This window comes from Lysobacter sp. 05T417 (assembly GCF_056396405.1).
Window position 1 is genome coordinate 1 of record NZ_JBFTLK010000008.1, and the last position, 110269, is coordinate 110269.

The 110269-nt window shown below is 67.9% G+C and carries 108 protein-coding genes and 1 pseudogene (1 of these 109 cut by a window edge); 56 read left to right on the forward strand and 53 right to left on the reverse strand.

Annotation, left to right across the window (positions count from 1 at the left end; genetic code table 11):
* Positions 1-193: hypothetical protein (locus AC1DER_RS14865; protein ID WP_477358102.1), on the reverse strand; the 193-nt coding region annotated here is incomplete at its 3' end.
* 151 nt (positions 194-344) lie between these two features.
* Between AC1DER_RS14865 and AC1DER_RS14870 the strand changes: the two genes are divergently transcribed.
* The 3 genes from AC1DER_RS14870 to AC1DER_RS14880 all read left to right on the forward strand — a co-directional run bounded on the left by AC1DER_RS14870 (position 345) and on the right by AC1DER_RS14880 (position 2242).
* On the forward strand, positions 345-860 hold the full coding sequence (locus tag AC1DER_RS14870; RefSeq protein ID WP_441817549.1) for a hypothetical protein: 516 nt from the start codon (positions 345-347) through the stop codon (positions 858-860).
* A gap of 4 nt (positions 861-864) precedes the next feature.
* Positions 865-1668 (forward strand): pseudouridine synthase, encoded by an 804-nt coding sequence (locus tag AC1DER_RS14875; protein WP_477245968.1) that lies wholly within the window; start codon positions 865-867, stop codon positions 1666-1668.
* A 133-nt stretch (positions 1669-1801) separates the two neighbouring features.
* The gene (locus AC1DER_RS14880) at positions 1802-2242 is read left to right on the forward strand and encodes a hypothetical protein (protein WP_477245970.1); all 441 of its coding nucleotides are present in this window, start codon (positions 1802-1804) and stop codon (positions 2240-2242) included.
* Positions 2243-2326: 84 nt separating this feature from the next.
* Here the strand turns inward: AC1DER_RS14880 and kbl are convergent, their stop codons facing one another.
* Both kbl and tdh read right to left on the reverse strand, forming a co-directional pair.
* Positions 2327-3532: a glycine C-acetyltransferase gene (kbl, locus tag AC1DER_RS14885; protein WP_477245972.1), complete on the reverse strand. Its 1206-nt coding sequence runs from the start codon at positions 3530-3532 to the stop codon at positions 2327-2329.
* Positions 3533-3537: 5 nt separating this feature from the next.
* Complete coding sequence (gene tdh, locus AC1DER_RS14890) at positions 3538-4572, reverse strand: L-threonine 3-dehydrogenase (protein ID WP_441817546.1); 1035 nt, start codon at positions 4570-4572, stop codon at positions 3538-3540.
* A 145-nt stretch (positions 4573-4717) separates the two neighbouring features.
* Between tdh and AC1DER_RS14895 the strand changes: the two genes are divergently transcribed.
* Together AC1DER_RS14895 and AC1DER_RS14900 are read left to right on the forward strand one after the other, a co-directional pair.
* Entirely contained in the window at positions 4718-6880 is a 2163-nt protein-coding gene (locus AC1DER_RS14895) for a S46 family peptidase (RefSeq protein ID WP_477245986.1), read from the forward strand.
* 111 nt (positions 6881-6991) lie between these two features.
* Positions 6992-9157 (forward strand): S46 family peptidase, encoded by a 2166-nt coding sequence (locus AC1DER_RS14900; protein WP_477245975.1) that lies wholly within the window; start codon positions 6992-6994, stop codon positions 9155-9157.
* 10 nt (positions 9158-9167) lie between these two features.
* Here the strand turns inward: AC1DER_RS14900 and AC1DER_RS14905 are convergent, their stop codons facing one another.
* The gene (locus AC1DER_RS14905) at positions 9168-9572 is read right to left on the reverse strand and encodes a DUF3224 domain-containing protein (RefSeq protein ID WP_441817544.1); all 405 of its coding nucleotides are present in this window, start codon (positions 9570-9572) and stop codon (positions 9168-9170) included.
* 121 nt (positions 9573-9693) lie between these two features.
* Here AC1DER_RS14905 and AC1DER_RS14910 point away from each other — a divergent pair, with 121 nt between their 5' ends.
* The 7 genes from AC1DER_RS14910 (at position 9694) to AC1DER_RS14940 (ending at position 16139) form a co-directional block, all read left to right on the forward strand.
* Positions 9694-10335 carry a histidine phosphatase family protein gene (locus AC1DER_RS14910; protein ID WP_441817543.1) on the forward strand — a complete coding sequence of 214 codons (642 nt, stop codon included), beginning with the start codon at positions 9694-9696 and terminating at the stop codon, positions 10333-10335.
* 27 nt (positions 10336-10362) lie between these two features.
* Positions 10363-11667, forward strand: coding sequence for a bifunctional tetrahydrofolate synthase/dihydrofolate synthase (gene folC / locus AC1DER_RS14915; RefSeq protein ID WP_477358105.1), 1305 nt, complete (start codon positions 10363-10365; stop codon positions 11665-11667).
* Between the two features lie 92 nt (positions 11668-11759).
* Positions 11760-12818 (forward strand): SPOR domain-containing protein, encoded by a 1059-nt coding sequence (locus AC1DER_RS14920; protein WP_441817541.1) that lies wholly within the window; start codon positions 11760-11762, stop codon positions 12816-12818.
* Positions 12819-12853: 35 nt separating this feature from the next.
* Positions 12854-13423, forward strand: coding sequence for a CvpA family protein (locus AC1DER_RS14925; protein WP_441817540.1), 570 nt, complete (start codon positions 12854-12856; stop codon positions 13421-13423).
* A 46-nt stretch (positions 13424-13469) separates the two neighbouring features.
* The gene (gene purF / locus AC1DER_RS14930; RefSeq protein ID WP_441817539.1) at positions 13470-14936 is read left to right on the forward strand and encodes an amidophosphoribosyltransferase; all 1467 of its coding nucleotides are present in this window, start codon (positions 13470-13472) and stop codon (positions 14934-14936) included.
* A 3-nt stretch (positions 14937-14939) separates the two neighbouring features.
* On the forward strand, positions 14940-15296 hold the full coding sequence (locus AC1DER_RS14935) for a ribonuclease E inhibitor RraB (protein WP_441817538.1): 357 nt from the start codon (positions 14940-14942) through the stop codon (positions 15294-15296).
* 36 nt (positions 15297-15332) lie between these two features.
* On the forward strand, positions 15333-16139 hold the full coding sequence (locus AC1DER_RS14940; protein ID WP_477247794.1) for a ferritin-like domain-containing protein: 807 nt from the start codon (positions 15333-15335) through the stop codon (positions 16137-16139).
* A gap of 172 nt (positions 16140-16311) precedes the next feature.
* Here the strand turns inward: AC1DER_RS14940 and lpxH are convergent, their stop codons facing one another.
* The gene (gene lpxH, locus AC1DER_RS14945) at positions 16312-17046 is read right to left on the reverse strand and encodes a UDP-2,3-diacylglucosamine diphosphatase (RefSeq protein ID WP_477247796.1); all 735 of its coding nucleotides are present in this window, start codon (positions 17044-17046) and stop codon (positions 16312-16314) included.
* A gap of 154 nt (positions 17047-17200) precedes the next feature.
* Here lpxH and gltX point away from each other — a divergent pair, with 154 nt between their 5' ends.
* Together gltX and AC1DER_RS14955 are read left to right on the forward strand one after the other, a co-directional pair.
* Positions 17201-18607: a glutamate--tRNA ligase gene (gene gltX, locus AC1DER_RS14950; RefSeq protein WP_477247798.1), complete on the forward strand. Its 1407-nt coding sequence runs from the start codon at positions 17201-17203 to the stop codon at positions 18605-18607.
* 27 nt (positions 18608-18634) lie between these two features.
* Positions 18635-19129, forward strand: a complete 495-nt coding sequence (locus AC1DER_RS14955) for a transcriptional repressor (RefSeq protein WP_441817534.1) — start codon at positions 18635-18637, stop codon at positions 19127-19129.
* A gap of 105 nt (positions 19130-19234) precedes the next feature.
* Here the strand turns inward: AC1DER_RS14955 and AC1DER_RS14960 are convergent, their stop codons facing one another.
* Positions 19235-21325, reverse strand: a complete 2091-nt coding sequence (locus AC1DER_RS14960; RefSeq protein ID WP_477247800.1) for a TonB-dependent receptor — start codon at positions 21323-21325, stop codon at positions 19235-19237.
* Positions 21326-21462: 137 nt separating this feature from the next.
* Here AC1DER_RS14960 and AC1DER_RS14965 point away from each other — a divergent pair, with 137 nt between their 5' ends.
* On the forward strand, positions 21463-21873 hold the full coding sequence (locus tag AC1DER_RS14965; protein ID WP_441817532.1) for a MerC domain-containing protein: 411 nt from the start codon (positions 21463-21465) through the stop codon (positions 21871-21873).
* A 288-nt stretch (positions 21874-22161) separates the two neighbouring features.
* Positions 22162-22356: a 30S ribosomal protein THX gene (locus tag AC1DER_RS14970; RefSeq protein ID WP_441817531.1), complete on the forward strand. Its 195-nt coding sequence runs from the start codon at positions 22162-22164 to the stop codon at positions 22354-22356.
* A gap of 141 nt (positions 22357-22497) precedes the next feature.
* On the opposite strand, the gene AC1DER_RS14975 is transcribed toward AC1DER_RS14970, so the two are convergent.
* Both AC1DER_RS14975 and hutI read right to left on the reverse strand, forming a co-directional pair.
* Positions 22498-23700, reverse strand: coding sequence for a dipeptidase (locus AC1DER_RS14975; RefSeq protein ID WP_477247802.1), 1203 nt, complete (start codon positions 23698-23700; stop codon positions 22498-22500).
* A gap of 74 nt (positions 23701-23774) precedes the next feature.
* The gene (hutI, locus tag AC1DER_RS14980; protein WP_477247804.1) at positions 23775-25001 is read right to left on the reverse strand and encodes an imidazolonepropionase; all 1227 of its coding nucleotides are present in this window, start codon (positions 24999-25001) and stop codon (positions 23775-23777) included.
* Between the two features lie 86 nt (positions 25002-25087).
* Here hutI and AC1DER_RS14985 point away from each other — a divergent pair, with 86 nt between their 5' ends.
* Positions 25088-26434, forward strand: coding sequence for a formimidoylglutamate deiminase (locus tag AC1DER_RS14985; RefSeq protein ID WP_477247806.1), 1347 nt, complete (start codon positions 25088-25090; stop codon positions 26432-26434).
* Positions 26435-26449: 15 nt separating this feature from the next.
* Here AC1DER_RS14985 and AC1DER_RS14990 read toward each other — a convergent pair whose 3' ends face one another.
* The 3 genes from AC1DER_RS14990 to AC1DER_RS15000 form a co-directional block, all read right to left on the reverse strand.
* Positions 26450-26974, reverse strand: coding sequence for a methylated-DNA--[protein]-cysteine S-methyltransferase (locus tag AC1DER_RS14990; RefSeq protein ID WP_477247808.1), 525 nt, complete (start codon positions 26972-26974; stop codon positions 26450-26452).
* Positions 26971-28554 (reverse strand): DNA-3-methyladenine glycosylase 2 family protein, encoded by a 1584-nt coding sequence (locus tag AC1DER_RS14995; RefSeq protein ID WP_477247810.1) that lies wholly within the window; start codon positions 28552-28554, stop codon positions 26971-26973. The genes AC1DER_RS14990 and AC1DER_RS14995 overlap by 4 nt, the downstream gene beginning before the upstream one ends.
* Positions 28555-28665: 111 nt before the next feature.
* Positions 28666-29952 carry an alkaline phosphatase family protein gene (locus AC1DER_RS15000; RefSeq protein ID WP_477247812.1) on the reverse strand — a complete coding sequence of 429 codons (1287 nt, stop codon included), beginning with the start codon at positions 29950-29952 and terminating at the stop codon, positions 28666-28668.
* Positions 29953-30093: 141 nt separating this feature from the next.
* Between AC1DER_RS15000 and AC1DER_RS15005 the strand changes: the two genes are divergently transcribed.
* The 3 genes from AC1DER_RS15005 to AC1DER_RS15015 all read left to right on the forward strand — a co-directional run bounded on the left by AC1DER_RS15005 (position 30094) and on the right by AC1DER_RS15015 (position 31597).
* Complete coding sequence (locus AC1DER_RS15005) at positions 30094-30651, forward strand: YybH family protein (RefSeq protein ID WP_477247814.1); 558 nt, start codon at positions 30094-30096, stop codon at positions 30649-30651.
* A 121-nt stretch (positions 30652-30772) separates the two neighbouring features.
* Entirely contained in the window at positions 30773-31129 is a 357-nt protein-coding gene (locus AC1DER_RS15010) for a hypothetical protein (protein ID WP_477358110.1), read from the forward strand.
* 3 nt (positions 31130-31132) lie between these two features.
* Positions 31133-31597, forward strand: coding sequence for a hypothetical protein (locus tag AC1DER_RS15015; protein ID WP_477247818.1), 465 nt, complete (start codon positions 31133-31135; stop codon positions 31595-31597).
* 13 nt (positions 31598-31610) lie between these two features.
* Here the strand turns inward: AC1DER_RS15015 and AC1DER_RS15020 are convergent, their stop codons facing one another.
* Positions 31611-32195 carry a TetR/AcrR family transcriptional regulator gene (locus AC1DER_RS15020; RefSeq protein WP_477247820.1) on the reverse strand — a complete coding sequence of 195 codons (585 nt, stop codon included), beginning with the start codon at positions 32193-32195 and terminating at the stop codon, positions 31611-31613.
* Between the two features lie 190 nt (positions 32196-32385).
* Between AC1DER_RS15020 and hutU the strand changes: the two genes are divergently transcribed.
* The 3 genes from hutU (at position 32386) to AC1DER_RS15035 (ending at position 39448) form a co-directional block, all read left to right on the forward strand.
* Positions 32386-34050: a urocanate hydratase gene (gene hutU / locus AC1DER_RS15025; RefSeq protein WP_441817520.1), complete on the forward strand. Its 1665-nt coding sequence runs from the start codon at positions 32386-32388 to the stop codon at positions 34048-34050.
* Between the two features lie 134 nt (positions 34051-34184).
* Complete coding sequence (locus tag AC1DER_RS15030) at positions 34185-37118, forward strand: TonB-dependent receptor domain-containing protein (RefSeq protein ID WP_477358113.1); 2934 nt, start codon at positions 34185-34187, stop codon at positions 37116-37118.
* Positions 37119-37198: 80 nt separating this feature from the next.
* Positions 37199-39448: a winged helix-turn-helix domain-containing protein gene (locus AC1DER_RS15035; RefSeq protein ID WP_477247826.1), complete on the forward strand. Its 2250-nt coding sequence runs from the start codon at positions 37199-37201 to the stop codon at positions 39446-39448.
* 35 nt (positions 39449-39483) lie between these two features.
* On the opposite strand, the gene AC1DER_RS15040 is transcribed toward AC1DER_RS15035, so the two are convergent.
* On the reverse strand, positions 39484-39690 hold the full coding sequence (locus AC1DER_RS15040) for a hypothetical protein (protein WP_477247828.1): 207 nt from the start codon (positions 39688-39690) through the stop codon (positions 39484-39486).
* Between AC1DER_RS15040 and AC1DER_RS15045 the strand changes: the two genes are divergently transcribed.
* Both AC1DER_RS15045 and AC1DER_RS15050 read left to right on the forward strand, forming a co-directional pair.
* Positions 39668-40621, forward strand: coding sequence for a helix-turn-helix domain-containing protein (locus tag AC1DER_RS15045; RefSeq protein ID WP_477247830.1), 954 nt, complete (start codon positions 39668-39670; stop codon positions 40619-40621). The two genes, AC1DER_RS15040 and AC1DER_RS15045, sit on opposite strands and share 23 nt — an antisense overlap.
* 90 nt (positions 40622-40711) lie before the next feature.
* Positions 40712-41428: a GNAT family N-acetyltransferase gene (locus AC1DER_RS15050; RefSeq protein WP_477247832.1), complete on the forward strand. Its 717-nt coding sequence runs from the start codon at positions 40712-40714 to the stop codon at positions 41426-41428.
* A gap of 26 nt (positions 41429-41454) precedes the next feature.
* Here the strand turns inward: AC1DER_RS15050 and AC1DER_RS15055 are convergent, their stop codons facing one another.
* Positions 41455-42288: a helix-turn-helix domain-containing protein gene (locus AC1DER_RS15055; RefSeq protein ID WP_477247834.1), complete on the reverse strand. Its 834-nt coding sequence runs from the start codon at positions 42286-42288 to the stop codon at positions 41455-41457.
* Between the two features lie 144 nt (positions 42289-42432).
* On the opposite strand from AC1DER_RS15055, the gene AC1DER_RS15060 reads away from it, so the two are divergent.
* Positions 42433-43419 (forward strand): alpha/beta fold hydrolase, encoded by a 987-nt coding sequence (locus AC1DER_RS15060; RefSeq protein WP_477358116.1) that lies wholly within the window; start codon positions 42433-42435, stop codon positions 43417-43419.
* Between the two features lie 7 nt (positions 43420-43426).
* Here the strand turns inward: AC1DER_RS15060 and AC1DER_RS15065 are convergent, their stop codons facing one another.
* On the reverse strand, positions 43427-44746 hold the full coding sequence (locus tag AC1DER_RS15065; protein WP_477248382.1) for an aminotransferase class V-fold PLP-dependent enzyme: 1320 nt from the start codon (positions 44744-44746) through the stop codon (positions 43427-43429).
* 227 nt (positions 44747-44973) lie between these two features.
* Between AC1DER_RS15065 and AC1DER_RS15070 the strand changes: the two genes are divergently transcribed.
* From AC1DER_RS15070 to AC1DER_RS15080, 3 genes are all read left to right on the forward strand, one after another.
* Complete coding sequence (locus AC1DER_RS15070) at positions 44974-46680, forward strand: PQQ-dependent sugar dehydrogenase (protein WP_477248384.1); 1707 nt, start codon at positions 44974-44976, stop codon at positions 46678-46680.
* Positions 46681-46815: 135 nt separating this feature from the next.
* A complete protein-coding gene (locus AC1DER_RS15075) occupies positions 46816-47991 on the forward strand; it encodes a COG3904 family protein (RefSeq protein ID WP_477248386.1) in 1176 nt (391 codons plus the stop codon).
* A gap of 290 nt (positions 47992-48281) precedes the next feature.
* Positions 48282-48416 (forward strand): hypothetical protein, encoded by a 135-nt coding sequence (locus tag AC1DER_RS15080; RefSeq protein ID WP_441817509.1) that lies wholly within the window; start codon positions 48282-48284, stop codon positions 48414-48416.
* A gap of 24 nt (positions 48417-48440) precedes the next feature.
* Here the strand turns inward: AC1DER_RS15080 and AC1DER_RS15085 are convergent, their stop codons facing one another.
* Both AC1DER_RS15085 and AC1DER_RS15090 read right to left on the reverse strand, forming a co-directional pair.
* The gene (locus AC1DER_RS15085; RefSeq protein WP_441817508.1) at positions 48441-48662 is read right to left on the reverse strand and encodes an RNA-binding S4 domain-containing protein; all 222 of its coding nucleotides are present in this window, start codon (positions 48660-48662) and stop codon (positions 48441-48443) included.
* A gap of 65 nt (positions 48663-48727) precedes the next feature.
* Entirely contained in the window at positions 48728-48979 is a 252-nt protein-coding gene (locus AC1DER_RS15090) for a GIY-YIG nuclease family protein (protein WP_477248388.1), read from the reverse strand.
* A 270-nt stretch (positions 48980-49249) separates the two neighbouring features.
* Between AC1DER_RS15090 and AC1DER_RS15095 the strand changes: the two genes are divergently transcribed.
* Positions 49250-50182 (forward strand): fatty acid desaturase, encoded by a 933-nt coding sequence (locus AC1DER_RS15095; protein WP_441817506.1) that lies wholly within the window; start codon positions 49250-49252, stop codon positions 50180-50182.
* A 22-nt stretch (positions 50183-50204) separates the two neighbouring features.
* Here AC1DER_RS15095 and AC1DER_RS15100 read toward each other — a convergent pair whose 3' ends face one another.
* The 3 genes from AC1DER_RS15100 to AC1DER_RS15110 form a co-directional block, all read right to left on the reverse strand.
* Complete coding sequence (locus tag AC1DER_RS15100; RefSeq protein ID WP_477248391.1) at positions 50205-50855, reverse strand: hypothetical protein; 651 nt, start codon at positions 50853-50855, stop codon at positions 50205-50207.
* Positions 50856-50894: 39 nt separating this feature from the next.
* Positions 50895-51392, reverse strand: a complete 498-nt coding sequence (locus tag AC1DER_RS15105) for an RNA polymerase sigma factor (protein ID WP_477248393.1) — start codon at positions 51390-51392, stop codon at positions 50895-50897.
* Positions 51393-51486: 94 nt separating this feature from the next.
* Positions 51487-52119 carry a hypothetical protein gene (locus tag AC1DER_RS15110; RefSeq protein WP_477248395.1) on the reverse strand — a complete coding sequence of 211 codons (633 nt, stop codon included), beginning with the start codon at positions 52117-52119 and terminating at the stop codon, positions 51487-51489.
* A gap of 300 nt (positions 52120-52419) precedes the next feature.
* On the opposite strand from AC1DER_RS15110, the gene dbpA reads away from it, so the two are divergent.
* The gene (gene dbpA, locus AC1DER_RS15115; RefSeq protein ID WP_477248397.1) at positions 52420-53808 is read left to right on the forward strand and encodes an ATP-dependent RNA helicase DbpA; all 1389 of its coding nucleotides are present in this window, start codon (positions 52420-52422) and stop codon (positions 53806-53808) included.
* Positions 53809-53892: 84 nt separating this feature from the next.
* Here the strand turns inward: dbpA and AC1DER_RS15120 are convergent, their stop codons facing one another.
* From AC1DER_RS15120 to AC1DER_RS15135, 4 genes are all read right to left on the reverse strand, one after another.
* Positions 53893-54288, reverse strand: a complete 396-nt coding sequence (locus tag AC1DER_RS15120; RefSeq protein ID WP_441817501.1) for a DoxX family protein — start codon at positions 54286-54288, stop codon at positions 53893-53895.
* 124 nt (positions 54289-54412) lie between these two features.
* A complete protein-coding gene (locus AC1DER_RS15125) occupies positions 54413-55234 on the reverse strand; it encodes a general secretion pathway protein GspB (RefSeq protein WP_477358119.1) in 822 nt (273 codons plus the stop codon).
* Between the two features lie 4 nt (positions 55235-55238).
* Positions 55239-56885, reverse strand: coding sequence for an ExeA family protein (locus AC1DER_RS15130; RefSeq protein WP_477246437.1), 1647 nt, complete (start codon positions 56883-56885; stop codon positions 55239-55241).
* 86 nt (positions 56886-56971) lie between these two features.
* Positions 56972-57913: a DMT family transporter gene (locus AC1DER_RS15135; protein WP_441817498.1), complete on the reverse strand. Its 942-nt coding sequence runs from the start codon at positions 57911-57913 to the stop codon at positions 56972-56974.
* A 78-nt stretch (positions 57914-57991) separates the two neighbouring features.
* Between AC1DER_RS15135 and AC1DER_RS15140 the strand changes: the two genes are divergently transcribed.
* The 3 genes from AC1DER_RS15140 to AC1DER_RS15150 all read left to right on the forward strand — a co-directional run bounded on the left by AC1DER_RS15140 (position 57992) and on the right by AC1DER_RS15150 (position 59504).
* The gene (locus tag AC1DER_RS15140; protein WP_441817497.1) at positions 57992-58333 is read left to right on the forward strand and encodes a TfoX/Sxy family protein; all 342 of its coding nucleotides are present in this window, start codon (positions 57992-57994) and stop codon (positions 58331-58333) included.
* A gap of 131 nt (positions 58334-58464) precedes the next feature.
* Positions 58465-59052: a YceI family protein gene (locus AC1DER_RS15145; protein WP_477246435.1), complete on the forward strand. Its 588-nt coding sequence runs from the start codon at positions 58465-58467 to the stop codon at positions 59050-59052.
* A gap of 89 nt (positions 59053-59141) precedes the next feature.
* Positions 59142-59504, forward strand: a complete 363-nt coding sequence (locus tag AC1DER_RS15150) for a DUF1428 domain-containing protein (protein WP_477246433.1) — start codon at positions 59142-59144, stop codon at positions 59502-59504.
* A 3-nt stretch (positions 59505-59507) separates the two neighbouring features.
* Here AC1DER_RS15150 and AC1DER_RS15155 read toward each other — a convergent pair whose 3' ends face one another.
* The 8 genes from AC1DER_RS15155 to AC1DER_RS15190 all read right to left on the reverse strand — a co-directional run bounded on the left by AC1DER_RS15155 (position 59508) and on the right by AC1DER_RS15190 (position 64533).
* Positions 59508-60788, reverse strand: a complete 1281-nt coding sequence (locus AC1DER_RS15155) for an RNA polymerase sigma factor (protein WP_477246431.1) — start codon at positions 60786-60788, stop codon at positions 59508-59510.
* A 52-nt stretch (positions 60789-60840) separates the two neighbouring features.
* Entirely contained in the window at positions 60841-61374 is a 534-nt protein-coding gene (locus AC1DER_RS15160; RefSeq protein WP_477246429.1) for an SRPBCC family protein, read from the reverse strand.
* A gap of 19 nt (positions 61375-61393) precedes the next feature.
* Positions 61394-61840, reverse strand: a complete 447-nt coding sequence (locus AC1DER_RS15165; protein WP_477246427.1) for a YciI family protein — start codon at positions 61838-61840, stop codon at positions 61394-61396.
* A 28-nt stretch (positions 61841-61868) separates the two neighbouring features.
* Positions 61869-62279: a VOC family protein gene (locus AC1DER_RS15170; protein WP_477358122.1), complete on the reverse strand. Its 411-nt coding sequence runs from the start codon at positions 62277-62279 to the stop codon at positions 61869-61871.
* A 5-nt stretch (positions 62280-62284) separates the two neighbouring features.
* A complete protein-coding gene (locus AC1DER_RS15175) occupies positions 62285-62698 on the reverse strand; it encodes a VOC family protein (protein WP_441817490.1) in 414 nt (137 codons plus the stop codon).
* A gap of 44 nt (positions 62699-62742) precedes the next feature.
* Entirely contained in the window at positions 62743-63081 is a 339-nt protein-coding gene (locus AC1DER_RS15180) for a YciI family protein (protein ID WP_477246422.1), read from the reverse strand.
* Positions 63082-63124: 43 nt separating this feature from the next.
* A complete protein-coding gene (locus tag AC1DER_RS15185; protein ID WP_441817488.1) occupies positions 63125-63556 on the reverse strand; it encodes a YciI family protein in 432 nt (143 codons plus the stop codon).
* Positions 63557-63648: 92 nt separating this feature from the next.
* A complete protein-coding gene (locus AC1DER_RS15190) occupies positions 63649-64533 on the reverse strand; it encodes a LysR substrate-binding domain-containing protein (RefSeq protein ID WP_477246420.1) in 885 nt (294 codons plus the stop codon).
* Positions 64534-64675: 142 nt separating this feature from the next.
* Between AC1DER_RS15190 and AC1DER_RS15195 the strand changes: the two genes are divergently transcribed.
* The 3 genes from AC1DER_RS15195 (at position 64676) to AC1DER_RS15205 (ending at position 67023) form a co-directional block, all read left to right on the forward strand.
* Positions 64676-65077, forward strand: a complete 402-nt coding sequence (locus AC1DER_RS15195; RefSeq protein WP_441817486.1) for a cupin domain-containing protein — start codon at positions 64676-64678, stop codon at positions 65075-65077.
* A 72-nt stretch (positions 65078-65149) separates the two neighbouring features.
* Entirely contained in the window at positions 65150-66046 is an 897-nt protein-coding gene (locus tag AC1DER_RS15200; RefSeq protein WP_477246417.1) for a DMT family transporter, read from the forward strand.
* A 77-nt stretch (positions 66047-66123) separates the two neighbouring features.
* A complete protein-coding gene (locus AC1DER_RS15205; RefSeq protein WP_477246415.1) occupies positions 66124-67023 on the forward strand; it encodes a cyclase family protein in 900 nt (299 codons plus the stop codon).
* Here AC1DER_RS15205 and AC1DER_RS15210 read toward each other — a convergent pair.
* From AC1DER_RS15210 to AC1DER_RS15230, 5 genes are all read right to left on the reverse strand, one after another.
* Complete coding sequence (locus AC1DER_RS15210) at positions 67018-68307, reverse strand: NTP/NDP exchange transporter (RefSeq protein ID WP_477246413.1); 1290 nt, start codon at positions 68305-68307, stop codon at positions 67018-67020. The two genes, AC1DER_RS15205 and AC1DER_RS15210, sit on opposite strands and share 6 nt — an antisense overlap.
* 3 nt (positions 68308-68310) lie before the next feature.
* Complete coding sequence (locus tag AC1DER_RS15215) at positions 68311-69270, reverse strand: aldo/keto reductase (RefSeq protein WP_477246411.1); 960 nt, start codon at positions 69268-69270, stop codon at positions 68311-68313.
* Positions 69271-69387: 117 nt separating this feature from the next.
* Complete coding sequence (locus tag AC1DER_RS15220; RefSeq protein ID WP_477246409.1) at positions 69388-70209, reverse strand: DUF72 domain-containing protein; 822 nt, start codon at positions 70207-70209, stop codon at positions 69388-69390.
* Positions 70210-70212: 3 nt separating this feature from the next.
* Positions 70213-70641, reverse strand: coding sequence for a VOC family protein (locus tag AC1DER_RS15225; RefSeq protein WP_477246407.1), 429 nt, complete (start codon positions 70639-70641; stop codon positions 70213-70215).
* Between the two features lie 148 nt (positions 70642-70789).
* A complete protein-coding gene (locus tag AC1DER_RS15230; RefSeq protein WP_477246443.1) occupies positions 70790-72607 on the reverse strand; it encodes a DUF885 domain-containing protein in 1818 nt (605 codons plus the stop codon).
* A 215-nt stretch (positions 72608-72822) separates the two neighbouring features.
* Here AC1DER_RS15230 and AC1DER_RS15235 point away from each other — a divergent pair, with 215 nt between their 5' ends.
* Complete coding sequence (locus AC1DER_RS15235) at positions 72823-74793, forward strand: alpha/beta hydrolase family protein (protein WP_477246405.1); 1971 nt, start codon at positions 72823-72825, stop codon at positions 74791-74793.
* Here AC1DER_RS15235 and fdhD read toward each other — a convergent pair.
* Genes fdhD through AC1DER_RS15250 form a run of 3 tightly spaced genes read right to left on the reverse strand, consistent with a single transcriptional unit; the run spans position 74746 to position 78049 of the window.
* The gene (fdhD, locus tag AC1DER_RS15240; RefSeq protein ID WP_441817478.1) at positions 74746-75561 is read right to left on the reverse strand and encodes a formate dehydrogenase accessory sulfurtransferase FdhD; all 816 of its coding nucleotides are present in this window, start codon (positions 75559-75561) and stop codon (positions 74746-74748) included. The two genes, AC1DER_RS15235 and fdhD, sit on opposite strands and share 48 nt — an antisense overlap.
* Positions 75546-75782 (reverse strand): helix-turn-helix domain-containing protein, encoded by a 237-nt coding sequence (locus AC1DER_RS15245; protein WP_477246403.1) that lies wholly within the window; start codon positions 75780-75782, stop codon positions 75546-75548. The genes fdhD and AC1DER_RS15245 overlap by 16 nt, the downstream gene beginning before the upstream one ends.
* Positions 75779-78049 (reverse strand): FdhF/YdeP family oxidoreductase, encoded by a 2271-nt coding sequence (locus AC1DER_RS15250; protein WP_477246401.1) that lies wholly within the window; start codon positions 78047-78049, stop codon positions 75779-75781. Before AC1DER_RS15250 ends, AC1DER_RS15245 begins: the two co-directional genes overlap by 4 nt.
* A 127-nt stretch (positions 78050-78176) precedes the next feature.
* On the opposite strand from AC1DER_RS15250, the gene AC1DER_RS15255 reads away from it, so the two are divergent.
* Both AC1DER_RS15255 and AC1DER_RS15260 read left to right on the forward strand, forming a co-directional pair.
* A complete protein-coding gene (locus tag AC1DER_RS15255; RefSeq protein ID WP_441817475.1) occupies positions 78177-78977 on the forward strand; it encodes a DUF4349 domain-containing protein in 801 nt (266 codons plus the stop codon).
* A gap of 1 nt (position 78978) precedes the next feature.
* Positions 78979-79878 (forward strand): DUF2785 domain-containing protein, encoded by a 900-nt coding sequence (locus AC1DER_RS15260; RefSeq protein WP_477246399.1) that lies wholly within the window; start codon positions 78979-78981, stop codon positions 79876-79878.
* Between the two features lie 22 nt (positions 79879-79900).
* Here the strand turns inward: AC1DER_RS15260 and AC1DER_RS15265 are convergent, their stop codons facing one another.
* From AC1DER_RS15265 to AC1DER_RS15275, 3 genes and pseudogenes are all read right to left on the reverse strand, one after another.
* Positions 79901-80194 carry a hypothetical protein gene (locus tag AC1DER_RS15265; RefSeq protein WP_241918785.1) on the reverse strand — a complete coding sequence of 98 codons (294 nt, stop codon included), beginning with the start codon at positions 80192-80194 and terminating at the stop codon, positions 79901-79903.
* 299 nt (positions 80195-80493) lie between these two features.
* The gene (locus tag AC1DER_RS15270) at positions 80494-81498 is read right to left on the reverse strand and encodes a peptidylprolyl isomerase (RefSeq protein ID WP_477246396.1); all 1005 of its coding nucleotides are present in this window, start codon (positions 81496-81498) and stop codon (positions 80494-80496) included.
* Between the two features lie 134 nt (positions 81499-81632).
* Positions 81633-81980 (reverse strand): annotated as a pseudogene (locus tag AC1DER_RS15275) (HupB); the annotation flags it as partial.
* A gap of 185 nt (positions 81981-82165) precedes the next feature.
* Here AC1DER_RS15275 and AC1DER_RS15280 point away from each other — a divergent pair.
* Positions 82166-82528, forward strand: a complete 363-nt coding sequence (locus AC1DER_RS15280; protein WP_477246394.1) for a PadR family transcriptional regulator — start codon at positions 82166-82168, stop codon at positions 82526-82528.
* Entirely contained in the window at positions 82525-83451 is a 927-nt protein-coding gene (locus tag AC1DER_RS15285; protein ID WP_477246392.1) for a sensor domain-containing protein, read from the forward strand. Before AC1DER_RS15280 ends, AC1DER_RS15285 begins: the two co-directional genes overlap by 4 nt.
* 125 nt (positions 83452-83576) lie before the next feature.
* Here the strand turns inward: AC1DER_RS15285 and AC1DER_RS15290 are convergent, their stop codons facing one another.
* Positions 83577-84848, reverse strand: a complete 1272-nt coding sequence (locus tag AC1DER_RS15290; RefSeq protein ID WP_477246390.1) for a polyhydroxyalkanoate depolymerase — start codon at positions 84846-84848, stop codon at positions 83577-83579.
* A gap of 126 nt (positions 84849-84974) precedes the next feature.
* On the reverse strand, positions 84975-85583 hold the full coding sequence (locus AC1DER_RS15295) for a class I SAM-dependent DNA methyltransferase (RefSeq protein WP_477246388.1): 609 nt from the start codon (positions 85581-85583) through the stop codon (positions 84975-84977).
* A gap of 123 nt (positions 85584-85706) precedes the next feature.
* Between AC1DER_RS15295 and AC1DER_RS15300 the strand changes: the two genes are divergently transcribed.
* The gene (locus AC1DER_RS15300; protein ID WP_441817466.1) at positions 85707-86126 is read left to right on the forward strand and encodes a CopD family protein; all 420 of its coding nucleotides are present in this window, start codon (positions 85707-85709) and stop codon (positions 86124-86126) included.
* 24 nt (positions 86127-86150) lie between these two features.
* On the opposite strand, the gene AC1DER_RS15305 is transcribed toward AC1DER_RS15300, so the two are convergent.
* Positions 86151-87845 carry an alkaline phosphatase gene (locus AC1DER_RS15305; RefSeq protein WP_477246386.1) on the reverse strand — a complete coding sequence of 565 codons (1695 nt, stop codon included), beginning with the start codon at positions 87843-87845 and terminating at the stop codon, positions 86151-86153.
* A gap of 145 nt (positions 87846-87990) precedes the next feature.
* On the opposite strand from AC1DER_RS15305, the gene AC1DER_RS15310 reads away from it, so the two are divergent.
* Positions 87991-89277 (forward strand): dicarboxylate/amino acid:cation symporter, encoded by a 1287-nt coding sequence (locus tag AC1DER_RS15310; protein ID WP_477246384.1) that lies wholly within the window; start codon positions 87991-87993, stop codon positions 89275-89277.
* Positions 89278-89309: 32 nt separating this feature from the next.
* Here AC1DER_RS15310 and AC1DER_RS15315 read toward each other — a convergent pair whose 3' ends face one another.
* The 3 genes from AC1DER_RS15315 to AC1DER_RS15325 all read right to left on the reverse strand — a co-directional run bounded on the left by AC1DER_RS15315 (position 89310) and on the right by AC1DER_RS15325 (position 91205).
* Positions 89310-89798 carry an NUDIX hydrolase gene (locus AC1DER_RS15315; protein WP_441817463.1) on the reverse strand — a complete coding sequence of 163 codons (489 nt, stop codon included), beginning with the start codon at positions 89796-89798 and terminating at the stop codon, positions 89310-89312.
* Positions 89798-90691 carry a subclass B3 metallo-beta-lactamase gene (gene bla, locus AC1DER_RS15320; protein WP_477246381.1) on the reverse strand — a complete coding sequence of 298 codons (894 nt, stop codon included), beginning with the start codon at positions 90689-90691 and terminating at the stop codon, positions 89798-89800. Before bla ends, AC1DER_RS15315 begins: the two co-directional genes overlap by 1 nt.
* A 91-nt stretch (positions 90692-90782) precedes the next feature.
* Positions 90783-91205 (reverse strand): hypothetical protein, encoded by a 423-nt coding sequence (locus AC1DER_RS15325; RefSeq protein WP_477246379.1) that lies wholly within the window; start codon positions 91203-91205, stop codon positions 90783-90785.
* 133 nt (positions 91206-91338) lie between these two features.
* Between AC1DER_RS15325 and AC1DER_RS15330 the strand changes: the two genes are divergently transcribed.
* On the forward strand, positions 91339-91947 hold the full coding sequence (locus AC1DER_RS15330) for an NADPH-dependent FMN reductase (protein ID WP_477246377.1): 609 nt from the start codon (positions 91339-91341) through the stop codon (positions 91945-91947).
* The gene (locus tag AC1DER_RS15335; RefSeq protein ID WP_441817459.1) at positions 91944-92444 is read left to right on the forward strand and encodes an acyl-CoA thioesterase; all 501 of its coding nucleotides are present in this window, start codon (positions 91944-91946) and stop codon (positions 92442-92444) included. The genes AC1DER_RS15330 and AC1DER_RS15335 overlap by 4 nt, the downstream gene beginning before the upstream one ends.
* Before the next feature lie 333 nt (positions 92445-92777).
* Here the strand turns inward: AC1DER_RS15335 and AC1DER_RS15340 are convergent, their stop codons facing one another.
* Both AC1DER_RS15340 and AC1DER_RS15345 read right to left on the reverse strand, forming a co-directional pair.
* Positions 92778-93461 (reverse strand): C40 family peptidase, encoded by a 684-nt coding sequence (locus tag AC1DER_RS15340; protein WP_477246375.1) that lies wholly within the window; start codon positions 93459-93461, stop codon positions 92778-92780.
* Positions 93462-93595: 134 nt separating this feature from the next.
* Positions 93596-94189, reverse strand: coding sequence for a C40 family peptidase (locus AC1DER_RS15345; RefSeq protein ID WP_477246373.1), 594 nt, complete (start codon positions 94187-94189; stop codon positions 93596-93598).
* Positions 94190-94285: 96 nt separating this feature from the next.
* Between AC1DER_RS15345 and AC1DER_RS15350 the strand changes: the two genes are divergently transcribed.
* The 7 genes from AC1DER_RS15350 to AC1DER_RS15380 all read left to right on the forward strand — a co-directional run bounded on the left by AC1DER_RS15350 (position 94286) and on the right by AC1DER_RS15380 (position 103415).
* Positions 94286-94765, forward strand: a complete 480-nt coding sequence (locus AC1DER_RS15350; RefSeq protein ID WP_477246371.1) for an FKBP-type peptidyl-prolyl cis-trans isomerase — start codon at positions 94286-94288, stop codon at positions 94763-94765.
* 140 nt (positions 94766-94905) lie between these two features.
* A complete protein-coding gene (locus tag AC1DER_RS15355) occupies positions 94906-96897 on the forward strand; it encodes a serine hydrolase domain-containing protein (RefSeq protein ID WP_477246369.1) in 1992 nt (663 codons plus the stop codon).
* An 11-nt stretch (positions 96898-96908) separates the two neighbouring features.
* Positions 96909-98660: an N-acyl-D-amino-acid deacylase family protein gene (locus tag AC1DER_RS15360; RefSeq protein WP_477246367.1), complete on the forward strand. Its 1752-nt coding sequence runs from the start codon at positions 96909-96911 to the stop codon at positions 98658-98660.
* 28 nt (positions 98661-98688) lie between these two features.
* Complete coding sequence (locus AC1DER_RS15365) at positions 98689-99945, forward strand: NAD(P)/FAD-dependent oxidoreductase (protein ID WP_477246365.1); 1257 nt, start codon at positions 98689-98691, stop codon at positions 99943-99945.
* Positions 99942-101318, forward strand: coding sequence for a glutathione-disulfide reductase (gene gorA, locus AC1DER_RS15370; RefSeq protein WP_477246363.1), 1377 nt, complete (start codon positions 99942-99944; stop codon positions 101316-101318). Before AC1DER_RS15365 ends, gorA begins: the two co-directional genes overlap by 4 nt.
* Positions 101319-101362: 44 nt before the next feature.
* Positions 101363-102151: an N-formylglutamate deformylase gene (gene hutG / locus AC1DER_RS15375; RefSeq protein ID WP_477246361.1), complete on the forward strand. Its 789-nt coding sequence runs from the start codon at positions 101363-101365 to the stop codon at positions 102149-102151.
* Positions 102152-102161: 10 nt separating this feature from the next.
* On the forward strand, positions 102162-103415 hold the full coding sequence (locus tag AC1DER_RS15380; RefSeq protein ID WP_477246359.1) for a winged helix-turn-helix domain-containing protein: 1254 nt from the start codon (positions 102162-102164) through the stop codon (positions 103413-103415).
* A 53-nt stretch (positions 103416-103468) separates the two neighbouring features.
* Here the strand turns inward: AC1DER_RS15380 and AC1DER_RS15385 are convergent, their stop codons facing one another.
* Positions 103469-105067 (reverse strand): outer membrane protein assembly factor BamB family protein, encoded by a 1599-nt coding sequence (locus AC1DER_RS15385; protein WP_477246357.1) that lies wholly within the window; start codon positions 105065-105067, stop codon positions 103469-103471.
* 158 nt (positions 105068-105225) lie between these two features.
* Positions 105226-107133, reverse strand: a complete 1908-nt coding sequence (gene parE, locus AC1DER_RS15390) for a DNA topoisomerase IV subunit B (protein WP_477246355.1) — start codon at positions 107131-107133, stop codon at positions 105226-105228.
* Positions 107134-107421: 288 nt separating this feature from the next.
* On the opposite strand from parE, the gene AC1DER_RS15395 reads away from it, so the two are divergent.
* The 3 genes from AC1DER_RS15395 to kdsA form a co-directional block, all read left to right on the forward strand.
* Positions 107422-107670: a hypothetical protein gene (locus tag AC1DER_RS15395; protein WP_477246354.1), complete on the forward strand. Its 249-nt coding sequence runs from the start codon at positions 107422-107424 to the stop codon at positions 107668-107670.
* A 390-nt stretch (positions 107671-108060) separates the two neighbouring features.
* Positions 108061-109725 carry a CTP synthase gene (locus AC1DER_RS15400; protein ID WP_477246352.1) on the forward strand — a complete coding sequence of 555 codons (1665 nt, stop codon included), beginning with the start codon at positions 108061-108063 and terminating at the stop codon, positions 109723-109725.
* Positions 109726-109786: 61 nt separating this feature from the next.
* Positions 109787-110269 carry the 5' portion of a 3-deoxy-8-phosphooctulonate synthase gene (gene kdsA / locus AC1DER_RS15405; RefSeq protein ID WP_477246350.1) on the forward strand. The gene runs 351 nt beyond the window's last position, so only the first 483 of its 834 coding nucleotides appear in the window; the start codon lies at positions 109787-109789; the stop codon falls past the right edge of the window.

Sequence of the window (110269 nt, forward strand, 5' to 3'; positions counted from 1 at the left end):
GAGCCGCCCGCTCGAGGACATGGGCCAGGCGTTCCCGGCCTGCAAGAGCGAGAAGAACCGTCGCACCGAGCTGAACGTCCAGAACTGAGTTCGGGACGCCGGGTTTCCGTAACGAAGCCCGGTAACGAACCTCGGTAACGATTCTTCCAGGCAATCTTCGAAGCCCGGCCTTGTGCCGGGCTTCGTCGTTCATGCGCCAGCATCGGCGCAGGCGCATGCGTTATGCCCGCGTGAGGCTGCTTTTACGCCTGTTTTCAAGGTTGTCGCACCTTGGACTGACGCCTACACTGCGCAGGCAGCCCGGGAACGTTCCGGTTCCAGGGGCGAATGGAAGGAGCGGCGCCATGCGCGCGATGTTCGGTCTGTCGTTGATGTTGATCGCCTCGATGGCACAGGCGCAGTCCGCGCAATGCGGTTCGGTCGCAGCACCGACGTCGCTGCCGATCCGTCCTACCGTGGTCGCTCCGATCGCACCGGAGCTCGTCGTTCCCAGCCATCAGCTCGGTGCACCTACCGGCGTGTTGTCGCAGGCGTTCGACGAAGCGTTGGCCGTTGACCAGGTACTGTTCCGCCTGCGCCTGGAAGGGTGCCAGGTGGCCAAGGCATTGCCGGCGGCGGCGCCGGCTGCCGCCATGCCGAGCGCGAACGACGCGGCGGCCTACAAGCCCAAGACGCAGTTCGACAATACGCCGTGGCGTTTCGACATGAACCAGAACGGCAAGAAGATGACCGCCGAAGAGTTCGATGCCTGGATGAAGGCCAAGGGCGTGCGCGTGGCCAAGGGCAAGGGCGCTGTCGCAGCGCCGGCCGCACCGGTGGCGCCGGTCGCTCCGGTGCCGGTCAAGGAAGAAAAGAAGTGATTGCGTGGGGCGCCTTTGCGCCCCGTCGCCTGTGCCGCTGCGCCGGCATTTCGTGAAGCCGGTTTCCACCCGCGCGGCCACGCCTCGCCACGGCCTTGCGCGCGTGATGTCGAAGCAGGGCCTGTGCTCGCGCAGCGAGGCTGCACGCTGGATCCAGGCCGGTCGCGTTGAAGTCGACGGACGCGTGGTCCGCGACCCGGAGTTTCCGATCGTGCAGGGCCGGCAGCGGATCGTCGTGGACGGGCGCGATCTCGACCAGGCGCCGCGGATCCACCTGATGCTCAACAAGCCGCGGGGCCTGGTCACCAGTACCCAGGACGAACGCGGCCGCGATACGGTCTACCGATGCCTCGACGGTTCCGGGCTGCCGTGGCTGGCGCCGGTGGGCCGGCTCGACAAGGCCAGCGAAGGCCTTCTGCTGTTCAGCAACGACCCGGCCTGGGCGGCGCTGATCACCGACCCGCAGACCGGTCCGGACAAGACCTACCACGTCCAGGTCGACACGCTTCCCGAGCAGGCCCTGCTGGCGGCGCTGGTGACGGGGGTTGAGGCCGAAGGCGAGTGGTTGCGCGCCAGCTCGGCGCGCCTGCTGCGCAGCGGCGAACGCAATGCCTGGCTTGAGATCGTCCTCGAAGAGGGCCGCAACCGTCAGATCCGCCGCCTGCTCGACGGGTTCGACATCGGCGTGTTGCGACTGGTCCGGGTTGGCATCGGGTCGCTGCAGCTGGGCGAGCTGGGCAAGGGGCAATGGCGTCACCTCAATGATGCGGAAGTGGGCGCACTGACCGTGCCCCCTGTTCATCTGTGAGCTGAGTGCCGGTCCTCGCTGGAGCGGGTGACGCACAGTGTCGGATTGTGGGGCACATCACTCTTTTAACGTTTCCTTTGCGCGGTTTTGACGCCTACACTGCGGCCAACTTCGTCGTGGGGAGAGAGCTCAGATGCGCAAGATGTCGATGGTGGTTTCGTTGCTGCTGGTGTCGGGCGTTGCCGCCGCGCACACCGGCTCGGTCGATCGTGGCCAGGGTGTGGCAGCGCAGTCGGACGTCGCCCGTTCGGCCGTGCGCATGGAGCAGGGAGTGATGGTCGCCGCGGGCAAGAAGACCAAGACCGCCGAAGCCGCGCCCAAGGCCGAAGAGCCCAAGGCCGAAGTCGCCGCGGAATCCACCTTGCCGGGCGAGTACAAGCCCAAGACCCAGTTCGACAACACGCCGTACCGTTTCAACATGAACCAGAACGGCAAGAAGATGACTGCCGAGGAATTCGACGCCTGGATGAAGTCGCGCGGTATCCGCGTGGCCAAGGGCGCACCGGGCGGCGGCGCGCAGCCTGCCGCAGCGCAGGGCGGTGCCCAGGTCGCCAGCGACGCCAAGGGCAAGTAAACAAACACATCCTCGTCGGATGGAATGCAAAAGGCCGGTCAATGACCGGCCTTTTGTTTTTGCCGCGCCGTGACTGCGCGAACGTCAGCCCTTGATCACGCCCAGTTCGCGGCCGATCTTGATGAACGCCGCAATCGCCTGGTCCAGGTGCTCGCGCGTATGCGCGGCCGACATCTGCGTGCGGATGCGCGCCTGGCCCTGCGGCACGACCGGGAAGAAGAAGCCGATCGCGTAGATGCCTTCCTCCAGCAGCCGCGAGGCGAACTTCTGCGCCAGCGGTGCGTCGTACAGCATCACCGGGCAGATCGGGTGCACGCCGGGCTTGATGTCGAAGCCGGCCTGGTTCATCTGTTCGCGGAAGTAGGCGGTATTGGCAGCCAGTTGTTCGCGCAGCTCGCCGGCCGAGGACAGCATCTCGAACGCCTTGATGCCGGCGGCCACGACGTGCGGCGGCAACGAATTGGAGAACAGGTACGGCCGCGAACGCTGGCGCAGCATTTCGATCACTTCGCGGCGCGCGGTGGTGAAGCCGCCGAGTGCGCCGCCCATGGCCTTGCCAAGGGTGCCGGTGAAGATGTCGATCTTGTCCATGACGCCCTTCACTTCGGCCGAGCCGCGGCCGCTGGCGCCGAGGAAGCCGGTGGCGTGGCATTCGTCGATATGTACGAGGGCGTTGTACTTCTTCGCCAGCGCGGTGATTTCGTCGAGCGGGGCGATGAAGCCGTCCATCGAGAACACGCCGTCGCTGGTGATCAGCTTGGTCTTGCAGCCGGCGGCATCGGCGGCCTGGAGCTGCTTCTCCAGGTCGGCCATGTCGCAGTTGGCGTAGCGGAACCGCTTGGCCTTGCACAGGCGCACGCCGTCGATGATCGAGGCGTGGTTGAGTGCGTCGGAGATGATCGCGTCGTCTTCGCCGAGCAGCGGCTCGAACAGGCCGCCGTTGGCGTCGAAGCAGGCGGCGTAGAGGATGGTGTCCTCGGTGCCGAAGAACCCGGCGATGGTCTGCTCGAGCTGCTTGTGCAGGTCCTGGGTGCCGCAGATGAAACGCACCGAGGCCATGCCGAAGCCGTGCGTGTCGAGCGCGGCCTTGGCGGCGGCGATGACGTCGGGGTGATCGGCGAGCCCGAGGTAGTTGTTGGCGCAGAAGTTCAGCACCGTGCGGCCATCTTCCAGCGTGATCTGCGCCGACTGCGGCGAGGTGATCACGCGCTCGGCCTTGAACAGGCCCTGGGCACGGATGCTGTCGAGTTCTTCCGCGTAGCGGGCGGTCAGGGCGGGGGAGTTTGCCATGGCGGTCAGTTCCAGCTCAGCACGACTTTGCCGGCCTTGCCCGATTCCATCAGGTCGAAACCCTGCTGGAAATCGTCGATAGGCAACTGGTGCGTCAGCACCTTGCCGAGCGGGAAGCCGCTGAGGACCAGCTGCGTCATCTTGTACCAGGTCTCGTACATCTTGCGGCCGTACATGCCGTGGATGGTGAGGCCCTTGAAGATGATCTTGTCCCAGTCGCAGCCGGCGCCCTTGGGCATGATGCCGAGCATGGCGATCTTGCCGCCGTGGTACATGCAGTCGAGCATGTCGTTGAAGGCGCGCGGGTTGCCGCTCATCTCCAGGCCGACGTCGAAGCCTTCCATGTGCAGGTCGGCCATCACGTCCTTGAGCGAGGTGTTGGCGACGTTGACCACGCGCGTGGCGCCCATGTCGGCGGCGAGCTTGAGGCGGAAGTCGTTGACGTCGGTGACCACGACATTGCGCGCGCCGATGTGCTTGCAGATGCCCGCGGCAATGATGCCGATCGGGCCGGCGCCGGTGATCAGCACGTCCTCGCCGACCACGTCGAACTCCAGCGCGCAATGCGCGGCGTTGCCGTAGGGGTCGAAGAACGCGGCCAGTTCGCTCGGGATCTGGTCCGGGATCGGCCACAGGTTGCTGGCCGGCATCACGATGTATTCGGCAAACGCGCCGTTGCGGTTGACGCCGATGCCGACGGTGTTCGGGCACAGGTGCTGGCGGCCGGCGCGGCAGTTGCGGCAATGGCCGCAGACAATGTGGCCTTCGGCCGAGACGCGCTGGCCGGTCTTGTAGCCGGTCACGCCCGGGCCGACTTCGGCGATGCGGCCGACGAATTCGTGGCCGATCACCAGGCCGGGCTTGATCGTGCGCTGGCTCCACTCGTCCCACAGGTAGATGTGCAGGTCGGTGCCGCAGATCGCGGTCTTCTCGAGCTTGATCAGGACTTCGTTCGGGCCGGGCGCCGGGACCGGCACCTCTTCCATCCAGATGCCCTTGCCAGCTTCGCGCTTGACCAGCGCTTTCATCATTTGCGTCATTTGGGAACGTCCGCGGATTGGCGGTAAAGAGGCGGGAATTATACGCCGCCGACCCGCCCGGGCCGGGGGGCAGGTTTGCCCCGGCCGGTCGGGTTGGCCTATCGTCGCCGGCTTCCCGAGCCGCTCGAAGCCCGTCATGCCGACCATGCGCCACCGTTTGTCCGCCCTGTCCGTCTCCGTGCTGCTGATCGTCGGCGCCGGCGTCTCCCACGCCGACGAGGGCATGTGGATGCCGTCGCAGCTGCCCGAGATCGCCCGCCAGCTCAAGGCCGCCGGCTTCAAGGGCAAGCCCGGCGACCTGGCAGAGCTGGCGCGGCCGCCGATGAATGCGGTGGTCAAGGTTGGCGGCGCCAGCGGCGCGTTCGTGTCGAAGGACGGCCTGGTGCTGACCAACCACCACGTCGCCTTTGGCGTGATCCAGTACAACTCCAAGCCTGGCAGCGACCTGATCAAGGACGGCTACATCGCCAGCAATCGCGCCGGCGAACTGCCCGCCAATCCCGACTATCGCGTGCTGGTGACCACCGGCTTCGACCGCGTCACCGACACCATCCTCGCCGCTGCGCGCGGCAAGCAGGGGCGCGATTACTACGACGCGGTCGACAGCGCCAGCAAGGCCGCCGTGGCCAGGTGCGAAAGCGAGCCGGGCTATCGCTGCAGCATCGCCAACATGTACTACGGGACCGACTTCTACCTCGTGCGCCAGCTCGAGCTGCGTGACGTGCGCCTGGTCTATGCGCCGCCGAACGACATCGGCAACTACGGCGGCGAGGTCGACAACTTCGTCTGGCCACGCCATGCCGGCGACTTCACCCTGCTGCGCGCCTACGTCGGCAAGGACGGCAAGCCGGCCGACTACTCGGCCGACAACGTTCCCTACGTACCACCGGCGCACCTGCAGGTGTCCACACGCAACGTCAAGGAAGGCGACTTCGCCATGCTCGCCGGCTACCCGGGCGTGACGTTCCGTCATCGCATGGCCTCGGAATTCGCCAACCAGATCGACTGGCAGTTGCCGTCGCGCGTGGCCTTGTACCAGCGCATGATCGACGTGATCGAAGCCGGCGGCAGCAAGGACGAGGCCGCGCGCGTGAGCTATGCCTCGCAGGTGCGCGGCTTGAAGAACACCCTCAAGCGCGCCCAGGGCGAGTTGGATGGGCTGCGCCGCAGCGACGCGGCCAAAGTGCGTCGCGATGACGAAGCCGCGATGTACGCCTGGCTCGACAAGCAGGCCGACGCCGCCGCGACGCGCGCCGACATCGCCGCCGCCCAGGCGGTGATCGACCAGGGCGTGGCCACGCGCGAGCGCGACCAGTTGCTGGGCGTGATCCAGTCGCAGACGCAGTTGCTGCGTTCGGCGATCACGCTGCAGCGCTGGGCAGCCGAGCGTCCCAGGCCCGACGAGCAGCGCGAGAGTGGTTACCAGCAGCGCGACGAGGTGCTGATCACCGGCCAGCTCAAGCAGGTGCAACGGCGCTACTCGCCGGCGATCGAGAAGGCCTTGCTGACCGAGCTGATCAGGCAGTACCAGGCATTGCCGAAAGCGCAGCACGTTGCCGAGTTCGACGCGGTGTTCGGCGCCACGCCGGCGCAGCTGAAGACGCGCCTCGACGCGCTGTATGCGGGCACGCGCCTGGGCGACGAGAAGCAGCGACTGGCGGCGATGAGCGCCAGCAGCGCCACGCTGGCCAAGTCGAACGACACCCTGCTCAAGGCCGCGGCGACCTTGCTGCCGGCGATCCAGCGGATCGAAGGCGAGGGCAAGGCCAGCGCCGGCGAACTGCTGCGCCTGCGCCCGGCCTACATGCGCGCGCTGATCGCCTATCGCAAGTCGCAGGGCCGCGCCGTCTACCCGGATGCCAACTCGACCCTGCGCGTGAGCTACGGCCGCATCAGCGCGATGGATCCGCACGACGGCGTGCACTACCTGCCGCTGACCACCGTCCAGGGCATCGTCGAGAAGCACACCGGCGCCGAGCCGTTCAACGCGCCGCAGCCGCTGCGCGATGCGATTGCCAAGGGCGATTTCGGCAGCACCGCCGAGCCGAGCCTGGGCACGCAGACGGTCGACCTGATGACCAACCTCGACACCACCGGCGGCAATTCCGGTTCGCCGGTGCTTGACGCCAAGGGCGACCTGATCGGCCTGAACTTCGACAGCAACTGGGAAGCGGTGAGTGCGAGCTGGATGTTCGATCCGCGCTACAAGCGTGCGATCCATGTCGACATGCGCTACCTGCGGTGGTTGCTGGCAAAGGTGTACCCGGCGCCGCACCTGTTGAAGGAAATGAATCTGCCGGCGGAATGACGGCCGGCAGATTGCGCGACAAAGCTGAATGGCAGCCCGTGCCGCGTCATGGTCGCGCGGGTTCGCCACGGGCTAGACTCGGTCGTTGATTTTCCTGCTCGGAGCGGATGCATGCGTCATACGGTGTTGGCAGTTGCGGTACTGGGTGCGTTGGCTGGAGCCGGCGTCGCCCGGGCAGGAGAGGGCATGTGGGTGCCGCAGCAGTTGCCGGAAATTGCCGGCCCGCTGAAGAAGGCCGGCCTCAAGCTCAATCCCAGGCAACTGGCCAACCTGACCGGCGATCCGATGGCCGCGGTGGTCTCGCTGGGCGGATGCACTGCAAGTTTTGTCTCGCCGCAGGGCCTGGTGGTCACCAACCACCATTGCGCCTATGGCGCGATCCAGCTCAACTCCACGCCGGAAAAGAACCTCATCAAGGACGGCTTCAATGCCGCCACGCCGGCCGATGAAGTCTCCGCCGGACCCAACGCGCGCATCTACGCGCTCGACACCATCCAGGACGTGACCCGTCAGGTCCACGATGCGATCGCCGCGGCGCCTGATGCGCTGGCGCGCACGGCCGCGCTGGAAACCATCGAGAAGCAGCTGGTGGCCTCGTGCGAGCGCGAGGCCGGCTTCCGCTGCCGTCTGTACAGCTTCTCTGGCGGCACCACCTACCGTCTGTTCCGCAACCTCGAGATTCGCGACGTACGCCTGGCTTACGCGCCCCCGGCAGGCGTGGGCAACTTCGGTGGCGAGGTCGACAACTGGACCTGGCCGCGCCACACCGGCGATTTCTCGTTCTATCGCGCGTATGTCGGCAAGGACGGCAAGCCGGCCGCGTACTCGCCCGACAACGTGCCCTACCAGCCCAAGGCCTGGCTGAAATTCGCCGACAAGCCGCTCGGCGCCGGCGACTTCGTCATGGTGGCCGGCTATCCGGGGCGCACCTCGCGCTATGCACTGGCCGAGGAGTTCCAGGAAACCGCGAGCTGGACCTATCCGACCATCGCCGGACACTACAAGGACCTGGTCGCACTGGTCCAGGCCGAAGGACGCAGGAATCCGGACGTCGCCGTGAAGTACGCCAGCACCGTAAAGGGTTGGCAGAACACGATGAAGAATTACGAGGGCCAGCTCGAAGGCTTCAGGCGCATCGACGCGGCGCAGCGCAAGCAGGCCGAGGAAACCGCGATCCTGGAGTGGTTGCGCCAGCAGGGCGGCAAGGGCGAGCCGGCGCTGGCCGCGCACGCCAGACTGGTGGAACTCGATGAAGCCGCGCGCGGCAACCGCGAGCGCGACCTGGTGTTCGGCCAGCTGCGCAGCACGGGTGTCCTGGGTGCGGCGACGCAGCTGTACCGGCTGTCGCTCGAGCGCGCCAAGCCCGATGCGCAGCGCGAGCAGGGCTACCAGCAACGCGACCTGGCGACGTTCGAAGGCGGCATGCGGCAGATGGAGCGCCGCTACGTGCCGGCGATGGACCGCCAGCTGCAGGCCTACTGGTTGCGCGAGTACACCAAGCTGCCGGCGTCGCAGCGGATCCCCGCGCTCGAGAAGTGGCTTGGCGGCAGCGACGACAAGGCGATCAACCGCGCGCTCGACAAGCTCGCCAAAACCAACCTGGGCATCACCGAGCAACGCCTGCGCCTGATGACGGCCAGCAGCGCCGAGCTGGAGAAGAGCAAGGACCCGGCGATCCAGTTCGCGGTGGCGATCATGCCGACCGTGCTGCAGTTGGAGAACGAAGGAAAGGCCCGTGCCGGCGACGCGCTGCTGTCGCGCCCGCTGTACCTGCAGGCGGTGGCCGATTACCGCAAGAGCAAGGGCCAGTTCGTCTATCCGGACGCCAACTCGTCGCTGCGTATCACCTTCGGCAACGTCACCGGCTACACCAGGCTCGACGGCAGCAAGCAGGCGCCGTTCACGCGCCTGGAGGAAGTCGCCGCCAAGGCCACCGGCCAGGATCCGTTCAATGCGCCCAAGGTGCTGCTCGATGCCGTCGCGGCGAAGAACTACGGTGGCCTGGCCGACAAGAAGCTCGGCACGGTGCCGGTGAACTTCCTGTCGGACCTGGACATCACCGGCGGCAATTCGGGTTCGCCGGTGCTCGACGCTCAGGGCAAGCTGGTCGGGCTCGCGTTCGACGGCAACTGGGAGTCGGTGAGCAGCAACTGGGTGTTCGATCCGGCGATGACGCGGATGATCTCGGTCGACCAGCGCTACATGCGCTGGATCATGCAGGAAGTCTATCCGGCGCCGCAGCTGTTGCAGGAAATCGGCCTGCCGCAGAAGAAGTGACCGGCACGTTTCACTCCTGCGTCGGAAGCTCGTAGTCGAACGTGTAGAAGTGCTTGCCGTCGGCGATGTCGATGATGATTCGTCCCGACAGGCCCCGCAGCTCGCCCGTGCCCGAATCGGGCACCACGTTCACCGTCAGCGTCGGCACGCCGCGGTCGAGGGTGCCGTTGTGCTGGGTGAGGAAGGCGCCGACGCGGCCATCGAGTGAGCCGCTGATGCGCTCGATGGCGACATAGGCCGCCGAGCCCTCGACCTCGGTGCCGACGGCGAGCATGTGCACCACCGCGGTTGCGTCGAGCGGGCCATGGAAGCGCTTGTCGAAACGGAAATGGCCGGCGACGACACCGTCGCCCAGATCGCAGCCGCTTTCGGGCGTGCGCTTGACCTCGAACTCGCCGTTCACCTGTCGTGCCATGGTCGTGCTCCTTGCAGGGGCCCTGATCCTCGCGCACCGGCGCGGCGGTTGCCAGTGCAACGGTTGTGCCGCCGCCGGCATTTGCCTAGGCTGCGGTGCTGCGTCCCCACACACAAGACACATGCGCATCCTATTAGCCCGTCACGGCGAGACGCCGTGGAATGCCGAAGGCCGCTACCAGGGCCAGGAAGACATCCCGCTGTCGCCGGTCGGCATTGGCCAGGCGCGTGCGCTTGGCGAGCGCCTGCGCGAACTCCCGATCACCCGTGCCGTCGCCTCGCCGCTGACCCGCGCGCGCCAGACCGCCGAGTTCGCCCTGGGCGAGCGCGACCTGCCGCTGACCCTCGATCCGGGCCTGATGGAAATCGCCCACGGCACCTGGGAAGGCCTGCTTGCCAGCGAAATCCGCGAGCGCGACGGCGAACGCCTGCAGGCCTGGCGCGACGCCCCGCACGAAGTGCTGATGCCGCAGGGCGAGTCGCTGCAGCATGTGTTCGACCGCGCCTGGCCGGCCTTCGCGCGCGCTGCCGAGGGGCTGGGCGATGGCGACACCCTGCTGGTGGTCGCCCACGATGCGGTCAATCGCGTGCTGCTGTGCCACGTGCTGGGCATCCCGCTGGCGCGGCTGTGGAGCTTCCGCCAGGCGCCCACCACCATCAACCTGCTCGAAGGCGCCGACGTCGACCACCTCGAGGTGGTGCGCCTGAACGACTGCAGCCACCACACGCTGCTGTTCGGAGAAGCCGTGCACCGGGCGCTGTAAGCGACGCGGACAGGCGATAATGCGGCGATGACCCGCACGCTTGCCGACTGGCTCGAATACATCGAGCGCATCCACCCCAAGACCATCGACATGGGCCTGGAGCGCATCGCCGAAGTAGCCGGGCGGCTGCGCCTCAAGCGCCCGGCGAAGAAGGTCATCACGGTCGGCGGCACCAACGGCAAGGGTTCGACGGTTGCCTTCCTCGAGGCGATGGCGCGTGCCGCGGGGCGCAAGGTCGGCGCCTACACCTCGCCGCACCTGCTCACCTACAACGAGCGCATCCGCATCGATGGCAAAGACGTTGGCGATACCGACCTCATCGCTGCGTTCGAGGCCATCGAGGCCGCACGCGTGGAGGCAACACGCGGCGAGGTCGCGCTGACCTATTTCGAGTACGGCACCCTGGCCGCGCTGTGGCTGTTCGAGCGCGCCGGGCTCGACCTGGCGATCCTCGAGGTGGGCCTGGGCGGGCGCCTGGATGCGACCAACCTGGTCGATGCCGATGTGGCGATCATCACCACGGTCGATCTCGACCACCAGGATTACCTCGGCGACGAGCGCGAGGCGATCGGCGCGGAGAAGGTCGGGATCGCGCGCATGGGCAAGGCCCTGGTGCTCGGTGACGACGACCCGCCGTCGAGCGTGCTCGGGCACGCCTACCGCATCGGCGCCTCGACCTGGCGGATCAGCAACGATTTCTTCTTCGAGGTGCTGCCGGTGGAGCTCGATGGCAACGGCCGTCCGCTGCCGCGGCGCTGGCGCTGGCGCGAAGTCGGTTTCCGCCTGGACCTGCCAATGCCGCGCCTGGTCGCACCCGTGCAGCTGCGCAATGCCGCCGTCGCCATTGCCGCATTGCGCGCGCTGGGCCGGACGGTGACGCGCCAGGCCATCATCGAAGGCATCGCCAGCGCCGACGTCCCCGGCCGCCTGCAGCGTGTCGATCGCGATGGCGTCGAGGTGGTGGTGGATGTCGGCCACAACCCGCAGGCGGCGCGCGCGCTGGCCGCCTGGCTGGCCGCCAATCCCGTGCCGGGTGCGGTCCACGCGGTGTATGCGGCGTTGAGCGACAAGGATGTGGCGGGCGTGGTCGATGCGATCGCTTCCCAGGTCGGGCACTGGCACCTGGCCGGCTTGCCCGGGCCGCGCGGTGGCAGCGCGCAGGCGCTGGTGGAGCGACTGCGGGACACGCACGCAGCGGCGGGCGCACGCCATGCAACAGTCGAGGAGGCATTACGCCAGGCGCATGCGCAGGCAGCCCCGGGCGATCGCGTGCTGGTGTTTGGTTCGTTCCACACCGCCGCCGCGGCGCTGGAATGGCTCGGTCACGACTGAACGGTGTGACGCGATTCGATTTCAGGCAACGGTCAGGGCAGGCGGCAAGGGTATAATTCGCGCGGCAATCCGCCTGCGGTGTGCGAGACCCGATGGAACCTGCCCTGAAACAGCGACTGATCGGCGCGACGGTACTGGTCGCGCTCGCGGTGATCTTCCTGCCCATGCTGATCAAGGGCCCGGCGCCCGAAAGCGGAGCCTCCGACGTTCCCCTCAAGCTGCCCGACGCTCCGCAGGGCGAGTTCGAGACGCGTGAGTTGCCGCTGGTGACCCCCGGCCAGGCGCCGCAGGGTGGCGCGGTCGGCATGGACGCTGGCGACGCCGACAGGTTGCCGACGGTCGACACCACGGCCACTGCGGCGGCCACTGCGACGCCGGATGCGGCGACCAGTTCCGCCGCGGGCACCGCCGGGGGCAACTACGCAGTGAGTTTCGGCAGCTACGCTTCGTCAGCGGACGCCGATCGCGTGGTCAAGGCGCTGGCCTCGGCGCAATTACCCGGTTACCAGGAAGCGGCGCCCGCCAGCGGCAGCCGCACCCTTTATCGCGTCCGCATCGGACCCTATGCCACGCAGGCCGAAGCCGAGGCCGCGCGCCTGCAGTCGGCGCGCGTGCGCAGCGACGTCGGCGCCAAGGTAGTGACGCTCGACGCCGACGCGGCCGACCCGGCTGCTGCCGCGCAGACCGCGGCTGTGGCGCCCGCGCCCGCCGTCTCGGCGCCGGTGCCGCTGGCCGACTCGACGCCGGCCACCCGGCCGGCGCCGCTGCCGTCGGAGCCTGCCAAGGCGGCCGTCACCAAGGCCGCTGTCACCAAGCCACCAGTCGAAGCGCCGGCCAAGCCCGCCGCCAAGCCTGCTCCGACCACGGTCGCCAGCGCTGCCCCGGTTGCCGCGCCGGCCCGTCCGGCCGCCGCCGATACCGGCTTCGCCGTCCAGCTGGGCGCCTTCGGCAGCGCCGAAGAGGCCGCCAAGTTGCGCGATCGGGCCCGCGCGGCCGGTTTCAGCGCCTTCGTCGAGCAGGTCCGAACCGACAAGGGCGTGCTGAACCGGGTCCGGGTCGGGCCGGTCGCCAGTCGCGCCGACGCCGACCAGCTCAAGGGTCAGGTCTCGGCAAAGCTGGGCGTCAGCGGCATTGTCCGACCGCATCCCTGACCCCATCTAGGCCAGGCAGACAGTGAGCGCAGCGCATGAGCGCGATTGACTGGGTGCTGCTGGCAGTGGTGGTGGCGTCGGCCCTGTTCGGGCTGATGCGCGGCTTTGTCGGCGTGCTGGCCTCGCTGGCCGCCTGGGTGCTGGCCGGGTGGGCGGCGTTCCGGTTCGGCGGGCAGGTGGCGCTGTTGTTCGCAGGCGACGGCGATGCCGGCCCAGGCGAACTGCTCGGTGGTTATGCACTGTGTTTCATCGGCGTGTTGATCGTGGTCGGCCTGGTGGGCTGGCTGGTGCGCAAGCTGGTGCAGTCGGTCGGCCTGTCCGGGCTGGACCGGATGCTGGGTCTGGCACTGGGCCTGGCGCGTGGTGCGTTCGTCGCCTGCGCGCTGGTGCTGCTGCTGGGTTTGACGGCGATGCCGCGCGAGGAACAATGGCAGCGTTCGCAGGTGGTGCCGGTGTTCGTGCCGGGCGCACAGTGGTTGCGGACCTGGCTGCCCGACTGGGTGGCCGCGCAAGTGGACCTGGATGGTCGTGACGAACTGCCGGCGCCGCAAGCGCCGGCGCATGAACCCGACCAGGCGCTGCCGGCGCCGGTCAGCGGGGCCTGACGGCCGCGCGCGCTACAACCCTTTTTACTCAGCAGGACTCATCACCATGTGCGGCATTCTCGGAATCGTCGGCCACAACGACGTCGCGGCGCAGCTCTACGACGGTCTGACGGTGCTGCAGCATCGTGGCCAGGACGCCGCCGGCATCGCCACCGCCAACGGCAGCAAGCTGCGCGTGCACAAGGGCAACGGCCTGGTCAACGAGGTCTTCGACGCCAAGGCGATGGCCCTGCTGGAAGGCCGCGTCGGCATCGGCCACTGCCGCTATCCCACCGCCGGCAGCGAAGGCTCCGACGAGGCGCAGCCCTTCTACGTCAACTCGCCATTCGGCATCGCACTGGCCCACAACGGCAACCTGATCAACACCGACGAGCTTCGTCGCGAGGTGTTCGAGCAGGACCGCCGCAACGTCAACACCGAGTCCGATTCGGAAGTGCTGCTCAATGTGTTCGCGCATGAGCTCGACACGCAGAAGGCGCTGAACCCGGAGGCCACGTTCCGCGCCATCGAGGGCGTGCACCGGCGCTGTGTCGGCGGGTTTGCGGTGGTTGCCACCGTGCTCGGCCTGGGCCTGGTCGCGTTCCGCGATCCCAACGGCATCCGTCCGCTGGTGCTGGGCAGGCGCCAGGGCAATGGTCAGGACGAGTACCTGGTTGCGTCGGAGTCGGTCGCCCTCGACCTGCTCGGTTTCGAACGCCTGCGCGACGTCCGCCCGGGCGAGGCGATCGTGATCACGCCACGCGGCGAGTTCTTCAGCCGCCAGTGCGCTGAACCGCGCCAGCACACGCCGTGCATCTTCGAGTACGTCTACTTCGCCCGTCCCGACTCGATGATGGACGAGGTCTCGGTGCACAAGGCGCGCATGCGCATGGGCCAGAAGCTCGGCGAGAAGATCCTGCGCCTGTGGCCGGACCACGACATCGATACCGTGATCCCGATCCCCGACACCTCGCGCGACGCGGCACTGGAAATCTCCAACGTGCTCGGCATCAAGTACCGCGAAGGCTTCATCAAGAACCGCTATGTCGGCCGCACCTTCATCATGCCGGGCCAGGGCGAGCGCGCGAAGTCGGTGCGCCGCAAGCTCAACCCGATCCCGCTGGAGTTCCGCAACCGCGTGGTGCTGCTGGTCGACGATTCGATCGTGCGCGGCACCACGTCCAAGCAGATCGTGCAGATGGCGCGCGATGCCGGTGCGCGCAAGGTCTACCTGGCCTCGGCCGCGCCGCCGGTGCGCTTCCCCAATGTCTACGGCATCGACATGCCGTCGGCCGAGGAACTGGTCGCGCACGACCGCAGCGACGACGAAGTGCAGAAGCTGCTCGGCTGCGACTGGCTGATCTACCAGGACCTGTCGGACCTGGAAGAGGCCGTGTCCGGTCCGAAGCACCGCATCGAGCATTTCGATTCGTCGTGCTTCAACGGCGAGTACGTCACCGGCATCGAGCCGGGTTACTTCGAGCGCATCAAGCAACTGCGTTCGGACGAAGCGAAAAAGACGCGGAGGGCCTGAGCCATGCACGAACTGCGCCGCATGATGATCCCCGACGACGAGAACGGCCAGGTGCTGCGGCAGATGCTCGACGACGGCGATGACCTCGACGTGCCGCGTGGCATCGAGTTCTTCCATGTGTTCGCCGAGGAGAGCGATGCCGAGGCGTTCATCGAAGCCGCCGCGGCATTGCCCGACCTGATGGTCGAGGACGCGGAAGTCGACGAGGAAGGCGTCTGGCAGGTGTGCGTGGTGCGCGTGATGGCGCCGTCGCACGCAGCCATTACCGCGCTGGAGTTGCAGCTGGGCGAGCTGGCCGAGTCGCACCGCGGCTATGCGGATGGCTGGGGCTGCCCGCCGGCGGACGAAACCTCGCACTGACACCGGCATGGCCTGCATGCCGAAACTGGCGCGCCGATGAGCGGCACGCTGTTCGCCGCCGCCCGTGCCTGCCTGGACGCGTCCACGCCGGACGACAAGCTGGCGTTGACTTTCGCCGCGGCCGAAGCCTTCGCCCGCGGCGAACTGGTCATCGATGAGGCGGCGCCTGCGCCGGAGCCAATCCGGATGCCCGGGCGCCCGGAGCGCCCGCTGCTGGTGCATCCGCGCGATCTGCCCAAGCGCGGCTTCGGCACGGTCGACGGACGTGCGGCGTTCATCCACGCCATCGCCCATATCGAGTTCAACGCGATCGACCTGGCGTGGGATGCGGCTTACCGTTTTCGCGGGATGCCATTCGGGTTCTACGCCGACTGGGTAGGCGTGGCCGCCGACGAGGCGCGCCACTTCGCGATGTTGCGTGCGCGCCTGCGCGAGTTCGATCGCGACTACGGCAGTTTCGATGCACACAACGGTCTGTGGGAAATGGCCGAGAAGACCGCGCACGACGGTCTGGCGCGCATGGCGCTGGTGCCGCGCGTGCTGGAAGCGCGCGGCCTGGACGTGACGCCGGCGATGATCGTCAAGCTGCGTTCGCTTGGCGACGATGCCACTGCCGAAATCCTGGAGGTGATCCTGCGCGAGGAAGTGGCGCATGTCGCCGCGGGGTCACGCTGGTTCCGCTGGTACTGCGAACGCGCCGGTATCGAGCCCGCGCCGAGGTTCCGGGAGCTGCTCGGCGAGTACGCGCGGGCGGTGCTGTACGGGCCGTTCAATCATGCCGCGCGCAGTGCGGCCGGATTCGATGACGAGGAGCTGGCGGCGCTGGAGAAACTGGCGGGGTAGGGGCCTTCTGCGGCAGACGACATCCTGTCTTTATGCCGGGCGCGGGACATCCATGTCCCGCTGCTACGCAATCCCCGGCGCGGTGGACGCCGCTCCGGCGATTCGTTTCATGGTCTTCGTCTGAAAGCCGTCATTCCCGCGAAGGCGGGAACCCGGTGACTTGGGGGTGATGTCAGCCAATCGTCTGCAGGTCGTACCCATCCGCGCTCACGCGCAGCACCGAGCCCTGGTCGTACCAGTCGCCCAGAACGATGCGCAGGCAGGCGTGGCCGTCGACTTCGAGTTCGTGCATCGCCGGGCGGTGGGTGTGGCCGTGGATGATCGTCTCGATGCCGAAGCGGCTGATCGTGCTTTCCACCGTCGCCGGCGCGACGTCGGTGATCGTTTCCATCGTGCCCTGGGTCTTCAGGCCGCTCTGGTGCGCCTTGCTCGCGGCGCGTGCCTGCTGGGCGAAGGCGATGCGTGCCGCCAGCGGCTGCGAGAGGAACTGTGCTTGCCAATGCGGATTGCGCGTCTGCGTGCGGAACTGCTGGTAGGCGACATCGTCGGTGCACAGCAGGTCGCCGTGCATCAGCAGGGTGGGGCGGCCGTACAGCACCACCACCGTCGGATCGGGCAGGATGCGCGCGCCGGCGCGGCGGGCGAATTCCTCCGCGACCAGGAAATCGCGGTTGCCGCGGATGAAGTACACCGGCACGCCCGAGTCGTGCAGCGCCCGCAGCTCGCCGGCGACGAAGGCGCCGGTTTCGGACGGGTCGTCGTCGCCGACCCAGGCCTCGAACAGGTCGCCAAGGATGTACAGCGCGTCGGCGCCACGGGCTTCGTTGCGGATGAACTGGCCGAACAGCTCGGTGATCTGCGGACGCTCGGCGTCCAGGTGGAGGTCGGAGATGAACAAGGTGGTCATGGTGTGATTCTAGGGCACGGGCTTGTGGCTGAGGCCGGGCGATGCTTCGACTTCGTGCCTGCGGCGCTGCGTTCTGGACGAACGGTTGCCCGGTTCGGTCGCCGGGCCGCCACTCCGGTAAAATCCCCGTTTTCCGCCGTACCCCGAGCCCCGCATGAGCTGCCGCACCCGTTTCGCCCCCAGTCCGACCGGCTACCTGCACATCGGCGGCGCTCGCACCGCGCTGTACTGCTGGCTGGAAGCGCGGCGCCGTGGCGGGCAGTTCATCCTGCGCGTGGAGGACACCGACCGCGAGCGCAGCACCCAGGAGGCGATCGACGCCATCCTGCAGGCGATGGACTGGCTCGGGCTGGATTACGACGAGGGCCCGATCTACCAGACCCAGCGCCTGGATCGTTACCGCGAGGTCGCCGAGCAGATGATCGCGGCCGGCACCGCCTACTACGCCTACGAGACCAAGCAGGAGCTCGAGGCGATGCGCGAGGCCGCCATCGTCGCCGGCGACAAGCCGCGGTACAACGGCGCCTACCGTGAGCGCAAGGAAGGCTATCGCGACGATCCCAACCGCGTCATCCGCTTCAAGAATCCGTATGACGGCGTGGTTGCCTGGGACGACAAGGTCAAGGGCCGCATCGAGTTTGCCAATGGCGAGCTCGACGACCTGGTGATCTTCCGATCCGACGGCTATCCGACCTACAACTTCGCAGTCGTGGTCGATGACCTGGACATGGGCATCACCGATGTCGTGCGCGGCGACGATCACGTCAACAACACCCCGCGCCAGATCAACATCTATCACGCACTGGGCGCGGAAGTGCCGCACTTCGCCCACCTGCCGATGATCCTGGACCCGGAAGGCGCCAAGCTGTCCAAGCGCACCGGCGCCGCCGACGTCATGCAGTACCGCGACATGGGCTACCTGCCGCACGCGTTGCTCAACTACCTGGTGCGTCTGGGCTGGTCGCACGGCGACCAGGAAGTGTTCTCGATCGCGGAGATGACCGGACTGTTCGATCTCAAGGACGTCAATTCCAAGGCTTCGCGCCTGGATCCGGCCAAGCTCGGCTGGTTGAACCAGCAGTACCTGAAATCCGACGATCCGGCCGAGGTCGGCGAGCATCTGCTGTGGCATCTGCGCGAGCAGGGCTACGACCTCGACAAGGGACCGGCGGCCAAGGATGTCGTTATCGCCCTGCGCGACCGCGTGCAGACCCTCAAGGAGATGGCCGAGCGCGCCGCGGTGTGGTTCCAGCCGCTGACGCAGTACGACGATGCCGCTGTCGCCAAGCACCTGGTCGCGACGGCGCGCGCGCCGCTGGCCGATGCGCGCGAGCGCCTGGCCGCGCTCCCGCAGTGGAGCGCCGACAGCGTGTCGGCGGCCCTGCACGAGACTGCCGCGGCGCTCGGCATCGGCATGGGCAAGGTTGCCCAGCCGCTGCGCGTGGCCGTCACCGGCACCCAGGTCAGTCCGGACATCTCCCATACCGTCTACCTGGCGGGGCAAGGCGAGGCGGTGGCGCGCATCGACGCAGCCCTTGCAAAACTGCCGGCCGGGGCCTAAATCAGGGTCATCCCTGACGATCCGCCGATGAGCCAACACGACCACGCCTGCACCGACCCCAAGCACCACGTCCACGATGGCGACGCCTTCGTGCAGGAGGTGGAGCGGTCGTGCGAGCAGCGTGGCCTGCGGCTCACGCCGATCCGCGCGCATGCGTTGCGCCTGATTGCCGATGCGGGCCGGCCGGTCAAGGCCTATGAACTGCTCGATCAGATGAAGGCCACGCACGATGCCGCGGCACCGCCGACGGTGTACCGCGCCCTCGACTTCCTGCTCGAGCACGGCTTCATCCACAAGCTCGCTTCGATCAACGCCTTCGTCGGCTGCCACCATCCGGGCGCGGCGCAGCACGCGGTGCCGTTCCTGATCTGCGACCGATGCCAGTCGGCGACCGAGCTGGAAGACGAGCGCATCGTCGAGCTGCTCGATTCGCGTGCACGCGCGCTGGGGTTCACCGCCCAGGCGCAGACGCTGGAAGTGCACGGCGTCTGCGCGAACTGCGCGGGTAAGGAAGCGGCCTGAGCTGGGCCGCAGCAGGCGCGAGTTGAATGGATCCCGGCGTTCGCCGGGATGACGGTGGGGGTCGAGTCACTGGGTTCCCGCCTTCGCGGGAATGACGTGCTGGCGTCAGAAGAACGCGCGCACGCCGAAGGCGACGCCGCGGCCCGGAAGCGGGGCGACGTCCTTGAGGAATGACGTGTGCACGCGCGCTTCCTCGTCGAGCAGGTTGCTGCCATCGGCGAACAGTTCCCATGCGTTTCCGGCGGCGGTGTCGCGGTGCCAGGCCACGTGCGCATCGACCAGGGTGTAGCCGGGCGTCGCGCTTTCGAACTCGGCCACGTCGTCCTGTTTGGCGTAACGCACCGCGCCCATCGACGCGCGCCAGCGGCCCAGTTCCCAGCGCAGCTCACCACCGATACGGCCGGGGGCGATGCGCGGCAGGTTGCCGCCACGGGCGAGGTCGACCGTGTACTCGTCGCTGTGATCGCCATGCGGCACCGAGAAGCTCAGCTCGCGCGTGCCGCTGCCGCTGAGTTCGCCGTGGACGATGTCGCCGAACACGCGCGCTTCCCAGGTGCCGCTGTTGTTGTCGGCGAAGTTCCAGCTGGCTTCGGCTTCGCCGCCGTTGAAGCGGGCGTTGTCCTGGGTCCACACGCGCACCGGGCCATCGACGTCCTCGACGCCGGTGTCGGCCAGGTAGATGAAGTCGTCATAGCGGACGTGGTAGAGCGACGCGCCGAGCTTGAACGGCCCGTTGTGCCAGTGCAGTCCGACCTCGGCGCGATTGGCAGTCTCCACATCCAGGTTCGGCGATCCCAGTTCGATGCTCGAGGTGGCGACGTGGAGGCCGTCGGAGTAGAGCTCTTCGGACGTCGGCGAGCGCTGCGCGCGGTCCAGGCCGAACGAGAGGTGCCAGGACTGGTTGATGTCCCACTTCAGCGCGGCCGACAGGCTGCTGGTGTTGAAGTCGCGATCGGGGCCGATCGCGATCGCGTCATCGACGTCGATGCGGTTGCGGTCGATGCGCGCGCCCAGCTCCGCCTTGACCGGGCCGTAGGCATGCTGGCCCAGCCAGAACAGGCCGGCGTCGTTCGACTTCGACGGCGGCACGAAGGCTTCGGCGCCGATCGCTTCGAAGTCGCGCTGGCCCCATTGCAGGCCCACTGCGCCGTCCCAGCCGAGCAGCGGCTCGTGGACGAGTTCGATGCGTCCTTCGGTGCTGGTGTTCTCGAAGATGGTGCCGGTTTCCTCGCCTTCGAATTCGGTGTGGGTGTATTCGGTGCGTGCGACCTTTGCCCGCAGCGACTTGAACGGGCCGAGGTTGTCGAGGCCACCGCGCAGTTCGTAGCGGTGCTGGTCCATCGAGATGGTGACCGGCCCTTCCTCGCCTTCGTGCGTGGCGCCGGGGATGCCGTATAGCGTGTTGAACAGGCTGGCGCCGACGCCGACGAAGCCGCGGCTGCCGATCCAGGTCACGCCAAGTGCGCCACTGTCGGTGCGCACCGCGCTGTTGGGCAGCGTGCCCTTGTCGGCCGGATCCGGCGTTTCGCCCTCGGCCGCCATGCGCTGCGCGCTCTCGGGGTAGCCGGGGATGTCGTAATTACCGGTCTCGCGGTGCAGGCCATCGGCGTGGATTACGAAACCGCCACCGGACGACGTGCCATCGAGGCGGAACATGCCGCTCTTCTCGTCGTTGACGGTATTGCCACGCACCTCGGCGCGGCCCTGCAGCGGCTCATCGGTCACCGCCTCGGGAATGCGGCCATCGACGACGTTGACCGCGCCACCGATGGCACCGCTGCCATAGAGCAGGGTCGCCGGGCCCTTGAGCACCTCGATCTGGTCGGCCAGGAACGGCTCGACGCTGACAGCGTGGTCGACGCTGACCGTGGACACGTCGCCGGACCCCAGGCCGTCGCTGAGCACCTGCACGCGCGCACCGTCGAAGCCGCGCACGATCGGCCGGCCGACGCCGGGGCCGAAGTACGACGATTGCACGCCGGGTAGCTTGCTGACGGTCTCGCCGATCGAGTTCGCCTTGACCTCGTCGAGCTTCTCGCCAGACAGCACCTCGACCGGGCGCGCCAGATCCTCCGCGGTGCCCGCCAGCGGGGTCGCCTTGACCTCGACGCCGGCCAGGTCGGTGGTCTGGTGGTCGTGCTGGTCGGGGACTTCATCGGCCGGCTGGGCGGCCTGGGCGGCGAGGGGGAGGGCCATGGCCAAGGCCAGGACAAGGGGGAGGCGGCGGGGCATGCAGCGGTTTGGCATGGGTTCGGGTAAAGTGGCGTGGCGGATTCCGTGGAATGTTATATTATAACAATCCACACTTCTGCACTCCCCCGGAAGTCATGCTCATGCCGCCCATCCGCCCCCGCAGCCTGATCGACCGCCTCGGCGCCTTTGGCTCGCTGCTGTGCGCGATCCACTGCGCGCTGTTGCCGGTGCTGATTGCGACGTTGCCGTCGCTGGGCGTTGCGACATGGCTGGGAAGCAGCTTCGAGGCCGGGTTCGTGATCTTCGCCACCTCCCTGGGGCTCTTCAGCACGCTCTCGGGCTACCGCCGCCACCATGGCCTGCGCGCGTTGTCGCTGGTCGTGCCGGGCCTGCTGCTGCTTTGGCTGGGCGTGATGTTCCGCCCGCTGCACGAAAGCGTGATCCCACACGCCATCGCGATGACGCTGGGCGGCACGCTGGTGGGTCTGGGCCACCTGGCGAATCTGCGCCTGAACCACGGCCACGTTCATGACGCGAGCTGCGTGCATTAGTTTGAATGCTGCGCATTCAAAGCCAATCCCAAAATTTGCGGGGCAAATTTAGGGCCCCCGCTGTCGCCTCCCGATCCCCGCCCCTGCCGGGGCGCCCCCTTACCAAGGGGGCTCTGGTGCGGTTGGGGCGTGTCATCCCGGCGTATGCCGGGATCCAGGCTCGGGCGCTCGGTGGAGCGTGCCGTGGGAAATGGGGGGCGGGGGCGGGCCCGTGCTAAACTTTGCGGCCGCGCATTCTTATAACGCCGCACCTGTGTGCGGATTTTCGATAGTTCCAGGAGCACGACCATGGGTAAAGGCGACCGCAAGACCGCCAAAGGCAAGCGCTACAACTCCAGCTACGGCAACGCCCGCAGCAGCTCGACCGTGACCAAGGCCACCGGCAACGCCGCTGCGCCGGTCGCCAAGAAGGCGACCAAGACCGTGGCCAAGGCCCCGGTTGCCAAGAAGGCGCCTGCCAAGAAGACCGCTTCCAAGGAATAAGCGCCCCGGCGCTGGTTCCAAACAAAAAAGCCCCGCTCCGGCGGGGCTTTTTTGTTTTCAGCTGCCCAAGACCGTGCCTCGACGCACCCAAGCGCTGTCCCTGCGGACAGCGCCATCCCGAAGCCGAGCCGCATCAACGCATCAGCGTGAAGTCGCCGCCTTCTCCACCGCAGTCCACACCCGCAGCAGGTTGCCGCCGAGGATCTTGCGGATGTCCGCATCGGAATGGCCGCGCTTCTGCAGACCGGCAACCAGGTTCGGATAGTCCGCAACCGATTGCAGCTCGGCCGGCAGATTGCCGCTGACGCCATCGAAGTCCGAACCGATGCCGACGTGGTCGATGCCGATCAGCTTCACCGCGTAGTCGATCTGGTCCAGCACCGCGTCGATGTGCGTGACCGGCATCGGGTGCGCGTCCTTCCACGCCTTCTCGAAGTCGTCCTTCGAGCGCGCCGGCTTGCCGGCAGCCACCAGCGCCGCATTCTCGCGATCGAAATCCGCCTCGGCCTGGAACGAAGCCTGCAGATCCGACGCCGCCTTGGCATCGATGAAGCCGGTGCCGAACACCAGCTGCACCACACCGCCCTCGGCCGCGACCGCCTTGGCCAGCTCATCGCTGATGTTGCGCTCGAAGCCCGGCGTGAAGTGGCGCATGCCCGAGTGGCTGGCGATCACTGGCACGTCGGTCACGTCCAGCACATCGCTGATCGCCTCGTCCGACAGATGCGACACATCGACCATGATGCCCAGGCGATTCATCTCGGCGACCACCTTCTCGCCGAACGGACTCAACCCGCCCCACTTCTTCTGCAGCGCATAGGACGAATCGCTGATGCGGTTGTTGGCGCTGTGGGCGAGCGTGATGTAGCGCACGCCGCGCTGGTGGAACAACGCCAGCTGCGACAGATCGGCGCCGATCGGCGCACCGTTCTCCATGCCCAGCGCCAGCAGCACGCGACCGCCGCTGCGCAGGCGCGCGACATCGGCCGGCGAGGTGAGCTTGGCGAACTGGTCCGGGTGCCGGCCGACCATGGCCTCGACCGCGTCGATCTGGGTGTTGGCGACCTGCCATGCCGTGCCGGCGTTGTCCTCGTCGGGCGAGGTGTAGATCGACATGAAGGCGATGTCGAGCCCGCCCTGGCGCGCACGCGGATAGTCGAACTCCTTGGCGGGCGTCGCCTTGCCCAGATCGTCCCAGTGCGACATCAGCTCGCTCGGCGCATCGATGTGCGTGTCGACGATGATCGCGTCCTGGGCCAGCCGCTGCGCAGCGTCGTTGTTGGCGGCCAGCGCGGGCGCTGCGGCAATGGACAGGGTAAGGCCGAATACGAACGGAAAACGCATGATTTCTCCCCAGAACGTGCGTGAACGAATACGGGCGGAGTCGCCCGCATGGATGCCGATAGTGGTAACGATGCTCAGATGACGCGATGCCCGCCTGCGTGCACGGCCTGTGCGAGGCGGCCACCGAGCCAGTAGCACAGCTCGGCGGGATGATGGACGTTCCACAGTGCGAAGTCGGCGCGCGCACCCACGCGGAGCACGCCGCGGTCGTGCAGGCCAAGCGCGCGCGCGGCGTTGACGGTGGCGCCACGCAGCGCTTCCTCGGGCGTCAGGCGGAAGTGCGAGCAGGCCAACTGCATCGCCTGGCGCAACGACTGCAGCGGCGAAGTGCCAGGATTGCAGTCAGTGGCGACCGCCATCGGCACGCCGAGTTCGCGGAAGGCATCCAGCGGCGGCAAGCGGGTTTCGCGCAGCACGTGGAAGGCGCCCGGCAGCAGCACCGCGACGGTGCCGTGGGCCGCCATCGCACGAACGCTCTGGAGGCTGGTGTGTTCGACATGGTCGGCCGAGAGGCCATCGAACGAAGCCGCCAGGGCCGCGCCGCCGAGGTCGCTGAGCTGGTCGGCGTGCAGCTTGACCGGCAGGCCGAGCGAACGAGCGACTTCGAACAGCTTGCGCGTCTGCGCAGGGCTGAAGCCGATGCCTTCGCAGAACGCATCGACCGCATCGACCAGCCCGTCGGCGTGCAGTCGCGGCAACCATTCGATCGCCGCGTCGATGTAGTCGTCGCTGCGCCCGGCGTACTCCGGCGGCAGCGCATGCGCGGCCAGGTAGGTCGTGCGCACGCCGACGCCCAGCTGTTCCAGGCGCCGGGCAACGCGCAGCATCTTGCGTTCGTTGTCGAAATCCAGGCCGTAGCCGGACTTGATCTCCAGCGTGGTCACGCCGTCGGTGATCAGTGCGTGCGCGCGCGGCAGCGACTGCCTCAGCAGTTCGCTCTCATCGGCGGCGCGGGTGGCGGCGACGGTGGAGAGGATGCCGCCACCTGCGCGGGCGATGTCTTCGTAGCTGGCGCCCTGCAGGCGCAGTTCGAACTCGCGCGCGCGGTCGCCGGCGAACACCAGGTGGGTATGGCAATCGACCAGTCCCGGCGTGATCCAGCCCGTGCTCTCGATCACCTCACGGGCCAGGCGCTGCGGGGCGTCGGGCAGGTCGGCGCGGGGGCCGACGAAGGTCAGCAGGTCGTCCTTCCAGGCCAGCGCGCCGTCGATGATTTCCGCATAGCCCCGTGGCGAATCCAGGGTGGCCAGGGAGGCGCCGAGGACGATGCCGTCCCAGGCCTGATGGGTGCTTGCGGTCATGCAGCGATTCTAGCCACGTTTGCGCGGCCGCAGCAGTCGCGCCCGACGATTCGCCAACGCCACCCCGGCGGGCGACAATCGAGACCATGAAGACCCTCGACGCCGCGATGTTGTGGACCCCGGACGGCTGGCAGGCCGATGCCGGTTTCGTCATCGACGACCAGGGCCGCATCGCCGCGGTCGAGGGCGCCGAACCCACCGCCAGTGCAAGCTGGGTCGTGCCCGGCATCGCCAACCTGCACTCGCACGCATTCCAGCGGGCGATGGCCGGCATGGCCGAGCGCCAGACCAATCCGGAGGATTCGTTCTGGACCTGGCGCGAGACCATGTACCGGTTCGCCGCGCGCTTCAGCCCGGAGCTGCTGCATGCCGTGGCGGCCCAGCTCTATGCGGAAATGCTGGAGGCCGGCTACACCACGGTCTGCGAGTTCCACTATCTGCACCACGCGCCGGACGGCCGGCCCTACGACGACCCGGCGGCGATGTCGCGCGCGCTGATCGCGGCCGCGCGTGAAACCGGCATCCGCCTGACCCTGCTGCCGGTGCTGTACATGACCGGCGGCTTCGACGGCCGCGCCCTGGGCGAGCGCCAACGCCGGTTCGGGCACGACCTCGATGCCTATCTGCGGTTGATCGACACGCTGTGCGAGGAGGCCGGTCCGGACCTGCACATCGGCTGCGCCCTGCACAGCCTGCGTGCGGTACCGGCCGATGCGATGGCGGCGGTGCTGGCCGCGCTGCCGCCGGCGATGCCGGTGCATATCCACATCGCCGAACAGGTCGGCGAGGTGCAGGACTGCCTGGCGATCCGCAACGCCCGCCCGGTCGAATGGCTGCTCGATCACGCCGCCGTCGACGCGCGCTGGACCCTGGTCCACGCCACCCACCTGACCGCCGCGGAGGTGCAGGGCATTGCCCGCAGCGGCGCCACGGTGGCGATCTGTCCGACCACCGAGGCCAACCTCGGAGATGGCCTGTTCCCGCTGCGCGACTTCCTTGCTGCAGGCGGACGCTGGGGCATCGGCTCGGATTCGCATATCTCGGTGTCGCCGGTCGAGGAGCTGCGCTGGCTCGAATACGGGCAACGCCTGATCACCCGTCATCGCAATATCGCCGTGCGGCCGGCATCGCCAAGCGTGGGCGAGACCCTGTTGAAGGACGTGTCCGCGAGTGCGCGCCAGTCCACCGGACACGCCATCGGCCAGCTCGCGGCAGGCGGGTTCGCCGACGCGGTAGTGCTCGACACCGACGCGCCGGCGTTGTTCGGGCTGACACCGGGCGATGCGATCGATCGCTGGATCTTCAGCGGCAACCGCAACCTCGTGCGTGACGTGCATGTCGGCGGGCGACGCGTGGTCGAAGGGGGACATCACCTGCACCGCGCCACGATTGCCGCGCGCTACCGTTCGGCGATGGCGCGGTTGCTGGCGTAGCGCGAGAGCGCACCCCTACGCGGGCGCGCCGAAAAGGTCGAGGCTGGCGCTTTGAGAGATGGTGGGCAGCGCGCCTTCCATCTGCAGCAGGAACTGCTTGGTGGGCAGGCCGCCGCCGAATCCGGTCAGGCTGCCGTCGCTGCCGATCACGCGGTGGCAGGGCAGCACCAGCGGCAACGGATTGCGGCCATTGGCGGCGCCCACCGCGCGCACCGCGGCCGGTTTGCCAATGCGTTGCGCCAGCTGCGCGTAGCTGATCGTCGCGCCGTAGGGGATCGCCGCCAGCGTTTGCCAGACCTTGCGCTGGAACGGCGTGCCTTGCGGCGCCAGTTCCAGTTCGAAATCGCGACGCTTGCCGGCGAAGTACTCGTCGAGCTGGCGCGTGGCCAGGCGCAGCAGCGCATTGTCGCCTTCGCGCCACTGAGCATTGCGTCGCATCGGATGGCGGGGCGTGTGGAATTCGATCAGGTGCAGGCCGTCATCGCTCGCTGCCAGCAGCAGCGGGCCGACCGGGCTGGCGATGGTGGTGTGCACGATCATGGCGTCGCGCCCGCCGATGGCGCGCCGCGGCGTCGGGTCGCGGTCGTCTTGCCCGCAGGTGCAGCAACCTTGGCAACCTTCGTCACCGGTGGCAGCGGTTGCGTCATGGTATTGCGCCACAGGTGGAACACGGCGTAGCCGCGCCACGGACGCCAGGCCTGCGACTCGAGGTTCAGCGCCTTCGCGGTCAGGCGCGAGCCGTCGCCGGGGACCGCGCGTTGCAGCACCAGGTCCTCGGACGGGAAGGCGTCGGGATGGCCAAGCGCGCGCAGGGCGATGTACTGCGCCGTCCATGGTCCGATGCCGGGCAGCGCCACCCAGCGTGCGGTGAAGTCGTCGAGCGTGCGCTCGGCGCGGAAGTCGACGCGGCCGTCGAGCAGTGCGCGCGCCACCGTGTGGATCGTCGCGGCGCGTGCGCGGGTCATGCCGATCGCACTGAGGTCGGCGTCGGCCAGTGCCTGCGGCGTCGGGAACAGGTGTTCCAGGCCGGGTGCGAACGGATGCGGCAGCGGTTGCCCGAAGCGTTGCGCCAGGCGTGCGGCGACGGTGCGCGCAGCCGCCACGCTGACCTGCTGGCCGATGATCGCGCGCATGGCGATCTCGAAGCCGTCCCAGCCGCTGGGCAGGCGCAGGCCCGGGCGCCTGGCCAGCAGCGGGGCCAGGCGCGGGTCGGCTGACAGTGCTGCGGAAATCGCTTGCGGATCGGCGTCCAGATCGAACATGCGGCGCAGCCGCTGCACGATTTCCAGCAGGCGCGACGACGCCGGACCGTGCAGTTCCAGCTTCAGCGCATGCTCGCCGCCGGGCCAGGCACTGACGCGCAGCCAGCCGGCCTGTTCGATCGGACCGATCACGCGCGAATAGCTGTGCGCATCGACGACTTCCACGCCCGGCAGGGCGCGGCCGCGGAGGAAGTCGAGCATCGCTTCGAGGTCATACGGAGGCCGATAGCCCAGCCGCAGCGTCAGCGCCTGGCTGCGGTCGTGGCGTTCGTGGTCGCGCTGCTTGCGCAGGTCGCGTGGCGCCATGCGGTAAGCGGCGCGGAAGGCGTCGTTGAAACGGCGCAGGCTGCCGAATCCCGAAGCGAGCGCGACTTCGGTGATCGGCAGTGTCGTCTCGGTCAGCAACTGCTTGGCGAACAGCAGGCGGCGGGTGCCGTGCACGCCCATGGGCGCCACGCCGACGCGTTCGACGAACAGGCGTCGCAACTGCCGTTCGCCGAGACCGACGCGCTCGGCCAGCGCCGACAGCGGTTGTTCGGAAAGCGCGCCGTCATCGATCAGCTTCAGTGCCCGCGCCAGCGCGGCATCGCCGCGACGCCAGCTGCCGTCGTCCGGCGACAGCTCCGGCCGGCAGCGCAGGCAGGGGCGGAATCCGGCGGCCTCGGCTGCCGCGGCGTGGCGGTAGTAGGCCACCTTCTTCGCCATCGGCGCCGGGCAGACCGGGCGGCAATAGATGCGCGTGCTCGGCACGGCGGTGAAGAACAGTCCGTCGAAGCGCGGGTCGCGGCTCTTGCGGGCCTGCTCGCAGACCTGCCAGTCGGGAAGGACGTCGGAATGGCTGGGGGGCGTCGTCGTCATGGTTGCAGGCTAGCACCGCCGAACGGGGCGGACTGGCCGGATTCGGACATCGACGTGGCAGGCCCGCGCAGGCCTCCTTCCGGGGCGGTCATGCCGTGAGTGGGCACGCCGTCAGTGGGCGCGCGCCTCGCGCAGCGCCGGCAGCAACGTGGCCGGGTCGCCGTCGTTGGGCGCGGCCGGGATCTGCAGCAGCCGCGTCAGCAACGGATAGACATCGACGTTGTCGAACGCCGGCAGCACCGCGCCAGTGCGGAACGAAGGGCCGCGTGCGAGGAAGATCGCGCGCATCGATGGCAGCGCCGGATCGAAGCCATGCGATCCGCGGGTGATGGCGGCCGGTCGTTGCGCGAGCTTTTCGCGTGGCAATGCGTCCCAGCCTTCATGCATCTGGCAAACGATTGGCGGTACCCGCGGATTGCTGCCGTAGCGCCAGCGTGCGGGCAGTCCGGCCTTGCGCCAGCAATCGTATTGCGCATGCGCACCGAGCAGGCGCGCTGCGACAAATGCCTCGCGACCGGGCTTTGGGGCAATGCCGATCGACTGGCCGATCGAGACGACGGTGGCGTCGTCCGGCGCGACCATGTCTTCGACGGCGATGGCATGCCCGGGGCCGACGTTGGCCATGCCGTGGTCGGACACCACGATCAGATCGATGCGATCGAGTTGTCCGCGCGCAGCCAGCTCATCGAGCAGGTGGCCGATGGCCATGTCTATCGCGACGATGGCCTGGCGGACCTGCGGCGAGTCCGGGCCGTGGTCGTGCCCGGCCACGTCGAGCTGGTCGAAGTACAGCGTTGCCAGTTGCGGTCGTGTCGCCGCCGGTTCGGCGAGCCATGCCAGGACCTGCTCGACGCGGGCGTTGGCACTGAGGTCCTTGTCGAACGGCAGCCAGCGCTGCGGACGGCGGCCCTGGATCGCCGCTTCGCTGCCCGGCCAGAACATCGTCGCCGTGCGCAGCCCGGCCTTGTCGGCGCCGACCCAGATCGGCTCGCCGCCCCACCACTGCGCAATGGCCACGGCATCGCGATCGGCCGCGTGGAAGGTGCCAAGCCCGTCGTCCCACATGCTGTTGTGGACGATGCCGTGGTGGTCCGGGCGCAGGCCGGTGACCAGGGTGTAGTGGTTGGGAAAGGTCAGCGACGGGTAGGACGGATTCATCCACCGCGCGCGCACCCCCTGTGCGGCGATTCGCGCCAGGTTCGGGGTGATGCCGCGGTCGAGGTAGTCGGCGCGGAAACCGTCGATCGACACCAGCAGCAGGGCATTGGCCTGTGCGGCGGACGGGGCTGACGGCGCCGCCGGCAATGCGCGCGGCGGCGGAGTGGAGCAACCGGCCAGGATCGTGGCAAGGAGGAGGGTCAGGCAGGCGGCCGCGGCCGCGAAACGGTTCGAAGGCATCGGCCGATGATAGCCAGCCCGTGTTGCGGCAGGACTTCGGCGGCACTCTGGAATGAGTCGGCATGACCTCGGCATGACTTTCGTCGCTGGTCCGCGGCGGCGACCTTGCCGATAGTGGCGCCTGGTTCCGGGAGCGTCGTCATGAAGCCACTCGCAGGCCGTGCAGGCATGGCCCTGTTCTTCGTTCTCGCAAGCGCAACCGCCGTAGCCGGGCAGCCGCCGGGCAAGCCTGTGCCCGCGGTGCAGTTGAGCGGCGAGGAATGCGGGGTCTGGGCACGCGAGCTGAGCTTTGCCCGATCGGTGGCCGAGCACGATGCCGTTGCCTTTGCCTCGCACGTGGAAGCCGATGCGGCGTTCGGCGCGAGCGGCCCGGAACCGACCCGCGGCCGCGACGAGATCACCCGGCGCTGGGGCGCGATCATCGATGGCAAGCGCGTCAGGCTGGACTGGTATCCGACCCGCACCACCATCGGCGGCGTCGGCGACATCGCCTGGTCGAGCGGGCCGTCGCTGTTCGAAGACCCCGATCCCAAGGCGGAGCATCGCTACCGGATAGGCGACTTCCACTCGGTCTGGCACCGCGGCGCGGACGGCCAGTGGCGGGTGCTGTTCGACGATGGCAGCGAGCCGCGACCGGTCAGCGAGGCCGAGGCCGTGGCGTTCCGTGAAGGCCGCCGGACGATCTGTCCACAAGCCTGACGAAGGACTGAATGGTCACGCGGTGGCCGCCACCCGGCTGCCATGGCGGGCGTATCGTGGAATCGCGGCAATGCCGCCGCCCTGTCGCTGGCACGATGCCAAAGGTGATGCCATGAAGCGCATGTCCCGCACTTTGATTGCGGTGAGCATTGCTGGTCTGCTCGCTGCTTCGTTCGCAGTTCCCGCGCAGACCGCCGCGACGCAGGCCGCTCCGGCGCAGGCCGCTCAGGCGCAGAGCGCCTCCGGGCACAGTGAAGCGGTTGCCGCCCAGGACGCACCTGCGGACAAGTCCGAGCTGCAAACGCCATCCAACTGCCTGCAGTCCACCGGTTCGCGCATCCGCCCGGTCGATCGCAAGACCGGCAAGCCACTGTGCAACCAGGGGCCAGGACGCAGCTATGCGCGCAGCGACATCGACCGCACCGGCCAGACCGACATCGCCGACGCCTTGCGTCACCTCGATCCGTCGATCTACTAGGCCGTGAAGTCGTCGCTGCCGGTTGTCATGGCGCTCGCTGCATGGCTGGCGGCGACGAGCGTGCATGCGCAGTCGAACTCGTTGCAGCCGCCGCCGCTGGTCGCGCCGATACCGTCGCCCACCTCGCCGGTGAGCAGCAAGCCCACGCGCGCTGGCAGCGACGCCGCCAAGCTCAGTCGTGACATCGACGCGGCCAGTCGCCGCGTCCAGGCGGACGGCGTGCGCAACGACATCGATCGTGCCGACCAGCAATTGCAGTCCGATCGCGCCCAGTACGAGCGCGAGCGGGGCGCCAATCCGACGCGCGGCAACGAACTGCGCCAGCAATACGATCAGAAGCAGGCCGACCACGACGCTTGGCGCGAGGGCAAGGAACGCGAACGCGACCAGCTCGAAACCGAGCCCATGCCCGAGCCGCCGCCGCCGAACGACATCCCTCCGGTGCAGCCGCGCGTGCGCGTGCCGTAACGGCCGCCGCAGGCTACTGCTGCAGTCCGCTCAGCAGCCGCTGCAGCGAGGCATCGTAATAGCGGCGAAAGGCGGCCTCGTCGAAGCTGAAACGCCCGGCGCGGTACAGCGCGATCAAACCGTGCGTGTGCGCCCACAGCGTCATCGTCACGTCCCAGACATCGTCCTGGCGCAGCACGCCAGCGCGCATGGCGTCTTCAACCGCATCGGCGACCACGTTGAGGGTGGGCGACAGGCGGGCATGGAAATCCTCCGGGAAGCGGCGGGCATCGCTGCGCGGTGTCGAGAAGGCATGATCGAAGCGGTGCGGGTGGGCAAGGGCGAAATCGAGATAGATGCGCTGCACGGCCAGCAACCGCTCGCGCACGTCGCCGCCGCGGCCGCGCGCGTGCCAGTGACGCGCGATCGCGTCGAAGCTGTCCTCGCTCATGCGCTTGAGCAGCGCCTCGCGATTGGGGAAGTGGCGATAGATCGCCATCGGTGTCAGCCCGACCGCCGCCGCGACACGGCGCATGCTGACCCCGGCCGCGCCTTCGCGATCGAACAGCACCAGCGCGGCGCGGAGGATGCGGTTGGCGGTGTCGGTCGGGCGGCTCATGTATACAGCGTATACAAAAGGCTCGCGGAAGGCTCCATTTGCACCCGATCCGCGCCGATTCGACCGGATCGCGAACGATCGGCGACATCGCGCGACGGCGCCGGCGCGATAATTCCCCTCGAACCTATCCATGGTGAACCTTCCATTGCGACCACGCGCCCGCGTGGCCTGCCGCTGCCGGAGCCATCCGATGTCCACCCGCAAAGATCCCTCCCGCGTCATCCGTGCGCCGCGCGGCACCGAGTTGAGCTGCAAGTCCTGGCTGAGCGAAGCCGCGTACCGGATGATCCAGAACAACCTCGACGCCGAGGTTGCCGAGAATCCGACCGAGCTGGTGGTCTACGGCGGCATCGGCCGCGCCGCGCGCGACTGGGAAAGCTATGACGCGATCCTCAAGTCGCTGCGTGAGCTTGAAGACAACGAGACGCTGCTGATCCAGTCGGGCAAGCCGGTCGGCGTGTTCCCGACCCACGCCGATGCACCGCGCGTGCTGCTGGCCAATTCCAACCTGGTGCCGCACTGGGCAACCTGGGAGCACTTCAACGCCCTCGATAAGAAGGGCCTGATGATGTACGGGCAGATGACCGCCGGCAGCTGGATCTACATCGGCAGCCAGGGCATCGTCCAGGGCACGTACGAGACCTTCGTCGAGATGGGTCGCCAGCACTACGGCGGCAGCCTCAAGGGCAAGTGGATCCTCACCGCCGGCCTGGGCGGCATGGGCGGCGCGCAGCCGCTGGCGGCGTCGCTGGCCGGTGCCTGCAGCCTCAACATCGAATGTCAGCAGAGCCGCATCGACATGCGCCTGCGCACGCGCTATGTCGACGAGCAGGCCACCGACCTCGACGACGCCCTGGCGCGCATCGAGAAGTACTGCGAGGCCGGCGAGGCGAAGTCGATCGCGCTGCTGGGCAATGCCGCCGAGATCCTGCCGGAGCTGGTGCGCCGCGGCGTGCGTCCGGATGCGGTCACCGACCAGACCAGCGCGCACGATCCGGTGCATGGCTACCTGCCGATCGGCTGGAGCGTGGAGCAGTGGCAGCGCATGCAGGGCGAAGACCCGGGCCGCGTGCGCGATGCCGCCAAGAAGTCTATGCGCGTGCACGTCGAGGCGATGCTGGCGTTCGAGGACATGGGCATCCCGGTGTTCGACTACGGCAACAACATCCGCCAGATGGCAAAGGACGAAGGCTGCGAGAACGCGTTCGACTTCCCGGGCTTCGTCCCGGCGTACGTGCGTCCGCTGTTCTGCCGCGGCGTCGGCCCGTTCCGCTGGGTCGCGCTGAGTGGCGATCCGGAGGACATCTACAAGACCGACGCCAAGGTCAAGGAACTGATTCCCGACGATGCCCACCTGCATCGCTGGCTCGACATGGCGCGCGAACGCATCAGCTTCCAGGGCCTGCCGGCGCGCATCTGCTGGGTCGGCCTGGGCCTGCGCCACAAGCTCGGGCTGGCCTTCAACGAGATGGTGCGCAATGGCGAGTTGAAGGCGCCGGTGGTGATCGGCCGCGACCATCTCGACAGCGGCTCGGTGGCCTCGCCCAACCGCGAGACCGAGGCGATGAAGGATGGCAGCGACGCAGTCAGCGACTGGCCCCTGCTCAACGCGATGCTCAACGTCGCCGGTGGCGCCACCTGGGTCTCGCTGCACCACGGCGGTGGCGTCGGCATGGGTTACTCGCAGCACTCGGGCGTGGTGATCGTGTGCGACGGCAGCGAAGAAGCCGACAAGCGCCTGGCGCGCGTGCTGTGGAACGACCCGGGCACCGGCGTGATGCGCCATGCCGACGCGGGCTATGACATCGCCAAGGCATGTGCGAAGGAGCAGGGGTTGAAGCTGCCGATGGTGTGAAGGCAAGCGCCGAGGGAACAGGGATACCAACACAGGTACCAATCCTCCCCAACCACGGGTAGGCGCCGGACGGGCACCTCCGCTTAGCGTTAAAGGGCAGTTAATTCGCCCGGAACGCAACACGGAGGTCCACCATGAATCCTTGCATCTCGCGGCCGTCACTGCGGCGCGCGCCGCTGCCGGCCAGCATCGCACTGGCACTGCTGCCCGCGCTGGCCGGCGCACAGGAAGCGCCGGCCACTGAAGACACCACCACCACCACGCTCGATCGCATCGAGGTCACCGGTTCGCGCATCAAGCGGGCCGACATCGAGACCTCGCAGCCGATCTTCAGCCTCAACCGCGACGAGATCCAGGCGCAGGGCCTGACCTCGATCGGCGACGTGATCCAGAACATCACCGCCAACGGTTCCACCCTCAACTCCGCCTTCAACAACGCCGGCAACGGCGAGACCCGGGTGTCGCTGCGCAACCTGGGTTCCAATCGCACCCTGGTGCTGGTCAACGGACGGCGCTGGGTCGGCGGCACCGGCCTGGGCGGCGCGGTCGACCTCAATACCATTCCGACCGCGGCGGTCGAACGCATCGAAGTGCTCAAGGACGGTGCATCGACGATCTACGGATCCGATGCCATCGCCGGTGTGGTCAACGTGATCCTGCGCAAGGACTTCGATGGCGCCGAGGCCAATGCCTACCTTGGCCAGTACGACAAGGGCGACGGTTTCCGCCAGTCCTACGACGTGCTGATCGGGTCGAGTTCGGAACGCTGGTCGACGATGCTCGGCATCGGCTACGTCAAGGAAGAACCGGTCATGGCCGGCGACCGGCCGCAGTCGGCGGTGCCGGTGTTTGGCGCCATTCCCGGCACCGGTGGCAGCTTCTCGCCGCCAGACGGCAACTTCTCGTTCTTCCGTCCGCCAGTCGACGCCGACGATCCGGGGCCGTTCTTCACCCAGCCCAACGACGACTACGGATTCTTCATTCCCACGCCCGGCGTTGGCCCCGGCTATCGCCAGAACACAGGCTTGGCCGACAACTACAACTTCGCGCCGGACAACTATCTGATCACGCCGCAGGAGCGCGTCTCGCTGTTCGGCAGCGGCACCCTGGAGATCACCGACCGCTTCCGCTTCAAGACCACCATCACCTACAACCAGCGCAAGTCCGAACAGCTGCTCGCCGCGGTGCCGCTGGCCTTCGACGCCAGTTCCGGCGATCCGGAGTTCATCAGCGCCGACAGCATCTACAACCCCTACGGACGCGACGTCAACGAGATATTCCGGCGCATGGCCGAGACCGGCGGCCGTTCGTTCAACCAGGACGTGCGCACCTTCGCCTTCGACGGTGCGCTGGAGGGGACGTTCGACGTTGGCGAGCACTTCTTCGACTGGGAGGCCGGTTACTTCTACGGCGACAACAAGGCCAACAACACCACCAACGGCCTGTTCCAGATCAGCAAGATCGTCAACGCGATCGGGCCGTCGATGATCGACGCCACCGGCACGCCGATCTGCGTGACCGTGCCGGGCGATGCCAGCACGGTGATCGACGGCTGCGTGCCGATGAACCTGCTGGGCGGCGCCGGCACGCTGACCCAGGACATGATCGACTACGCCACTTTTACCGCCCACGACGAGTTCTACTACAAGCAGAAGACGTACTACGCCAACGTCGGCGGCGACCTGTTCGACCTGCCCGGTGGCGCGTTCGGGTTCTCCTTCGGACTGGAGCACCGCACCGAGTTCGGCTATGACGATCCCGACGGCCTGATCAACTCCGGCGATACCACCGGCAATGCGCGCACCGCCACGCGCGGCGGCTATTCGCTCGATGAGGCCTACCTGGAGCTGGCGATCCCGGTGCTGGTCGACGTGCCGTTCGCCAAGCTGCTCGATTTCAGCGTGGCCACGCGCTACTCCGACTACAGCAACTTCGGCGACACGCTCAACAGCAAGTTCGGCTTCCGCTGGAAACCCATCGATGACCTGATGATCCGCGGCAACTGGTCGGAAGGGTTCCGCGCGCCTTCCATCGCCGAACTCTTCGCCGGCCAGGCCGATTCGTTCCCGGCCATAACCGATCCGTGTGCGGGCAGCTTGCAGGGCACGCCGAACAACGACATCCCGGCCGGTTGCGCTGGGATACCGCAATACAACCAGAACAATCCGCAGATCCGCATCACCGTCGGTGGCAACCCCGACCTGCAGCCGGAGTTGTCGACGTCCAAGACGCTCGGCTTCGTCTACAGCCCGGGCTACGTGCAGGGCCTGGATGTCTCGCTGGACTGGTGGCAGGTCGAGATCGACGACGCGATCTTCCTGCAGACCGGGCAGGCGATCCTCGACAACTGCTACCGCAACGGCACCGACGCGGCCTGCGCGCTGATCAGCCGGACATCGTCGGGGCAGGTCAGCGACCTGCTGTCGATCCCCAGCAATATCGGCACCATCAAGACCGAGGGCTACGACTTCACGGTCAGCTACCGGATGCCGGAGACGTCGTGGGGCAAGTTTTCCTTCACCTGGGACACGGCCTACACCAGCGAGTTGTTCGTCGACGTCAACGGCGATGGCACGTTCTCGCAGGATCAGCTCAACGGCGAGTCGGGCAACAACGTCGGCGAGTACTTCGGCTCGACCTTCACCAACAACTGGCGGATACGCTCCAACCTGTCGGTGCGCTGGGAGAAGGGCGACTACGGCGCGACCTGGTACGTGCGCTACTACTCGCCGCAGGACGAGTTGTGCGTCGGCACGCCCAATGTCCCGGCCGCGCAGATCGAGCGGCTGTGCTCGGATCCGAACCGATTCACCAACCTCGATGGCGACGATCCCGACCTGCTGCCCGATGGTCCGGGTGCGCGCCCGGAAAACAACATCCCGAGCGCGACCTACAACGACCTGACGGTGTTCTGGAACGCGCCGTGGAACGCGCGGGTCACCCTGGGCGTGAACAACGCCTTCGACCGCGACCCGCCGATCGCGATCACCGCCTTTGCCAACAGCATCGACCCGGCCTACGAGATCGGCGGGCGATTCTTCTACATGACCTACAACCAGAAATTCTAGCGGGGCCCCTGACTTGCTCTAGAATCCAGCCAGGACTCGCTCACCACGGTTCTGGCGCAATGCCCAAACAGCATCAAAGCATGTTGCAGCAGTTGCCTTCCCAGCGCGTCCGCGTCGGCGACAGCGTCGTCGACGTGGCTGCGCGCGAGATCCTGCCTGCCTCGGCGGCAGCCGGCGATGCGCCGCACCGGATCAGCCTCAAGGCGATCGACCTGCTGCTGGTGCTGATCGGACACGCCGGCAAGGTCGTCAGTCGCGAGACGCTGCTGGAAACGGTGTGGCCCGACACGTTGCCCGGCGACGATGTCGTGACCCAGGCGGTGGCGCAGCTGCGCAAGGCTTTCGGCAGCGACGAGCCGTACATCGAGACGATCGCCAAGCATGGCTATCGGCTGCTTGCGCCGGTGCAGTGGCTGGACCTGGCCGCGCAGGATGCGCCGGTTGCCGTGGCTGCGGCACCGGCCGAGACGCCATCGCGCCCGATGCTCAAGCTCGTCGGTACCGTTGCCGCGCTGGCAGCGCTGGCCTTCGCTCTCTGGCTGGCAATCGGCGCCGATCGCGAACGCGCACAGAAGGTGGCCGGCGGCTCCGGTGATCCCGCGCCGCCGTTCCTGAAGATCACCTCGGCACCCGGCATGGAGTTCGCGCCGAGCCTGTCGCCGGACGGTTCGCAGGTGGCCTACAGCGCCTACGTCGACGAGAACGGTGTCGGCCGCACCTCGTTGATGCTGCAGACGACGGCGCCGGTGGAACCCCGGCAATTGACCCATCCGGTCGGTGGCGAGCACGACGCGATGTCGGCGTGGTCGCCCGATGGCCGCCAGATCGCGTTCTATCGCGTGCGACGCGGTGGCAACGGCGTCAGTTGCCACCTGATGCTGATGGCGTCGGCCGGTGGCGAGCCGCATACGGTCGCCAGTTGCGACGGCGACCGCTTGCGCAAGTTCAGCTGGCACCCCGATGGCAAGCAACTGGTGTTCGGCGCCAGCAATGCCGGCCAGACGGGCGTCAACGCCATCGAGCTGTTCGACCTCGCCAGCGGGAGCGCGCGCAAGCTCGACTACACCCATGCCGCCAGCGACATCGACCTGGCTCCAGTTTTCTCGCCGGACGGTCGCTGGATCGCGTTCCAGCGCAATGTCTCGCGTGGCGACCTGTGGCTGATGCCGGCCGCGGGCGGCCAACCCGAGCGGCTGACCCGCATCGAATCCAACCTGTTCGGCCTGGCCTGGTCGCCCGATGGCAGGTCGATCATCTTTTCCGCGTACCGCGGCCAGGAAGCCTCGCTGTTGCGCCTGGACGTGCAGTCGCGACGCATCACAGAGCTGGGCATCGGCAATGCCCGTTTCCCGAATGTGGCGTTGAAGGATCCGTCGGTCGTGTTCGTGATCGAGGACGCGCCAACATCGCTGTATCGCGTGCGCATCCCCGCGCGCGGCACGGCGGCCGCGCCGCCCGAAGTGGTGTTTCCTTCCTCGGGGACCGAACTGCTGCCGTCGGTGGCGCCGGATGGCAACCAGATCGTCTTCGTCTCCGACCGCACCGGCGACGTGCGCTTGTGGTGGGGTGAAATCGGGCGCGCGTCGTCGCTGCGGCCGATCGAGAACTTCGTGCCGTTCCCGCGCCATCCGGCCGCGTGGTCGGCCGACGGCAAGACCGTGCTGATGATCGGCGCCGATGGCGACAACGAGGCACTGTACGAGATCACGCCGGCCACCGGCGCGGTGCAGAAGCTGGCCTTGCCGGAAGGGCGACCGACCTACGGCGCCTATGGCGCCGAACCCGGGCAGTTGCTGGTGGTGGCCGACCGTGGCGCCGGGCGGCTGGGACTGACCCTGTACCAGCGTCGTGGGTTGCTGCTGCAGGCGCTGGCCAGCCTCGACGACGTCGCGCTGGCGCGCTTCGATCCGCAGGAGCGGCGCGTGGTCTTCATCCGCAATGCCTCCTGGGGCCTGTGGCAAGCCGGCCTGGACCTGCAGGGGCCGCGCTTGATCGACGACCTGCACGCCGATCCCGGCGGTGCGCTGCCGCGGATCGTGCCGAGCGCCGGCTTCTACCTGCAGAGCCGTCGCCTGGTCACCTCCGCTGAAGGCAACTGGATGGTCGGCGCCGGCGGCGACTGCAACATGCGCTGGATCGCCGTGAATGCGCCTGCCGGCAGCCGCAGCGGTCCGTGTCTGGACCCGCGCGGCGGCGAACTGACCGGAGTCAGTTTCGACGCAGGCAGCGGCTGGCTGTACTACTCCTACAGCACCCAGGACGACAGCGACATCGGCTGGGCGCAGCTGCCGGAAACTGCTGAACAAACAGCTGAACCCGGCCAACGCTGACGCGGGCGAGGCGCTGCAAGGCTTTCGGAACTCCATCAGGAATCCGATACCGCGATTTCAGCAAGATTTCTCCACAACGGCAGGACATCAGAACCGCGAAATCGGCAAATCGAGGCAGTCCCCAGAAGGAGGAGTGCCATGGCCAGTTCGCGGATGCCGATGCCTGCCAAAGGTGTGCCCGCGTCGACCTTGCTCGCGTCGACCTTGCCCGAGTCCGGCGTGGCCACGCCCACCGTGTTCATCGCCGGCGCCGCGCGGCCATTGGCGGCCGTGACGTCGCCGTTGTCGCCACATCGGGTCTGGGCCCATGACGGCCAGTTCCGCGAGATCGCCGTGGACGCACCCGGCCGCGTGTGCTGGGCGGCCGCCTCGCGGCTGGGCAGCGTCAACCTGGCGCGGGCGTCGTTCTCGCTGTGGATGCAGATCCGCGGCAGTGCCCAGGTCAGCGCCGTCGAAGGCTCGTTCCGCCTGCGCACCGGCGCATGGATCGCGCTCGACGCCGATTCATCGCCGGAAGTGCAGGCCGACCACAACGGCCTCACCCTGGGCCTGCTGGTGCCGGCCGACCTGATGCCGATGCTGCAGGACGCCTATCTGTTCGTCGGCAAGGGCGCGATGTCGCGTCGCGACCGCATCCTGGCGCTGCGCCTGTGGCACGGCGCCGTGCGCGTGCTGCAGGCGCACGAGAGCGTCCCCGACCGCACCCTGGTGCGCGCGCTGCGGCCGCTGATCCTGCACATGTCGGCCGTGCAGGCGCGTCATGTCGCCGCGCTCGGCCATTGCCCCGGGCATTCGCGCACGCGCAAGCGGCGCCTGTTCAACCGCCTGCAGCGCGCGCGGCTTTACCTGGAAGGCAACGCCCACCGGATGGTGCGCATGAGCGAGATCATGGCGATCAGCAACTACTCGCTGTGGTACCTGTCGAAGTCGTTCCACGAGCTGTACGGCGAGAGCGTGCAGACCGCGGCGTCGCGCCTTCGCATCGAGCGCGCCTACGACCTGCTGGAGACGACCTCGATGGACATCACCGAGATCGCCGAGTCGTGCGGTTTCGACAACGCCTGCAGTTTCGCCAGGGCATTCCGCGCCAGGAGCGGGACCAACGCCACCCGGTTCAGGAGTGCGCTGCGTGACGGCGAGCGCGGCCGCAGGGGGCCGGTGATTTCGTCCTGAGCGCGGCCAGGCGCGCCGGGCGCGCCAGATCTGGCAAACCCTGACGATGTGGTCTTGCCGCGCCTGTCGATCTCTGCTTGCATTCGGGGCATGCCCGACCATGCCCCCGACAGCAGCGTCCTCGACAGCAGCGTGCTCGACAACCCGATCTGGGAATCGCTGCGCAGCCGCCATCGCGACCTGGCGCTGCGCATCGGCGATGCCGCCCGGTACCCGGCGCGCGTTGCGCCGTTCTTGGGCGTCGCCGCCGACGGCGCCGATATCGGCACCGCGCTCACCCAGCTGGTTCCGCCGGACGACACCGTCCTGCTGCTCGGTGTCACGCCGGCCGTGCCCGATGGCTGGCGGCTGGACAAGCTGGCGATGCTGGCGCAGATGGTATGCCCGCAGCGCATCGACGAGGTCGACGGCCCGGCGATCCTGGAGCTGGGCGAAAGCCATCGCGAGGACGTGCTGGCGCTGACCGCGCTGGTGTATCCGCATTATTTCCGCCCGCACACGATGGACCTGGGCCGCTACTTCGGCATCTACCAGGACGGCCGCCTGGCGGCGATCATCGGCGAGCGCATGGGCATGGACGAGTTCCAGGAAATCAGCGCCGTGTGCACGCATCCGGACTTCAACGGTCGCGGTTATGCACGACATCTGCTGGCGTGGCTGAGCAACGACGTGCTCGATCGTGGCCGCACGCCGTACCTGCATGTCAGCCACGAGAACCTGCGCGCCAAGCAGCTCTACGAACGCAGCGGTTACCGCGACCGCCGCGACATCGGCTTCTGGTCGTTGCGGCGGGCCGAACTTTCCTAGGGCGCGCTTCCTGGGGCGCGCTGGCGTCAGGTCGGGGTTGCGGCCAGTTCCCGGCACAACTGCGTGGTCGCTTCATCGACCGGGAAGCAGCATTCGATCCGCAGCTCGTCCAGGGTCACGTCGCGTGGCGTGCCGAAGGTGGTGATCGTCGAGAAGAAGCGCAGCTGCTGGTCGTCGCGCTGCAGCACCGTGGTCAGCAGCGGCGCCGGTGCGCTGTCGAGATCGCGCATGCGCCAGCGTGCCGGCACGCCGGGGTAGCCCAGTACTTCGTCGAGCAGTTCGCGCGCCGCCAGGTCGGTCGGGGCGGCGGCGACTTCGCTGTGCAGGTGGTGGATCAGGTCGCCGGCCACTTCCTCCCAGTTCGCCACCGCCGGGCGCAGATCGTTGGGATCGAATATCTGCCGGATCATGTTGCGGTGCGCGCTGGCGCGGCCGCGCATCACGAATCCGTTGACGCGCATGGCCGCTTCATTGGCCATCAGCACGTCCCAGCGGCGGTTGAGGACGAAGGCCGGGTAGGGCTCCTGCTGGGCGAGGATGAACTCGATCGCGCGGCGCACCTGCGCCAGTTCCGGCGTCGCCAGTGCCGTTTCCGGATAGCGCGGTGCGTAGCCGGCGGCGACCAGCAGCGCATTGCGTTCGCGCAGCGGCATGTCGAGGGCATCGGCCAGGCGCGTGACCATGTCGCGGCTGGGCTGGGCCTTGCCGGTTTCCAGGCAGCTCAGGTGGCGCGGCGACATGCCCGCGTCGAGGGCGAGGTCGAACTGGCTCAGGCGCCGCGCCGCGCGCCATTCGCGCAGCAGGGCGCCTACCTGGGGGCGGGGTCGCGATTGCGGCCTGGGGGCGGCGAGATTGTTCACGGCCGCAGCATATAGGGCGGCCTGCCGCGAGTTCCATGACCTCCCAGGTCATGACGTCATGACCTCGCGCTTCGTTGATCGCATGCCATGCCAGGTCAATCATTTGCGTCAACGACGGGGGGACGCCCCGTGGAGATCACGACCATGATTCGCAGGCAGTTCCTTGGAATGGCAGTGGGCGCCCTGGCAGCCGGTGTGCTGGGCGGATGCGCATCGGCGCTGGGCGTGCAGCCGGCCGCCGGTGGTGGTGCCGCGGCGGCCGGCGACGACGCGGCCGCGGCTGCGGCGTTCCGCGCGGCCAGTGGCTTCATGAAGACACCGTTCGGCAACATCGCCTACGCCGAGCGCGGCAGCGGCGAGACGGCGCTGTTCCTGCACGGTTTCCCGCTCAACGGCTTCCAGTGGCGCGGCGCGCTGCAGCGCCTGTCGCCGTACCGTCGCTGCATCGCGCCGGACTTCCTCGGACTGGGCAACAGCGAGGTCGCAGCCGGGCAGAGCGTGGCGCCCGATGCGCAGGTGGCGATGCTGGCCGATCTGCTCGATCGCCTCGGCATCGACCGCGTGGACGTGGTCGCCAACGACAGCGGCGGCCAGGCCGCGCAGCTGTTCCTGGCGAAGTATCCGCAACGGGTGCGGTCGCTGTTGCTGACCAACTGCGACTCGGAGATCGAATGCCCGCCGCCGGCGCTGATGCCGGTGATCGAGCTGGCCAGGCAGGGCAAGTTCGTCGAGGAGTGGCTGGCGCCGTGGCTGGCCGACAAGACGCTGGCGCGCTCGAAGCAGGGACTGGGTGGGCAGACGTTCACCTATCCGACCCACCCGAGCGACGAGGCCGTCGATACCTATCTCGGTCCGCTGGTCCGCAATGCCGACCGCACGCATGCCTATGCGATCGGACTGGACCGCCCGTGGCTGCATGGCATCGGCCCGTCGCTGGCGCGCTTCGAAGGGCCGACGCGGATCATCTGGGGCACCGGCGACGACATCTTCTCCGAGCGTGGCGCGCAGCATCTGCAGCGCAGCTTCGGCAATTCGCGCGGGATCCGCCGCATCGAAGGCGCGAAGCTGTTCTTCCCGGAGGAGTTCCCGGAAGTGATCGCCGAGGAAGCGCGCGCGCTGTGGGGCGTGTGAGGCAGCCTCAGCCGGCGATCTCGTGGACCGCGCGTGCGGCGCGGTCCACCTCCTCGGGCGTGTTGACCAGGCTCGGCGCCAGGCGCGGATAGCTGACGGCGTAGGGGCTGCTGCTGGCGATGACCTTGCGTTCGAGCAGGCGCTTGACCACGTCTTCGGTCTTGAGGCCGTCGATCTCGAAAGCGACCAGGCCTGCCGACAGATCGCCCGACATCGGCGTATGGATGGTGATCTTGCGGTTCTGCGCCAGGTTCTTCTTGAGCTGGTCGTTGAGGCTGGCGATGCGGGCGGCAACGCGTGGCCGTCCCATGGCCGCGTGCATCCGGAACGCGGCCGACATTGCCCACTGGTGTTCGAATGCATGGAAACCGCCGGGCGCCATGCGCGCGGCGTTGGATGGCGTAGCCGGTTCGCGGTCCTCCATCCAGGCGTTGTAGACCTCGATGTCGCTGAAGGTCGGAACCGTCGGGCGCAGGCGTGCCCAGTTTTCGCTCTTCGCCCAGATCAACGCGGTGCCGCGCGGCGCGAACATCCATTTGTGGCAGCCGGCGCAGAAGAAGTCGGCGCCCATCGTGGCGACGGTCTCGTTGGCGGCACCGATGCCATGCACACCGTCGACCACCAGCAGCACATCGGGATGGCGGGCCTTGAGTGCGGCGGCGAGCTGCCGGATAGGAAGTCGCATGCCAGTGGCGGAGTGCACCCAGGTCAGTCCGACCACGCGCGTGCCGGGCTTGATGCCCTGCAACAGCCGCTCCACCAATTGGTCGGTGGTGGCCTTGGAAGCTTCTTCGAACAGGGTGATCTTGCGCATCGTCGCGCCAGTGCGCTGGCACGCCAGGCGGATCGACTCATGGTGCGAGTAGTGGTCGTGCACCGTGGTGAGGACTTCGTCGCCGGCCTTCAGCGACAGGCCGTGGTAGACCAGCGCCAGGCTTTCGGTGGTGCTGCGGGTCAGGCAGACCTGTTCGGGCTCGCCGCCAAGGTAGGCGGCAAGTTCCTTCTGCACCTGCATCGGCACGTTGTGAGCTGCGTCCTCGAACAGGCCCTGCTCGATCACCAGGAACGGGTTCTGGTCGATGGAACGGCGATAGGCTTCGATCGCATCGCGCACCGGCGCCGGGTGGCTGGCGATGAAGAAGCTGGCGAAGTGCGCGTAGCCCGGGTCGAGTGCGAACTGCGCGCGGACCTTGCCCCAGTCCGACAGGTCGGGCAGTGCGGGCGTCTGCGCCGCAATGGCGGCCAGCAGCCCGGCGGGCAACAGGGCGACCGCGCCGGCGGCAGCGGGGAGGGCCAGGAACTGGCGGCGCGAAACAGAGGGGCTCATGGCGTTCTCCTGGGAAGCGTTCGCGACCGGCGCAGCCTGCGCCCGGCGCGGTTCAAACCAGGTAAACGCCAAGCGGCGGCCAGAGCGACCGCAGGTCGGACAAGGCGACCGTCCAATCCCGGTGAAGCCGCTCTTCACGCCCGAACGGCGCGGGTTCTGCGAGCCTCTTCGGCGCCGTCCCGTCGTCGGGCCATCGCGGCCCGTCGCGGGTACGAAGGAGCAGCGCCATGGTGCAGACCGGACGACGCGCATCACGGGGATGGGTTGCCCGAATTCTTCTTGCTGGGCTGGTTGCCGCGCTGACCGCGGCGCTCGCTGCCTGCGGCGGCGGTGGCGGCGGACCGCGGGGCAGCGTCTCGCCCCCGCCGTCGCCCGCCAACCGGCCGCCGGTCTTCACGTCGGGCGCGACGGCGACGGTTCCCGAGGACACCGCGGCGGTCTTCTATACCGCGACCGCAACCGACCCCGACGGGAATGCGATCACGTTCTCCCTGGCCGGTGGTGTCGACCAGGCGCGGCTGCGCATCACGTCGGCGGGCGCGTTGTCGTTCGTCGCCGCACCGGACTTCGAACAGCCGGTCGATGCCAACGGCGACAACGTCTATCTGGTCACCATCGCCGCGAGCGACGGCACTGTCAGCGTCACCCAGGCGCTTTCGATCACCGTCACCGATGTGCGCGGCGCGGCGTTCCGCGTGCGCCGGATCGCGAGCGGGCTCAATTTCCCGATCTTCATCGCCCCGATGCCCGACAGCAGCGGGCGACTGTTCGTGGTCGAACGCGAGGGCCGCATCCGCATCATGACCGCGAACGGCGCGGTGTCGGCCACGCCATTCCTCGACCTGACCGGAACCATCTCGATCGACGGCGAGCGCGGCCTGCTCGGGTTTGCAACCGCGCCGGACTTCTTCACCAGCGGCCGCTTTTATGTCTTCGTGACCGCGCCGGATGGAACCATCGAAGTGCGTCGCTACCTGACCATCGCCGGCGACCTCAACCGCGCCGATCCGACCAGCGGCGACGCGATCCTGCGCGTTGTGCACGCGCGCAACAACCACAACGGCGGCTGGATTGGTTTTGGACCCGATCGCATGCTCTATGTCGCCATCGGCGACGGCGGCGGCGCCGGCGATCCGGACAACAACGGCCAGAACACCAATACGCTGCTGGGCAAGATCCTGCGCCTGGACCCGGCCGGCGATGCATTCCCCGCCGATCCGGACCGCGACTACGCGATCCCGGCCGGCAACCCGTTCGCCAGCGCCGGCGGCGCACCGGAAGTGTGGGCGTACGGGCTGCGCAATCCGTTCCGCAACAATTTCGACACGCAGACCGGCAACCTGCTGATCGGCGATGTCGGCCAGGGCGCGATCGAGGAGATCGACCTGATGCGCCCCGGCGACGGCGGTGCCAATTTCGGCTGGCCGATCCTCGAGGGCACCGCGGTATTCCGCGGCGGGCCGACGGCGGGAATGACGCCCCCGGTGGCGCAGTACTCGCACGGCACCGGGCCGGTCAACGGCAGTTCGGTGACTGGCGGGTTGGTCTACCGCGGGCCGGTGGAGTCGCTGCTGGGCGAATACATCTTTGCCGACTTCGTCCGCCCCAACATCTGGTCGTTGCCGATCGCGCGCCTGGTGCCGGGGACGACGCTGCAGGCCAACGAGTTCACCCTGCGCAATGGCGACTTCACTCCCGACACCGGCGCGCTCACCAACATCGTCAGCATCAATGCCGACAATGCCGGCCAGGTCTACCTGGTCGACTTCGATGGCGAGATCTTCGTGATCGAGACCGATGCCCTGGGCATCCCGCAAAGTGCCGCGCTCGGGGCCCCGCGGGCGGCCTCGCAGATGTCGCCGCAGCAGCTGTTGCGCGAGGGACTGTCCAAGCGGTTCGGCGGTCGCAGGGACGCGGGCGTGAGGCGCCCCTAGCCGCTGTCGGCGCGAGCCCCGTTCGACGGGGCCCGCGCTAGGCCGTCAGTCAGCCCGCACGTCGTATCCTTGGGTGGACGCACGCGCCTGCGGCGCGCATTCATCCCCGATACGAGCGGAACATTCTTGCGATACATGCTCAAGCACTCATGGCCCAGGGTTTCCTGGACGTTGCTCGTCTGCCTGGTGTTGGCTTCCTGCCAGCGCGCCGAACCGGTCACGACCCAGGCCATGGTCATCGAAGAGGTGAACAGTCCCCAGGACGGCGGCGCGATCAGCACCGCGCCGGTCAAGCTGCCGCCGGCGACACCGGAAGGCCCGCGCAAGGCCAAGACCAGCGTGCGCGACAAGGCCAAGGGCAAGGAGCAGGAAAATCCGAAGATCGACTGGTCCGAACTCAACCTGACCTCGGGCGAGGCCTCGATCAGCTGCGAACTCGACTACGCCACCCTGGGCGATGGCAACGTGCTGGCGAAGTTCGACCAGGCCGGGATAGCCGAGGCGCTCAAGCCCTGCGTCGAACGCGGCGTGGCGCGCCTGCGCTACAAGGGCAAGATCACTGCCGAGTTCGGTTCGCTGATGGAGCGCGTCACGCACGTCGCCGATGAACTGGGCATCCACAAGCGCGTGCTCGACATCGATTCGGCCGGCGGCCAGGTCGAGGATGCGATCAAGGCCGGCGACTTCATCGCCGAGTCGCGCTGGACCATCTGGGTACGCGAAGGCGCGATCTGCCACAGCGCCTGCGTGTTCATCCTCAGCGCCGGCGACACCCGCATGATCGCCGGGCAGGTTGGCATCCATCGCATCATCCGCATGAGCTCGACCGCGACCACGCGCGCGCAGCTCAATGCCGAACTGCGCGTGGTCTACGACCGCGTGCGCGATTACCTCGAGCGCAACGGCGCCGCGACCGCAGTGGCCGACCTGATGATGGCCGTGCCCAATCGCGGCCTGCGCCTGCTCACCGTCGAGGAACTGGAACTGTACGGACTCGACGGCGTCAATCCGGCCCAGGACGACCTCGACCGCCTGCGCCTGATGCGCAAGTGCGGCGAGGATTTCGTCAGCCGCCGCGATTCGTTCGTGCGCGCCTTCGACAAGCGTTGCAAGACGCCCAACACCGACCTGGATGCGCTCAATACCTGCGGCCTGAACCTGCGCAAGGACTTCGGCTTCCCCGACCAGGCATGCCCGGCAGAGAGCCCGCTGTCGGAGTTCGATCCGGGCACCGCGCTGGTTCCGGGCGGCAAGCAGCCCGACGGTGTTTCGCAGCAGGCGGTCAAGCCGGCGCACGCCGGCGAGAGCTGATCGCAGCCGCTCCCGGCGCGTGCGTGGCGTGAGCCGTTCGTCACGTCGCTGCAGTCACCATGCCCCGACGCGCGCGGGTCCGCCGCGCCCAATCGTCGGGTTTGGGGGTCGGGTATGAGTGATGATCGCGCCTGAGCCTGCTGGCTTGCGGCGCGCTGGGCACCGACTGCTCGGAAGGTTTCGAGAACAAGTGGCTCGGTCGCGCGCGTGGCGGCGCTTCGCCCATTCTCGAAGCCGGCGATTCGTCCGCGCTGTGCGATCTGACCGGTGTCTACGCGACCGTCAGCAACATGGCGACGGTGCCCCTGCAGCGCTTCATCCTGATCCAGTTCGCGATCGCTTCGGCGCTGCCGCTGTTGCCGGTCGTGCTGATGCAGGTGCCGCTGAAGGAACTGCTGGCGAAGATCTTCTCGGCGCTGGCCTGAGTCATCCGCCTTCGCCCACTTCGGTCACGCAGCCTGGACCACACTGATCTCGACGTCGTCGATGGTGACGACCTGGCCCGCATGGATCTTGCACGTCTTGCGCAGCTCCACCGCGCCGTCGACGCTGACCGCGCCGCTGGCGACGATCGCCTTGCCGGCGCCACCGCTGTCGCACAGGCCGACCAGTTTCAGCAGCTGGTTGAGTTCGACGTGGTCGCGGTCGAGTTCGAATTCGATCTGTTGCATGGCGGTGGGGTCGTGAAGGGCGGTCAGGGTCGCAGCCGGGCTGGCATTGCGCAATGGTGCCGGCGTCAGCCGGCGGTGGCGCACAACGCGCGCTTCTGCTCGGGCCGCAGTTGCTTGATCGCGTATTCGGCGCGGCTGGCGGCGGCACGGTCGGGGTAGGGGAACTGCGCCAGCAGGCGGACCGGGGGACGCGCGCGGGTGTATCTCGCGCCCTTGCCCGATTCATGCTCGGCATAGCGGCGCGCGACATCGGTGGTGATGCCCGTGTACAGGCTGCCGTCGCGGCACTCCAGCAAATAGACATACCAGGCGTTCATGCAGCCGCAGCCTAGCGTAGGAGCGGTCGCGCTGGCGAGGGCGGGCGTGAACCGCCGTGGGGCGGGCTTGCCGCCGCTGCCGGCGTCGCAGTTTCGGAACGATCTCATCACCATACGCATACGAACGTCATTGTGGCCGTCGATCCGCGCACCCACAATGCAGCGTCCACACCGAGAAGTGCCTTGAGCGCCCCAGCCTCCGCGTCACCTACTGCCGCCACCCTCCGCCAGCTTTGCGCCCGTTTCGCCCGACCGCACCTGGGTCGCGCCGTGTGGCAATTGATCAACACCCTCGTTCCATTCATTGCGCTGTGGGCCCTGATGGCCTGGAGCGTGGTCGACGGCTGGGGCTTCGGCTGGACGCTGTTGCTGGTGCTGCCGGCCGCGGGACTGTACGTGCGCATGTTCATCATCCAGCACGACTGTGGACACGGTTCGTTCTTCGCCAGCCAGCGCGCCAACGACATCGTCGGTCGCTGCCTCGGCCTGGTCACGCTGTTCCCGTACGGCTACTGGAAGAAGACCCATGCCGTGCACCACGGCACCTCGGGCAATCTCGACCGCCGCGAGATGGGCGATATCGACACCCTGACCGTCGCCGAGTACCGCGCGCTGCCGCGCCTGCGTCGCCTGGGCTACCGCCTGTACCGCAGCACGCCGGTTCTGCTGGGCGTGGGTCCGTTCTACCAGTTCGTGATCAAGCACCGTTTCCCGTTCGACCTTCCCTTCACCTGGAAGAAGGAATGGGCGAGCGTGCTGCTCAACAACCTGATGCTGGTGGTCGCCTTCCTTGCGCTGGGTTTCAGCATCGGCTGGCACACGGTGCTGATGGTGCACCTGCCGGTCGTGCTGATCGCCGGCGCCGCCGGGGTGTGGCTGTTCTACGTCCAGCACACCTTCGAGGAGGCTTACTGGGCCCGTCGCGAGGATTGGGATTCCGGTCGCGCCGCCGTCGCAGGCAGTTCCTACTTCGACCTGCCGCGGGTCGTGCACTGGTTCACCGGCAACATCGGATACCACCACATCCATCACCTCGCCAGCCGCATTCCCAACTACCGCCTGCGCGAGGCGTTCGAATCCAGCCCGCTGCTGCAGGCGGCGCCGCGACTGACGATGTGGACCAGCCTGCGCAGCGCACGGTTGAAGCTGTGGTGCGAAGAGACCCAGCGCATGGTCGGCTTCCCGCGTCGGGCGACGGCCTGACCGGCTTGCGGTTCGGCCAGGCTCATTCCTGACCGAACCGCGCGATCTCATCCAGGCACTGCTGGGCGCGCGCCACGCTGCGCCCGGCACTGCCGGCGTCGATTGCTTCACCGATATGGCGGCGCTGCGGGCGATGCGCCCAGAAGTGGAACCAGACCGTCGCCAGCATGCCGGCCACGCCAATCGGAATGCCGACGTAGTACACGCCCGGGTGCATCTGCACGCCGAACAACTGCTTGAACGCGATCGCCACCAGCGGCATCCACAGCAGCCAGAACGGCAGTCCCAGCCACGGCGCCACGCGCGTGCGCCACAACCGCAGTTGCGCCAGTGACTTCTGGATCGTCAGTACCGGGCCGGCGTAGTCGATCCGGGTGATCAACAGCAGTTCCATCACCGCCGAGATGATCAGCAGCACGCTCCAGGCGTGCATCAACAGGCCACTGGCGAGCAGCGCCGGCGAATCGGTGTTGGCCACCCAGAAGCGCGCGAACAGCACCGTCAGCGCCACGCCCGCCAGCAGTTGCAGCAATTGCCAGAACCACAGCGGCCGCAGCCGCGAGCGCAGTTTGTCGATGCGGGTTTCGGTGAGCAGCTGCAGGTTCAGCGCAGTCTGCTGTTGCAGGCGGCGGTCGAGGGTCTGCCAGGCCACTTTCAGTTCATCGAGTTCCATGTTCGTTCCTTGTCGCTTGGGGCCGGGCGTAACGGGAGGTCACGCCATGCCCTGGCGGATGCGCTGCTTGAGGCGGCTGATCCGGGTGGATACGTTGGTTTCGCTGATGCCGAGGATCTCGGCGATCTCGCGCGTAGTGCGCTCCTCCAGATAGAGCAGGAGCAGGGCGCGGTGCATCGGGTCGAGCCCGGCGATGAAGCGCTGCAACACTTCCAGGCGTTGCCGCGTTTCGGCGTCGATGCCGCGCTCGTCGGGCAGCTCGTGCAGGCTGTCGTCGAGCGGCACGGTCTGGCGCCGGCGCTGGCCCTCGCCGCGCAGCCAGGAGATCGCCACGTTGAGGGCGATGCGGTACATCCAGGTGGGGAACGGTCGTTGCCTGTCGTAGCCGGGGAAGGCGCGCCACAGTTGCGCGGCGATTTCCTGGGCCAGGTCGGCGCGGTCTTCGGCATGGCTGGCGTAGGTCGCGGCCACTTTGAAGACGATGCCGCGGTGGGCCTCCAGCAGGGTCTGGAACTGCTGCCGGGTGTCCGCCGTCATGCTGGCCGCCTGCTCCATCTCGATACCGTTGTTTGCCTGGTCGACTGCATGATTCGCGGGCGGGGGCGATTCGTCACAGCCGGCGCGAAAGCCATCAGTCGATGTAGTCGTACAGGCGGTAGATCCAGCTCAGTTCGTAAACGATGGCGGCGACGACGAAGCAGCGGTGGAAGGTTTCCGAGCGGGTCTTCATCGCGGCCAGGCACAGGCCGATCAGGACGAGGTTGCGCAGCGGATACTCGAGGCTGAAGCGGCGGTAGTACTCGTGACCCTTGATGAGGGTGTCGCCGAAGTCGATCACGTACAGCAGCGCCATGATCCCGAAGAACCAGCCGCGTCGGGAGGTGAAGTAGTCGCGCCATCCGGCGTAGTCGGCCAGGTCGTCGGGGAAGAGCAGGGTGCACAGTACGAACAGCACCACCACGTACAGGATCAGGAAGGCGTAGGCGATGAAGCTCCAGGGGTGGACGTGGCTGAGCCCGAACTCCCACCACCAGAAGTGCACCAGCACGATGAACATCGACAGCGCCCAGCCCAGGTGCACCCAGTAGATCTGGTCGCGGCCGGGATGCTGGACGAAGCGGGCCATGCCCTTGAGCAGCGTGGTCAGCGCCAGGCCCAGGACAATGCCCAGGACGATGCGGATATGCGTGAACTGCGGGTCGGTGGTCATGCCACGGCGATCCAGGCAGGCCGGCAGGCCGATGGCGGCAGCATAGCGCCTCATTCCCATACTCCCGGCGCACGCTGGCATCCATCCTGGTCTCTGCTTTTCGAGGCTTCCGCGGATTCCGGGCGGCGTCGTCCGCCGGGCCGGGGATGCTACGCCCGGCAGACGACATCCTGTCTTTATGCCGGGCGTGGGCCATCCGTGGCCCACTGCTCCGCAATCCCCGGCCCGGCGGACGACGCTCCGGCACTTCATTTCATGGTCTTCGTCAGCCCTCGCTCCAACCCCTCTCCTGGGAGAAGCCAGCGGCGCAAGGCGCCGAGCCCGTGCTCGGTCGATAGCTGCGATCATGGCGGCATGAACGACACGCTCTCCGACGACTTTACTTCCCTGACCCTGGAGCCGGCCCTGCTGCAGGGCGTCCAGGCGCTGGGCTATACGAAGATGACGCCCGTGCAGGCCGCCGGCCTGCCGGCGATCCTGGCCGGGCACGACCTGATCGCCCAGGCGCCGACCGGCAGCGGCAAGACCGCCGCGTTTGGCCTGGGGCTGCTGCACCGCCTCGACCCCGCCCAGAGCGCGACCCAGGCACTGGTGCTGTGCCCGACCCGCGAACTGGCCGACCAGGTCGGCAAGCAACTGCGCAAGCTCGCCTTCGCCATTGCGAACCTGAAACTGTCGATCCTGTGCGGCGGCATGCCGCTGGCGCCGCAACTGGCCTCGCTCGAACACGCACCGCATGTCGTCGTCGGCACGCCGGGCCGGATCCAGGAACTGCTGCGCAAGCGCGCCCTGAACCTGTCGGCGCTGCGCACCCTGGTGTTTGACGAAGCCGACCGCATGCTCGACATGGGCTTCGAAGAGGCGATCCGCGAGATCGTCGGCAAGACCCCCAAGTCGCGCCAGGGCCTGCTGTTCTCGGCGACTTTCCCCGAGGCCGTGCGCGAGATCAGCCGCGGCCTGCTGCGCGAACCGCTTGAAGTCACCGTCGAAGGCGACGAACAGCATGCCGCCATCGACCAGCGCTTCTACGAAGCCGACACGACGAAGAAGACGCCGCTGCTGGCCGCGCTGCTGCTGCAGTACAAGCCCGAATCGTGCGTGGTGTTCTGCAACATGCGCCGCGATGTCGACGAGGTCGCCGCTTCGCTGGCGCACTACGGATTCACAGCATTGGCGCTGCACGGCGACATGGAGCAGCGCGACCGCGACGAAGTGCTGGTGCGCTTCGCCAACCGCAGCTGCACCGTGCTGGTCGCCAGCGATGTCGCCGCGCGCGGCCTCGACGTCAAGGAACTGGCGATGGTGGTCAACTACGACATGCCGCCCGACCCGGACATCTACGTGCACCGCATCGGCCGCACCGGACGCGCCGGCAGCGAAGGCGTCGCCTTGAGCCTGTGCAGTCCCCGCGAGCAGGCGCGCGCGACCGCGATCGAAGAGCGCCAGGGCTTGCCGTTGATCTGGTACAAGGCCACTCCGCTCGCAGGCAAGGCATCGGGCGTGGCGGCGGCGGCGATGGTGACGCTGCGCATCGATGCAGGCCGAACCGACAAGTTGCGGCCGGGCGACATCCTGGGTGCGCTCACCGGAGATGCCGGGCTGAAGGCCGACGCGGTCGGCAAGATCGACGTGTTCGCCACGCGCTCGTATGTAGCGGTGGCACGCGCACAGGCCACACCGGCGCTGGCGCGGCTGCGCGAAGGCAAGATCAAGGGACGGAAATTCCGCGTCAACCGGATGTAGCCGCCCTCACCCCGAGTGCGCGCGAGCCAGTGGCTCGCAAGCAGCGCCCTCTCGCCCTGAAAGGGGAGAGGGGCTTCTGCGCGGTCAGCGCTGATTGAAGGCGTACTTGCCCGGCCCGAGCAGCGCGATCGCCACGGCCGTGGCCAGGTACATGATCTGCAGTTCGATCGCCCAGCCACCTTGTTGGTTGAGATGGCCAATGTCGCCCTGGTGCACCAGGTACAGCGCGAACAGCATGTTGATCGCGACCAGGATCCCGCCAATGCGCGAGAAGAAGCCGGTGATCACCAGCAACGGCCCAAGGATCTCGCCGATCAGCACGCCATAGGCGAAAACACCCGGGAAACCCTGTGCTTCCACCATCTTGGTGATGCCTTCCAGGCCACCGTCGAGCTTGGAGATGCCGTGCAGGAAAACCAGAGCGCCGAGCGCGATACGCAGGATCAACTTGCCGGAGTCTTGCTGGGTGCTGCTATTCATGGCGGAACCCCTTGGTGACTGGACGTGGCTGGCTGAAAGGACAGGAAACGGCTGCTTGAATGGGGGCGGACGTGCTGATGGTCACGCCAGCGCGGCCTCCGGCGCAACTGGGGCGGGCCGCCGGTCAGCGGATCGGCAGGGCCACCCGCTCGCCGTGCCAGTTGAGGATCACGCTGTCGGCGGCAATTTCCTCCACCACCGCATCGCCGACCCGGTCGCCCTGGCCGACGCGGGTGCCGTCGATGATCGCGAAACGCTGGGCAGGCGTGGGCCCCCACATGTGCATGCTGATCTTCAGCGCGGGCAACTGCTCGCGCTCGCCGACGGGCAGGTCGGCCAGGCGCATCGGGGCAGGCGCCGCTCCAGCGCTGGCAGGCGCCGGCGCGGGAGGCGCAACGGCGACCGGCTGGGATGACGGTGGGGGCGGCGGCAACGAAAGCTGCGGCGGGGCGGGCTGCGGCGAGGCGCGCTCCTGCGAGGCACGCCCTGGCAAGGGCGAGGGCACCGCAGGAGCCAAAACGGCCGTGTCGGCAACGCGCGTCGCGGCCGTGGCCGTGGTCGTCGCTGTCGGCTCGCGTGGCGGCGGCAGCGCGGCAGGGATCGGGCGCACAGGCGCTGTTGCAGCGGCAGCCGGCTCCAGCGACGCGGTACGGGCGTTGGCGCTGGTCACCGCGGACGTGGGCACCGATGCGGCTTCGAGCGGCTCGCTCGAGGCCTGCGGTGCAGGCGCATCACTGACGGCCACCGCTCCGGCCGTGGACCGGAGATCGCGAACCCACCACAGCGTCGCCAGCACGGCCAGGCCACCGGCCAGCCACCATGGCCAGGCCGGCCGGCGCATCACCGGCCGGGTCACCAGCGGCGGCAGCTCGGCATACAGGTCCGGCGCCTGGCCGCGGCGGCGCTCGGCTTCGGACTTGCGCAGGGCGTCGAGGATCAGCGACATCGATTCATTCCCCGTCTTCGCCAGGCGCGCGCAAGCGCGGCCCGTCGCCATCGATTGCGGCCAGCGCCAGCAACGTCGCCGGGCCCACCAGTCCATCGCTGGCCAGGCCGCGATCGCGCTGGAACTGGCGCACCGCGTCCTGCATCGCGACATCGAAACCCGCGCCGCCTGCCTGCGCCGGCAGGTAGCGCGGTTGCAGGCGCGCGCGTACCCAGTCGGTCGCTGCGCCCTGGCTGCCCAGGCGTGGCGCCTCGGCGAGGAACGCCGGGCCGCGCCACAGTGCGGCCAGTTCGCCGTTCCAGAACTGCGGCAGGGCGATCCGGTCGACCGCGACCACCTCGTTGCCCAGCCGCAGCCGCACCTGTCGCGCATTCGCGCCTTCCAGCAACGCCCAGGCTTCGCTGCCGACCTCCTTGCCGCTGCCCTGGCGCAGGCGCAACAGCACCGGGCGGTCCTGGGCAATCAGCGCGTCGAGAGTGCTGCGGCCGCGCAGGCAATACACGCCTTCGGCCAGCACCGGCGGGCACGCCGCGGCGATGGCGACATCGGACGCCGCCGACGGCAATTGCCAGCGCGCCAGCAACTGGCCCCAGGCGGCCGTGGGCGTTGCCGCCGCCGCAGCGAGACGTGCGGCAAATCCTGTCGCATCCAGGCGATCTGGCGTCGAGGGCCGGACCGGTTTTGCCATCGCCGGCGCGGCGGGAGTGGATGCGGTGGCAGGCGACAGCGCCGGAGCCCGCGGCCACCACAGCGTCACGGCAAGGGCGAGCAACGCGATGGCGGCGATGGCCGCAGGTATCGCCAGCACGGCTTTCGGCGGCCACCATCGGCGCGCCTTGCGCGGCAGCACTTCGGCTGCGGCGCGATCGACCCAGCGACCGTCGACCAGGCGGGCATCGTTGGCATAGCCGGCCAGCAGGCTGCGCTCGGCGATGTTGTTGATCAGGCGCGGCACGCCGCCGGAATGCGCGTGGATGCGCCTGACCGCGGCGGCATTGAACGGGAAGTGCTGGCCACCGGCGACGCGAAAACGATGGCGCAGGTACTCGCCGGTCTCGGCGGCATCCAGTGGCGTGAGGTGGTAGCGCGCGGTGATGCGCTGGGCGAGCTGGCGCAGTTCGGCGCGGTCGAGCATCGTGCGCAGCTCGGGCTGGGCCAGCAGGATGATCTGCAGCAACTTCTGCGTCGGCGTTTCCAGGTTGGTCAGCAGGCGCACCTGCTCCAGCGCATCGACCGACAGGTTCTGCGCCTCGTCGATGATCAGCACCACGCGCAGGCCCTGCGCGTAGGCGTCCAGCAGGTACGCGTTGAGCGCGTCGACGAGCGCCTTGAGGCTGCCGCGCCGGCCTTCGAGGTCCAGGTGCAGTTCCTCGCAGATCGTCTCGAGCAGTTCGACCGGGGTCAGGCGCGGGTTCAGCACCAGCGCCACCCGCGTCGTCACCGGGATCTGCTCCAGCAGCAAGCGGCACAACGTGGTCTTGCCGGTGCCGACCTCGCCGGTGAGCTGGACGAAACCGCCACCGCCGCCCTGGTCGACGCCGAACAGCAGGTGCGCGAGCGCATCGCGGTGGCGTTCGCTGAGGAACACGAAACGCGGGTCCGGCGTGATCGAGAACGGCGGCTCGGTCAGGCCGTAGTGCTCGAGATACATGCGCAACCTGCAGGGAGTGATGGCGCCAAGCCTGCCACAAAAACCGGGTGGAGCGGGCCGCCTGGGCCGTGCCCGCGTGCCGGCGGCTAGTCGGCCGCGCCCTTGGCCTCGGCGGTTCCCAGCACTTGCGGATGCTGCAGGCGCCGAGGTTTGCCCAGCAACGGATGCACGAATACCGCAGCCAGGATGATGACCACGCCGACGTAGAACAGCCGGGTCAGCTCGTGCTGTTCGCCCAGCAGCAGCGCCGCCAGCACGATCGCGTAGACCGGCTCCAGGTTCACCGCCAGTTGCTGCGCGAACGCGCTCATGTGGCGCAGCGCAACCAGAGACAGGGTGAAGGGCAGCAGCGTGCAGGCCAGCGACAGGCCCAGCAGCAGGATGATGTCGTGGCCGCTGGGAACGACCAGCAGCGGTCCGGCGAACGCCGGGAACACCAGCGGCATCAGCGGCGCCAGCACGGTGAGGGTCAACGTGCCGGCGCCCAGCTCCAGCGCGGTCACGGTCAGCGGATCGCCGTGTTCGACCAGGCGCTTGTTGAGCGAGCCGAACAGCGCCACCAGCAGCGCCGACATCGCGCCCACGGCAATGCCCGCGCGCATCCCGGCCGGCACGCCGCCGACCACCAGCACCACGCCGGGCAGCACCATCAGGCCGAGCGCCAGTTCGCGCTTGGAGAAACGGGTGCGGGTCAGCCACGGTTCGATCATCGCCACGAACACGGTGCCCAGCGCCATGCAGGTGGCCCCGACCGAGGCGTTGGACAGCTTGATCGCGCCGTAGAAGGTCAGCCAATGCAGCGAGACCAGCGCGCCGATGCCGGCATAGGCCAGCATCAACCGCGGCGACATTGCCCGCAGGCCGCGCCAGACGCGCGGCAGCAGCGCCAGCGCGGCGACCACGATCAGCATGCGCCACCACACCAGCGGCAACGCCGGCAGCGTGATCAGCTTGCCGAGGATCGCCGTGAAGCCCCACAGCATCACGCAGAAATGGATTTGCAGTTGCGCCTTGCTGGTCGGGCTCATTCGGTCCTGGCGGGGCGTGTGGGGGCGTGGGGCGCTATTGTAGGCACCAGGAAGAAACAACCGAGGGATCGCACGATCGTGAGCGACGCCTTCATCGCCCATCTGCACGACCTGCTGGACGGGCTGGGACGGGTCAGCACCCGGGCCATGTTCGGCGGACACGGCATCTACCTCGACGGCGCCCTGGTCGGCGTCGTCATCGAGGAAGCCCTGTACCTGAAGGTGGACAACGAGACCCGCCTGCATTTCGAGGCCGCGGGCAGCGAGCCGTACATCTATCTGGGCCAGCAGCTGCCGATCAGGATGAGCTACTGGTCGGTGCCGGCGGCGGCCATGGAATCGCCGCAGGCGATGAAGCCCTGGGCCGAGCTGGCCTACGCCGCCGCGCTGCGCAAGAGTCCGTCCAAGCGCCGGATGTAGCGGCGGGCGAACGATTTTGCGCGGCGATGTCGATTTCGCGCCGGCCCGTTCGTCGTGACAGTGAAGGCAGCCACCGCGCGTCGAACGCGCAGCGCCGGGCCGCCTCACTTCGTCCACACCCGGAACCCGTCATGACCCGCCATCGCTCCGCCCCCGTCCTGCTTGCCGCCTCGCTTCTCGTCCTGGCCGCGGCCGCATCGGCCAAACCGGTCCGCTACGAGATCGACCCGGCCCACACCTATCCGAGCTTCGAGGCCGACCACATGGGCGTGTCGGTGTGGCGCGGCAAGTTCAACAGCAGCCAGGGCGAAATCTCGCTCGACAAGGCAGCCAGCACCGGTTCGGTGGAAGTGACCATCGATACCGCCAGCGTCGACTACGGCCTGGACGTGATGAACGACAAGGCGCGCGAGGCCGACCTGCTCGACAGCGGCAAGTACCCGAAGGCGGTCTACAAGGGGCGCCTGGTCGATTTCCGCGACGGTGCTCCGACCCGCGTTGACGGCGAACTGACCCTGCGCGGCGTGACGCGGCCGCTGGACCTCACCATCGACCGCTTCAAGTGCGTCCCGCACCCCATGTACAAGCGCGAGCTGTGCGGCGCCGATGCGCTGGGCACGTTCCGCCGCGACGAGTTCGGCATCGATGCCGGCAAGGATTTCGGCTTCGACATGAACGTGACGTTGCGCATCCAGGTGGAGGCGGTGCAGGCGCCTTGACGGGAAGCGCAAAGAGATTCTTGCCGGTGCGCTAACGGTGCATGCCGGACCATCCGACCACACGGTCACCACAGAAGGAGAAGCAGACGATGGCTTTCTATGTTGATGGATATGTATTGCCGCTGCCGAAGAAGAACCTGGCCGCTTACCGCACGATGGCGCGCAAGGCCGGCAAGATCTGGCGCGAATACGGCGCGCTGGAGGTCAACGAATGCGTGGCCGACGATGTCAAGCCAGGCAAGCTGACCTCGTTCCCGCAGGCGGTGAAGCTCAAGGCCGACGAGGTCGTGGTGTTCTCGTGGATCGTCTACAAGTCGCGCGCGCAGCGCGACAAGATCAACAAGCAGGTGATGGGCGATCCGCGCCTGGCCGACATGATGAACCCGAAGAACGCGCCGTTCGACGGCAAGCGCATGTTCTGGGGCGGCTTCAAGCCGATCGTCTCGCTCTGACGGTCAGCCTTGTGCCAGGCACTCTGCGGCGCGCTGCCGCAGCAGTGTCTGTTCGCGCGCGTTGCGGGTCATGCCCGCGGCGCGCTCGAATTCGCTGCGCGCCTCGTCAAAGCGGCCGAGCTTGCGCAGCAGGTCGCCGCGCACGCTGGGCAGCAGGTGGTAGTCCTTCAGCAAGGGGTCGCCGGTGAGCGCGTCGACCACGGCCAGTCCGGCTGCCGGCCCGAACAGCATCGACAGGGCCACCGCGCGATTGAGCTCCACCACCGGCGACGGCACCTGCCGCGCCAGCGCGCCGTAGAGGCCGACGATGCCGGCCCAGTCGGTTTCCTCGGCGGTCAATGCACGGGCATGGCAGGCGGCGATCGCGGCCTGCAACGTATACGGGCCGCGCGGCGGATCACGCACGGCGCCCAGTTTCTCCGCGCGCTCCAGCGCCGACAGCCCGCGATGGATCAGCAACTGGTCCCAGCGGGCGCGGTTCTGTTCGAGCAGCAGCACCGGCTCGCCGTTGCCGTCCACGCGCGCCGCTGCACGCGAGGCCTGGATTTCCATCAGCGCGAGCAGGCCGTGGACTTCCGGTTCGTTCGGCACCAGCCCGGCGAGGATGCGGCCCAGGCGCAGCGCGTCCTCGCACAGGCCCGGGCGCATCCAGTCGTCGCCCGCAGTGGCGGCATAGCCTTCGTTGAAGATCAGGTAGACCACTGCAAGCACCGAAGAAAGGCGCTGTGCGAGTTCCTCGCCGCGCGGCACTTCGTACGGCACCTGCTTGTCGGCCAGCGTGCGCTTGGCACGGACGATGCGCTGGGCGATGGTCGGCTCCGGCACCAGGAACGCGCGTGCGATCTCGTCTGTGCTCAGGCCACCGAGCAGGCGCAGCGTGAGTGCCACCTGCGCCGGCGTCGACAGCACCGGATGGCAGGCGGTGAACACCAGGCGCAGCAGGTCGTCGCCAATCGGATCGTCGAGCTTGTCCAGGTGCCCGTCGTCGGCGCTTTCCTGTTCGGATTCGAGCTCGCGCGCCAGTTCCTCGTGCTTGCGCTGCAGCAGCTTGCTGCGGCGCAGGCGGTCGATAGCGCGGTGCTTGGCGGTGGCCATCAGCCACGCGCCGGGCTGGTCGGGCACGCCGGTTTCGGGCCAGCGCTCCAGGGCCGCGACCAGCGCGTCCTGTGCCAGTTCCTCGGCCAGGCCAACGTCGCGCACCATGCGCGCGAGCGTTGCGATCAATCGTGCCGATTCGATGCGCCATACGGCATCGATGCTGCGGTGGATGTCGGTCGCCGTCATGGCGACCGATCACACCACCGACGCAATGCCGTTGCAAGTGCTCGAAGTAGCATCAGCTGCCGCGCTCGGACAACTGCCTGAGATTGTCCAGGCCGGCTTCGAAGTCCTTGCCGATCATCCGGTCCATGTTCACGAATACGCTGAACAGCTTGGACATGTACGGCTGGTCGCCGTTCATCGACCAGGTCACGTCGCTGCCGTTGCCTTGCGGGACGATGGTGAACTGCGCAGTGCTGCGCGCCTGCATCGGCCGGCTGAAGTCGAGCTGGATCTCGATCCGTGACGACGGCACCGACTGCACGATCTCCATCCGCCCTGCGCCGGCCTTGCTGTTGCCATCCCAGCGGTAGGTGGCGCCGATGCCCTGCGCCGCGCCGCCGATCTCGCGCTGCATCTGCGGATCGAGCTTCTCGTACGGCGACCACGCCTGCCAGCGGCGGAAATCGTTGATCTGCGCGAATACCTGCTCCGGCGGCGCCTGGATATGGGCGCGGCGTTCGACACGGAAGGTGTCGGGGCGGGTCGCGGCGAAGAGCAGGACGGCCGCAATCAACACGACGACGGCTATGGCGATGAACTTGAACATGCGTGGCTCCGTTAGGGGGTCAATGTTTCGGTTTCGAATCGATGGGTGTGGGCGGTCCGGCGTGCTGCTGCATCTGCTCGAATCCCGCCGCGGCCTTCTGCACATCGGCGGGGAAGTCGGCCATTTCCTGCACCTGCCGGACCTCGATCACTTCGTTGTTGGAAGCCGGACAGCGCGAGGCCCAGGCGATGGCCTCCTCGCGCGACTTCACCTGGATCATCCAGTAGCCGCCCAGCACTTCCCTGGCTTCGCTGAAGGGGCCGTCTGTGACATGCGGCTTGCCATCCGTGAAGCTGACGCGCGCGCCCATCGACGGCGGGTGCAGCCCATCGAGGGCGAGCAGCACGCCGGCCTTCTGCAGCGATTCGTTGTATTTCATCATTGCCGCGACTGCTTCGGCGTCGGGCATCGTTCCCGGCTCGGCGGACTCGTAGCCCTTGGGGATCATCAGCATCATGAATCGCATGGCGGCGGCTCCCGTGGTGGTGGGTGGATCAGCAGTTGGCCGGCACGGCGCCGGGTTTCATGTGGATGAACTCCCACAGGTGGCCGTCCAGGTCCTCGAAGCCGTGTCCGTACATGAACCCCTGGTCGCTGGCGTCGAAGTGCGTCTTCGCGCCGGCGGCCACGGCCTTGGCGACGATGCGGTCGACCGCGTTGCTGCTGTCCATCGACAGGCACACGATCGCCTCGGTGGACCGGGTCGCATCGCTGACCGGCTTGCGGGTGAAGGTCTGGAAGAACGCCTGCGTCAACAGCATCACGTAGATGCTGTCGGACACGACCATGCAGGCGCCCTGTTCGTTGGTGAAGTCGGGGTTGAAGGAATAGCCGAGTTTCTCGAAGAAGTCGACGGAACGGTCGAGGTCGCTGACCGGCAGGTTGACGTAGATCTGGCTGCCCATGGCGGTCATGCCTCGCGCTCGCAGTTGATCATCCACGACACGCCGAAGTGGTCGACGAGCATGCCGAAACTGACCGCCCAGAAGGTCTTCTCCAGCGCCATGACCACATGGCCCTTTTCCGACAGCGCCTTGAACACGCGCTCGGCCTCGGCCGCGGAGTCGACGTTGAGCGCGATCGCGCAGCCCTTGATGCCTTCGTAGTTGTCGGTCGGCATGCCATCCGACGCCATCAGCACCTGGTCGCCGACGTGCAGGCGCGCGTGCATGATCTTGTCGTGGTGGTCGGCCGGCACATGGTCGCAGGCCGGGCTGTCACCAAATCTGGTGATCGGATCGAGCGTGCCGCCAAGCGCCTGCGCATAGAAGCGCATGGCGGCCTCGCAGTTGCCGTTGAAGGTGAGATAGGCGTTGATCTTCATGGGACGTCCTTGAGAGTGGAGTGGGGATGGAGGGGGTGAAAGGATCAGTCGGCGCCGGCGACGCGATGGATCTGCGACACACCGTTGCCGGCGATGGCGAGGAACTTGTGGGTGGCATCGAGCGCGGCTTCTTCCGAGGGCAACCGCATCAGCGCGAACCCGGCAATGACTTCCTTGCTTTCGCTGAAGGGTCCGTCGGTGACCGTGTAGTGGCTGTCGTTGCGGCGCACGCGCGTGGGCCTGGCGAACAGGCCGCCAGTGGCGAGCAGTTCACCGGCAGCGCGGCTGCGCTCGATGAAAGCCTGCATCTCCTGCATGTGGTCGTCGCAACCAGGTTGCGTGGCCTGCGCGGCGTCCGGCGTGTAGAGCATCAGGAACTGCATGGGGAAGCCTCGTGTCTTGGGAGGGGAAGGAGAGGGGAGCGGATCACTGGCGCGCGGCGATCTGTTCGCGCAGGCGGTCTTCCTGGGCGCGCAGCTCCGGCGTGAATTCGGCGCCGAAGTCGCAGGCCTCGAAGATCTGGCGGATCTCGATCTCGCACGGCTCGTCGCCGTCGAACAACGCAGGCGCGCGCTTGACCCACTCGACCGCCTCGGCCAGAGAGCCGGTCTGGAACAGCCAGTAGCCGGCGATGAGTTCCTTGGACTCGGCGAACGGGCCGTCGATGACGGTGCGCTGCTTGCCGGAGAACCGCACGCGGGCGCCCTTGCTGCTGGGGTGCAGCCCTTCGCCGCCGACCATCACGCCGGCCTTCACCAGTTCTTCGTTGTACTGGCCCATCTGGGTCAGCAGTTCTTCGCTCGGCATCACGCCGGCTTCCGAGTCCGCATTGGCGCGGACGATCACCATGAAGCGCATCGTCGTCTCCTGTTTTTCGAACCGCCGCAGTGGGGCTCTTGTCAGGACGACGAACGGGGAAGGGCGGGATCGACACGCCCGCAGAGTTTTTTTCAGTCCGTCGGCAGCGCCAGCAGCCAGTCCACGAACGTCTGTGCCGCTGCGCGCAGCCGGCGGTGCGACGGGTAGACGATGTAGTAGCCCCAGCGCGCCTTCACGGTCGGCACCGGCAAGCGCTGCAGGCGCCCGCTCTCCAGGTAGGGCACGACGATGCGTGAGCGCGCCAGTGCGATGCCCATGCCAAACGCCGCGGCATTCATCGCATCGGTGCTGTCGCTGAAGGTCAGCCGCTCCTCGAACTTGGCCCCGTGCACGCCGGCGGCACGGAACCAGTCGTGCCAGCCCTGGCGCGAGTGGTCGGAGATCAGCGGGTGCCCGGCCAGGTCGGCGGCCTGGGTGATCCCTTGCAGCCCGGGATAGGCCGGCGAGATCACCGGCAGCAGCCCTTCGTCCATCAGGAAGTGCGCGGTCAATCCGGCCCAGTGCCCGGGTCCGTGGCGGATGCCGAAATCCGGGCCGGGGTCATCGAAGCGGGCCAGCGCGACCTCGGTATCGACGCTCAAGCGCAGGTGCGGGTGGGCGTCGGTAAACGCCGCCAGTCGCGGCAGCAACCAGGTGTAGGTCAGCGAGTGCAGGGTGGTGAAGCGGATGCGGTCGCTGTCCTCGCGGCCCAGTTGCAGGCTGCGCAAAACGCCGTCGACGTCGGCCAGGGCGCTGCCGGCGGCATCGGCCAGCTTGCGGCCTTCGGCGGTCAGGGCGACCCCGCGCGCATGGCGCTGGAACAGCGCCACCCCCAGCCGCGACTCCAGCTTGCGGACGTGGTGGCTGACCGCGCTGGCGGTCAGGTGCAGCTCCTCGGCGGCGTGGGCGAAGTTCTGGTGCCGGGCCGCCGATTCGAATGCCGTCAGGGCCGGCAGCCAGTCCGCGCGCAGTGCCATGTCGAGCCTCAAATCTGGTTTGTGTCTGACAGCCAAAGTATGCGCTTGTGCGGCGCGCGGACGGAATCACAATAGCGACCTGGCAAGAGCCAGATTAGTCGATGGGCGCCGACCCGGCCCCGAACGCAGGAGCGGGAAGACAATGGGCCAGCTGCACGAAGTCATGGCGGTATCACGGATGCAGGCGCTGTCGATCGATGCCGTACCGGCGATCGAGGTCGGCCCGGGCTGCCTGCGCCGCGACCTGCCGGCCGGCCCCGGCCTGCGCATGTGGGTGGTCGAAATGGCGCCCGGCGCGGAGTGGCCGGTGCTGGATCACCACGAGACCGGCGAGTCCTACTACGTCATCAGCGGCGAAGTGATCGAGGGCGAGTCCCGTCACGGCGCCGGGACATACGTGTACTTCGCGCCCGACAGCCGGCACCGTCCGCGCACCGAAACCGGCGTGCAGATGATCGGCGTCAACCTTCGTTACGCTTCGTTCCTTGCTGCCGGTGGCAGCCCCGAATCGATCACGCATTGCTACCACCCGACGCAGGGCTGATCCGCCCGCGCGCTGGCCTTCGTTTCCGCACACGTCCTCCCCCACGAGTACGTCCTCATCAAGAGGTTTGGCATGACCAGCATTGCATCTGCTTCGACGCTTCCCGACACGCAAGAGCGCGGCTGGATCACGCCGCTGGAACTCGGCGTGCTTGGCGCCATCTGGGGCGGCTCGTTCCTGTTCATGCGCGTGGCCGTCGGCGACTTCGGCGCGATGGCGCTGGTGGAGATGCGCCTGGCGCTGGGCTCGCTGGTCCTGCTGCCGTTCCTGTTGCGCGCGCGCTCGCAGTTCCCGGCCCGGATGTGGCCGAAGATCGCGATCATCGGCGCGCTGAATTCGGCGATGCCGTTCATGCTGTTCGCGTGGGCGGCGAAGTCCGCGCCGGCCGGCGTGGGCGCGATCACCAATGCGATGACGGTACTGTTCACAGCGCTGGTCGGTTTCCTGTTCTTCGGCGAGAAGATCGGCTCGCGCCGCGCGATCGCACTGCTTGTCGGCTTCCTCGGCGTGGTGGTGCTGGCGAGCGACAAGACTGCCGGCGCCAGCATCGGCTGGGCGGTGGCGGCCGGTGCCGGCGCGTCGTTCCTGTACGGCCTCGGCCTCAACCTGGTGCGCCGCCACCTGACCGGCCTGCCGCCGGCGGCCGTGGCCTCGGCGACGCTGGGCACCTCGGCGCTGCTGACGCTGCCGTTCGCCATCGCCAACTGGCCGACGCATGCCATCGCGATGAAGTCGTGGCTGTCGGCGGGCATGCTCGGCGTGCTCTGCACCGGCCTGGCATTCGTCATGTACTACCGCCTGATCGCCCGGATCGGCGCAGGTCGCGCCTCGACTGTGACCTACCTGATCCCGGTGTTCGGCGTGGCGTGGGCCTGGCTGCTGCTGGATGAGCCGCTGACGCTGAAGATGGGCATTGCCGGCGCGATGATCCTGGGCAGCGTGGCCCTGAGCCAGCGCACAGCGAAGTGACGCATTGGCCCGTGCGCTCCGCGCACGGCTTTGCCAATGCGTCATCCCGGCGAAAGCCGGGATCCACCACACAAGCCATGGAACGGACCCCCATGCCCGACAAGCGCGTAGTTTTCGACTTCGACCTGGAATTCACCAACGGCGGCGGCATCCAGGGCCAGGACTTCCGCCTCGACATCGATGGCGACGACATCGCCGATGCGGCCCTGGTCGACTACATCGTCCGCGACCTGCGCCTGTTGATGGTCGGCCCCTCCCGCATCCTCAACAAGAAGATCATCACCGAGCCGCACAAGCGCAAGGCGGAAAGCGCATCAAGCGGCCGCGTGTACGTCGACCTCAGCCACGTGATCGAGGACGGCCTGGTCACCTACCCCGGCCTGCCGGCGGCACGCGTGTGCGACTACCTCAGCCGCGAGCAATCGCGCGAGAAGTACGCGGCGGGCACGCAGTTCCAGATCGCGAAGATCGAGATGGTCGCCAACACCGGCACCTACATCGACTGCCCGTCGCACCGGTACGCGCACGGCAAAGATCTGTCGCAAGTGGGAATCGCGGCGTTCGCCGACCTCGACGGCATCGTCGTCCGTGCCGACCATCGCGAAGTCCGCGCCATCGACGCTTCCTGGTTTCGCGACAAGGAACTGCGCGGCCGCGCCGTGCTCGTCCACACCGGCTGGGACGCCCATTGGCGCGAAGCCGCCTACGCCGTCGACCACCCGTTCCTGACCGAAGACGCGGCCGCCTATCTGCGCGACTGCGGCGTCGCCCTGGTCGGCATCGACTCGATGAACATCGACGACACCCGCGGCGGCGAACGTCCGGTGCACACGACCCTGCTGGGCGCCGACATCCTCATCGTCGAGCACCTGTGCAACCTGTCGGCGCTGCCGGACGAAGGCTTCGCCTTCAGCGCGATCCCGCCGAAGGTGAAGGGCGCGGGCACGTTCCCCGTGCGCGCGATGGCGCGGCTATAGCTCGTCCGGCTCGTCGGCAATCCGTGCCTGCGCACGCGCCAGGCTCGCACCCGTCACCGCCCAGGCCAGGGCGATGGCCGCGCCCACCAGCGCTGCGATGGCCGGCTGCTGCGCGAGCATGTCGACGAACGTCTTGGCCCAGCCGCTGACCGCATCGGCGCCGCGGTAAACCACCGAGTCGATGAAACTCTTGGCCTTGTACTTGGCCTCGGTCGGGACCACGGTGAACAGCATCTCGCGGCCCGGCCGGACGAAGGCGTACTCGCCGAAACGCCGCACCACCATCACCACCGCCATCACCGCGAACGTCGGCGCCAGTGCGAGCCAGAGGAAGCCGAGCATGGTCACCAGCGGCACCGCGACCAGCAGCGCACCCAGCCCCAGTCGTTGCACCAGGCGCCCGGTGAGGAACAGCTGCGAGGCGATGGTCAGGCTCTGCACGATCACATCGATCGTGCCGAACACCTGGGTCTGGTCGGCGCGGTCGGGGAAGCGCAGTTCGATCAGGCGCGCCTGTTCGAAGTAGAGGAAGGTGCTGACGCTGGCCAGCAACAGCACGAACGCGGAAATGCCGAGCAGGTAGGGCGAGCGCATCACCGTGGTGATGCCGGCCAGCGGGCTGCCCCCGAGCGGACGCGCACGCGCGCCGGCGGTGAGTTCCTCGCGCACGGGATGGGCGTCGCGCCAGCGTTGCAGGTGGCGCGCGGCGAAGATGGCCGCGACCAGCAGCGCTGCCGCCAGCCACAGCAGCCCGGCGTGGCCGATCTGCTCCACCAGCGCGATGCCCAGCAGCGGCCCGACCAGTCCGCCGAGGCTGGCGCCGGCGGCCATCAGCGCGAACACACGCTTGGCCTGTGCGGTCGGGAACAGGTCCACGCACACGCTCCACACCACCGACACCGCGATCAGGTTGAACACCGAGATCCAGATGTAGAACGTGCGCGCGACCCACAGGTTCTCGGGATCGGCCTGGAAGCACAGCGCGAACACCACCAGGTTGGCGGCGAAGAAACCGAACGTCCACGGCAGGATGTGTCGCCGCTGCACCTTGGCCGCGATCCAGCCGAACAGCGGCATCACCGCCAGAGTCGCGACGAAGGTGCCGGTGAACAGCCACTGCAGGTTGTCGACGCCACCGGCGACGCCCATGGTCTCGCGCACCGGCCGCAGCATGAAATAGCCGGCGAACAGCAGGAAGAAGACCAGGGCCCCGGCCAGCACCGGCGGCGTTTCCTCTTCGGTCACACCGAAGACGGCGGCGATCTTGTGGGTCCAGTTCGCCATCCGTCAGGCCAGCGCCGCGACCAGCGCGTCGCGCTGCTTTGCGTCGAGCAGCTCGCCGGTGCCCGCCTTCAGGTTGTCGGTCTGATGGCGCGCCTTGGACGTGGCCGGGATCACCACCGTCACCGCCGGATGGCTGAGGACGAACTTGAGGATCAACTGCGCCCACGAATCGGCGCCGACCTCGGCTGCCCACGCCGGCAGCGGCTTGTCGCGCGTCTGCGAAATCAGCTGGCCGTCCTCGAAGGCGCGGTTGATCATCACCGCGATGCCCAGCTCCTGCGCCAGCGGGAAGATCGCCTTCTCGGCCCCGCGCGACACCGGCGAGTAGTTGATCTGCACCCAGTCGGGCTTGTACTGGCGCATTTCCTCGGCCAATTGCGACTGGCCTTCCTCGCGGTAATGGGTAAGGCCGACGTAGCGGGTCTTGCCTTGCTGCTTCAACTCTCGCGCCACTCCAATCTGCGTGGCCGTGTCGCGCAGGTTGTGGACCTGCAGCAGTTCGACCTTGTCGGTCTTGAGCCGGCGCAGCGAATCCTCGAACTGGGCCAGGCCCTGGTCCCTGCCGCTGACGCCCGACAGCTTGGTGGCGATGAACAGTTTCTCGCGTGCCCGGGCGTCGGCGACCAGGTCGCCGAGCACGTCTTCGGCGGTGGAGTAGGTCGGGGCGGTGTCGATGAGCCTGCCGCCGGCCGCGACGAAGGTGTCGAGCACTTCGCGCAACTGTGCGCGCGCCGGCGGTTCGGAACCGACCTCGAAACTGCCGGACGTGCCCATGCCGATGACGGGGATCTTCTCGCCGCTCGATGGCACCGCGCGCGCAATCAGCGGGCCCTTGAACGGCGGCGGCGTGGCGTCGGTCGCCGCGCCCGGTTCGGTTTCCTTGCTGCACGCGGCCAAGGGCGCGAAGGCGATGCCTGCGGCTGTCAGGGCGGCGGTGGAAATGAACTCGCGACGGTTGCTCATGGCGTGATCTCTTCCGGCACAGGAGGACGGATTGTGACCCCGTTGCGAGCGCGCCGGGAGAGTGCCGATTGGCAGGGATCGGCCATGCCCCGGGTTTCGACGGGAGGCAGCTCGCCCTCAGGCCCCCAGCCGGCGCAGCAACGCCATCGCCGCTGCCGGATTGCGCTCCTTGGCGGCGCTGATGAAATAGACGAACACATCACGCTTCCCGGCCCCGGCCTGCTGCGCTGCAAGGTACGGCAGGTCGGCCGGTTGCCCGCCCTGCGCCCATTCGCGCGCACGCGCCGTCCAGCGGTCGAGTTCGGCATCGGGATAGCCGTCGGGGATGTCGCTGCGCGTCTGCATCAGCCGCGCGTAGACGAAGTCGGCGGTGACGTCGGCGAACGATGGATGCTCGGACGAGTCGGTGAACACGCCGGCAAAACCATGCTTGCGCAGCAGCGTCACATAGTCCTGGTCGACGAATGCCGGGTCGCGCACGTCGAGGACATGGCGCAGCCGCCGACCTCCCACTTCGGCAGGAAGCAGGGCGAGGAATTCGGCAAAAACGCCGCGCTGCAGCGGCGGTCCCTGGTCGAATTGCCAGACGATCGGCCCGAGCCGGTCGCCGAGCGAGGCGATGCCGCCGAGGAAGTCCTCGATCTGCGGGCCGGTCTTGACCAGCGTGCGCGACTGCATGATCCGCATCGGCGCCTTGGCCGAGAACAGGAAACCCTCGGGCGTTTCCGCGGCCCACTTGGCGTAGGTCGCCGGTTTCTGCGAACCGTAGAACGTGCCGTTGACCTCGATCGCGCTCAGGTGGCGGCTGGCGTATTCGAGCTCGCGCCGCTGCACCAGACCTTTCGGGTAGAAGTTGTCGCGCCATGGCGCGTAGGTCCAGCCGCCGACACCGGCACGGATGCCATCGACCGCCTTGGGACCGCTGCCGAACTCATCCATCGCTCAGGCGTCCTTCCACGGATCGTAGGTGCCGAACCACCACAGGTGGCCTTCGAGGTCGCGACAGGCGTAACCGCGGCCGCCATAAGGCTGGTCGGCGATGTCGATCACGACCTGCGCGCCGCACTTCGTCGCCTGTGCGTAGTGGGCGTCGGCGTCGACGACGATCACGCAGATGCTCTGCGTGGCGCGCTGTCCGGTTTCGTCGGGATGGATCATCAGCTTCGACCAGTCACCGTCCTTGTTGGCCGAGCCGAGCATGATCATGCCCCTTCCGGTGCCGGTGCCATGGACGAGCTGGGCGTGGAGGACGACATCGCCGTCGGCGTAGACGGCATTGCGCTGGAAGCCGAACGCGTCGCACAGCCAGTCGATGGCCTTGGGGGCGTCGCGGTAGACCAGGGTGGGGATGACCGTGCTGCCGGGGGACATGGCGGGTTCCTCGCGTGGGAACCGGGAGGATAGCGGAAACGAAAGCCCCTCTCCCGCGTGCGGGAGAGGGGTTTGGCGCTTGTGGATCCCCGCCTGCGCGGGGATGACGTTCTGACAAAGCCACGCGCGGAGCGCGTGGGTCAGAACGTCACTTGATCGGTTCGTCCAGCATCATTTCGCGGACGAAACGTACCGGCGGCGCGCCGTACGACAGCACTTGGTCGTGGTAGGCCTTGGCGTTGAACTTGTCACCGAGCTTGGCCTCCACCGCCTTGCGCATGTCGAAGTGCTCCTGCGCGCCGACGAAGTACGTCGGCAGCTGCGCCGAGGTCAGCTGCGCACGCACCCACTTGCCGGCCGCTTCACGCTCCTGCTGGAACGCCTGCTTCGTCATCAGCTCCATCGCCTGCTCGCGGCTCCAGTTGTCCACGTGCACGCCCTGGTCGAGGATCGCGTTGGCGATCGTGCGCAGGTAGAACTTCAGCTGCACCAGGCGGAACAGCGGGTCGTTATCGAGGTAGCCCGCGTCGGCCATCATGTCCTCGGTGTAGACCGCCCAGCCTTCGGCGAACAGGCCCGAACGCAACACCGAACGCAGCGTCGAATGCGACTTGGCCGAATGCGCGCCTTCCAGGTAGTGGCCCGGCATCGCCTCGTGGATCGACAGCAGGTGGATCATGCGGCTGTTGTATTCGCGCAGGAACGAATCGGCCTGCTTGTCGTCCCAGTCGTCGGGAATCGGCGAGATCGCGTAGTAGGTGTCCAGGCCCTTGTCGAGCGGACCGGGCGAATCGCAGTAGGCGACGGCGACGCCGCGCTGGAATTCCGGCATCAGGATGATCTTGACCGGGTCGTTGGGCACGGTGACCAGGTCGTGCTTGCGGGTGAAGTCGGTCGCCTCGGCCAGGGTCTTCTTGGCGAAATCGACCACCTCGTTGCGTGCCGGCTTGTCGGCGTAGGCCAGTTCGAGTGCGGCCTCGATCGCCTTCTGCTGCTGGTCGGCGTTCGGGTTGGCCGGGAGCTCGGGCGCGTTCGGCTTGTCCTTGAGCACGGTCTGGGCGACGGCGTACATCTCGCCGCGCACGCGCTTGAGCTCGGACTCGGCGCGCTGCTTGATCTGCGCACGCGACAGCGAGGAGTTCAGCGAGAACTGCAGCTTCTCGTCATACAGCGTCTGGCCGATGCGGAAGTCGCCCTTGGCGTTGGGCACCAGGGTCTTGTCGAGCCATGTCTGCTGCTCGGCGACGGCCTTGCGCAGGCCGGCGATGGCGGCGTCGAGCTGCTTGCGGTCCTCGCCCTTGAGCTGGTCGGCGTTGGGGACGATGAAGGTGTCGATCAGGCTGAGCACGCCGGCGTTCTGCTTGGCGACGGTCTCGGCGTGGATCGACGGCACCCGTGCCGGGTCCAGGTTCTCGCGCATCTGCGCGTAGATGCCCGGGATCTTCTGCATGCGCGCGGTGGCCGACTTCAGCCGCTGCGGCATCGGCGCGAAGTCGCGCGCCATCAGGTTGTAGATCGCGCCACCGGCCAGGCCGCTGTAGACCTGCGGATCCCAGGCCCAGCTCTGCAGCGTCTCGATGCCCCAGATGTCGCCGCGGATCTGGTTGCGCAGGATCGATGCGTCGATCTGGTTCTCGCGCGAGAGCTTGCTGGTGTCGATCGCATCGAGCTCGGTCAGCAGCTTCTTGCTGAAGTCGACCAGCTTGGTGCGGCCGGCCGCGCTGAGGTCGTCGACCTCGCTGTCGAAGTCGTGCTTGCCGATCTGCGTGGCGCTGACCGGGTTGAGCTGCAGCCAGCCGTCGAGCCAGCGCTGCGAGAGCTCGGCGAAGCGTGCATCGGTGGCGGCATCGGAGGCAGGATTGGCAGGCGCCGTGGCGGCGGTGTCGGCCGGAGCCGGCGGGGTCTGCGGCTGGCAGGCGGCCAGGGTCGCGCTGAGCACGGCGACGGCGAGAAGGGTGGGGCGCAACGAACGCATGGCAGGTCTCGGAACAGGCGGCAGGCCGCGATCCCCCCAGAGTATCGCCAGTGGCGACCCGGCGGCATGGGCCGTTGGTTGAGTCGGGCGCCGACGACCTTGCCGAATCTGTCGCCCTGCCGCCCTGAGTCCTGTCGCGCGACCGGCGTGGCGCGCTAGAGTCGCGGCCAGGAAGACCCCGGGGAGGGGTCGGGGATGGGGGAAGGATGGGCAAGCTCAGGATGGCCGCGGCGCTGCTGCTGGCCGGGTTCAACTGTGCGTGGCCGGCGACCACGTCGGCAGCGTCGCCGGCCGCGCCGGCAGGGCCGGCTGCACCGGCGCTCGACGATTTCCTGCGCCTTGCTCAGTTCGAATCGATGACCCTGTCGCCCCGCGGCGACTACCTGGCCGCGCGGGTGCCGCTGGAAGAGCGAACGGTGATGGTCATCCTGCGCGCAAGCGACCTGAAGATCGTTGCCACGCTGGATCCGGGCAAGGACGGCTTCGTCGACTCCGGATTCTGGGTGTCCGATACGCGCCTGTTCGCATCGGTCTCGATGCGCTTTGGCTCGCTCGAACAGCCTTACCGTTTGCCCAACCAGTACACACTCGATGTCGACGGTCGCAGCGGTCGCGCATTCGAAGGTTATGTGATCGACCCGTTGATCGACGATCCGGAGCACGTGCTGACCGCCGACTGCCGCAAGGTCACCCTCGGCCATTGCTGGACGCGCGTGCGCAAGGCGCGCACCGATGGCCTGGGCCAGCGCGAGGAGATCGTCGATGCGCCGGTGCCGGACGCCGACTTCCTCGCCGACCGTGCCGGCACCGTGCGCTTCAGCTGGAACCGCGACGACGACGATCGCCAGCAGGTCTTCCTGCTGCGCGATGGCCAGTGGCAATCGATCAATGACGAGGCCGTGTCCGGGATCGAAACCACGCCGATCGGCACCAGCTACGACCGCCGTTATGGCTTTCTCTGGAGCGAGCGGCTCAAGGGCGGTGACGTCATCGAACGCATCGACCTGCAGACGGGCGCCCGCGACACCGTGGCCGGCGACGACAACGAGGATCCGCAGGCGCTGGTGTGGTCGTTCGACGGGCACGAGCCGATCGGCGCCGTCTACGGCGGGATGAAGCCGCGCATCGCCTTCTTCGACGAAAGCCATCCGCACGCCGCGCTGTCGCGCGAGCTGATCCAGACGTTCCCCGGCGAGCTGGCGCGCGTGACCAGCGCCAGTCGCGACGGGCGCAAGGTGCTGGTGACGGTGCAGAGCGCGGTAGAGCCTGCGCGCTACTACCTGCTCGAACCGGCCAGTGGCGACATGAAATTGCTGGCGCGGACCCGGCCGTGGCTGCAGGCGGCGTCGATGCGGCCGGTGGAGGCGGTGCGGTTCAAGGCCCGCGATGGCCTTGAAATCGCCGGCTGGCTCAACCGGCCGCAGGGCGACGGATTGCATCCGCTGGTGCTGATGCCGCACGGCGGGCCCTTCGGCGTGTCCGACAGCTGGACCTACAACGACGACGCACAGCTGCTGGCGACGCACGGCTACGCGGTGCTGCGGGTGAACTTCCGCGGCTCCGACGGGCGCGGCCGCAGCTTCGAGGAGGCGGGCTACCGGCAATGGGGGCGCGCCATGCAGGACGACATCACAGACGCCACGCACTGGGCGATCGAGCATGCCGGCGTGGATCCATCGCGCATCTGCATCTGGGGAGAAAGTTACGGCGGCTACGCCGCGCTGATGGGCGCAGTGCGCGAGCCGGGCACGTACCGCTGCGTGATCGGCATGGCCGGCCCCTACGACCTGCCGACCATATTCGATTGGGGCGATACGCACCGCTCGCGATGGGGGCGCACTTACCTCGCCAGGGTCCTCGGCGACGACATGGCGAAGTTGCGCGATGCGTCGCCCTCGGCGCATGCCGACCGGATCGATGCGCGCGTGATGCTGGTGCAGGGCATGCGCGACGACCGCGTGTCGCCACAGCACCTGCGCAAGATGCGCGCGGCACTGGAGGCGCAGGGGATCAGGTTCCGCGGCTATTTCCCGTCAGATGAAACGCACGGATTCTACGACGCGAAGAATCGCAGGAAATACTACGAGACGGTGCTGGAATTCCTCGCCGGCAGCTTCATCGTCGCGCCGTCATGGAGCGCCGGCGATGCCACCGGCGTGGGCGTAGACGTTAAGTAACTCGCCGCGTGCAAATGCCGCCAGGGTGATGCCGGCCGCTTCGGCGGTGCGTATGGCCAGGTCGGTCGGGGCGGAAATGGCCACGACCACGGCGATGCCGGCGGTCGCCGCCTTGTGCACGATCTCGTAGGAGGCGCGCGAGGTGATGACGAGGAATCCGTCCTGCGCACGCAATGGCGGGTCCTGCGCCGCCATCGCGCCGATCAGCTTGTCGAGTGCGTTGTGGCGGCCGACGTCCTCGCGCACCAGCAGCCGCCCGGCATGGGCGAAGCCGGCCGCGTGCACGCCGCCGCTGTGCTGGTTCAGCGGTTGCTGACTGGCAAGGGCGGCCAGTGCGGCCTGGATCGTCGCCATGCCCACCGGCGCGGGCGCGGCAACGCGTGGTACCGGGCGCAGCGCCGCCTGCAACGACTCGACGCCGCACAGACCGCATCCGCTGCGGCCTTCCATCCCGCGACGCCGATCCTGCAGAGCGTCGAAGCGGGCCTGCGGAATGGCCGCGTGCAGGGAAATTCCCTGCTCGTGGCGGACGACATCGACGAGGCGGAACTCGCCCGCGCTGGCGACGATGCCTTCGCTGAGGGCGAAGCCCAGGGCGAAGTCGGGCAGCGATTCGGGGGTGGCCATCATCACCACGAACGGCTCGCCGTTGTACAGCAGCGCCACCGGCGTTTCGACGATGACGCGGTCGTCGTGCGGCGTGCGCGTGTCGCCGCGCAGGCGCAGCGCCTGCACGTCGCTCAGAGGTTCGCTTACACGGTCCCGCATAGTTGCCGCCCCCGCGAGGTGAGCCACAACACGGTGCGCTCGCCATCCTCGCGCGGGTCCACCAGGTCCAGGCCATCGAATCGCGGATCGTTGCCCAGTGCCGACAGCAGGCGCTGCAGTTCGCTCAGGCTCATTCCCAGGCGCTTGGCGACGCGATGGATCGACTGACCGTCCTCCTGCGCGAGCAGTTGCAGCAGCGCCAGGGCGGTGTCCTCGCTCATGCCGCCTGACTCCGGCCAAGGCGCACCGGGATCGATTTCGATGCCGGCGTGCGTGCACGCTCGGCGTGATGATCGAGCGGAACCAGCGCATTGGTCTCGGGGAAGTAACTGGCCAGGCAGCCTTCGGGAATGTCGTACTCGACCAGGCGGAAGGCGGTCACGGTGCGCTCGCCGTCGGCCCATACCGATGTGATGTCGACCAGCTCGCCATCCTGGAAACCCAGGCGCTTGAGGTCGGCGGCATTGATGAAGCAGACCCGACGCAGGCCGTGCACGCCGCGGTAGCGATCGTCGAGGCCGTAGATGGTGGTGTTGTACTGGTCGTGCGAGCGGACGGTCATCAGCGTGAACAGCTTGCCCTCACCCCGATCGCTCTCCTGCTCGCGGGCGCGGGAGTCAGGCGTGAGCGCATGCGTGTGGAACGTCGCCTTGCCGCTGGCCGTCGGAAATTCGCGCTCGCGTCCGGGATGGCGTAGGTGGAAGCCGCCGGAGGCACGCACGCGAGTATTGAAATCCTCGAAGCCATCGATCACGCGGGCGATGCGGTCGCGGATGCGGTCGTAATCCTCGACCAGCCACAGCCACGGCGTGCGGCTGTGCGGCAGGGTCGCCGCCGCCAGGCGCGCCACGATCGCCGGCTCCGACAGCAACTGCTCCGACGCCGGCGGGTTCATGCCCGACGACAGGTGCACCATGCTCATCGAGTCCTCCACCGTCACCGCCTGCGGGCCCGACGCCTGCAGATCGATCTCGGTGCGGCCCAGGCACGGCAGGATCAGCGCCTGGCGCCCGTGCACCAGGTGCGAGCGGTTGAGCTTGGTGCTGACATGCACGGTGAGCTGGCAGCGGCGCAGTGCATCGATCACGCGGGCGCTGTCGGGCGTGGCCGCGGCGAAGTTGCCGCCCATGGCGAAGAACACACCGGCGCGACCGTCGTGCATGGCCTCGATCGCGGCGATGGTGTCGTGGCCATGCGCGCGGGGCGGCTGGAAGTCGAACTCGGCGCCGAGGCGGTCGAGGAATCGCGGCGAGGGTTGCTCGTAGATGCCCATCGTGCGGTCGCCCTGCACGTTGGAGTGGCCACGCACCGGGCACGGGCCTGCGCCGGGCCGGCCGATGTTGCCGCGCAGGAGCAGCAGGTTGGCCAGCATCTGGATCGTGGCGACGCTGCGCGCATGCTGGGTGATGCCCATGCCCCAGCACAGGATCGTCGCCGGGCTGTCGATGTAGGTCTGCGCGGCCTGTTCGAGCTCGGCGCGGCCGAGGCCGGACTCGCGTTCCAGTTCATCCCAGGTTGTTGCGCGCAGCTCGGCGGCGAAGTCGTCGAAGCCACGGGTGTGGGTGGCGATGAAATCGGCATCGACTGCATCGCGCTCGACCACCACCTTGCACAGCGCCGTCGCCACCGCGAGGTCGCCGCCTATGCGGGGCTGGTGGTACTCCGAGGCGATGCGCGTGCCGCTGCCGCCGAGCATGTCGGCCGGCGATTGCGGGTTGGCGAAGCGTTCCAGTCCACGCTCGCGCAGCGGGTTGAACACCACGATGCGGCAGCCGCGGCGCGCCGCGGTGCGCAGCTCGCCGAGCATGCGCGGATGGTTGGTGCCGGGGTTCTGGCCGAAGATGAAGATCGCATCGGCGTGCTCGAAATCCTCGAGCGTGACAGAGCCCTTGCCGCTGCCGAGCTGCTCGGTCAGCGCCACGCCTGACGCTTCGTGGCACATGTTCGAGCAATCGGGCAGGTTGTTGGTCCCGTACTCGCGCACGAACAGCTGGTACAGGAAGGCGGCCTCGTTGGAGGTGCGGCCGGACGTGTAGAAGATCGCCTCGTCGGGCGAGGGCAGGGCGTTGAGCGCTTCGGCCACCAGCGCGAATGCGCCGTCCCAATCGAGCGGCCGGTAGTGGTCGCTGGCCGGGTCATAGATCATCGGCTCGGTCAGGCGGCCCTGTGCTTCGAGCAGGCGGTCTTCCCACTGCGCCAGTTCGCTGACGCTGTTGGCGGCGAAGAATTCCCGCGTTACCCGTTTCGAGGTGGCTTCGTTGGCGACCGCCTTGACCCCGTTTTCGCAGAACTCGAACGTCGAGTGCACGTTGCGGTCGGGCCAGGCACAACCCGGGCAGTCGAACCCGCGCGGCTGGTTGGCGCGCAACAGGGTGTTGGCGCCCCTCACCAGCACCTGCTGCTCGCGCAGGGCATGCCAGGAGCTCCTGAGCGCATCCCAGCCGCCGGCAGGCTTGTCGTAGGGGTCGATGGGTTTGTTGTCGGTCATCGCTGCAGTGATCGTGTGCCGGCGGTCAGCCCGCATGCGCCGATGATAGGCCGGTTGTGGCAACAGGCACGCATCCGCTCGTGGCATAGTCGCGCCGTTCATTCGACGAGGGGCGGGGATGCCGAACATGGCGCGGAACGGAATGCGGCTCGGGGTCCTGTTGCCAGCCCTGCTGGCGATGCTGGTCGCACTGGTGGCCTGCAGTGAAAAGCGTGACGCAATGGACGCCGGCGGGTCGGCCTCGGCGCGGCCCACTGCCAACCGTGCCGGATCGATGCTGGCCTATGAACACGATGTCTCGATCTGGCTGGCGGCCGAACAGATTCCGCAGCGGCTGAAGACGGTCCAGGACGCCTGCAACAGCCAGCGCCTGGGCGACTGCACGGTACTCGACGTCGATCAGCAGGCCGGCGACTCGCCCAACGCCAGCCTGACCGTGCGTGTGGCACCGGCCGGTGTCGAACCGCTGGTTGCGATGGCCGGCAAGGATGGCGAAGTCGGCCACCGCCGCACCCATGCCGAAGACCTGGCCGTTGCGGTGCGCGACAACGACCTGCAGCGGCAGCGCCTGCAGAACGAACGCAGCCAGCTCCAGGCCTTCCAGCAACGCCGCGACCTAGCCGTGGCCGACATGATCGCGCTGTCGCGGCAGTTGGCCGATGTCGACGCGCAGTTGCAGGCGGCCGAGCAGGAAGGGGCGCAGCACCGCATGCGCATCGACACGCAGAAGCTGACGATCTCGTTCTTCCCGCCATCGTCACAAAGCGGTCGCGGCGAGATTGGCCAGGCGCTGCGCGATTTCGGCCAGACGCTGGCCGTGGGCACGGCGTGGACGATCCGCGCCGCCGCATTCCTGATCCCGCTGGCGGTCGTGCTGTTGATCGCGGCCTGGGCATGGCGGCGACTGCGCCGTCGGGGAGGGTATTGAGATGTGGCGTACACGTGCGTCTATCACGCTGCTGTTGTTGCTGTCGTCGATCCCGGTGGCTGCCAATGCGGAGGCGTGCCCGCCCGCGGGCTGGGGCCGCGACCGGCTTGAAGCCTTGAGGCAATCTCAGTTCGCGCTTGCCGATGCCGGTGAACGCGCCACGCTCGCCATGGGTCTGCTCGACTGCCTCGGCGAAACCGACCCGCAACTGCGCGACGGCATCGCCTTCGAAGGCCTGTCGGCATGGATGCGCAAGGGCGAACTGACGCCTGAAACGCTGCGACCGATGCGCGAACGTCTGTACGCGATGCTCGCCGAGCCCGACCCTGCCGGCGTGCGCTGGCCGTTCGCGGCGCTGGTGCTGTCGGAGGTGGCGCGCACCGATCGCATCGCGGCGTGGATGACCCCGGCCGAGCGCGCGACGATGGTGGTGCGCGCGAGCGTGTACTTCGAGTCGGTGCGTGACTACCGCGGCTTCGAGCCGGACGTCGGCTGGCGCCACGGCGTTGCCCACGGTGCCGACTGGCTGATGCAGCTGAGCCTGAATCCGGCGCTGGACGCGCCGCAGATGAATCGCATCGTCGACGCGGTCGCGGTGCAGGTCGTTCCAGCCAGTGCCCACGCCTACGTCTTCGGCGAGCCGCAGCGGATGGCGGCGCCGGTGCTGTATGCCGCGCAGCGCGGCATCCGCGACGAGGCGGCCTGGTCGGCCTGGTTCGCCGCCCTGCTGCCGCGCGTGGGCGATCCGTCGCTGGCCTGGCGCGACAGCGCATGGCTGGCGCGCCGCCACGATCTGAACGCGTTCCTGGAAGCGCTCTACGTCGAGGCCGACCTGTCGCAGGACAAAGGCGTGAAAGCACTGCTGCCCGGGATCGCCACGGCCCTCAAGGCGTTGCCCTGAGGCCACAGGCCGATCCGCGCGGTCAGTCCTCCTCGGTGTCGAATTCCACCAGCACGTCGAGGTCGAAGGCGAGCGCCTCGACCGCGTCGCGCACGCGTGCAGCGGTCGCCAGGTTGGGCGCCTCTATCTCGAGCGCGTGCTGGCCCGGACCCTGGTCGTCGATTAGGCCGGCGGAACTGGAATCGTCGTCGTCCAGGTGCGACATCAGGTCATCGACCTCTTCGATGTGCTCGATGCCGTCCAGGCTCGTGAGGAGGTTGCTGATGGCGCGGACACTGTCGTCGCTGCCTGTCACTCGAAGACGCATCAAGGGCATGGCGCGGACCTTGCGGTGGGGGACGCTGGCAGGCTATTGAGCGGCGGGATAAGACCGCGTGATGGCGCGCCGGTTGCGCACCGGTTGCGCCAGGATGTCACGACGATGGAGTAGGGTTGCCGGCATGGATACCAGGACCCCACCGGCCGGCGTTACCCTGCGACCGCTGGAGCGCGGCGACCTGCATTTCGTCCACGTGCTCAACAACAACCGCAGCGTGATGGGCTACTGGTTCGAGGAACCGGACGAATCGTATGATCTCGCCCGAACAGCAGGGACCCATGCTTCCCCGGGCGCGATCAGCCCTTCTTGGTCTTCGGCTTCGCCTTGGCCTTCGGCGCCGGCGCCGGCTTCACCGGCTTCGCCGGCGGTGCACGCGTGGGCAGCGGCACGTTGCACAGGTCGATGTGCCCGGCCATGTGCTTGTACCACTCGTCGCGACGGTTGCGCCGCGACTCGACCAGGTCGGTGAACAGCGGCGTGTCGGTGCGCAGCAACTCGATGGCCTCGCGATCCTTCTTCGGCACATCGGCGGCCAGGCGCACCGAGCGGATCGGCGTGCGCTGTGCCGGGTTCTCATAGAACCCCAGCGGGCCGGTGCCGCGCGGCAGCACCGACAGCAGCTCGATGCCCTTGATGACGCGGCCGACGACGGTGATGTTGCGGTCGAGCTGGCGCGGCGACTGGCCGGTCACCACATACAGTTCGGTGGCGTTGCTGGAATCGGCGGCGACATCGCGGCCGGCGCCGACGGTGCCGTAGCAATGCGCCATCCAGGCCGCGTTGGTGGCCGGATCGCGGCCGGCCGGGAAGCCGTTGGAGAAGCCGACCTCCGGTGCCCATCCATCGCTGTCGGGCAGGCGGTCGAAGGCCAGGCCATCGGCCTTGCGTGCGAACTCCGCCGGCAGCTTGGGCTTGGTGCCGCGGCCCATCGGCTTGCGGTCCTTGTCCTCTTCGGCCGGGTCGCCCCACTGCACGACGAAGTTGTCCTGCGAACGGTTGATGCTCATCCCGTTCCAGTAGCCGTTCTTGGCCATCGCGCGGATGTTGGCGACGTGGGCCGGGGCGAAGGCCGGGGCCAGCTCTATCACGACACGGCCGCTGTCGAGGTCGACGTACAGCGTGTTCTTCGGGTCAGGCACGCGCCAGTCCGACGGCGCCGATGCATCGATGATCTCCTGCATCGAACGGACCTTCGCTGCCGGTGCTGCCGGCTCCGGGTCGGCGGCAACGGCAGGAATGGCAGTCATTGCGGCAAGCAGCGCCGACGACAGCACGGCATTGCGCCACATACGCGACTTCATTGGCTTCGACACGATGGAACCCCCGGAGATGAACAGGCCGATTCTGGCCCAGCACCCGCGCCACCACCAGCCCTTTCGGCTGCGCTGGCGCGCCGATGGTCAGGATATCGACCGGGGTCGCAGATCGATCAGGACGATGCGCCGTTGGAGGCTCGCTTGCGCGTTGCCTTCTTGGCGGTCTTCTTCGTTGCCTTTGTTGCAACCTTCTTCGTCGCCTTGCGGGCGGCTTTCTTCGTGGCCTTCTTTGCCGCCTTCTTTGCCGGCCGTTTCGCGGCTTTCTTCGTCGCCTTCTTCGTCGCCTTCTTCGCGGTCTTGCGGCCGGAGCCGGACTTCTTGCCGCCGCCGTCCTGCTTGTTGACCGTCGCCCAGGCGATGCGCTCGGCCGCCTCTTCGGAGCGGCCCTGCTGGCGCTCGCTGTCTTCGATGTGTTCGGCCTGGCGCTTCTGCTTGTCGGTGTAGGCGGACTTGTCACCCCGTGGCATCGCGATGCTCTCCTCGCCGCCTGCAGTGCGGCGCAGGCCATGCATAACAGGGTGGCGGTGGAGGCGGCGGCAAGGGCCTGAACGGGGGTATTACTAATGGCAGGTTCTGTATATAGAACTTGATAGTAGTGTTGCCACCAGCATAGCGGGGCCCCCGACCCGCACGACTCCGTGGACACCGCGCCATGACCGATCTCGACATCCAGCTGCGCAAATTCCAGAAGGAGCTCAGTGCCGGCACCGTGTCGCTGGTGCTGCTGGCAGTGCTGGCCGGGGCGAGTGAGCCGATGTACGGCTACCAGATCGCCAAGCGCCTGGAACGCACCGAGGGCGTCCTGAGCGGCAAGCAGAGCGCGCTGTACCCGGTGTTGCGCAACCTCGGTGCCGCCGGCCTGCTCGACAGCCACGTCGAGCCGTCGATGGCGGGACCACCCCGTCGTTACTACCAGATCACCGAAGCTGGCCGTGCGGTCCTGCAGGAATGGGTCACCGCCTGGCGCGCCACCCGTGATTCCGTCGATACCGTCCTCGAAGGACCTGACAAATGAACGCGTTCAATTCCAGCAGCGCCGGCCTGCCGACCACGATCCCCGAGTACCTCGAACACCTGCGCCGTTCCCTTGCCGGGGCCGATCCGGCGCTTGTGCAGGACGCGTTGTACGACGCCGAGGAATACCTGCGTTCGGAACTGGCCGAGAACCCCGGCAGGACCGAGGCCGAGGTGATCGTGGCAGTCGCCAGCAGCTATGGCGCGCCGGAGGAGGTCGCCGACATCTATCGCGATACCGAGGTCAAGGTGCAGACCGCATTGCGACCGCCGGCGCCGCCGCCGCGCAAGTCGATGCTGGGCCAGTTCTTCGGCGTGATCGCCGAGCCGCGCACGTACGGTGCGCTGTTCTACATGCTGCTGTCGCTGGCCACCGGCATCTTCTACTTCACCTGGGTGGTGACGGGCATCTCGATGTCTGCCGGCCTTGGCGTGCTGATCATCGGCATCCCGTTCGTGATCCTGTACTTCGGCTCGGTGAAGATGCTGTCGCTGGTCGAGGGCCGCATCGTCGAGACCATGCTGGGCGAGCGCATGCCGCGCCGGCCGCTCTATGGCAGCCGCGGCCAGCCGTTGCTGGAGCGCATCAAGGACCTCTTCATCGATCCGCGCACGTGGGCGACGCAGCTGTATTTCCTGATGATGCTGCCGCTGGGGACCTTGTACTTCACGGTGACGGTGGTCGGCCTGACCGTGTCGCTGTCGATGATTGCCGCGCCGATCGCACTGCTGCTGGGATTGGGCTCGCACCTGTACGTCGACGACATCATGGTGTTCGGCGCATCCGAGCCGTGGCTGTGGCCGCTGGTGATCGTCGGTGGCGTGCTGCTGCTGTTCGCAACGATGCACCTGGTGCGCCTGTTCGGGCAGCTGCATGGCCTGCTGGCCAAGCACATGCTGGTCAAGACGGCGCAGTACAGCTGAGGCTGTAGCAGCAAGGGCAAATGGATCCCGGCGTTCGCCGGGATGACGGACGACCAATGGATCCCGGCGTTCGCCGGGATGACGATCGACCACCGTCATTCCCGCGAAGGCGGGAACCCAGCGTCTTACGCGACGTCCACCGTGGTTTCAGCCGGAACCGCATAGCGGGCAATGAACTCGCGCACCTGCGGATAGACCTCGGTGCGCCAGCGGCGGCCGCTGAAGATGCCGTAATGGCCGGCGCCCTTGACGGTGAGATGTTCGCGATCGGCCTCCGACACGCCGGTGCACAGCGTGTGCGCAGCACGCGTCTGGCCCTGGCCGGAGATGTCGTCGAGCTCGCCCTCGATGGTCAGCAGGGCGGTGCCGTGGATGCGCGACGGATCGACCCGTTCGCCGTTGACGTCCCACAGGCCGCGCGGCAGCAGGTGCTCCTGGAACACGATGCGCACGGTCTGCAGGTAATACTCGGCCGGCATGTCGAGCACCGCGTTGTACTCGTCGTAGAAGCGGCGATGCGCGGCGGCATCGTCGAGGTCGCCCTTGACCAGGTCCTGGTAGTAGTCCCAGTGCGAGGTGAAGTGGCGCTCGGGGTTCATCGCCACGAAGCCGGCGTGCTGCAGGAAACCCGGGTAGACGCGACGGCCATGGCCCGGATAGTTCGGCGGCACATGATGGATCAGGTTGTTCTCGAACCACGACAGCGGCTTGTCGGTGGCCAGGTCGTTGACCCTGGTCGGGTTCTGGCGGGTGTCGATCGGGCCGCCCATCATCACCAGCGAACGCGGCGTGTCCTCGCCGCGCGCAGCCATCAGCGACACCGCCGCCAGCACCGGCACCGTCGGCTGGCACACGCTGATCACGTGCAGCGACTTCGCGCCGATGTGGCGAATGAACTCTTCGATGTAGGCGACGTAGTCGTCGAGCGAGAACGCGCCGTCGCTGGCCGGCACCATGCGCGCGTCGACCCAGTCGGTGATGTAGACCTTGTGGTCGCGCAACAGGGTGCGCACGGTGTCGCGCAGCAGCGTGGCGTGATGGCCCGACAGCGGCGCCACGACCAGCACCGGCGGATCGTCCTTGAGGTCCTTGAGGTTGCCGGCGTCGTCGGCATAGCGCTTGAAGCGCAGCAGCCGGCAGAACGGCTTGCGCAGCATTTCGCGTTCGACCACCGGGTAAGCGACGCCTTCGATGTCGATCGAATGGATGCCGAACTCGGGCTTCTCGTAGTCCTTGCCGATCCGGTACATCAATTCATAACCGGCGGCGACCTGGGCCGCGCCGGGCAACGACCCCATCCACCCGCCATTGGCGCCGAACATCTTGGCGCTCGCTTCGGCCCAGTAAGTCATCGGGGCCATCCAGGCGCGTCCAAGCTCGTGCATCTGATAGAGCATTCGTCGAATCCGGTTATCGATCAGGGCGGGGTGGTGCGTCGAAGGCATGCCTGCATGCTGCATCGCAGCATAGCGGATCGGTCCAATGGCTGGATGAATTGGCGGGAAAGCCCGTCAGGACGCGCTTCAGACGGGGCGCTCCAGGGCCACCAGGCGGTCGGCGAGCGCAGGCGACAACCACAGATGCGAGCCGAGCGCGATCAGGCCCAGGGCCTGGAAGCGCTGGCGATAGAAGCGCGCGGGCCGCTGCTTGAAATCGTCGTTGTCGCCGTCGGTCTCGTCCTCGCGGGTGAAGGTTTCCAGGAATGCGACGCCGCCGCACAACCCGGCCAGCGCGGGAAGGCCGCGGTCGAGTTCGCGGGTATCGAGGTAATGCATGACGTCGCTGCAGACCAGCAGGTCCACAGGCGGGCACGGACGCAGGTGCTGGAAGTCGCCGAAGCGGGCGAAGTGCAGATTGCGGCGCGCGCCATGGCGGGCGATCGCGTACTGGCTGCTGTCGAACCCCAGGTATTGCAGCTTCGGCCGCAGCTTGAGCAGCGGCGCGCGCCAGGCGCCCTCGCCACAGCCGATGTCGAGGACGCTGCGGATCGGCCGTTCCAGGTGGTACTCGGCGGTGGCCACGGCAAGGGCGACCTTGCGTGCAAGGCGCGCACCGCTGCCCACGGCGTGGTCCTTGCTGGCGGCCTTGCGGTACCAGCGATCGAAGTAACTCTGGTCGTACTGCTTGCTCATCGTCTGGATGGATTGCGACCGGCGCGGGACGGGGCATCGTAACCGGACGGTGGATCCCCGCGTACGCCGGCATGACGCAGATCGGGTATGCCATCCTATTGCCCGCATTTCGGAGCAGAACCCATGGCCTATCTCTGGACCAAGACCGCCCACCTCGTGTTCGTAATGGCCTGGATGGGCGGCGTGTTCTACCTGCCGCGGATCCTGGTCAACATCGCCGAGGCCGGCGACGACGCGGCGGTGCGCGCGCGGCTGGTGCTGATGGGCAAGCGCCTGTATCGCTTCGGCCACATCATGTTCGGCCTGGCTTTCGTGCTCGGCCTGACGCTGTGGCTGCACTTCGGGATCAGCGGCGGCTGGCTGCACGCCAAGCTCGCGCTGGTCGCGGTGATGCTGGCGTACTTCATCGTCGCCGGGCGCTGGCTCAAGGGCGTGGACGCCGGTCGCGCACTGCCTTCGTCGAAGGCACTGCGCTGGTTCAACGAGTTGCCGGTGTTGCTGCTGGTGGCGATCGTGTACCTGGTGATCGCCAAGCCATTCTGATCAGGCCGCGACGGCGGGCCGGCCTCAGCGGAACTTCGCCGGGTCCGGCAGCGTCACCGGCACGCCGTGCGGATCGCAGTCGCCGGCCTTGCACAGGCCATCGCGCAGCTTCGGCATCGCCTGCAGCATGAAGTGGAAGATCGCGTTCTGCTCGACGCTGCCGCGCACGGCATCGCTGCCGGGGCCGCGCGCCCAGATGCCGACGTCGTCGCCGCCGTGCGATTCCGAGCTCATCGGTACAAGCGCCTCCTGCAGGTAGTCGGGATCCTCGGTGTCGACGTTGCGAAGGTTCGGGCGACCGCGCTTGGGAACCTGCACGCCGCTGACGGTGTGCTGGAACTTCTTCGGTCCTTCGCCCTGCTGCGCGCTCGCGCCGACATAGCCCGGGCCGTTGCTGTAGCTGAGCGTGGTGTAGGGCAGGCCCTGTGAGTCGAGGGCATAGTCGCCGGCTTCGCCTTCCTCGCCGCTGGCGCCACGGACCTTGCCGAGGATCGGATTGCCGCGCACCGGGTAGCCGACGAAGCTCAGCGTGTGCGAGTGGTCGGCCGTGACCAGGACCAGCGTGTCGTCGGCCGAGGTCGCATCGACGGCAGCCTGCACCGCTTCGCTCAGGGCGATGGTGTCGGTCAGGGCGCGGTAGGCGTTGCCGTAGTGGTTGGCATGGTCGATGCGGCCGCCTTCGACCAGCAGCACGTAGCCGTTGGGGTTGTGCTGCAGGCGCGCGATCGCGGCGCGGGTCATCTCGGTCAGCGTCGGCTCGCCGGCGCCGTCCTTCGGACGGTCGTAGGAGAACTGCATGTGGTCGGGTTCGAACAGGCCCAGCAGCGGGCCCTGCATCGGCGCGGCGGCGAACTGCTGGGCATTCCAGACGTAGTTGCCGTCCGGGTGGCGCTGCTTCCATTGCGCGATCAGGTCGCGGCCGTCGAGGCGCTGGCCGACCTTGTCGTCGTACTCGGGATCGGACTGCTGCGCGGTCATGAACTCGCCGCGGCCGCCGCCCATCAGCACGTCGGGGCCGTTGCCGTAGGGCGTTTCGATCAATTGCCGGGCGATGTCGAGGCAGCCGGCGGCCTTGGCGTCGTCGGGCAGGTCGGTGTCGTTTTCCCAGTTGCGGTCGGCCGAGTGGGTGAACGTCGCGCCGGGCGTGGCATGGGTGACGCGGGTGGTGGTGACCACGCCGGTGCCCAGGCCCTGGCTGGCGGCCAGTTCCCATAGCGTCAGCACCGGTGCCTGCAATGCCTGCGAACAGTTATCGCGCGCTGCCTGCTGGCCGATGCTGAGCACGCCGGCGCGGGTCTTCACGCCGGTGGCCATGGCGCTCATCGTGCCGGCCGAATCGGGCGTCTGCGAGTTGGTGTTGTAGGTCTTGCTCAGTGCCGTGGCCGGGAAGCGCTCCCAGCTCAGCCGGTTCTCCTCGCCGGAGCCGCCCTTGCGCTGGCCATCGAGGATGCGCGCGGCGGCGACGGTGGTCAGGCTCATGCCGTCGCCGACGAACAGGATCACGTTCCGGGCCTTGCCCGACATCGCACCGCGCTGCGCCGCCTGGGCCGCGCCGTCGCGGAACCACCAGGCCGGCGTCTCGCCGCCGGGGCGCTGGATGGTGGGCACCTCGACGTTCAGCGGCGTCGATGCGCTTTCGCTGCGCACGCCCTGGCTGGAGCATGCGCTGGCGAGCAGGGTGAGGGCGGCAGTCAGGCAAACACTGGACAGTCGGGGCATGGGCACGTGGCGTCGACAGGCAAACCGCGATTATGCAGGGCGTTATTGCAGTGCTGGGACACCGGCGTTGCATTCACGGGGTCGCAGGCCTGTCCGGGCTGGGATATCGTGCAAAACCGACAAGCAAGGCAAAGCGAAGGTCTCGATGAAGGTGGTTTCGGCCTGGCTCCGCATCCCGTTCTGGCAGCGCGTACTGGCCGGATTCGTCCTGGGTGCGTTCGCCGGTTGGCTGTTCGGCCATTCCGCCGAAACCTGGTTCGGTCCGCTCGGCACGATCTACGTCAACGGCATCAAGATGATCGCCGTGCCGCTGGTGTTCTTCGCGGTGATGAACGCCATCAGCAGCCTGCACGGGCAGAAGTCCGTGGCGGCGCTGGGCGGGCGCACGTTTATCTGGTTCGCGATCACCGCCGCGCTGGCGGTCTGTGTCGGCTTGTCGATGGGCTGGTTGCTGCAGCCCGGACATGGCCTGGCCGGTCTGACGGTGGCGCCGGACTACACCGTGCGCGAAGTGCCGACGCCGACGCAGGTGCTGCTCGATGTCATCCCGACCAATCCGTTCAAGGCGCTCAGCGACGGCAAGATCCTGCAGGTGATCGTGTTCGCCGGCCTGCTCGGTTTCGCCATGGTCAGGCTCGGCGAGCGCACGGCCAACCTGCGCAAGCTGGCCGCCGAGGCAAGCGACGCGATGGTGCAGGTCACCCGCTTCGTGCTGGAACTGACCCCGCTGGGGACCTTCGGGCTGATCGCCTCGCTGGTCGGCGCCTACGGCTTCGAGAAGCTGCTGCCGCTGGGCACGTTCGTGTTCGCGCTGTACCTGGCGTGCGCGCTGCACATCGTCTTCGTCTACGGCAGCCTGTTGCTGCTGCACGGGCTCAATCCGCTCAAGTTCTTCCGCGGTGCGGCGCCGGGCATGCAGGTCGCGTTCGTGGCCTCGTCGAGTTTCGCGGCGATGCCGGCGGCGATCCGCTCGGTCACCCACAACCTCGGCGTCGACCGCGACTACGCCGCATTCGCGGTGCCGCTGGGCGCGAGCATCAAGATGGACGGCTGCGGCGCGATCTATCCGGCGCTGACGTCGATGTTCGTCGCCCAGTACTTCGGCCTGCACCTGGAGCCGAGCCAGTACTTCACCATTCTCATAGCCTCCGTGCTGGGCAGCTTCGGCACCGCCGGCGTGCCGGGCACGGCGATCGTGATGGTGACGCTGGTGCTGTCGGCGGCCGGCTTGCCGCTGGAAGGCATCGGCTACCTGGTGGCGATCGACCGCGTGCTCGACATGATGCGCACGATGACCAACGTCACCGGGCAGATGCTGGTGCCGGTGCTGGTGGCCAAGGAAACCGGGCTGCTCGATCGCGAGGTCTATGAGGCGGCGTCGAGCAACCTGGGCATCGCCGAGGGCGAGAAGGCCGAGATCGGCCGGCTTTGATGCGTCCGCAGTGATGCGCACGCTGTGACCAGCTACACCCGCGAGTAGCTCCACGACTGCATGCGGCCGTCGCGGTATGGCATCACGCCGTGGAACGAGCGCGCGTCGCCGTCGAAGACCAGTGGCAGGAAGTTGCGGTCGCCTTCCCACATAGGCAGTTCGTGCAGCTTGTCCAGCGGCACCCATTCCAGCGTGCCCTCCGGATTGCTCGCGTGCGGCGTGCCGCTGAAGCGGGTGATCACGAACACGAAACCGAGCCAGTCCTCGCCGTGCTTGCCGAAGCCGGGCCAGCTGATGGTGCCGCGCAACTGCAGCTCCTCGCAGTCGATACCGGCTTCCTCGTGGATCTCGCGGCGCATGCCGGCGACCACGTCCTCGAGCGGCTCGAGCTTGCCGCCCAGGCCGTTGTACTTGCCGAGCTGGTGGTCATCCGGCCGCGCATTGCGGTGGACCATCAGCACCTGGCGCCCGTCGGGCGAAAGCACGTAGCCCAGGGTGGCCACGATCGGGGTGTACGGCATCAGTGTTTCGCCTCGGATTCGGTCCTGAGCTGGGCATCGAGCCTGCCCGCTGCGCGGCTCGCATAGTCGGCGCAGGTGAGCGGTTGCGGGTGCGGCGCACCGGTGTTGCCGGGCGTCCAGCCGCTGGCATCCGGGTGCGGCGTGATCAGCACGTCGCAGGGCAGGGCGCGCACGGTTTCGATGCTGCGCCGGTAGTCGTCGACGATGTGCGGATAGCGCGGATTGCCCGCCAGCCGGTAACCGGGCGCGGACAGGCTGTCGACATAGGCGATGTGCAACGGCTTGCGTTCGCGAACGTCGTCCCAGGTCCAGCTCATGCTGCCCGGGGTATGGCCGGGCGTGAAATGCACCGTGAAGGCGATTCCACCGAGCTCGACCGTTTCGCCGTCCATCACCAGGCGGTCGGCGTGCACCGGCGGGAACAGCATGTCGTCGCCGAAGTGCAGGTCGGCGCTGCCGCCGCGCGCCAGCAGTGCAGCCGATTCGGCATTGCTGATCACGCGCGCACCAGTCGCGCGCTGGATCGCGGCGAGCGGGCCGGCGTGGTCGACATGGGCGTGGCTGTGCAGGATCAGCTTGAGGTCGGATGGGGCGACGCCGAGCTCGCGCATGTGCGCCAGGATCATGTCGGCGGCCTGCGGCATGCCGCCGTCGATCAGCACGGCGCCGGCGTCGGTCTTCACCAGCAGCGCGCTCAGGCCGGCCGTGCCGATGTACCAGGTGTGCTCGCCGATGCGGAACGGCGCGACCGGCTGGCGCCATTCGTCGGAGGATTCGTAAGCGTGCGACGGCGGCAGGACCGCCTCGGGCTGCTTGGCCGGGGCGGCGAACAGGGGAGCGGAGGCCGCGAGCAGAATCGCGGAAGCGACAGTGGAGATTCGCAGCAGGGGCATCGGCGACGGCTCGCGTGGGGGCGCACAGTTTCGGCGATTTCGACCCTGCCGATATGTGCCGGTGTTCACCCCGTGGTTGCGCGGGCGGCGATCACACGCGCGGCAGCGTGCTGCGCCGGTAGACCAGTCGCACCGCAAGCAACGCCGCCGGGATCGGCAGTACCAGGCCGGCGACCGCCAGCCAGGTCGGATGCGGGAACTTGAGGATCATCGCCAGCACCGCCGAGATCACCACCAGCGCGACCAGCAGCGCGGCGGCGGTCTGGTGGCGCGCGATCTTCGCCGCGACGAGGGCGCCAGTGAACGTGCCCAGCACCCAGGCCACGAGCACGGTGGCCTTGGCGCCGAACGGCATCTGCGCGACGAACGCGGCGAATGCGGCCTCGTTGGCCGGGTCGGTGATGTCCAGGCCCAGCGGCGGCGGATAGGCCGCGTGGCCGATCAGTTCCACCAGCAGGATCACCGCCACGGCAACCACGGCGCCGACCAGCATGCCCAGAATCGTCCGTCCCATTGTGTGCTCCTCGCGTTGCCTGTCCTTGCCAGGCCGCGAGGATCGCCCGCGGGCGCGCATGCTGCAAGCTCACGCGCGCCGCGCATAATCGAGCGCCTGCGGCCGGTGTGTGGCCGTTCCTCCGGAGCCTTGGATGCCTGCTGCCGTTCCACGCCTGCTCGCTTTTGCCGGAAGCCTCCGCCAGGGGTCCTACAACCGGCGCCTGGTCCATGTGCTGGCCGACGGTGCGCGCGCGGCCGGCGCCGAGGTCACGCTGATCGAGTTGCGCGACTATTCGCTGCCGGTCTACGACGGCGACATCGAGGCCGCCGGCATGCCCGATGCGGTGCGCCAGTTGCAGGCGTTGATGGACCGGCACGACGGGTTGCTGATCAGCACGCCGGAGTACAACGGTTCGATGCCGGCGCTGGTCAAGAACACGCTGGACTGGATTTCGCGGCCGACCGACGCCGGCGGGTCCGGCGTCGGGTTGTTCCAGGACAAGGTGGCCGGCATCGTGTCGGCCTCGCCCGGGCCGCTCGGTGGCCTGCGGTCGCTGCTGGTGCTGCGCGACGCGCTTGCCAAACTCGGGTTGCTGGTAGTGCCGCAGCAGGTCGCGGTAGGTCAGGCGGCCGACAAGCTGCCCGACTACGGCATCCTCAACGACGATCGCCTCAGGAACGGTGTGCACGGCGTGGCCAATGCCGTGGTGCGCCACCTGCGCGCGACTCTTTCCGATCCCTCCACCGGAGCTCCGTCATGAGCGGTACACAGCGTGAATTGAACCTGCGTTTCCTCGCCGAGCCGTCCGACGTCAATTACGGTGGCAAGGTCCACGGTGGCGTGGTGATGAAGTGGATCGACCAGGCCGGTTATGCGGCGGCGGTGGGCTGGTCGGGTACCTACAGTGTCACGGTGGCGGTGGGCGGCATCCGTTTCGTGGCGCCGATCCGCATTTCCGACATGGTCACGGTGCACACCAAGCTGGTGCACACGGGCACGACCAGCATGCATTTCGCGGTCGACGTGAAGGCGCGCGATCCGATGCAGGGGCCGGAGGAGGATCGTCTGTGCACGCATTGCGTGATTGTCTTCGTTGCGCTCGACGGGGCCGACGGCAAGCCGACGCCGGTGCCGACCTGGAATCCTGTCAACGATGTCGATCGCCATCTGGGCGAGTACGCGCTCAAGGTGATGGAGTTGAGCAAGGGCATCGAGGCGACGATGAATGAGTTGAGCAAGGCGGCCCAGGTGGTCTGAGTTGCCGGGCTGCGTCTGGCGTCTGGTGTTTGGTGTTTGGCGTTTTGGCGTTGGCGGGATGAGTCTTCCGAGGGGCGTTGCCCGCCGGGTCGGGGACTGCTCCGCCCCTTAATCGGACATCCATGTCCGATGCGGGGCGCGGGACATCCATGTCCCGCTGCTACGCAATCCCCGACCCGGCGGACAACGCTCCAGCTGTTCCGTGCCCGGTCTTCGTCCGAAAGCCGTCATTACCGCGAAGGCGGGGATCCATGGACGTTGCTCGGGGTGGCCGAAGGCGCCAATGAAAAAGGCCGCCCTGGGGCGGCCTTTCGGGAACGGGTGCGGAGGCGGTCAGATGCCGTCGAGGCGGCGGGCCTGCATGAACTTGGCGCTCCAGTAGCCGGTGTCGAGGTTGGAGACCTGGACGTCCTTGCCGCGGCTGGGGGCGTGCACGAAGCGGCCTTCGCCGACGTAGATGCCGACGTGGTCGACGCGGCCGCGGCGGCCGAAGAAGACCAGGTCGCCTGCATTGAGCTTGGCGCGGTCGGTGACCAGTTCGCCGCTCTTGGCCATTTCGCGCGAGACGCGCGGCAGGTCGATGCCCAGGGCGTTGTGGAACACGTAGCCGACCAGGCCGCTGCAGTCGAAGCCCTTGTTGGGGTCGGTACCGCCCCAGACGTACGGGGTGCCGAGCAGGGCCATGGCCCGCTGCAGCACCGAGGCGATCTTGCCCTGCTGGGCCGGCGGCACGTTGGCGGCGGCGTCGGCGGAGCCCGGGGCCAGCAGACGGTTGAGGTCGGTTGCCAGCAGCAGGGCGCGGTCGGACAGGCTCATCGCCTCCGGCAGCATCGTGCTGGTGGCAGCGGCCGGGCCATCGGCGGAGTCTGCGGCCAGCGACGACGACGGCATCTGCTGGGCCAGCGCCGGCACGGCCAGCAGGGCCAGTGCGGCGGCGAGGAAGAATCGAACACCCACCCGGAACGGGCGGCGGGGGTTTACGGCGGCTTGGCCGGGGCGGAGCGGGTTGGGCGTCACGCGGTCATCACGAAGTCGTCGACCGGGCGATCATGCCTGTGAAACAGGTGGATTGGGTTCAGATTTCGTTAAAAATACATTAACGGGCGGGCGGGTTGTCACAAATCATGCCACCGCTAACTCCAAGTCCCTGTTCAGGAATTTGGTCGAGCCGCCTGATTCAGCACACGCTTGGCGCCGCTGTAATGGTCGCGCCAGTAGCTGCCGTCGAGGGTGTCCAGGCGGACGGTGCCGCCGGTGCTGGGGGCGTGCACGAAGCGACCTTCACCGACGTATATACCGACGTGGCTGACGTTTCCGCCCTGGCCGAAGAACACCAGGTCGCCGGCGGCAAGCCGCTCGGGGACAATGCGCGGGCCCTGGAAGCCGGCCAGCTCGCGCGAAGTCCGCGGCAGGCGCAGGTCGAGCATGTCGCGGTAGACATAGTTGACCAGGCCGCTGCAGTCGAAGCCGCCTTCCGGGGTATTGCCGCCGTAGCGGTAGGGCGTGCCGACCAGGCTGATCGCCCGCATCAGGACCGCGTTGGCCGCCGCCGGGTCCTGCGGCTGCACGACTGGCCAGGTCCGTGCCGGCGGCCGCGACTGGCGCACGACTTCGTGGCTGCCGCCGCAGGCGGCCAGGGCCAGGCACAGGAGCGCAAGGGAGGTCGTGGCCCAGACGGCGCGCGCCCCGCGCAGTGGCGCGGGGGCGGTCTTGCCGGGATAATGCGGCGCTTTCGTCACGGCCATTAGCTTGGCCGTTCATGTTGCCGACGGTCAAGCCGTCGCCGCCCCCTGCCGCCGAACCGTTCCGACTGGCGGCACCCCATGCCGAGCCCCCTTGCAATGAACATCGAGAAAGATCGCGTCGTCCTGTTCCACTACTCCGTCTCCGAGCAGGGCCAGGAGACGCTTGAAAGTTCGGAAGGCCGCGAGCCGCTGGCGATCCTGATCGGCCACGGCAACATCATCCCGGGCCTGGAGAAGGCGATGGAAGGCCACGTCGCCGGCGACAAGTTCAAAGTCGACGTCGCTGCCGTCGACGCCTACGGCGAGCGTCGCGATGGCCTGACCCAGCGCGTGCCGAAGAAGCACTTCCAGGGTGCGCGCCTGGAGCCGGGCATGCAGGCGGTGCTGCCGACCAACTTCGGTCCGCGCGCTGTCACGATCCAGAAGGTCGGCATGAGCGTGGTCGACGTCGACCTCAACCATCCGATGGCCGGCAAGGACCTCCACTTCGCGATCGAGATCGTCGAAGTGCGCGAGGCTTCGACCGAAGAAGTCGAGCACGGCCATGTCCACGGTGAAGGCGGCCACCAGCACTGACCCGCGCTCCCTCACCGGGATGGCAGACGGCTCGCGCAAGCGGGCCGTTTTGTTTTTGCGCTCCTGTGGACAACGTCACTCCGGAGATCGCCGCCCGAGCGTGCTTTAATCGGCCCTTCTCCTGGGGAGGGGTAGCGTCGATGGCAGCAGCACGCACGCACTGGGCGCGCGCAATCGCACTGGCGATGGCACTGGCCGCAACGGCGGTGGCAACCGCCGCAGCGCCGGCAGCGCAAACCGCAACGCCGGCCACCGACGCCACCACACCACTCCCGCCACCTCGCGCAGTCGATGCCGCCGACCTGTCGGCCTACGTCGACGGCATGATCGACGGCTACATGCGCCGCCTGGGCATCGCCGGAGTCACCGTGGCGGTGGTCGACCAGCAGGGCCCGCTCCTGCTTCGCGGCTACGGCATGGCCGCGCAATCGCCACACCGCGAAGTCGACCCCGCGCGGACGCTTTTCCGCGTCGGCTCCGTGTCCAAGACCTTCACCTACCTGGAGGCACTCAAGCTGATCGATGCCGGCAAGCTCTCGCTCGATGCCCCGGTCAACGACTACCTCCCGTCCGACCTGCACCTGCCCGACGACGGCTACCCGCCGGTGCTGGTGCGCCACCTGCTCACCCACAGCGCAGGCTACGAAGACACCGCGCTCGGCCACCTGTTCGCCAGCAAGCCCGAAACCACCCTCAGCCTGCACGACTACCTGCTGCACCACCGTCCGGCACGCGTGCGCGCCCCCGGCACGCATGCGGTCTACTCGAACTACTCCCTGGCGCTGCTCGGCGCCGTGCTGGCAAAGGTCAACGACGTTCCGTTCGAGTCGCTGGCCGAGCGCGACCTGTTCGAACCGATGGGCATGCAGCTCACCACCTTCCGCGAGCCGCTCGGCCAGGGCGACGCGCGCAATGCCGACGCGCGGTTCCAGGGTTTGTGGTCGCAGGGCTTCAAGCGCGAGGGCGGCGGCTACGCCAGCGAACCGTTCGAATACATTGCGCAGATCGCCCCGGCCGGCAGCGTGTCCAGCAACGCCGCCGACATGGCGCGCTACCTGACCATGCTGGTCAACCGCGGCGAGCTCGATGGCCAACGCATCGTGCCTGCCGCGGCTTTCGCGCGCCTGGAAGGCGAGCCGTTGTTCCGCAACGCGCCCGATGCCACCGGCTTCGCCTATGGCTTCTTCCGCAAGCGCTATGGCCAGGTGCAGAGCCTGGAGCATGGCGGCGCGACGATGTACTTCCATTCCAATCTGGTTGCGGTGCCGGAGCTTGGCTTCGGCGTGTTCGTCTCGACCAATACCGACAGCGGCGTGCGCCTGGCCGCGGAGTTGCCGCAACTGCTGCTGCAGCGCTACTTTCCGCGGGCCCGCGACGACGCCCTGCCGTCGCCGCCGAAGGATTTCGCGACCCGCGGCCTGGCCTACGCCGGCAAGTACCTGGGCGAACGCCGCCCGTTCCTCGGTTTCGAGAAACTGCTGCTGGCCAGCGCGGCCACCGTCGCGGTCACCGAAGACGGATACCTGACCCTGACCAGTGGCGAGGAGAGCACGCGCTGGGTCGAAGAGAAGCCGAACGTGTTCCGCGCCGTGCAGGGTCCTGGCCGGCTCGCTTTCCTGGTTGGCCAGGACGGCGCGATTACCGGCTTCGTCAGTCCGGGCGGGCATGACGTTTACGACCGCGCCGGCGCGCTGGACGATTCGCAGCTGCTGATGGCGATGATCGTGCTGTCGGCGCTGACCGCACTGGCGGTGATTGCCGGCGCCTGGATGCGGCGCTGGAAACGCCGCAACGGCGAGGCGATGTCGGCCATGCGCAGTGCGCAATGGCTGTACGCCACCGCCGCGGCGTGGTTGCTGCTGGCGCTGCTGCTGGCGATCGCCGCATTCGGGATCGTCAACGGTGGCAACGCGCTGATGTTCAGTTACCCCGGCGTGCCACTGCGCCTGGCGCTGTGGTGGGCGCTGCCGGTGATGCTGCTGACGGTGGTGTGCATCGTGCAGTTGTGGCCGGCGTGGCGCGCGCGTCACTGGGGTTTCTGGCGCAAGTTGCGGCACACCGGCGCGGTGGCGATCTTCGCCTTCGCTGCCGTGCTGATGTGGTCCTGGAACATGGTTGGCTGGAAACTCTGAGGAGATTGCCCGTGCTGCATCTGAAACCTGTTGCTGCCGCGGCCGCGCTTGCCGTCGCGCTGTCCACGGTCATGCTGTCCACCGTCATGCTGTCCGCCTGCAGCGGCCCGGAACCTGCGCAGGAGGTTGCCCAGTACGACCTGCTGATCCGCAACGGCCAGGTGTTCGATGGCAGCGGTGCGCCGGCCCGGCGGGTCGATGTCGCCGTGCGCGGCGATCGTGTCGTCGCGCTGCTCGCGCCCGGTGCGCCGGCGAAGGCGACGAGGGAGATCGACGCGCATGGTCGCGCCGTCGCGCCGGGCTTCATCAACGTGCTGAGCTGGGCGACCGAATCACTGATCGCCGACGGCCGCGGCCAGAGCGACACACGCCAGGGCGTGACACTGGAGATCTTCGGCGAAGGCTGGTCGATGGGCCCGCTGACGCCGGCAATGAAGACCGAGGCGGTGAAACAGCAGGGCGACATCCGTTACCCGATCGAGTGGACCACGCTCGGTGAGTACCTGGACTATCTGCAGCACCGCGGCATCACCCCGAACGTGGCCTCGTTCGTCGGTGCCGCCACCGTGCGCATCCACGAACTGGGCGAAGCCGATGTCCAGCCCGACGCGCGACAACTGGCGCGCATGCAGGACCAGGTGCGGCTGGCGATGCGCGAGGGCGCGCTCGGTGTCGGCGGTTCGCTGATCTATCCGCCGGGCTTCTACGCGCGCACCGACGAGTTGATCGCGCTGAGCAAGGCCGCGGCCGAATCCGGCGGCGGCTACGTAGCGCACATGCGCAGCGAGGCCAACGGCATGCTCGAAGCGCTGGACGAGACGATCGCGATCGGTCGCGCCAGTGGCCAGCATGTCGAGGTCTACCACTTGAAGGCGGCCGGGCAGGGCAACTGGCCGAAGATGGCGCAGGCGATCGAACGGATCGATGCCGCGCGCGGCCAGGGCGTCGACATCGCCGCCAACATGTATGCCTACACCGCCGGCGCGACCGGCCTGGACGCGAGCCTGCCGCCGTGGGTGCAGGACGGCGGCCACGACGCGATGATCAAGCGACTCAAGGACCCGGCCACGCGCGCGCGCATCATCGACGAGATGAAGCGCAGCGACGGCGACTGGGAGAACCTGCGCCTGCAGGCCGGCTCGCCCGAGCGCGTGCTGTTCATCGGCTTCAAGAGCGACAAGCTCAAGCCGCTGACCGGCCTGACCCTGGCGGATATCGCCAAGCGCCGTGGCACGTCGCCGGAGGACACCGCCATCGACCTGATCGTCGAGGACGATTCGCGCGTGGACACCGCCTACTTCCTGATGAGCGAGGACAATGTCGCGCTCGGCCTGCGCCAGCCGTGGGTAAGCCTGGGCTCGGATGCCGAGTCGTCGGCGCCGGAGGGCGTGTTCCTGAAGTCGAGCACGCATCCGCGCGCCTACGGCAACGTCGCCCGCTTCCTCGGCCACTACGTGCGCGAGCAGAAGCTGATGCCGCTGGAGCAGGCGATCTTCCGCCTGACCGGCCTGCCGGCGCGCAACTGGAAACTCAAGGATCGCGGATGCCTCGCCGTTGGCTGCTTTGCCGACATCGCCGTGTTCGATCCGGCCGCGATCGCTGACCATTCCACGTACGACAAGCCGCAGCAGTACGCCACCGGCGTCAGCGACGTGTTCGTCAACGGCGTGCAGGTGCTCAGCGGCGGCGAACACACCGGCGCCAAGCCGGGACGCGTGGTTCGCGGTCCGGGCTGGAAGGGCACTGCACCGGCCCAGCCATGAGCCTTCCCAAGCGACTAAACTTGCCCCCATGGAACAACGCGAAGATGTCCTGATCGTCGGCGCAGGCGTGATCGGCCTGGCCTGCGCCGTGGCCCTGCTCGAAGCCGGTCGCAGCGTGCGGGTGATCGATGCCGGTCGCATCGGCGGCGGCAGCTCGCACGGCAACTGCGGCACCATCACCCCCAGCCATGCGCCGCCGCTGGCTGCGCCCGGCGTGGTGTTGAAGGCATTGCGCTGGATGCTGACGCCCGACGCGCCGCTGTACGTGCCGCCGCGCTTCGATCCGCGCCTGTGGACCTGGCTGCTGCGGTTCGCCCTGCGCTGCAACGAGCGCGACTGGCGCGCCAGCGCGGTGGCCAAGTCGGCCATCCTCAACGATTCGCGCGCGCGCCTGCCGCACTGGGTGGAGAACTACGAACTGGCCTGCGAGTTCGCCCCGTCCGGCGAGGATTACATCTTCCGCACCCAGGACTATTTCGAACACACCCAGGACGAAGTCGGCTTCCTGCGCGAGCTGGGCGTGTCGGTCGATGTCGTCGATGGCCGCGCCTACGAGGCGATGGAGCCGGCGCTCAAGCCCGGCCTGGCCGGGGCAATCCGCTTCAACGGCGACGCCGTGCTGCGCCCGGACCGCTACGTTGCCGAACTGGCGCGGGTGGTGCGGGCACGCGGCGGCACCGTCGTCGAGGACTGCGCGTTCATCGGTGCCGAACCGGAGCAGGGCGGCGTGCGCGTCACCACCGCACACGGCCGCGTCCTGGCGGGCGACGTCGTCATGGCGCTGGGCGCGTGGTCGCCGAAGCTGGCCGACGAGATTGGCGCGCCGTCGCTGAAACGCACGATGCAGCCCGGCAAGGGCTACTCGATCACCTATTCGTCGCCGGCCCTGGTACCCAAGCGGCCGCTGGTGCTGCGCGAGCGCCAGGTTTGCGTGACCGCCTGGGGCAGCGGCTATCGCCTCGGCAGCACGATGGAGTTCAGCGGCTACGACGACAGCCTCAATCCGCGCCGCCTGGCCGCGCTCGAGCGCGGTGCCGGCGAATACCTGCACGAGCCGGTCGGCGCGCAGAAGCAGGAGCAATGGTTCGGCTGGCGGCCGATGAGCTGCGACGACGTGCCGATCATCGGCCGCGTGCCGCGCCGCGATCACATCTGGTTGGCGACCGGTCACGGCATGATGGGCGTCAGCATGAGCGCGGCGACCGGCCAGCTGGTCGCCGACCTGATTTCCGGGCGCACGCCGGAGATCGACCCCACGCCCTACCGCATCGAGCGATTCGGATGAATGCCAAGCCAGCCACCAGCGAATTCGACCTCATCGTGATCGGGGGCGGTTCGGGTGGACTGGCCGGTGCCTTCCGCGCGGCCGAGCACGGCGCGCGCGTGGCCCTGCTCGAGCCGCACCTGCTCGGCGGCACCTGCGTCAATGTCGGCTGCGTACCGAAAAAGGCGATGTGGCTGGCCGCGGACGTGGCCGCCAGGCTGCAACTTGCACCGACCCTGGGATTCCCGGTGCAGCCGGCGCCGCTGGACTGGCCCGAGTTCATCGTCCACCGCGAGCGCTACATCGAAAACATCCACGCCAGCTACCGGCGCCGCCTCGACGCGGCCGGGATCGTGCTGGCGCCGATGCGCGCGCACCTGGTCGACGCACGCACCATCGAATGCGAAAACGGCGCGCGCTTGCGCGCAAGGCACCTGCTGATCGCCACCGGCGGCCGGCCAGAACGCCCTGGCATCCCGGGCGCCGCGCTGGGCGGCGTCTCCGACGATTTCTTCCAGTGGCGCGCCGCACCAGAACGCGTGGCGATGGTGGGGGGCGGCTACATCGCCGTGGAGCTGGCCGGCGTGCTGCAGGCGCTCGGCAGCCGTGTCGAGATGTTCGTGCGCGGCCCGCGCCTGCTCAGGGAGTTCGATCACGAAGTGGCCGCGCAATTGGCCGAGGACTATCGCCAGTCGGGCGTGCGCCTGCATTTCGATCATCGGCTGGTCGCGGTCGAGGCCGATGGCGCGGGCGCGGCGGCCGGCGTGCGCCTGCGCGGCGCCGACGGCAGCGTCAGCGATCGCTTCGATGCGCTGCTGTTCGCCACCGGACGCCGTCCCAACAGCGTCGGCATGGGCCTGGAGGCCGTCGGCGTCGCCACCGATGCCGATGGTTGCATCGTGGTCAACGAGCGTCACGAGACCAGCGTCGAAGGCATCTACGCCGTCGGCGACATCACCGCCAACGCGCAGTTGACGCCGGTCGCCATCGCCGCCGCCCGTCGCCTGATGGATCGCGTCTACGGCGGCAGCCAGGCCGTGCTGGACCAGCGCGACATCCCGACGGTGGTGTTCTCCCACCCGCCCATCGGCCAGGTCGGCCTGACCGAAGCGCAGGCGCGCGCCGAGCACGGCGATGCGGCAGTGCACGTCTATCGCGCCGAGTTCCGGCCGATGCTGTTCGCATTGGCCGACGTGCCGCATCGCAGCCTGTTCAAGCTGGTCTGCATCGGCGAAGAGCGGCGCGTGGTGGGCATCCACCTGATGGGCGAAGCCGCCGACGAGATCCTGCAGGGCTTCGCGGTCGCGCTCAGGCGCGGCATCACCCTGCAGGACCTGCGCGATACCGTGGCGATCCACCCGACCAGCGCCGAGGAAGTGGTGTTGATGCGCTGACGCGCCGCCACCATGTGTCCCGGACGAGCCCAGGAAACACCGCAATGAGCACCGACATCTACACCCTGCACCGCGGCACCGCGCCGCTGCTGGTCAGCCTGCCGCACGACGGCAGCCACATTCCGCAGGAACTGGCCGCACGCATGACCGCGCGTGCACGGATCGCGCCCGATACCGACTGGCACGTCTCGACCCTGTACGACTTCGCCCGCGAGCTTGGCGCGTCGATCATCGTGCCGCGCCATTCGCGTTACGTCGTCGACCTCAACCGCCCGCCCGACGACACCTCGCTGTACCCGGGCCAGAACACCACCGGCCTGTGCCCGGCGGTGCAGTTCAGCGGCGAGCCGGTGTACCTGGAAGGACAGGCGCCGTCGCCGGACGAAGTGGCGCAGCGCGTGGAAACCTACTGGCGCCCCTACCACGAAGCCTTGCGCGCAGAGCTCGACCGCATCCAGGGACAGCACGGCCACGCGGTGCTGTGGGAAGGGCATTCGATCCGCGGCAGCGACCTGCCGTTCCTGTTCGAAGGGCGGCTGCCCGACCTCAACCTCGGCACCTCCGCCGGTGCCAGCTGCGCGCCGGCCCTGCAGCACCGTCTCGAGGCCGTGCTGTCGGCGCAGGACGAGTACGACTTCGTCGTCAACGGCCGGTTCAAGGGTGGCTACATCACCCGCCACTACGGCCAGCCGCAGCGTGGCATCGACGCGGTGCAACTGGAAATCAGCCAGCGCAACTACATGGACGAAGACAGTTTCGCCTATGACGCCACCAAGGCCGGGCACCTGCGCAAGGTGATCTCGGCGCTGTTGCAGGCCACGTTGAAGTCGTGAAGGCCGCGGCGTGACCGTTGCCGTCGCGTTGCCGCCGTTGCCGCCGGCACAGGCGCGCGCCCTGCATCTTGCCGCGCAGGGCCTGGCCACCCGCCCGCGCCGGCGCGCCGGCAAGGCCGATCTGCTGGCGGCGATCGCGCGCATGCAGTTGCTGCAGATCGACACCATCCACGTCGTCGCGCGCAGTCCTTATCTGGTGTTGTTTTCGCGCGTTGGGGACTATCCCGCGGTGTGGCTGGAGGAATTGCTGGCGCAGCGCGACATCTTCGAGCTGTGGGCGCACGAGGCGTGTTTCGCTCCGATCGCCGATTACACGCTGATGCGCAGCGCGATCGAGCACCGCGACCACCATTGGGCCATCCGTAGCGCCCGCAGGACGCACGAGGCGCATGTCGCCGACATCGCCGGCCTGCTCGATCACGTTCGCAGCCACGGCGCGGTCAAGGCGGCCGATTTCGAGCGCGAGGACGGCACGGGCGGCGGCTGGTGGGAGTGGAAGAACGAAAAGCGCTGGCTCGAGGCCGCCTTCGCCCTGGGCGGGCTGATGGTCACCCGGCGCGAGAACTTCCATCGCGTCTATGACCTGGCCGAGCGTGTGGTAGGTCAGGTCCAGCCGGACTGGGAGCGCGCGTCGCTGGACACCGCGTTGGCGCGGCGCGAGTTGCTGCTGAAATCGGTACGCGCACTGGGCATCACCCAGGCGCGCTGGATCGCCGACTACTACCGGCTGCGCCCGCGCTTGCGCGATGTCGACCTGGACGGCCTGGTGGAGGAGGGCGCGTTGCTGCGCGTCGAGGTCAAGGGCTGGCAGGCGCCCGGCTATGTCCACCCGGATCTGGCGCCGCAACTGGCGCTGGCCCGCGCCGGCAAGTTGCGCCCCAGCCACACCACGCTGCTGTCGCCATTCGACCCTGTAGTCTGGGATCGCGAGCGGGTCAGCGAGTTCTTCGGCTTCGACTACACGCTGGAGTGCTACACGCCCGAACCCAGGCGTCGCTATGGCTACTTCGTGCTGCCGATCCTGGTGCGTGGACGGCTGGTTGGCCGGCTGGATGCGAAAGCGCATCGCCGGGACGGCACGTTCGAAGTGAAGGCGCTTTACCTTGAGGAAGGCGTCGTGGCCGACGACGCGCTGGCCGCAGACATCGCCCGCGCCATCGACAATTGCGCGCGCTGGCACGGCACACCGAAGGTCCAGTTGCTGCGCTGCCGGCCGGCCTCGTTCGCCAGATTGCTCAAGGCCAGTCTTGCCGCGCTGCGCTGATCACTGCGAGAAGGGCAAAGGCACCGCCCGGCTTGCGGGCGGTGCCATGAGGCTCAGCGCAGCTTGAAGGCGACGATCCGCTTGGCCGGAGCCGAGGGGTCACCGGCGAGCAGGTACAAGGTGCGGCTCGCCGAAATCACCGCGCTGCCAGCGTCCGGGTAACTCCATACGGTCTGCAGGGTGGCCCGGTCGACCGCGTACGTGTATCCGGTTCCCGAGAACGAGGCCGTGCTCACGATCACCAGGTTGCGGGTGGCGACGATATTGCTGCTGGAGTATTCCTGTGCATCGGCGGCCGGTGGGCTCCAGGTGCCCACGACGTTGCCCGTCGCCTCATCGATTGCATCCATGACCGGCACCGAAGTGCCTCCCCGACGAATTGCATAGATCACGCCCGGAGCCACGGCAAACAGTGTGCGATAGGAGGCCTGCGTGGACCACTGCCATTGGCGCGCGGCAATGTTGAAGCTGGTAAGCCGCCACGCATTTGCCCCGTTGTTGTACGAATTCACGATCACGTTGCCGCGGGAGCCAAGTACCGGTACCGCCGTGTTGGGTTGGTCGGTCCCGGCCGAAGACGGATCCGCCACTGAGGCAACGGAGGTGCCCGTGGCGCGATCCAGGATGTTCAACGCATGGCTGCCGAAGTAATACACGAGGCCCTGGTCTACCGCAGGCGTGGTGGGCACGCTGCCGACACGCGGCTGCGCCCATTGCTGCGCACCGGTAAGGGCGTTGGCGGCGTGTATCTCGCTGCCATTGGCGCCGGCGATGAAATAGGCGTTGCCCCCGAAAAGGGTTGGCGCTATGAACTGCGGAGACGGCAGCACCGTTTGTGTGTAGTTGAAACGCACACTGCCGTTATTGGCGTCGATCGCGGTGAAATGCGTACTACTGTTGGGCGTAGGGATATAGATCAGGCCGCCCGCAGCCGCGGGCGCTCCCACGGTGTTTCCGGGCAGCCGGTAGGTCCACTTCACGCTGCCCGTGTGTTCGTCCAGTGCAAACGCCGAGATCGCGTAGCTGCTGTCGTTGACATCGAGGTTGCCGGCGACGAGATACGCCGCGCCCGGTCCCGTTGCCGGCCTCAGGACGAAGGAGCTCGCCGCGGTGGCGTCCTGCGGGAACGTCCATTCCCACGCCTTGGCGAAGCGTGTCGGATCCAGCTGGATCGGCACGTAGCCATTGTGGGTGGCATCGCGCTGGACGGTCTCCCATTCGCCCACCGCGGTGACCTGCAGCCGATAGTCGAGGCTGGCGGTCGCGTTGGAATACATCTGCGCGCAAGCCTCGTCCTTGCACGCGCGGACCGTCAGCGTGCCGTTGCGGTCACCGGCCTGGACGTTGCTGATCGCGTTCAAGGCGTAGTGGAACGTATTGTTCGCCGGCGCGGCCTGGACTGGCGGCAGCGCAAACGTGCCGCCGCTGTCGGTGACCTGCAGGTACACGGCGGCCGCGCCCAGGTTGCTGCTGCTCCACGTCCCGTCCAGCGCCATGCTGAAGGCATCGCCGTAGTCGATGGTCTGCGACACCGGCGCCGAACTCACTGCCACCGTTATCGTCGCGGTTGGAGCCGGTGCTGCAGGAGCGGGCGCTCCCGAACCAGTCTTGCCTTTGCCACCGCCACCGCCGCCACAGGCGGCAAGGAACATGGCGACGCACAGCGCCGCCACAACGTGCTGCTTCCTCATCACAAGCCTCTCCCCAGAGCTGTGTGGAACTTCCCCTGTTACCGCCTGGCCACGAGTCCAGGCGGGTACCGCGCGCGGAGCGCGCGCGCACCCCGCTCACATCAAAAAATGGTCGAGCGTCAGACCTCCAGCGTCGCCAGGTCGCCCTTGGTTTCCAGCCACTGCTTGCGGTCGCCGGCGCGCTTCTTGGCCAGCAGCATGTCCATCAGCGAGTGGGTTTCCACGTCGTCGTCGACGGTCAGCTGGACCAGGCGGCGCGTGTCGGGATGGATGGTCGACTCGCGCAGCTGCGACGGGTTCATCTCGCCCAGGCCCTTGAAGCGGGTGGTGTTGACCTGGCCGCTGAAGCCCTTCTTGCGGTCGCCCTTCTCGCGCTCGATCTTCTCCAGCAGGATCCGCTTCTCTTCCTCGTCAAGCGCGTAGAACACCTGCTTGCCCACGTCGACGCGGAACAGCGGCGGCATCGCCACGAACACGTGCCCGGCCGAGACCAGCGACGGGAAGTGCCTGAGGAACAACGCCGTCAGCAGCGTGGCGATGTGCAGGCCGTCGGAGTCGGCGTCGGCGAGGATGATGACCTTGCCGTAGCGCAGGCCCGACAGGTCGTCCTTGCCCGGGTCGCAACCAATCGCGACGGCGAGGTCATGCACTTCCTGCGATGCCAGCACGCTGCCCGAGGCGACTTCCCAGGTGTTGAGGATCTTGCCGCGCAGCGGCAGGATCGCCTGGAAGTCCTTGTCTCGGGCCTGGCGCGCGCTGCCACCGGCCGAATCGCCTTCGACCAGGAACAGTTCGGTACGCGACAGGTCCTGGCTGCTGCAGTCGGCCAGCTTGCCGGGCAGGGCAGGGCCCTGGGTGATCTTCTTGCGGATGACCTGCTTCTCGGTCTTCAGGCGCGCGCTCGCGCGCTCGATCGCCAGTTGCGCGATCCGCTCGCCCATCTCGGTGTGCTGGTTGAGCCACAGCGAGAACGCATCGTGCGCGGCGCCCTCGACGAAGCCGGCCGCCTGGCGCGAGGACAACCGCTCCTTGGTCTGGCCACTGAACTGCGGGTCGGTCATCTTGATGCTGAGCACGAAGGCGACGCGGTCCCACACATCTTCCGGCGCCAGCTTGACGCCGCGCGGCAGCAGGTTGCGGAAGTCGCAGAACTCGCGCAGCGCATCGGTGAAGCCGGTGCGCAGGCCATTGACGTGGGTGCCGTGCTGCGCCGTCGGGATCAGGTTGACGTAGCTTTCCTGCACCAGCTCGCCGTCGGGAACCCACGCCACCGCCCAGTCGGCGGTCTCGGTGTCCTTGGTCAGCTTGCCGACGAACAGGTCCGGCGGCAGCAGCTCGCGTTCACTGAGTTCGCCACGCAGATAGTCGCGCAGGCCATCCTCGTAGTACCACTCGTTGCGCTCGTCGCTGGCCTCATCAAACAGGCGCACGGTCAGGCCCGGGCACAGCACGGCCTTGGCGCGCAGCAGGTGGCGCAGCGAGCGCAGGTTGAACTTGGGCGTGTCGAAGTACTTCGGGTCGGGCCAGAAGTGCACGCGCGTGCCGGTGTTCTTCTTGCCGACGGTGCCGATCACTTCCAGCGGCGTGGCGCGGTCGCCGTTGTTGAACGTCATCCGGTATTCGTTGCCGTCGCGCTTGATGCGCACATCGACCAGGGTCGACAGCGCATTGACCACGCTGACGCCGACGCCGTGCAGGCCGCCGGAGAAGGTGTAGTTCTTGTTGCTGAACTTGCCGCCGGCGTGGAGGCGCGTGAGGATCAGCTCCACGCCCGGGATCTTCTCCTCGGGGTGGATGTCCACCGGCATGCCGCGGCCGTCGTCGCCGACCGAGCAGCTGCCGTCGCTGTGCAGGGTGACGTCGATGAAGCGGGCGTGGCCGGCGAGCGCCTCGTCGACCGCGTTGTCGATGACTTCCTGCGCCAGGTGGTTCGGGCGCGTGGTGTCGGTGTACATGCCGGGCCGGCGCTTGACGGGATCCAGGCCGGACAGGACTTCGATATCAGCTGCGTTGTAACGGGAACTCATTCTGGGCACGACAGCGCGGGGGACAGGAGCGGGGATGGTCGGCGTGTGGCGACGGAAATTCAACCGCGCGCTCCGGCCCGCGACGTGCGCCCTTGAAGCGTCAGGGTTCCGGCCGCACATCGGGAGGGTGCCGCGACGGCGTCCAGGCGAGTTCGCGCAGGCCGTTCAGTCCCGGCTCGGGTGCGCGCCGCTAGGGTTCGCCCGGTCGTCAACCCCGCGTCCCGTGACGCGTTACGCAAGTAAGATGGTGACGCCGAAGTCGCAACTGTTCCCCAGGAGGTTCTTCGCATGACTACCCGCAAGCTTCTGCTCCCCAGCCTGATCGCCGCGATCCTCGCGTCGCCGCTGGCTCTCGCGCAGCAGCATGACGCCCAGGCCGACGCCAAGGCCAAGGAACAGGCTGCCCAGGCCCAGAAGGCCGATGCAGCGCAGGCCGGCAAGGCCGACAAGGGCCAGTCCGACGCCAACAAGGCCGGCAAGAAGGACAAGTCCAAGTCCCGGCCGGAGGTCGAGCCGGAGGAAGAGGACGACCGCTGAGCCGTCCGGCTCAACAGGCTTGACCCGCGACGCCCCGGCTTGCCGGGGCGTCGCCGTTTGTGAGGTTGCGGCAGGTCCTTCGACTTCGGCGCCATGCGCCTACGCTCAGGACGAACGGAATCTTCCCCCACCGTTCGTCCTGAGCGCGCAGGCCGCAGCCTTCCCCCCACCGTTCGTCCTGAGCGCGCAGGCCGCAGCCTTTCCCCCACCGTTCGTCCTGAGCGCGCAGGCCGTAGCCTTCCCATCACCGTTCGTCCTGAGCGTAGGCCGCAGGCCGAAGTCGAAGGGTGGAAGTGTTTTCAGACCATCTGAACGGCCCTGCGGAGCCCGGACGGCTCGCCGGAAAGCGACGCAGCCTGTAGACTATGGCTTTCCAGCGGTAGCAAAACCATGACTCCCCTGATTTTCGTCACCGGCGGCGTGGTGTCCTCGCTTGGCAAGGGCATTGCGGCAGCCTCGCTGGCGGCCATCCTCGAAGCACGCGGCCTGCGCGTGACGATGATGAAGCTCGACCCCTACATCAACGTCGATCCGGGCACGATGAGCCCGTTCCAGCACGGCGAGGTGTACGTCACCGACGACGGCGCCGAGACCGACCTGGACCTGGGCCACTACGAGCGCTACCTGCGCAACCGCCTGAGCCGCAAGAATTCGATCACCACCGGTCGCATCTACGACAACGTGATCCGCAAGGAGCGCCGCGGCGACTACCTGGGCGGCACCGTGCAGGTGATCCCGCACATCACCGACGAGATCAAGCGCTGCATCATCGAGGCCACCGAAGGCTTCGACGTGGCCCTGGTCGAGGTCGGCGGCACGGTCGGCGACATCGAGTCGCTGCCGTTCCTTGAAGCCATTCGCCAGATCCGCAGCGAGCGTGGCTCGGAAGGCGCGTTGTTCATGCACCTGACCCTGGTGCCGTACATCGCCGCCGCCGGCGAGCTCAAGACCAAGCCGACCCAGCACTCGGTCAAGGAGCTGCGTTCGATCGGCATCCAGCCCGACGTGCTGCTGTGCCGCAGCGAGCAGCCGCTGCCCGACAGCGAGCGTCGCAAGATCGCGCTGTTCACCAACGTTCCCGAGCGCGCCGTCATTTCGGCCGTCGACCTGGACAACATCTACAAGATGCCGCGCCGCTTCCACGAGGAAGGCCTGGACGCGATCGTGCTCGACCGCCTGCGCATCAACGCCGGCCCGGCCGACCTGACCGAATGGGACGAAGTGGTCGATGCCAGCGAGCATCCGGTCGACGAAGTCCGCATTGCGGTGGTCGGCAAGTACATCGACCACCAGGACGCCTACAAGTCGCTGGCCGAGGCGCTCAAGCACGGCGGCCTGCGCCAGCGCACCAAGGTCAAGCTGAAGTGGCTCGAATCGAGCGAGATCGAAGAGGAGGGCGTCAGTTCGCTCAAGGACGTCGACGGCATCCTCGTGCCGGGCGGTTTCGGCGACCGCGGTTTCGAAGGCAAGGTGCTCACCGCCAAGTACGCGCGTGAAGCCGGCGTGCCGTACTTCGGCATCTGCTACGGCATGCAGGCGGCGGTGGTCGACGTCGCCCGCCACCTGGGCGGTCTCGATGGCGCCAACAGCACCGAGAACGACAAGGCCAGCCCGCATCCGGTGATCGGCCTGATCACCGAGTGGCGCACCGCCACCGGCGAGATCGAGCGCCGCAGCGAAGACAGCGACCTGGGCGGCACCATGCGCCTGGGCCTGCAGGAGCAGCGCCTGAAGCCGGCGACGCTGGCGCGCGAGGTCTACGGCGCCGACGTGGTCGCCGAGCGCCATCGCCATCGCTACGAGTTCAACAACCGCTACCGCACCCAGCTCGAGGACGCCGGCCTGGTGATCTCGGCCAAGTCGATGGACGACCTGCTGGTGGAGATGGTCGAACTGCCGCGCGACAAGCACCCGTGGTTCCTGGCCTGCCAGGCGCACCCGGAGTTCCTGTCGACCCCGCGCGACGGCCACCCGTTGTTCATCGGCTTTGTCCGCGCTGCGCGCGAGCACAAGGCGCAGGCGGGTGGAAGGCTGTTGAAGGAAGCCACCGCTTGAAGCTTGCAACCCATCCCCTCCCAACCCTCCCCTTGAAGGGGAGGGCTTCAGAGCACACAACATGAAACTCTGCGGATTCGAAGTCGGTCTCGACCAGCCTTTCTTCCTGATCGCCGGCCCGTGCGTGATCGAGTCGATGCAACTGCAGCTCGACGTCGCCGGCAAGCTCAAGGAAATCACCTCCGGGCTGGGCATCAACTTCATCTTCAAGTCCAGCTTCGACAAGGCCAACCGCACCTCCGGCACCAGCTTCCGCGGCCCCGGCCTGGAAGAGGGCCTGAAGGTGCTGGCCGAAGTGAAGAAGCAGATCGGGGTGCCGGTGCTGACCGACGTGCACGAGTACACGCCGATGAACGAGGTCGCCAGCGTCGTCGACGTGCTGCAGACCCCGGCGTTCCTGTGCCGCCAGACCGACTTCATCCAGAACGTGGCCCGTACCGGCCTGCCGGTGAACATCAAGAAGGGCCAGTTCCTCTCGCCGTGGGAGATGAAGCACGTCACCAACAAGGCCAAGGCGACCGGCAACGAGCTGATCATGGCCTGC

What these genes read in the sequence shown, in the direction of transcription:
- AC1DER_RS14870 (WP_441817549.1), top strand. Translation starts at nt 345, where the DNA reads ATGCGCGCGATGTTCGGTCTGTCGTTGATGTTGATCGCCTCGATGGCA.
- AC1DER_RS14880 (WP_477245970.1), top strand. Translation starts at nt 1,802, where the DNA reads ATGCGCAAGATGTCGATGGTGGTTTCGTTGCTGCTGGTGTCGGGCGTT.
- kbl (WP_477245972.1), bottom strand. Translation starts at nt 3,532, where the DNA reads ATGGCAAACTCCCCCGCCCTGACCGCCCGCTACGCGGAAGAACTCGAC.
- tdh (WP_441817546.1), bottom strand. Translation starts at nt 4,572, where the DNA reads ATGACGCAAATGATGAAAGCGCTGGTCAAGCGCGAAGCTGGCAAGGGC.
- AC1DER_RS14895 (WP_477245986.1), top strand. Translation starts at nt 4,718, where the DNA reads ATGCGCCACCGTTTGTCCGCCCTGTCCGTCTCCGTGCTGCTGATCGTC.
- AC1DER_RS14900 (WP_477245975.1), top strand. Translation starts at nt 6,992, where the DNA reads ATGCGTCATACGGTGTTGGCAGTTGCGGTACTGGGTGCGTTGGCTGGA.
- AC1DER_RS14905 (WP_441817544.1), bottom strand. Translation starts at nt 9,572, where the DNA reads ATGGCACGACAGGTGAACGGCGAGTTCGAGGTCAAGCGCACGCCCGAA.
- AC1DER_RS14910 (WP_441817543.1), top strand. Translation starts at nt 9,694, where the DNA reads ATGCGCATCCTATTAGCCCGTCACGGCGAGACGCCGTGGAATGCCGAA.
- folC (WP_477358105.1), top strand. Translation starts at nt 10,363, where the DNA reads ATGACCCGCACGCTTGCCGACTGGCTCGAATACATCGAGCGCATCCAC.
- AC1DER_RS14920 (WP_441817541.1), top strand. Translation starts at nt 11,760, where the DNA reads ATGGAACCTGCCCTGAAACAGCGACTGATCGGCGCGACGGTACTGGTC.
- AC1DER_RS14925 (WP_441817540.1), top strand. Translation starts at nt 12,854, where the DNA reads ATGAGCGCGATTGACTGGGTGCTGCTGGCAGTGGTGGTGGCGTCGGCC.
- purF (WP_441817539.1), top strand. Translation starts at nt 13,470, where the DNA reads ATGTGCGGCATTCTCGGAATCGTCGGCCACAACGACGTCGCGGCGCAG.
- AC1DER_RS14935 (WP_441817538.1), top strand. Translation starts at nt 14,940, where the DNA reads ATGCACGAACTGCGCCGCATGATGATCCCCGACGACGAGAACGGCCAG.
- AC1DER_RS14940 (WP_477247794.1), top strand. Translation starts at nt 15,333, where the DNA reads ATGAGCGGCACGCTGTTCGCCGCCGCCCGTGCCTGCCTGGACGCGTCC.
- lpxH (WP_477247796.1), bottom strand. Translation starts at nt 17,046, where the DNA reads ATGACCACCTTGTTCATCTCCGACCTCCACCTGGACGCCGAGCGTCCG.
- gltX (WP_477247798.1), top strand. Translation starts at nt 17,201, where the DNA reads ATGAGCTGCCGCACCCGTTTCGCCCCCAGTCCGACCGGCTACCTGCAC.
- AC1DER_RS14955 (WP_441817534.1), top strand. Translation starts at nt 18,635, where the DNA reads ATGAGCCAACACGACCACGCCTGCACCGACCCCAAGCACCACGTCCAC.
- AC1DER_RS14960 (WP_477247800.1), bottom strand. Translation starts at nt 21,325, where the DNA reads ATGGCCCTCCCCCTCGCCGCCCAGGCCGCCCAGCCGGCCGATGAAGTC.
- AC1DER_RS14965 (WP_441817532.1), top strand. Translation starts at nt 21,463, where the DNA reads ATGCCGCCCATCCGCCCCCGCAGCCTGATCGACCGCCTCGGCGCCTTT.
- AC1DER_RS14970 (WP_441817531.1), top strand. Translation starts at nt 22,162, where the DNA reads ATGGGTAAAGGCGACCGCAAGACCGCCAAAGGCAAGCGCTACAACTCC.
- AC1DER_RS14975 (WP_477247802.1), bottom strand. Translation starts at nt 23,700, where the DNA reads ATGCGTTTTCCGTTCGTATTCGGCCTTACCCTGTCCATTGCCGCAGCG.
- hutI (WP_477247804.1), bottom strand. Translation starts at nt 25,001, where the DNA reads ATGACCGCAAGCACCCATCAGGCCTGGGACGGCATCGTCCTCGGCGCC.
- AC1DER_RS14985 (WP_477247806.1), top strand. Translation starts at nt 25,088, where the DNA reads ATGAAGACCCTCGACGCCGCGATGTTGTGGACCCCGGACGGCTGGCAG.
- AC1DER_RS14990 (WP_477247808.1), bottom strand. Translation starts at nt 26,974, where the DNA reads ATGATCGTGCACACCACCATCGCCAGCCCGGTCGGCCCGCTGCTGCTG.
- AC1DER_RS14995 (WP_477247810.1), bottom strand. Translation starts at nt 28,554, where the DNA reads ATGACGACGACGCCCCCCAGCCATTCCGACGTCCTTCCCGACTGGCAG.
- AC1DER_RS15000 (WP_477247812.1), bottom strand. Translation starts at nt 29,952, where the DNA reads ATGCCTTCGAACCGTTTCGCGGCCGCGGCCGCCTGCCTGACCCTCCTC.
- AC1DER_RS15005 (WP_477247814.1), top strand. Translation starts at nt 30,094, where the DNA reads ATGAAGCCACTCGCAGGCCGTGCAGGCATGGCCCTGTTCTTCGTTCTC.
- AC1DER_RS15010 (WP_477358110.1), top strand. Translation starts at nt 30,773, where the DNA reads ATGTCCCGCACTTTGATTGCGGTGAGCATTGCTGGTCTGCTCGCTGCT.
- AC1DER_RS15020 (WP_477247820.1), bottom strand. Translation starts at nt 32,195, where the DNA reads ATGAGCCGCCCGACCGACACCGCCAACCGCATCCTCCGCGCCGCGCTG.
- hutU (WP_441817520.1), top strand. Translation starts at nt 32,386, where the DNA reads ATGTCCACCCGCAAAGATCCCTCCCGCGTCATCCGTGCGCCGCGCGGC.
- AC1DER_RS15030 (WP_477358113.1), top strand. Translation starts at nt 34,185, where the DNA reads ATGAATCCTTGCATCTCGCGGCCGTCACTGCGGCGCGCGCCGCTGCCG.
- AC1DER_RS15035 (WP_477247826.1), top strand. Translation starts at nt 37,199, where the DNA reads ATGTTGCAGCAGTTGCCTTCCCAGCGCGTCCGCGTCGGCGACAGCGTC.
- AC1DER_RS15040 (WP_477247828.1), bottom strand. Translation starts at nt 39,690, where the DNA reads ATGAACACGGTGGGCGTGGCCACGCCGGACTCGGGCAAGGTCGACGCG.
- AC1DER_RS15050 (WP_477247832.1), top strand. Translation starts at nt 40,712, where the DNA reads ATGCCCGACCATGCCCCCGACAGCAGCGTCCTCGACAGCAGCGTGCTC.
- AC1DER_RS15060 (WP_477358116.1), top strand. Translation starts at nt 42,433, where the DNA reads ATGATTCGCAGGCAGTTCCTTGGAATGGCAGTGGGCGCCCTGGCAGCC.
- AC1DER_RS15065 (WP_477248382.1), bottom strand. Translation starts at nt 44,746, where the DNA reads ATGAGCCCCTCTGTTTCGCGCCGCCAGTTCCTGGCCCTCCCCGCTGCC.
- AC1DER_RS15070 (WP_477248384.1), top strand. Translation starts at nt 44,974, where the DNA reads ATGGTGCAGACCGGACGACGCGCATCACGGGGATGGGTTGCCCGAATT.
- AC1DER_RS15075 (WP_477248386.1), top strand. Translation starts at nt 46,816, where the DNA reads ATGCTCAAGCACTCATGGCCCAGGGTTTCCTGGACGTTGCTCGTCTGC.
- AC1DER_RS15080 (WP_441817509.1), top strand. Translation starts at nt 48,282, where the DNA reads ATGGCGACGGTGCCCCTGCAGCGCTTCATCCTGATCCAGTTCGCGATC.
- AC1DER_RS15085 (WP_441817508.1), bottom strand. Translation starts at nt 48,662, where the DNA reads ATGCAACAGATCGAATTCGAACTCGACCGCGACCACGTCGAACTCAAC.
- AC1DER_RS15090 (WP_477248388.1), bottom strand. Translation starts at nt 48,979, where the DNA reads ATGAACGCCTGGTATGTCTATTTGCTGGAGTGCCGCGACGGCAGCCTG.
- AC1DER_RS15100 (WP_477248391.1), bottom strand. Translation starts at nt 50,855, where the DNA reads ATGGAACTCGATGAACTGAAAGTGGCCTGGCAGACCCTCGACCGCCGC.
- AC1DER_RS15105 (WP_477248393.1), bottom strand. Translation starts at nt 51,392, where the DNA reads ATGACGGCGGACACCCGGCAGCAGTTCCAGACCCTGCTGGAGGCCCAC.
- AC1DER_RS15110 (WP_477248395.1), bottom strand. Translation starts at nt 52,119, where the DNA reads ATGAGGCGCTATGCTGCCGCCATCGGCCTGCCGGCCTGCCTGGATCGC.
- dbpA (WP_477248397.1), top strand. Translation starts at nt 52,420, where the DNA reads ATGAACGACACGCTCTCCGACGACTTTACTTCCCTGACCCTGGAGCCG.
- AC1DER_RS15120 (WP_441817501.1), bottom strand. Translation starts at nt 54,288, where the DNA reads ATGAATAGCAGCACCCAGCAAGACTCCGGCAAGTTGATCCTGCGTATC.
- AC1DER_RS15125 (WP_477358119.1), bottom strand. Translation starts at nt 55,234, where the DNA reads ATGTCGCTGATCCTCGACGCCCTGCGCAAGTCCGAAGCCGAGCGCCGC.
- AC1DER_RS15130 (WP_477246437.1), bottom strand. Translation starts at nt 56,885, where the DNA reads ATGTATCTCGAGCACTACGGCCTGACCGAGCCGCCGTTCTCGATCACG.
- AC1DER_RS15135 (WP_441817498.1), bottom strand. Translation starts at nt 57,913, where the DNA reads ATGAGCCCGACCAGCAAGGCGCAACTGCAAATCCATTTCTGCGTGATG.
- AC1DER_RS15145 (WP_477246435.1), top strand. Translation starts at nt 58,465, where the DNA reads ATGACCCGCCATCGCTCCGCCCCCGTCCTGCTTGCCGCCTCGCTTCTC.
- AC1DER_RS15150 (WP_477246433.1), top strand. Translation starts at nt 59,142, where the DNA reads ATGGCTTTCTATGTTGATGGATATGTATTGCCGCTGCCGAAGAAGAAC.
- AC1DER_RS15155 (WP_477246431.1), bottom strand. Translation starts at nt 60,788, where the DNA reads ATGACGGCGACCGACATCCACCGCAGCATCGATGCCGTATGGCGCATC.
- AC1DER_RS15160 (WP_477246429.1), bottom strand. Translation starts at nt 61,374, where the DNA reads ATGTTCAAGTTCATCGCCATAGCCGTCGTCGTGTTGATTGCGGCCGTC.
- AC1DER_RS15165 (WP_477246427.1), bottom strand. Translation starts at nt 61,840, where the DNA reads ATGCGATTCATGATGCTGATGATCCCCAAGGGCTACGAGTCCGCCGAG.
- AC1DER_RS15170 (WP_477358122.1), bottom strand. Translation starts at nt 62,279, where the DNA reads ATGGGCAGCCAGATCTACGTCAACCTGCCGGTCAGCGACCTCGACCGT.
- AC1DER_RS15175 (WP_441817490.1), bottom strand. Translation starts at nt 62,698, where the DNA reads ATGAAGATCAACGCCTATCTCACCTTCAACGGCAACTGCGAGGCCGCC.
- AC1DER_RS15180 (WP_477246422.1), bottom strand. Translation starts at nt 63,081, where the DNA reads ATGCAGTTCCTGATGCTCTACACGCCGGACGCCGCGCAGGCCACGCAA.
- AC1DER_RS15185 (WP_441817488.1), bottom strand. Translation starts at nt 63,556, where the DNA reads ATGCGCTTCATGGTGATCGTCCGCGCCAATGCGGACTCGGAAGCCGGC.
- AC1DER_RS15190 (WP_477246420.1), bottom strand. Translation starts at nt 64,533, where the DNA reads ATGGCACTGCGCGCGGACTGGCTGCCGGCCCTGACGGCATTCGAATCG.
- AC1DER_RS15195 (WP_441817486.1), top strand. Translation starts at nt 64,676, where the DNA reads ATGGGCCAGCTGCACGAAGTCATGGCGGTATCACGGATGCAGGCGCTG.
- AC1DER_RS15200 (WP_477246417.1), top strand. Translation starts at nt 65,150, where the DNA reads ATGACCAGCATTGCATCTGCTTCGACGCTTCCCGACACGCAAGAGCGC.
- AC1DER_RS15205 (WP_477246415.1), top strand. Translation starts at nt 66,124, where the DNA reads ATGGAACGGACCCCCATGCCCGACAAGCGCGTAGTTTTCGACTTCGAC.
- AC1DER_RS15210 (WP_477246413.1), bottom strand. Translation starts at nt 68,307, where the DNA reads ATGGCGAACTGGACCCACAAGATCGCCGCCGTCTTCGGTGTGACCGAA.
- AC1DER_RS15215 (WP_477246411.1), bottom strand. Translation starts at nt 69,270, where the DNA reads ATGAGCAACCGTCGCGAGTTCATTTCCACCGCCGCCCTGACAGCCGCA.
- AC1DER_RS15220 (WP_477246409.1), bottom strand. Translation starts at nt 70,209, where the DNA reads ATGGATGAGTTCGGCAGCGGTCCCAAGGCGGTCGATGGCATCCGTGCC.
- AC1DER_RS15225 (WP_477246407.1), bottom strand. Translation starts at nt 70,641, where the DNA reads ATGTCCCCCGGCAGCACGGTCATCCCCACCCTGGTCTACCGCGACGCC.
- AC1DER_RS15235 (WP_477246405.1), top strand. Translation starts at nt 72,823, where the DNA reads ATGGGCAAGCTCAGGATGGCCGCGGCGCTGCTGCTGGCCGGGTTCAAC.
- fdhD (WP_441817478.1), bottom strand. Translation starts at nt 75,561, where the DNA reads ATGCGGGACCGTGTAAGCGAACCTCTGAGCGACGTGCAGGCGCTGCGC.
- AC1DER_RS15245 (WP_477246403.1), bottom strand. Translation starts at nt 75,782, where the DNA reads ATGAGCGAGGACACCGCCCTGGCGCTGCTGCAACTGCTCGCGCAGGAG.
- AC1DER_RS15250 (WP_477246401.1), bottom strand. Translation starts at nt 78,049, where the DNA reads ATGACCGACAACAAACCCATCGACCCCTACGACAAGCCTGCCGGCGGC.
- AC1DER_RS15255 (WP_441817475.1), top strand. Translation starts at nt 78,177, where the DNA reads ATGGCGCGGAACGGAATGCGGCTCGGGGTCCTGTTGCCAGCCCTGCTG.
- AC1DER_RS15260 (WP_477246399.1), top strand. Translation starts at nt 78,979, where the DNA reads ATGTGGCGTACACGTGCGTCTATCACGCTGCTGTTGTTGCTGTCGTCG.
- AC1DER_RS15265 (WP_241918785.1), bottom strand. Translation starts at nt 80,194, where the DNA reads ATGCCCTTGATGCGTCTTCGAGTGACAGGCAGCGACGACAGTGTCCGC.
- AC1DER_RS15270 (WP_477246396.1), bottom strand. Translation starts at nt 81,498, where the DNA reads ATGAAGTCGCGTATGTGGCGCAATGCCGTGCTGTCGTCGGCGCTGCTT.
- AC1DER_RS15280 (WP_477246394.1), top strand. Translation starts at nt 82,166, where the DNA reads ATGACCGATCTCGACATCCAGCTGCGCAAATTCCAGAAGGAGCTCAGT.
- AC1DER_RS15285 (WP_477246392.1), top strand. Translation starts at nt 82,525, where the DNA reads ATGAACGCGTTCAATTCCAGCAGCGCCGGCCTGCCGACCACGATCCCC.
- AC1DER_RS15290 (WP_477246390.1), bottom strand. Translation starts at nt 84,848, where the DNA reads ATGCTCTATCAGATGCACGAGCTTGGACGCGCCTGGATGGCCCCGATG.
- AC1DER_RS15295 (WP_477246388.1), bottom strand. Translation starts at nt 85,583, where the DNA reads ATGAGCAAGCAGTACGACCAGAGTTACTTCGATCGCTGGTACCGCAAG.
- AC1DER_RS15300 (WP_441817466.1), top strand. Translation starts at nt 85,707, where the DNA reads ATGGCCTATCTCTGGACCAAGACCGCCCACCTCGTGTTCGTAATGGCC.
- AC1DER_RS15305 (WP_477246386.1), bottom strand. Translation starts at nt 87,845, where the DNA reads ATGCCCCGACTGTCCAGTGTTTGCCTGACTGCCGCCCTCACCCTGCTC.
- AC1DER_RS15310 (WP_477246384.1), top strand. Translation starts at nt 87,991, where the DNA reads ATGAAGGTGGTTTCGGCCTGGCTCCGCATCCCGTTCTGGCAGCGCGTA.
- AC1DER_RS15315 (WP_441817463.1), bottom strand. Translation starts at nt 89,798, where the DNA reads ATGCCGTACACCCCGATCGTGGCCACCCTGGGCTACGTGCTTTCGCCC.
- bla (WP_477246381.1), bottom strand. Translation starts at nt 90,691, where the DNA reads ATGCCCCTGCTGCGAATCTCCACTGTCGCTTCCGCGATTCTGCTCGCG.
- AC1DER_RS15325 (WP_477246379.1), bottom strand. Translation starts at nt 91,205, where the DNA reads ATGGGACGGACGATTCTGGGCATGCTGGTCGGCGCCGTGGTTGCCGTG.
- AC1DER_RS15330 (WP_477246377.1), top strand. Translation starts at nt 91,339, where the DNA reads ATGCCTGCTGCCGTTCCACGCCTGCTCGCTTTTGCCGGAAGCCTCCGC.
- AC1DER_RS15335 (WP_441817459.1), top strand. Translation starts at nt 91,944, where the DNA reads ATGAGCGGTACACAGCGTGAATTGAACCTGCGTTTCCTCGCCGAGCCG.
- AC1DER_RS15345 (WP_477246373.1), bottom strand. Translation starts at nt 94,189, where the DNA reads ATGGCCGTGACGAAAGCGCCGCATTATCCCGGCAAGACCGCCCCCGCG.
- AC1DER_RS15350 (WP_477246371.1), top strand. Translation starts at nt 94,286, where the DNA reads ATGAACATCGAGAAAGATCGCGTCGTCCTGTTCCACTACTCCGTCTCC.
- AC1DER_RS15355 (WP_477246369.1), top strand. Translation starts at nt 94,906, where the DNA reads ATGGCAGCAGCACGCACGCACTGGGCGCGCGCAATCGCACTGGCGATG.
- AC1DER_RS15365 (WP_477246365.1), top strand. Translation starts at nt 98,689, where the DNA reads ATGGAACAACGCGAAGATGTCCTGATCGTCGGCGCAGGCGTGATCGGC.
- gorA (WP_477246363.1), top strand. Translation starts at nt 99,942, where the DNA reads ATGAATGCCAAGCCAGCCACCAGCGAATTCGACCTCATCGTGATCGGG.
- hutG (WP_477246361.1), top strand. Translation starts at nt 101,363, where the DNA reads ATGAGCACCGACATCTACACCCTGCACCGCGGCACCGCGCCGCTGCTG.
- AC1DER_RS15385 (WP_477246357.1), bottom strand. Translation starts at nt 105,067, where the DNA reads ATGTTCCTTGCCGCCTGTGGCGGCGGTGGCGGTGGCAAAGGCAAGACT.
- parE (WP_477246355.1), bottom strand. Translation starts at nt 107,133, where the DNA reads ATGAGTTCCCGTTACAACGCAGCTGATATCGAAGTCCTGTCCGGCCTG.
- AC1DER_RS15395 (WP_477246354.1), top strand. Translation starts at nt 107,422, where the DNA reads ATGACTACCCGCAAGCTTCTGCTCCCCAGCCTGATCGCCGCGATCCTC.
- AC1DER_RS15400 (WP_477246352.1), top strand. Translation starts at nt 108,061, where the DNA reads ATGACTCCCCTGATTTTCGTCACCGGCGGCGTGGTGTCCTCGCTTGGC.